We start from the raw sequence: 115343 nt of genomic DNA, 5'->3' as shown, positions 1-115343 counted from the left end.
GAGTGCTTCTGGGGTGTCGGCTTCCGCGATTTTTCGGCTCCTTCACCCGACTGGTGCAGGCAAACAGGGCGCAGTACTACAAATCACCACAGGCTGGGTGCGGTGTCCCGCGAACCGTACCCGGAGGTATCCGTGCCGCGTCAGTTCTCGCGCGCCCGACTGCGCAGTACCGCGGCCGTGTTCACCACCATGTCGGCCCTCGCCGCCACCTCCCTCGGCACCGGCCACTCGGCCGCAGGGTCCGACTCGGCCGAGCCCTGCGCACTGACCCGCACCGACGCCCACCACTCGGAGGGCCTGGACACCTGGAACGCCGCCTATCCGCGCCCGGCCCGGTCCCTGGACGCGGTCATGGTCTTCCTGTCCTTCCCGGACGCCCGCCCGCTGACCACACCGCAGGAACTGACCGCCGACCACTTCCCGGACACCACCCGGTTCTTCGAGCGGGCGTCCTACGGCCGCTTCACCCTGCGCCCCCATCCGCTCGGCCACTGGATCCAGATGCCGCGCCCCTCCACGGCGTACGCCATACAGCGCGACTGGAGCGCCGAGCACCGGGCCGCGTATCTGCGGGACGCGCTCTCCGCGGCCGACCCGGAGGTCGACTTCTCGCGCTACGACGTCGTGTACTTCGTCGCCGACCCGGACGCGCCGGGCGTGGACTCCGACGCGACCAAGGTCGTCAACCTCACCAGCCCGCTGCGGGCCGACGGCACCGACCTGCGCCGGGTCGTCACGGTGTTCGAGCAGCATCCGCCGGACCGGCTCGTCCTCGCCCATGAGACCGGGCATGTCTTCGATCTGCCCGACCTCTACCACCGGCCCGCCGACGGCAAGGGCGACTGGGACACGCATGTCGGTGACTGGGACCTGATGGGCAGCCAGTTCGGACTCGCCCCCGATCTGTTCGGCTGGCACAAGTGGAAGCTGGGCTGGCTGAATCCGCGGCAGGTGCGTTGTGTGCAGGACGCCGGGCCGGCCCGGCTGACCCTGGAGCCGCTGGCGGCGGCGCCCGGGGTGCCGGTCTCGGGCGCCGCCGGGGCGCCGGTCCTCGGTCTCGGGCGGGGCACCAAGCTCGCGGTGGTGCGGACGGGCCCTGACAGCGTGCTCGCCTTCGAGGCGCGGGGGCCGGTGGGCAACGACGCGGCCGCGTGCCGGCAGGGGGTGCTGGTGTACCGGGTGCGGGGCGAGGCGCAGTCCGGGGGCGGGCCCATCGAGGTGATCGACGCCCACCCGCGGACCGAGGCGTGCTGGGAGAACTCGGTGTACCCGCCCCTCGCGGACGCGCCGATCGCCCTCGGGGAGAGCTTCACGGTGCCCGGGGAGGGGGTGCGGGTGGAGGTGGAGGGGCGTACGGCTTCGGGGGCGTGGACGGTGAAGATCATGGTGGGCCGCTGAGGGCGTCCCGGACACGCGAAAGGCCCCCTCGCTCTCGCGAGGGGGCCTTTCACCGTCTGTGCGCCGCCAGGGACTCGAACCCCGGACCCGCTGATTAAGAGTCAGCTGCTCTAACCAACTGAGCTAGCGGCGCCTGCTGACGTCGTAGACCTTAGCACCCTGGTCGGCGGGAGGAAAAATCGAAATCCGCACCGCCGAACGGGCCGCCCGCACGGCCGCCCACAGCAGGACTTCGGGGCCCGGGAGCCAGGGCTGCCGGGTGTCGGGGGCGACGAGCCAGCGGGAGCCGGAGCGGGCGGGGGAGGGGGGCTTTGCCGATGCGGGGATGGTCACGGCGTCGCCCGTGCCGTGGCACAGCAGCGGCGGTACGGCGTCCGCACGGCCGGTCTCCCCGCCGTCGCGGTCGTGCGTGCCCCACTCCTCCCACTCCAGCAGCGCCGGCAGCCGCTGGGCCGTGCCCGGCGCGGCGAACAGCAGCATGCGGCCGCGGAACTCCGCGACCGGGCCCGAGCCGGGGCCGCCGTCCCACAGCCGGTCGAGCATTCGCCGCCCGAATACCGAGGGTGCGCTGACCACGTCGAAGGCCGTCCCGCAGGGCAGCACGATCGGCGCGTCCGGCCGCTCCTCCCAGAGGGAGAGCGTGCTGCGCGGATACGTTCCTGCCGAAGCGAGCCAGGCGGCTCCGTCCGGGGTGACATGGGAGGCGTTCCATCCGCTGCTCATGACATCTACATGTACCGGCCGTGAGCATGTGGTTCCCGAGAGTTGTGGGAAACCGGGACAGGAGGGGGCGGGAGGGAGTATCTTGCCTGCCTGGCATATGCCACGTAGATCACACCGGGTCGACGGGCCCCCGGCCCTCGACACCGCCCCGCAGCAGGTCCCGGCCGAACTCGACCATCTTCTTGGCGTAGTCCTCGGTCCACTCGGCCCGCTCGGCGATGTCCGCGGTCGTCAGCCGGTCGAACCGCCGTGGATCGGCCAGCTGCGCCGCCGCGATCGCCTGGAACTCCAGGGCCCGGTCCGCCGCTGCCCGGAACGCCAGCGTCAGCTCCGTCGACCGGGCCAGCAGGGCCCGTGGGTCGTCGATCGACTCGAGGTCGAAGAAGTGCTCAGGGTCGGAGGCCGCCTCCGCGGGCTCGAAGAGCAGGGGCGCGGGGCGTAGCCGCGGTTCGTTCCGACGCGGCGTGGGCTCCGCCATGTCTTCTCCTCCTCGTACGTCGCGCACGGCCCTCCCGGTGGAGTGGGCCACCGTCCATTGTCTCGCGGGCGCGCAAGTGGGCATCGCGGGAGTGGGTACGGCTGCCACACCACTCGGCGTTCGCCGGGGATGCCGGAACCCATCATGTTCGGCCACGTTACGAACGTCACACCACGTGTGGGTCTGCCCGTGCGGGCTACGGGCGCCACGTCACGCGGTGCTCTGCCAGAAGGGCCAGCACCGCGTGATTCGCCTCCCACCCATCAGGGAACTTCACCACCGTCCCCAGCTGTACCGGCTCCGTGGACGGATAGTCGTCCAGCAGGTCGCTCACTCCCGCCCGGCACACCACGACGCAGGCGTGCCGATGGCGGGAGGCCAGGACGCAGAGGCGGCCTGTCTCCAGGTGGAAGGCGGTGGCGTCGGGGCGGCCGGAGAGGGGGTGCAGGACCACCGTGACGTCGTACTCACGGCCCTGCAGCCGGTTCGCCGTGTCCACGACCACGTCGGTGACGCCGAGGTCCGCCAGAGCGGAACGCACCGCCGCCGCCTGGTCCCGGTGTGCCGTGCCGACGGCGATCCGGTCGGCGGTGAGGGGCGACGGGTCCGGTGAGCGCTCCGACGTCGCCGCGCCGTCCCGGTCCAGCAGGCGCCGTACGACCGTCGCCACCGCCCGTACCGCCTCCGGGTCGGTGCGCGGGGTGTGCCGCGCGGGCAGTTCCAGCAGGCCCCAGCCCGATACGGCCGCCTCGTCGATCACCCGGTCCGGACCCGAGCCGTCGGAGGGGACGGCGAAGGACAGGGCGCGATCGCCCGGGCCGGTGCCGCTGCGGAACGGCGTGAACGGGTAGAAGGCGTCCGAGACCAGGGGAGCCGCGGAGGCCGGGAGCCGCCAGGAGACCGGCAGCCGGTGCTGGGGCAGATCCGGGTTGTGCGCCAGCAGGGTCGTGACCGCCGAGGCCGACGGATCGTAGGCGAGGCCCGCCCACTGCTCGCTGCCCACGATCGCGAACGGGTCCAGCTGCCCCGGGTCGCCCACGAACAGCGCCCGCTCGAACAGCCCGGCCACCGCGAGCAGCGCGTCCGAGCGCATCTGGTACGCCTCGTCGACGATCGCGTGCCGCCACGGTTCGTCGACCTTCACATGCGCCCACTTCGCCGCCGTCGAGAGCACCACGGCCAGCCCTGCCAGGTCGCCCGCCTTCGCCGACTTGCGGACGTTCGGCAGATCGTCGAGCGCCTTGTCGTACGGGTCGGCGTCGCTGCTGTGCAGCCGGCCCACCGGCAGCTCGGGGTTCTTCTCGGCGAGCCTCAGCACGAGGTCGTCGACCTGGGCGTTGGTCTGCGCGACGACCATCAACGAGTGACCGGCCTCGGCGAGTTCCAGGGCCGCGCGGACGACCAGCGTGGACTTGCCGGCACCGGGCGGGGAATCGACGACCACTCCGCGCGCGGTGCCGTACAGCGTGTCGTGGAGGATCGCGTCGGTGGCCTGTGTCGCGGCGGCGGAGGGGTCGAAGACCGTCGTCACAGCACATCCTCCGCGGTCACCGGGTCGGCCGACTCCAGCGCCGGCTCACCGGGAGGCCCGCCGTGCGTCCACGGCGTCTCCTCCGGGTCGGGCAGCTTCGCGCCGCCCCGCTGCTCGTGCTCGAAGAGCGTGAAGCAGACCCGGTCGCCCTTCTCCGGTACCGATCCCGGCTCGGGCTCCTTGCCGCGGCCCATCTTGTCGAGGACCCGCAGCACGACGTACGCGCCGTCCTCCCCGTCCGCCTCCTCGTCCCCGACGAACTCCGCCGACTGCGGCTTCCCGCCCAGCGACCGGTACACCTTCGTCCGCTCCCCGAGCTGCGGCCGGTCGTCCGTGCGGACCGTGACCAGGGGGCGCGGGTTGGGCCGCTTGCTCTCGCTGTACGCCATCACGACGTCGGTGACCTCGCCCGCGAACGCCTCCCCGGACAGCCGCCGTCCGGCCATCACCAGCGGATCGTCCAGGGCCTCCTGGGCCTCCAGCCGGGCCTGTTCGCGCTCGCGTGTGGCGAGCTTGTTCGCCGCGGTGACCGCGTCGTCGCGGCGCGGCTGCGGGGGCTCGCCTGCCAGGACCCGGTCGCGGTGGCCGGTGAAGGACCAGCGGTCGCGCGTCCACCGCTCCTCGGCATGCGTCCCCGCGGGCAGCTCCCGCAGCAGGTCCAGGCCGCGCCAGATCGCGTCCCAGGTGGGCCGGGTGCGGCTGAGCACCAGATCGCGGATCTCCCGCTCCGCCACGGTCAGCGAGCTGAGCCGGTCGTCGGCCTCCATGCCGTCCTCGGCGACGGCATGGGCCGTGCGGGCCCGGTCGTAGCGCTCGATGGCCGGGGCGAGCAGCTTGTTGTCGAACGCCGGGTCGGTGGCCGGACCGGCCGGGGGACACGTCAGCTGGCCGCGGTCGTCCCGCTCCAGCTCGGCCCGCAGCGCGGCCTCGGCGCCGGACAGGCCCTGCGGCGGGTCGATCCAGGCGAGCAGCGCCCCCAGGTGCTGGTCCTCCAGGGTGGACTGCCCGGTCGCCCAGTGCCGGCCCAGGACGTCGGTCATCGCCAGCAGCAGCGAGGAGCCGGGCACCCGGGCCCGCTCCCCGAAGTGCGTCAGCCACCGTCCGAGCAACGGCACCCGGGGCGGCGCCGGATAGGGCGCTTCCGGGTCCTGTTCCGCCGTACGCCGGAAACGCGTGGAGCGCCCGAGCAGCCGCACCAGGTCGATGCCCGCGCGGCTCGGCACGATCAGCTGCGGGGCGTCCGCGCACAGGTCGACCTCGACCTTGACGCGCTTGCCGGTCTCCGGGTCGGTCTCGGTGCGCTCGGCGGCCTCCACGACCTCGGCGTAGGCGTCGACGTACGGCAGCACCACGTCGGCCAGTTCGGCCAGGAACGCGAATCTGAGGTCGCGGTCGCGGGGCTGCGGGACGACCAGGAGGCGCGGCGCGTCCCGGTCGGTGCCGACCAGGGCGCCGAGCGGGGCACCGGCCTCACCGGCGGTGATGAGCGGCACGAACACCAGCGGGCGGTCGCCGAGATGCCGGTGCCGGACGGTGGCGGCGGGCTGGGCGCGCCCGGTGCTGACGGCCTCCAGCCGGGCCAGGGTGGAGATCAGCGACACGCCGCCTCCAGGGCCTCCGCGCGCAGGGCCGCCGCCCGCCGCAGCGCCGCCACCGCCGGGTCGCCGGGGTCCCCGGCCTCCCCGCGGGCCGCCGCGAGGACGTCCTCCACCGTCTCGAGGCCGCCCAGTTCCGCTCGCGCCGGGCGGCCGAGCGTCGTCACCGCGCCCGCCTCCCGGGACCGGCCCCGGCAGTGGAAGGCCAGCTCGCACGCGGACAGGCACTCGGGCGCGTACGTCGCCGGGACCGACTCCACGGCGGCCGTCAGCTCGTCGGCGGGCAGCTCGGGGGAGAAGCATGTGCCCTCGGGGAGCTCGTCGGCGATGTCCTCGATACGGGTCAGCCGGGCCAGCTGGCGGGCCGTCACCGCACGCTGCTTGCGGATGTCGACGGCGGACGCGGCCGGCAGGTTGGAGAAGTCCCGGGGACAGACGAGCAGGATCCGGTGCCGCACGCGCGGGGCCGGAGCCGTGCCCTGGGCGCTCCGCCTCCGGGGCGCCTCAGCCGGTGTCGAGGGGACGATCGTGCTCGACCCTTCGGGCCTCCGCCCGCTCGCTTCCTCGTCACCGGCGCGCCCCTCCGGCTCCGTGCCGAGATGCTTCGCGACCTCCTCCAGCGCCAGCACATACACCGCCGCCTGCCGGGCCGCCGCCCCGACCTTCGCCGGGTCCGCCGAACCGTCCAGCAGTGGGAAGGACTTGATCTCGACCACGGTCCAGCTGCCGTCCGGGTGCACCACGACCGCGTCCGGCTCCAGGAACGCCGGGGAGCCCGCGACGTCCAGCGCGAGCATCGGGTGGTCGAGCAGCGTCCACACGCCCGGGTGCGCGGTGGCCTCCCGCAGCTCCAGCGCCGTACGGGCCGTGCGCCCCTGGGGGCCGGTCGCGGTCAGGTCGGGCACCCGCGCCTCGGTGGGCGGCTCGGCGGCCCGGTCCAGCTTCTCGTGCACCAGCCGCAGCAGCTCCGCGCCGCCGTCGGCCTTGACCCGCGCCTCGAACGCGTTGCCCCGGGTGAGCGCGAACTGGGACTGCCCGAAGGCCGACGGCGCACCCAGCGCGCTCGCCAGGGCCGCCTTGTTCACCCCGGCACCGTCGAGGATCGCGCGCCGCGCACAACCGGGGTTGGCGGCCAGTGCCGCCAGAGCGCGCGCGTCCAGTGCCTTCGCGGGTACGTCGGGCCCGCGCAGCTCAGCGAGCCGCTGCCGGAGCGCCGTCCCCCGCGTCCTGGGGAGAGGCACTCGGCTCGGCTCCCGCTCCGAACCGCGCATCGCGCTGCCGTGGAATTCGCTCACCCGCGGAAGTCTGGCATCCGGCACTGACATCCGAGGAACCCGCGGCGGAAGAGGCCGCGGAATTCGCGGCGGAAACGGCGGAGGCGGATGCGGAAGCGGTGCCCGCCGCGACCGGGGCGACCGGCGCGAACCGCGGCAGGAACCGAGCCCTGACCCGGTCCGCCGTGCGCATCACCAGCGGCGCCAGCAGCAGTCCGACGCCCATGACGGCCGCGCCCGCGAGCGCGTCGAGGAAGTAGTGGTTGGCGGTGCCCATGACCACGATCGTGGTGATCAGCGGGTAGGCGACGGCGGCCGTCTTCGCCAGGCGCGTACCGCCGTAGCGCCACAGCATCACTCCGCACCACAGGGCCCAGCCCACGTGCAGACTCGGCATGGCCGCGTACTGGTTGGTCATGCCCCCCAGGCCCCGCGGGGCGCTCGCCTCGCCGCCCCACCAGCCGTAGGAGCTGTACTGGGCCATCGTGTCCACGAAGCCGTGGCTCGCGTCGAGCAGCCGGGGCGGGCAGGTGGGCAGTAGGGTGAAGCCGATGAGACCGACGAACGTCGACGTCCACAGCCAGGTGCGCGCGGCGCGGTAGCGCACGGTCCGGGAGCGGAAGAGCCATATGAGGATCGCCGGCGTGACCAGGTAGTGCAGCGACGCGTACCAGAAGTCCGCCGGTATGCCTATCCACGCCTCGTGCGTGAAGAGGCGGTTGAGCGGGTGCTCGGCGTTGAGATACAGCGCCTTCTCGATGCGCAGGATCGCCAGACCGTTGTCGACCGCCCCGGAGACGTCGCCCCGCACGAGGAGCCGGCCCGCCGAGTAGCACGCGTACACCAGCAGGATGAGCGGCAGCTCCGTCCACCAGCGCAGCCGGGGCGCAGGGGCCGCCTCGGTGCCCGGTGTCTCGGTGTGCGGCATCCGATCGCCCTCCCCCTTCGTCGTCACGGCTCCCCGCCGGCCGGTCGTGCCACCCTACGGTGCGTGTGCGCGCCCTGGGGGCGCCCTCCGGACCTCAAAGACGCAGAGATCGCCCCCCGGGTTGCCCGCGACCAGGGTGCGCGATGATGGAGGAGTTCCGCTCGCGTTTTCTCCCGGGAAGGTCCCCCATGGCTCCGCGCGTCCTGCTGGCCCGGCACGGACAGACCGAGTGGTCCCTGTCCGGCAAGCACACCGGCAGGACCGATGTACCCCTCCTGGAGGAGGGCAGGCGTGGTGCCAAGCTGCTCGGCGAGCGCCTGCACCGGGCGCCGTACGACGGACTGCCCGGCGTCGAGGTGCGCACCAGCCCGCTGTCACGCGCGCGTGAAACATGTGAACTGGCCGGTTTCGGCGACCGCGCGCGTGTCTGGGACGCGCTGCTGGAGGTCGACTACGGAACCTACGAGGGCATGACCCCGGCGGACATCCAGGCCGTCCGGCCCGGCTGGCTGATCTGGCGCGACGGCGTCCCCGAGGGCGAGACCCTCGCCGAGGTGACGGCCCGGGCGGACGAGGTGGTCTCCTGGGCACGCTCCGAGGACCGTGACGTCCTGGTCTTCGCCCACGGGCACATCCTTCGCACCCTCGGGGCCCGGTGGCTGGGCCTGCCGATCGACTTCGCGGCCCGGATACGGCTGAATCCGACGTCCCTGTCGGTGCTGGGCTGGGCGTACGGCGAGCCGGCGCTCGAGAGCTGGAACGACATCGGGCACCTCGGGTAACTAGTAGTGCTTCGTTAGGTTCTGGGCTGTCTGTGGCTTCTTCGGGGGTTGGGCAGGGGGCGTCCGCAGGTGGTGCAGGTACCGGTCCAGCACCTCAGCAGGTCCTGAAGAACGTCGAGGACCTGATAGAGGGTCAGGCCGGTGTGCGGACTTTTGGGTCGAGCCGCCTGAGGGTGAGGAACGCCTGGGCGGCGGTGACCAGGGTGACGTGGTGGTGCCAGCCGCGCCAGGTGCGGCCCTCGAAGTGGTCCAGTCCCAGGCCATGCTTGAGCTCGCGGTAATCGTGCTCGATCCGCCAGCGCATCTTGGCCCACCGCACCAGGTCAGCGGCCGGTGTGGTGGCGGGCAGATTCGATATCCAGTAGTCCGTCGGAGTGTCCTGGCCGTCTGGCCACTCGACGAGGAGTGTCTGGACGGGCAGGACACCGTCCCACTGGTTGCGGCCGCCGCCCGCCGCCTGGGCTGCGGCCAGGGACTGCTTGCCCGCGGGCCGCACTGCCAGCACCGCGAACCGCGAAGTCATCGCGCTTTTGCTGCCCTGCCTCCAGGTCACCTCGGTGAACCGCTCCGCACCCGCCTCCGCTGCGAGGACGGAAACGGCTCGCGGCGAGGTGCGGTAGCGGGCAAGGGTGGGCGGTCCGAGCCCGCCATAAGCAGGCTGGTGCGGCTCGGTATTCTCCGGGTGAGCGACTTCCTTCCCGTTCAGGGCCAGAACATAGGACAGCCCTCGCTCCTCAAGGCCGAGCCGGAAGGGGGTGCTGACGCCGTATCCGGCGTCGGCGACCACGACCGGCGCCTTCAACTGCCAGTTGGCGAGTGTGTCCAGTAGACCGAGCGCGAGGCGCCACTTCTCCTGGTGCACCACGTCGTCGGGGACTCCTGCTCTGCGGCATCGGTCCGGCTCGTCCGTCCATTCACGCGGCAGATACAACTGCCACTGCAACGGGCACGAGGCGGTGTCGGTGGCGGCATGGACACTGACCGCGACCTGGCAGTTCGCCCGTTTGCCGAGTGCTCCGCAGTACTGGCGGGCCACCCCCACCGACGCCTTGCCGCACTTGGGCAACGACACATCGTCGATCACCCACACCTCGGGCCTGACAACTTTGGACAGCCGCTCGGCGATCCGCCGCCGCACCGGTAACGGGTCCCACGGCGACTGATTCACGAACTGCTGCAGGGCCTGCATGTTCCCGTCCGGCAGACGCTCGGCCATCGGCTGGATCGACTTGCGCCGGCCATCGAGCATCAGGCCCCGCAGATAGCACTCACCCCACCGCCGCTGATCCCGCCGCGGAAACGACCCGAACACATCGGCAACGAACTCCGACAACTCACCCCGGAGCCGTTCCACCTCCCCCAACTTCACCCTGGGAGGCTGCCCACAACCAGCCGAGATCACTCAACGTAACGAAGCACTACTAGGGCCTGTCGTTTGGATCACGCCGCAGACGCGGGGTCCGGCACGCGCATCTGCCGCGTTGTCGTCGGTTGCCGATGCTCCGCATCGCCGCCCTCCTCCGCCTTGCAACTGCACGCACCAGACCCCGCTCACCGGCGATTTCCAGGAACCGTCAGTTTCCTGCGACCTGATCCAAACGACAGGCCCTAGGTGACCCTCGGGGCCGACGCGTGCCTCTCCAGGAACGCCGACACCCCGGAAGCCCGGCGATGCGGGAGCAACACCCGTGCCGTGGCCGCCAGCATCGTCTGGATGCGGGACGACTGGACCTCCTCCAGCAGATCCAGCACTTTCATCCCCGCCACCGCCGCCTCGTCGGGGCGGCCGCCCCGCGCGAGGTCGTCCGCCAGTTCCGCCGTGTACAGCGCGATGTTCCGCGTGAAGTGCGGATCCTGGAGGTCCGCCGCCCGCCGTGCGTGCCGTGCCGCCCGGCGCCAGTCGCCGAGCGTGGACCAGCACTGCGCCTCCAGACCTTCCAGTTCGGCCTCTCCGTAGAAGCTCATCCACTCGGGGTCGGCCTCCGAGGTGCCGCGGTCGAAGAGGGTCTGTGCCCGGGCCAGTGCCTGTTCGCAGCCGACGCGGTCGGCGAGTCCCGCCCAGCCGCCCGCCTCGCGCAGCGCGAGCAGCGACATCAGCCGGGGCGAGGCCACGGGCCGGGCGACGCGCTGCGCGGCCTGGGCCGCCCGGACCGCCTCGCGCGGCCGGCCCGCGTCGCGCGCGAGGAACGCCGTATTGCAGAAGGCGTGCGCCTCCAGGCCCGGATCGCCGGTCATCCGGGCAGTCGCCAGCGCCTCCGCGTAGTGGGAGCGGGCGTCGTCGAAGCGTCCCGAGTCGTGGGCCAGCCAGCCCACGGAGATGGCCAGTTCACCGGCGCCGGAGTAGAGCCGGTCCGCCGTGGTCCGCCGGGTCGCGCCGGCGTCCAGCAGGGCGTAGGCGGCCCGCAGCGGGGCGGCCGCGCGGCGGTAGAGGCCGTCGGCTCCGTGCCGGTCGTCGAGCAGCCGGATGCGGCGGACCGCTTCTTCCAGGGCACCCGCGTCACTCGACCCGGCGCGTCGCACGGGGCGCTGCGCCGCCGCGGCGTCGAGGGAGAGGCCGACGGGTCCCAGCGAGGCGGCGGCCACGGTGGCGCCCCCGCTGGTCATGAATGCGCGACGTAGCACGTCGCTCTCCTCGTAGGTGTCGTGCGGGTGGTACGGGTCGTACGGGTTCTGCGTTTCATACGGCTCGCACGCCCCGCTGGTCTCACTCGTGGCGTTCGCCGGGTTCGTGGTGCACGTCAGGGGCGCGTCCTCGGTGTCGCGCGCCCGGCGTCCGCGTACCGAGGAGCGGGGCGCGAACCCCAGGTCGGTGAGCGTGCGGCCTGGGAACATATGTAGGAACACCCGTTCGTACGCGTAGTTGGGGCAGCGGATCTCGCCCGCCTCGACGCGGCCGATGTACCGCGCGTCACAGCTGACCTGCTCGCCGATCTCGAGGGCGGCCCGGCGGATCACCGCGGCGAACTCGGCCGGCGAGCGCTGTCCGCGCAGGTGCCGGAAGGCCAGGTTCGGCCGTGGCGGCCGATCGGGTGGGGACGAGGTCACTGTTGACGACGCCATGGCCGGGTCCTCTCGTGCGAACCGTCGAACCATGCCGGAAATGGGGAGACTTGTACACATTGCCCGTACATCCTTGCCCTGTGTCCGGCGAGCAAGAACGTACCTGCTGTGTCGGAGCCGTCACGCTGGGTTTGGCTACAAACCGGATATCTCATACGTGATCTGCCATGAACTGCCATCCTTTGCGGCTGACTTCCGCCGTAGCCGTTGACGGGCGGCCGCGTTGAACCCCGCGGACCGGGAGGAGACCGGGATGGAGATCAGCTGCGATGTCGTGACGGTGCCGGCCCGGCAGGGGCTGGAGGCGGTCGACATCCTGCGGCGTGGCACCGCGGAAGCCGTCGGGCCCGTCCTGCACGACGACGGGGGCGGCACGCTTGGCTTCCTGGTGCCGCCGGGGACGGCCGCGGCGTGGGACGTGCCGGGGAGCACCTGCACCGGGACCGGCGGGCGCGGCACGACCCTGGCCCCCGAGCCGCCGGTGGTGGGCTCGGACTGGCTGCTGCCGCCCGGCGAGACGGACCTCGCGACGGACCCCGCGGTGCTGCGCGAGGCCCTGGGAGAGGCGGCCCGGATGATCAAGGCGGCGGACAGCTGCCGCTGAGGCGCCGGAGTGGCCGCCCTGGGCGTATGCCCCGCTTACCGGCCCGACCCCGATAATGACCCCATGGGTAAGTCGAGGAGCGGCCGGCGCAGACAGGCCGACGCGGAAGCCGTCGTCGAGAGCGTCGACGGCGGGCTCGCCGAGCTGATCCCCGACCGTGACCGGGTCCGCGCCTGGACCCTGGTGATCGACGGAGCCCCGCAGTCGCACGTCGACCTGGACGATCCCGCGTATCTGTCCTTCGAGTACCAGCGCCGGCTCGGGCACGTCGTCGACCTCGCCGCTCCGCCCGGCCGGCCCGTGCACGCCGTGCACCTCGGCGGCGGCGCCTTCACCCTCGCCCGCTACGTGGCCGCCACCCGGCCGCGCTCCACTCAGCAGGTCGTCGAACGGGACGCCGCCCTCGTGCGACTGGTCCGCCGAGAGCTGCCGTTGGATCCGAACGCGCGGATCCGGGTGCGGTCCGTCGATGCCCGCGAGGGCCTCGCCAAGGTGCCGGACGGCTGGGCGGATCTGGTCGTCACCGATGTGTTCAGCGGGGCCCGGACACCGGCCCATCTGACCTCGACCGAGTTCCTCGACGGAGTCCGCAGGGCCCTCAAGCCCGGCGGTGTCTACGCCGCCAACCTCGCGGACGGGCCGCCGCTGGCCCACCTGCGAGGCCAGATCGCCACCGCCGCCGCCCGTTTCGAGGAGCTGGCGCTGGTCGCCGACCCTACGGTGCTGCGCGGCAAGCGCTTCGGGAACGCCGTCCTGGTCGCCTCCGGCCATCCGCTGCCCGTCGCCGAACTGACCCGCCGCGCCGCCTCCGACCCGCATCCGGGCCGGGTCGAGCACGGCAGGACGCTCACCGACTTCACCGGCGGCGCCGTGCCCGTGAGGGACCTCGAGGCGATGGCGTCCCCGGCGCCGCCCGCGTCGGTGTTCCGATGACCCCGCACGGGACGTGACCCCGTACGGCACTCCGCATGTCGCTCAGTAGGTCCCGACCTCCACGCGCGGCGGCCCGTCGTGCCAGGTGCAGAACACCGACACCCGGTCCGCGCCCGAGGAGAACTCCACGCGGATCCATGACTCCGTCTTCCACACCTGCATCGACCAGCCCGCCCCGGGGGTCGCCGAGACCAGTGCGGCGGAGGCCCGCCCGAGGTCGAAGACGGCCCGGCCGCCCTCGGTGTCGTAGCTCTTGACCTCTCCGGGAACAGAGGCGGCGGCGGGGGCCGTGGGGGAGGGGCTGGACGGCTTCGTGGGGGTCGGGCTCTGCTGCCTGGAGGCGGGCGGTGTGCTCGGGGTGCGCCGCGGCGGACTCGGACGCCGAGTCGGCGTGGCCGACTGCTCCGGCTCCTGCCTGGTCACGTCGGCGGCCTTGATGGGCAGGGCGCGCGGCGGGTCGTAGGCGGTGCCCGCCATCACCGTGTGGACACCCCACCACGACAGCGTGACCGCCGCGCCCGTGGCGAGCAGCCAGGCCAGTACGTGTACGAGTCCTCTGCGCATCGCGGGCCATACTGCCCCACGCGTCCCATGAGTTGTCCACAAACGAGAGTTGTCCACAGGCCCGCACCGGGCTGTTCGAGATGGCGTACGGTGCGGCGCATGGCACGTGTACTCGTGGTCGAGGACGACCAGTTCGTACGCTCGGCGCTCATCCGGCACCTGACCGACGCCTCGCACATCGTGCGCAGCGTGGGTACGGCACTGGAGGCGCTGCGCGAGGTCGCCCATGTCCGCTTCGACGTGGTGATCCTGGACCTCGGGCTGCCCGACCTCGACGGGTCCGAGGCCCTGAAGATGCTGCGCGGCATCACGGACGTGCCGGTGATCGTCGCCACGGCCCGGGACGACGAGACGGAGATCGTCCGGCTGCTGAACGCGGGAGCGGACGACTACCTGACCAAGCCCTTCTCGGTCGAGCACCTGTCGGCCCGCATGGCGGCCGTGTTGCGCCGGGCCCGCTCCGGAGCGGGCGGGGAAGAGCCGTCCCCGGTGATCCTGGTCGGCGGTCTGACCGTCGACCCGCTGCGGCGCCAGGCCGAGCTGGACGGCGCACGGCTCGACCTCACCCGCCGCGAGTTCGACCTGCTCGCCTTCCTGGCCCGCCGGCCCGGCGTCGTCGTCCCCCGCAAGGAGCTGCTCGCCGAGGTGTGGCAGCAGTCGTACGGCGACGACCAGACCATCGACGTCCATCTGTCCTGGCTGCGCAGGAAGCTGGGGGAGACGGCCGCGAATCCGCGCTATCTGCACACCCTGAGGGGCGTCGGTGTGAAGCTCGAACCACCGGGTGCGGAGGTGTCGCGATGAGGTGGGCCCTGGTCAAGGTGTCGCTGGCGGTGACCACCATGGTCGTGCTCGCCTTCGCGGTGCCGCTCGGACTCGTCATCCGCGAGATGGCCCGGGACCGCGCCTTCTCGGGCGCCGAGCGGGAGGCCGCGGCCGTCGCCCCCGCCCTGTCCATCACCACCGACCGCGACCAGCTCGAGCGGGTCGTCGCCTCCGCCGGCTCCGACGCCGGGATGGCCGTGCACATACCGGCGGGCGACGGCCAGGACGCCATCGATCTCGGGCGGCAGCGCGCCGCCGGCCAGGACATCGAGGCCGTGCGGAAGCTGGGCCGCGCCTCCACCACCGGTGTCACCGGCGGCTCGACGCTGCTCCAGCCGGTCGCGCTGAGCACCGGCGAGATCGCGGTCGTCGAGGTGTACGTACCGGAGTCGGAGGTCACCAACGGCCTGGGCACGGCCTGGGCGGTGCTCGCCGCTGTCGGTGTCGCGCTGATCCTCGGCTCGGTCGCGGTCGCCGACCGGCTGGGCGTGCGAATGGTGCGGCCCGCGAGACGCCTGGTCGAGGGGGCGCATGAACTGGGGGAGGGCAAGCTCGGCTCCCGGGTGCCCGAGGAGGGCCCGACCGAACTGCGCCTCGCGGCGGTCGCGTTCAACTCCATGGCCGACCAGGTCGTCCAACTGCTGGCGAACGAGCGGGAGCTGGCGGCCGACCTGTCCCACCGGCTGCGCACGCCCCTGACCGTGCTGAGGCTGAACACCGCCTCGCTCGGCGAGGGGCCGGCCGCCGACCAGACCCGGACCGCGGTCGAGCAACTGGAGCGCGAGGTCGACACCATCATCCGTACGGCCCGGGATGCCAAGCCGCAGACGGCCGCGGCCGGTCCGGGCGCCGGGTGCGACGCGGCCGAGGTGGTCCGGGAGCGGATGGCGTTCTGGTCGGCTCTGGCCGAGGACGAGGGCCGCAAGTGGCGGGTGGCCGGGGCGGAGCGGCCGGTGCGCATACCCGTGGCCCGCGCCGACCTGGCCGCCGCGCTCGACGCGCTGCTCGGCAACGTCTTCCGGCACACCCCGGAGGGCGCGGCCTTCGCGGTCGACCTGCACAACGGCGAGGACGCGGTGATCGTCCTCGTGTCCGACGCGGGCCCCGGCATACCCGACCCGGAGGCCGCCATGGCGCGGGGCCGCGGCTCCGGGAGCGACGGCTCGACCGGGCTCGGCCTGGACATCGTGCGCCGGCTCGCCGAGTCGACCGGCGGGGACGTACGGATCGGCTCCTCCGTGCTCGGCGGGACCGAGGTGCGGATCTGGATCCAGCCGGCCGGGAGGGCACCGGTCGGCAGGGGACCGCGCGGAGCGGTGCGGCGCCGACGGCCCGGCAGGCTGGCCGCCGCCTACCACCGCTCCCGGTCCTCTCACTGACCCTGCCGGAACGCCCGGTGCACGGGTCGGTCACGTTTCGACAAACGAAGCCTACGGCTCTTGACGCATGACCGGACATACGGCTGTTATTGCGCCACCGTGTTCGGTCAAGTTGATTTCTGGTCGATTACGACCGGGTTTCACGCCACACCCTCGTGGCCGAACCCTGCACTCAGGAGCCGTTCATGCACGACCTCTCTTCCTCCGGACTCGCTCTCCCCGCTCCCAGTCGCCGTACCCTGCTGCGCGGCGTCGGTGGCGCCGCCCTGCTCGGCGCCGGCATACCCCTGCTGAGCGCCTGCGGCGGCAGTGGCGCGGCTGCCGATCCGAAGACGGTCAGTCTCGGGTCGAACTCCTCGGACGCGGTGCCGAAGAAGGCGTTCGCGGAGATCTACGCCGCCTTCACCAAGAAGTCCGGCATCAAGGTCGATGTGAACACCAAGGACCACAACACGTTCCAGGAGCAGATCAACTCCTATCTGCAGGGCACGCCGGACGACGTGTTCACCTGGTTCGCGGGCTACCGGATGCAGTTCTTCGCGTCGAAGAAGCTCGCCACCCCGATCGACGACGTGTGGCAGAAGATCGGCGGGGACTTCCCCGAGGCGATGAAGAAGCTCAGCAAGGGCGAGGACGGCAAGTACTACTTCGTGCCGCTGTACACCTACCCGTGGGCGGTCTTCTATCGCAAGAGCGTCTTCGCCCAGCACGGCTACGAGGTCCCCACCACCTGGGACGATTTCGTCGCCCTGTGCAAGCGGATGAAGAAGGACGGGCTGGTCCCGATCGCCTTCGGCGACAAGGACGCCTGGCCGGCGATGGGCACCTTCGACCAGCTCAACTTCCGCACCAACGGCTACGACTTCCATGTCGAGCTGATGGCGGGCAAGGCCTCCTGGACCGACGCCAAGGTGCGCAAGGTCTTCGACCACTGGACGGAGATCCTGCCCTTCCACCAGGACGGCGCGGTGGGCCGCACCTGGCAGGACGCGGCGCAGACGCTGGTGGCGAAGAAGGCGGGCATGTATCTGCTGGGCACCTTCGTCGGCCAGCAGTTCACCGACAAGGCCGACCTGGACGACCTGGACTTCTTCGCCTTCCCGGAGATCGACCCGGCCTACGGCCAGGACACGGTCGAGGCGCCCACCGACGGCTTCATGCTCTCCAAGGCGCCGAAGAACAGGGCGGGCGCGGTCAAGCTGCTGGAGTACCTCGGCACCCCTGAGGCCGAGCAGATCTACCTCAAGGCCGACTCCAGCGTGGTGGCCGCTTCCACCAAGGCCGACACCTCCTCCTACACCGCGCTGCAGAAGAAGTCCTTCGAGATGATCTCCAACGCGAAGAGCCTGACGCAGTTCATGGACCGCGACTCCCGGCCGGACTTCACGTCCACGGTGATGCAGCCCGCGCTGCAGAACTTCGTCCGCAACCCCAAGAACGTCGACAGCATCCTCGCGTCGATCGAGCGCCAGAAGAAGACGATCTTCGCCTCCGCATGAGCACCGACACCACCACCGAGAGCCCGGAGGCGGCCGCCGAGCCGTCTCCGGGTACCGTCCCCCGCAAGAGCCCGACGGGCCACCGTCGCCTCCTCACCCGCCGCGACCGGATCACGCTCGGTCTGATGGCGGGCCTTCCGACGATCCTGCACGTCGCCCTGGTGTGGCTGACGGCGCTGGCCTCCATCGCCCTGGCCTTCACCAGCTGGAACGGCATCGGCTTCGACTCCATCCAGTGGGTCGGGCTGCAGAACTTCAGGGAACTGTTCACCAGCAACCCGCAGTTCTGGCCGGCCGTCGAGCACAATGTCGTCTGGTTCGTGGTCCTCATCCTGCTGCCCACGCCCTTCGGGCTGTTTCTCGCCGTGCAGCTGGACAAGAGGATCCGCTTCAGCCGCGTCTACCAGACCGCGTTCTTCCTGCCGGTCGTGATGTCGCTGGCGGTCATCGGGTTCGTCTGGCAGCTGGTCTACAACCCCGACACGGGCCTGATCAACAGTGTCATCGGCGCCAACAAGCCCGGCCACTACATCGACTGGATCGGCGACCCGGACCTCAACCTGTGGGCCGTACTGGTCGCCGCTTCCTGGCGGCACGCCGGCTACATGATGATCCTGTACCTGGCCGGCCTGAAGGGCGTCGACCCAGCCCTGCGCGAGGCCTCCGCCCTGGACGGCGCGGGCGAGTGGCAGACGTTCAAGAACGTCGTCTTCCCCACCCTTCGGCCCACCAACACCGTCGTCCTGGTCGTCACCATCATCGAGGCGCTGCGCGCCTTCGACCTGGTCTTCGTCTTCAACAAGGGCGCCCAGGGCACCGAACTGCTGTCGATCCTGGTGACCAACAACATCATCGGCGAGTCCAGTCGCGTCGGGTACGGCTCCGCCATCGCCGTCGTCCTGCTGGTGATCTCGCTCGCGGTGATCATCCCGTATCTGATCGCCACCTTCCGGAAGGAGCGGCGCGCATGAGCACCGTGAGCGCACCGGTCAAGCAGCGCACCCCGATCCGCCCGGCCCGGGTCCTGCTGCACACCTTCCTCGTCGTCACGGCGCTCGCCTGGCTGGCGCCCCTGCTGTGGGCGCTGCTCGCGGCGATGCGGCCGTACGCGGAGACCAGCGAGAAGGGCTATGTCTCCTGGCCCGACAAGCTGACCCTCGACAACTTCACCAACGCGTATCAGCAGTCCGACATGACGCACTACTTCGTGAACACCCTGATCATCGCAGTCCCGGCGGTGCTGCTGACGCTGCTGCTGTCGTCGATGGTCGCCTTCTACGTCAGCCGCTTCGACTTCCGGGTCAATCTGTCGCTGCTGCTGCTCTTCACGGCGGGCAATCTGCTGCCCCAGCAGGTCATCATCACCCCGCTGTACCGCCTGTACCTGCTGATCGACCTGCCCGGCATCACGATGAGCGGCAAGCTCTACGACTCCGCGCTCGGCCTGGTGCTGATCCATGTGGCGTTCCAGTCCGGCTTCTGCGCGTTCGTGCTCAGCAACTACATGCGCTCACTGCCGCACGAACTGACCGAGGCCGCCCTGGTCGACGGCGCCTCCGTCTGGCGGCTGTACTGGCAGATCGTGCTGCCCCTGTGCAAGCCCGCGATGGCCGCCCTCGCGACGCTGCTCTCCATCTGGATCTACAACGACTTCTTCTGGGCCATCGTGCTCATCTCCACCGGCGAGAACATGCCGATCACCTCGGCGCTGAACAACCTCTCCGGCCAGTACTTCACCGACCCCAACCTGGTCGCCGCCGGCGCCCTGCTCACCGCGATCCCGACCCTGATCGTGTACTTCGTGCTCCAGCGCCAGTTCGTCAGCGGCCTGACCCTGGGGGCCAACAAGGGCTGACCCGCCCACGCGACCGGGTGGGGGAGGTCAGCGCCTGGAAAACACCGGCGTCCAGCGGCCGCTGTAGTGGAGGTCGGCCTTCCGGAATCCGGAGAGCGGAGTGACACTCTCTCCGTCCAGGCTCACCAGGACCAGCCGGTTGCGGAACTCGCCCTTGCCGGGGTCGCACCGCTCGGGGTCGCATCGCCATGCGATGAGCGAGTCGTCGTCGGCCCAGGCGAGCAGTTGCTGGCCGGGCACGAGCGCGACACGTCTGCCGTTGTTCGCGTCCAGCACCTCGGAGACGATCCGGCCGTCATCGCCCGCGAACTTCCCCGTGACGAGCTTCTTGCCGGGGGAGAGGAGAGCCCCGGGAGCGCCCAGTCTCGCCTCCTGCTCCGGAGCTGGCACCTCCTTGCCGTGCATGTCGTAGAACACCTTGCCCGTCCTGTTCGCCCAGGGCTCCCACAGCAAGGTGCTGTCACGGCTCCACATGAAATCCTGGCGTCCGCCCCGGGGGTGGGACCCGCTGTCGTCCTTCCTGGGCGGCCGCTCGGTGAAGTCCGCCCGGCCGGCGGTGACGTCGACGACATAGAAGCCGGTCCGGCTCGGCTCGGACCCAAGAGCATCGGGATCGCGGCCGTAGGCGGTCGCCACCAGGCGCTTGCCGTCGGGGGAGAACCGCACCCCGCCCACACTCCGGTCCACCCCGCCCACACCCCGGTCCACCTCGATCCAGCGCTCCACCTTGTGCGTGGCCAGATTCAGCAGTCCGATGCGGTCGACCGGCAGACCGCGCTCCAGCACCGCGGCGGTCTTCATCCCGGGAGCCACGTCGAGCCAGGCCCAGTCGGTCTTCCGGTAGCGGCCGGTGGTGGTGTCGAGCAGACTCCACTCGTACGCGACGGCGCCGTCCCCTCCGGCTGCCGCACGGATCTCGCGGTGAAGTACGCCGAGAGGGCGACCCTCCCCGCCGCGATGCGGTCCCGCGGTGGCGACTGATCCGGATGCGCCCTGACGTCCGGGGCCGGAAGCCCGCCGGCGGACCGCTCCGGCGAACCGTCATCGCCGACCGTGGCCAGCGACACCGCCACGCCGCATGCGACGACCGCCGCGACAGCACCGGCCACCACGGTGCCTCGGACCGTCGTCTTCATCTACTCGTTGAACCACTCGGACTTCACGTCGTACCCGTCGCCGTTCCACGAGAGCTGCATCTGGTACGAGCCGAACTGGCCGACGTCGTAGCCCTTCTTGCCACAGCCGGAGTCGCCGCCGTCGGTGATATAGAGCTTCTCGTTGTGGTTGTTGTCGATCAGGCGACCCGAAACTCCATGGCCGTCGGCCTTCGTGTCGCAGACCTTGAACACGTCTCCGTCGTCGATGAAGGTCATCGTGCCCCGGCCACCCGGAAGCGAGATTTTCTTGTCGCTGTCGAGCGTGGAGAAATCGGAGGCCTGAGCCGTCGACGTGGTGCCGACGAAGACCGTGGCCACAGCCGCACCAGCCATGGCTATACGGGTGAACGATCTGAACACTGAACTTCCCTTTCGCCGCAGGACTGCTGAGCGGCCCCACGGCCCCCGCCCTGATCGACATCGACCTTAGACACAAGATGATCAAACGGGAATCGAATTCAGGTCATGTGCGACTTACCGGAATTCGGAATTCCAAGAAACAGCGGGGCGCGGCACCCCCCGTCGGGTGCCGCGCCCCTTCCCCGCTCCCCCAGGGGGTGGCCTACGCGGCCGGCTCCAGTGGCGGCAGCGCCCCGGTGCGCGCCGCCTTCCCGTACCACAGGGCGCTGGACTTCGGTGTCCGCTGGAGCGTCGCGTAGTCCACGTACACCGCGCCGAAGCGCTTGCCGTAGCCGTACGCCCACTCGAAGTTGTCCAGCAGGGACCACAGGAAGTAGCCGCGGACGTCCGCGCCGTCGGTGATCGCGCGGCGGACCGCGGACAGATGGCCGTGGAGGTAGGAGACCCGCTCGGGGTCGTGCACCCGGCCGTCCGAGTCGATCTTGTCGTCGTAGGCCGCGCCGTTCTCGGTGATGTACAGCGGCAGGCCCGGCGCCTCCCGGGTGTAGCGCATGATCAGCTCGTGCAGACCGGTCGGGTCGATCGTCCAGCCCATCTCCGTGCGGTCACCCGGCGTCTGGTGGAAGGCGACATCGCCCGCGGCCGGCCACGGCGAGTGGTCGCTCGCCCCGTGGCCGTCGGCACGCGGCGCCTTCGCCGACGCGTCCGCCGCCGAGACCAGCGCGGGCGTGTAGTAGTTGAGGCCCAGCGCGTCCAGCGGCTGGTTGATCAGCGTCAGATCGCCGTCCAGGACGTAGTCCCAGTCGGTGAGTTCGGCCGTCGCCGCGTACAGCGACTCGGGGTAGGCGCCGTGCAGGATCGGGCCGTGGAAGACCCCGTTGGCCAGGTCGTCGATCCTCCGGGCCGCCGCCAGGTCCGCCGGGCTCTGCGAGAGCGGCCGCACCGTAGCGGAGTTGAGAGCGATCGCGACCTGGTTGCGGGCCGGCATCACCGACCGCAGCGCCGACGCGCCCAGCCCGTGCGCCAGGTTCAGATGATGCGCGGCACGCAACGAGGCCGCCGAATCCGTACGGCCCGGCGCGTGCACCCCGGACGCGTAGCCCAGGAACGCGCTGCACCACGGCTCGTTGAGCGTCATCCACTGCTCGACGCGGTCGCCCAGCGCCTCACCGACGATCTGCGCGTACTCCGCGAAGCGGTACGCCGTGTCGCGCTCCGGCCAGCCCCCCGCGTCCTCCAGATCCTGCGGCAGATCCCAGTGATAGAGCGTGACGGCCGGCTTGATGCCCTTGGACAGCAGCTCGTCGACCAGGCGGCGGTAGAAGTCCAGGCCCTTCTGGACGGCCGGGCCCCGGCCGGTCGGCTGCACCCGCGACCACGAGACGGAGAAGCGGTAGGCGCCCAGGCCCAGGTCCGCCATCATCGCCACGTCCTCGCGGTAGCGGTGGTAGTGGTCGACAGCGATGTCACCGTGGTCGCCGCCGACGGTCTTGCCCGGCGTATGGCTGAAGGTGTCCCAGATCGACGGCGTCCGGCCGTCCTCCCGCACCGCGCCCTCGATCTGGTACGCGGAGGTGGCCGCGCCCCAGACGAAGGCGGGAGGGAAGGTCACCGGAGTGGCCGGGTTCTCGGAGTCAGGCATGGAAGCGCTCCCATTGGGTCGTGGAGACCGACGAGTGGAGGGGGAAGGGGGGAGAGGGAGGGAGGAACAGGGGCCGGAGCGGCACTGGTCCGGCCCCCTGGTGAACGGGCGAGGGCGTCAGCCCTTCACGGCGCCCTGCATGATCCCGCCCACGATCTGCTTGCCGAAGATCGCGAAGACGATCAGCAACGGCAGCGTGCCGAGCAGCGCGCCCGCCATGATCAGGGACTGGTCGAGGGTGTATCCACGGCCGAGCCCCGCGACCGCGACCTGCACGGTCGGGTTGCCCATCTGGGTCAGCACCAGGAACGGCCACATGAAGTCGTTCCAGGTCTGCACGAACGTCAGCATCCCGAGCACGGCCATCGCCGGCCGCGCCGCCGGGAACACCACGTGCCACACCACGCGCCAGCTGCTCGCGCCGTCGACCCGGGCGGCCTCTATGATCTCGTCCGGCAGCGCCTGGATCAGGTACTGCCGCATGAAGAACACACCGAACGCGCTCACCAGCGACGGAAAGATCACCGCCTGCAACTGGTCCGTCCAGTCGAGCTTGGCGACCATCATGTACAGCGGGATCACGCTCAGCTGCGGCGGCACCATCATCGTGCCGATCACGATCAGCATCAGCGCGCCACGGCCCCTGAACCGCAGCTTGGCGAAGGCGAAACCGGCGATCGTCGACAGGAGGACGACGACCAGCGCCGAAACACCCGCCACGATCGTGGTGTTGAAGAACGCCTCTCCCAGATTGGCTTCCGTCCAGGCGATCTCCAGCTTGTCGAACAGGCCCGAGCCGAACCAGAACGGCGGCGGCGTCTCGGCGAGCCGCTGGTTGTCACGCGAGGCGGCGATCGCCGTCCACACCAGCGGGAACAGCGAGACGATGGTGAACACGATGAGGATCGCGTAGGCGATCGGACCGCCGTGCAGCTGCCCGCCGGCTCGCGCGGACTTCGGCAGACGCGGGCGTTTGGACTCTTTCACGGGCGCGCCGGGCGTCGGCACGTCGGGGGGCGTCACAGTCGTCGTCACGGCCACCACTCCTTAACTACTGGCGCGCAGCCGGCGCGAGATGACGTAGTTGACGATGCCGACGACGATCAGGATCAGGAACATCGTCCAGGCGATCGCCGAGGCACGGCCCAGGTGGTGGGCGACCCAGCCCTGCTCGTACAGATACAGACCGAGCGTCTGGAACTGGTGCTCCGCGCCGCCCGAAGTACCCGCGTTGGCGTCGAACAGCAGCGGCTCGCCGAAGACCTGGCTCGCCCCGATCGTCGAGACGACACAGGTGAACAGGATCGTCGGGCGCAGCGACGGCAGCGTCACGTGGATGAACTGCTGCCAGCGGTTGGCCCCGTCCAGCGCCGCCGACTCGTACAGGTCCTGCGGGATCGCCTGCATCGCGGCGAGGTAGATCAGCGCGTTGTAGCCCGTCCAGCGCCAGATGATGATCGTCGAGACGGCGATCTGCGAGGGCCACTTGTCGTTCTGCCAGTCGACCGGGTTGATGCCGACCATGTCGAGCACCCAGTTGATCATGCCGTAGTCACGGCCGAAGAGCAGCACGAACACCAGCGACGCGGCGGCGATCGACGTCGCGTACGGCGCGAGCATCGCGACCCGGAAGAACGTCGAGGCCCGAAGCTTGTAGTTGAGGATATGGGCGATGCCCATCGCCATCAGCAGCTGCGGAACGGTGGAGATGATGCCGATGGTCAGGGTGTTCTTCGCCGCGTTCCAGAAGAAGTCGTCGTCGAAGATCCGGGTGTAGTTCCGCAGCCCGACCCAGTTCATGTCGGTCGGCGCGGTCAGCTCCACCTGGTGCAGCGACGCCCAGCCCGTGTAGATCAACGGGAACAGGCCGAACGCGATGAACAGCAGGAAGAACGGGGACACGAAGGCGTACGGGCTCCAGCGGATGTCCCGCTGCCAGCGCCGGGACAGCCGGTCCCGGCGCCGCCGCTCCTTCTCCAGGGACACGGGGTCCGCGGGCGGGCGGCCCGGGGCCGCGCCCCCCTCAGCGGGGGCGCGGCGGTGTCGTGGCGGGTGGCCATACGGGTCACTGGTCCAGCTTGTTGTCGATGGTCTTGACCGCGGACTCCCAGGCCTCCTTGGCCGACTTGCCCTTCGTGGCGAGGATGACGCCGTTGTCCGACAGGCCCTGCATGATGATCTGGTCCTTCGGGCCGATCACCTGGACCGGGGCCTGCTTGGCGGCCTCCGCGAAGATCGGGCCGATCTGCTGGTCACCCGTCATCTCGTTCTTGGCGCCCGTCACTTCGGGCATGGTGTAGGTGGAGGGGGCGCTCGGGAAGCTGGCCTGCACCTTGAACAGCTTCGCCTGCTGCTCCGGCGCGGTCAGCCACGTCACGAACTTCTGGGCCTCCTTCACGTGCTTGCCGCTCTTGGGCACGGTGAGGAAGGTGCCGCCCCAGTTACCGCCCTTGGGCGCGGCGGCCACGGCCCACTTGCCGGCAGCTTCCGGCTTGGAGTTGGCCTTGATCGTGCCGAGCATCCACGGCGGGCAGGCGACGGAGGCGAACTTGTTGTTGGCGACCGTGGAGTTCCAGGACGGCTGGAACTGCGTCTGCGACTGCACCAGACCCTTCTTGGCGGCCTCGGAGGTCAGGTCGAATGCGGCCTTGACGGCAGGGTTGGTCTTGTAGATGACCTTGCCGGAGGAGTCGTAGAACTTCTCCTTCTCACTGCCGAGGATCGCGTTGATCAGACCGCCGGGGGAGTCCATGAAGAAGGTGCCCTCGGGGGCCTTCGCCTTGTACCGCTCGCCGACGTCGACGAGCTTGGCCCAGTCACCGGCCCACAGCTTGCCGACCTCGGCCGGGTCGGTGGGCAGACCGGCCTGCTTGAAGAGGTCCGGGCGGTAACAGATCGCCATCGGGCCGACGTCGGTGCCGAGGCCGATCGTCTTGCCGTCCTTGGTGGTGGCCTGCTGCCACTTCCAGGGCAGCCACTTGCTCTTGTCCACGCCCGGAGCCTTGGACATGTCCTCGAGCTTGTCGGCCTGGGTGGCGGTGACCTCGGAGATGTTGGCGACCTCGACTGCCTGGACGTCCAGCAGACCGCTGTTGGTGGTGAGGTGGTTCAGCAGCGCCGGGTAGTAGTTCTCGTTCCGCTGGACGACGTTCTCGGCGATCTTGATCTTCGGGTTGAGCTTCTCGTAGTCGTCGTAGAGGCCGGCCTCCTTGAAGCCCATGGTGCCGAAGAGCCCCACCGAGATCGTGGTCTTACCGCTGCTGTCGCCCGACGAGGAGCCGGAACTGTCGTCGCCGCCGTCGTCGGCACAGCCGGCCAGCAGCCCGGCGCCCAGCGACGCGACGGCCGCGACGACCATCGCCTTGCGGGCGGTTCGGATGCGTGCTCGCATGTCGTCCTCCTGTTGCCCTGACGTGCCGACCCCCGGCCAACTGCATTGTTGGACCCGTTTTTCACTCGCTTCGGCTCGGGCGGGGAACGTGCGGGTTGTGTATGTGTCAGGTACTGTGGGAGCGCTCCCACCAGTGATGTGTTGAAGGTTCGTCGGTCGGGGCGGGGGTGTCAAGGGACCGGACAGGGAGAGATGCGTTCAGTTATCGGGCCGTTAACTGGACCCGGGCAGGGTGCCGTTGCGGCCCCGGCCGGCGGTATCGAGCCAGTCCCACCGGCTCGCCCGGCCCAAGCGGAGGGCCGGGGGTGACAAGCCCTCGGTGGCGGTCACTACAGCTGACGAGCCTGTTAAATTCCAGGCCAGCCGCAGAGTGCGGGTGTGGACGGGAAGGCGGAGCCCATGGCAAGCCACGGAGCGCGGGGCCGAAGCGGTGGCCGGCCCACCCTCGAAGAGGTGGCGGCGCGCGCCGGTGTCGGCCGCGGCACCGTCTCCCGGGTGATCAACGGCTCGCCCCGGGTCAGCGACGCGACCCGCGCGGCCGTCGAGGCGGCGGTCGCGGAGCTCGGATACGTCCCGAACACCGCCGCGCGCGCCCTGGCGGCGAACCGCACGGACGCGATCGCGCTGGTCGTCCCCGAGCCGGAGACCCGGTTCTTCGCGGAGCCGTACTTCTCGGACATGCTGAAGGGCGTCGGGACGGCGCTCTCCGACACGGAGATGCAGCTGCTGCTGATCTTCGCGGGCAGCGACCGTGAACGCGCCCGCCTCGCACAGTACCTGGCGGCCCACCGTGTGGACGGCGTCCTGCTGGTCTCCGTGCACGCGGACGACCCGCTGCCCGACCTGCTGGCCCAGCTGGAGATACCGGCGGTGATCAGCGGCCCCCGCTCGTCGGCGGAGAGTCTCCCGTCGGTCGACTCCGACAACTACGGCGGCGGCCGCCAGGCCGTCGAGCACCTGCTGTCGGGCGGCCGCCGCCGGATAGCCCACATCACCGGCCGGCTCGACGTCTACGGTGCCCAGCGCCGTATCGACGGCTACCGCGACGCTCTGAGCGACGCGGGCCACGAGGCGGACGAGGCACTGATCGAGGCGGGCGACTTCTCGGAGGAGGGCGGCCGCCGCGCCATGGCGGCCCTGCTGGAGCGCCGCCCCACCCTGGACGCGGTCTTCGCCGCCTCCGACGTCACCGCGGCCGGTGCCCGCCAGGTCCTGCGCGAGGCGGGCCGCCGCATCCCCGACGACGTGGCGCTCGTCGGCTACGACGACTCCGCCATAGCGCGCCACATGGAGCCGCCCCTCACCAGCGTCCGTCAGCCCATCGAGGAGATGGGCCACCGCATGATCGACCTCCTCCTCACGGAGATCGCCGACCGCCGCCCCTCGGCGTCCCGGGGCCTGGAACGACGCCAGATGGTCCTGGCCACGGAGCTGGTGTCCCGGTCGTCGTCGTGACGTCCGCGGGAGTCACGTCCTGGCCGGGGCCGGCCGCCGGAGCAGATAGGCGGCCGCCGTCGAGACCAGGACTGCCATGCACGCGATGAACACCAGGCCCGCGCCCTCCAGCCCGATCGGGCCCGTCAACAGGCCGACGCCGATCACCGGGACCGAGATGCCCGCGTAGGCCACCACGAACAGGGCCGAGATCACCGCGGCGCGCTGATGCTCGGGCGAGGCCTCGGCCACCTCGGACAGCGCCCCGCGGAACGCAAGCCCCTGCCCGGTCCCGCCGATGAGCGCGCTCAGCACCACCAGCGCCATCAGGTCCCACCGCAGCGCACCCGCGAGCAGCGCGAGACCGGCGAGGAGCCCGGCGCAGCCCAGCGGCAGGGAGCGCCGTACACCGACCCGGCCGACCGCGAGTTGGCCTGCGGTCGAGGCGAAGAAGGCCAGCGCGACGATCAGCCCGCTCACGGCGTGGTCGGTCACCCCGAGGGACTCGGCGAGGAACTCCGGGCTGACCGACGTGAACACCCCGAACAGCGCGAACCCCGCGAACGAGGCGGCCGCCGCGGGTCCGAACACCGCCCGCACCCGCGGGGGCAGAGCGGGCGGCCTCGGCCGTACGGTGCCCAGCGGCCGCGGCTCCCGCACCGTCTCCGGGAGCCGCAGCAGGACGGCGGCACAGACGGCCACCAGGACCAGGTGCGTGACGAACGGCAGATACAGCGGCCACGGGGCGTACTGTGCGAGCACCCCGGACAGCAGTGGACCGCAGCCCAGTCCGCCCATGTTGGCGGCGGTCGCCACGAACGTGGCCCGGGAGGCACCGCCCTCGGGCGCCAGCTCCATCACGTACGCGGTGGCAGCCCCGGTGAACAGCCCGGCGGACAGTCCCGACAGCAGCCGCCCCGCGTACAGCCAGCCGAGCCCGGTGGCGCACAGGAAACAGACGGCGCTCGCCGCGGCGAGGCCCAGGCCGCACAGCAGCACCGGGCGTCTGCCCACGGCGTCCGAGGCGTTGCCGACCAGCAGCAGCACGCCGATGACCGCGAAGGCGTACAGGGCGTACACCACGGTCACGGTCAGCTCGGAGAACCCGAACTCGTCCTGGTAAAGGGGGTAGAGGGGAGTCGGCAGCGTGGTGCCGGCCATGCACACGGCGAACACCGCCCCGCTGAGCACACACGCGCGCCACCCTCGGTGTCCACCGTCCATGGCGCCGACGGTAGCCCCGCCCGCCACGCCACCCCGGACAGGCGCGGCAGGCGCGTAAAAAGCTTCAGCCGGTGGCTTCTTTTACGAAGCCACCGGCTGAATACTCAGGGTGAGTGACGGGACTTGAACCCGCGACTTCCTGGACCACAACCAGGTGCTCTACCAGCTGAGCTACACCCACCATGACCGGCTTGGAGGTCCCTGACTTCCTGACCGGCCGAGAAAAAGTGTACAGGGTCCGAAGGGGTGCTCGCGCCCACCTTTCCCGGCGCTCCCCGCCGGGCCCCTGTCCTGCCTACTGAGCAGGCAGGACGTGCTTCGCGGCGATCGTCTTCGCGGTGTCCGAGTCGGGCCCGGGCTGCGGGACGAAGACGGCCTCGCGGTAGTAGCGCAGCTCCGCGATGGACTCGCGGATGTCGGCGAGCGCGCGGTGGTTGCCGTTCTTCTTCGGGCTGTTGAAGTACGCCCGCGGGTACCAGCGGCGGGCCAGCTCCTTGACCGACGAGACATCGACGATCCGGTAGTGGAGGTAGTCCTCCAGCGTCGGCATGTCGCGCAGCAGGAAGCCGCGGTCCGTGCCGACGGAGTTGCCGCACAGCGGGGCCTTGCCCGGCTCCTTGACGAACTCCCTCACATACGACAGGACCTGCTCCTCGGCGTCCTTCAGCGTCGTGCCGTCCGGCAGCTCGGAGAGCAGCCCGGACGCGGTGTGCATCTGGCGCACCACGTTTGGCATCGTCTCCAGCGCCCGGTCCGGCGGCCGGATGACGATGTCCACGCCTTCTCCGAGCACGTTCAGCTCGGAGTCGGTCACGAGGGCGGCCACCTCGATGAGCGCGTCGTCCGACAGCGAGAGGCCGGTCATCTCGCAGTCGATCCACACCATGCGATCGTTCATGTGTCTAACCTTACGGCCCACTGCCCCGGGCTCGGCCCGGCCGTGCAGTGACCTTGTCGTCGAAGGTCCGCCCTGCTCCGGAAACGGCGCCGGGCCCGCGGGGAGGGCTTCCTCCCCGCGGGCCCGGCGCCGGCTCACGTCGCGCTGCGCTGTCCCGGCAGACTCGCCCGGGCCGATATGTAGGCCTCCCGGCCGTTGTCGGACGCGGCCGACAGGGCCGGGGACGACCCGACCGCGCTCGCCGCCGCCGTACGGCGGGACTGGAGCGGGACCGGATGCTCCGGGTGCAGCGGGGCGGGCGCCTGCCCGGGATGCCCCGGATGGCCCGGCATGCCGCTACCGGGACCGCCCGGTCCGCCGTCGACATCCTGGGGCCGCTCGGCCTGCGGACGACGGGCGCGGTAGGCCGCCCGGTACGCGGCCGGGGACGAGCCCAGCTGGCGGCGGAAGTGCCCGCGCAGGGCGACCGGCGACCGGAAGCCGCAGCGTCCCGCCACCTCGTCCACCGAGTAGTCCGACGTCTCCAGCAGGCGCTGCGCCTGGAGCACCCGCTGCGTGATCAGCCACTGCAGCGGGGCACTCCCGGTCAGCGAGCGGAAGCGGCGGTCGAACGTACGCCTGCTCATGTACGCGCGTGCCGCCAGCGTCTCCACGTCGAACTGTTCGTGGAGGTGCTCCAGCGCCCAGGCGACGACCTCCGCGAGGGGGTCGGCGCCGATCTCCTCTGGTAAAGACCTGTCGAGGTAGCGCTCCTGGCCGCCCGCCCGGCGCGGCGGGACCACCAGGCGACGGGCCAGCGCGCCGGCCGCCTCGTTGCCGTGGTCCGTCCGCACGATGTGGAGACAGAGATCGATTCCGGCCGCGGTGCCCGCCGACGTCAGCACGTCCCCGTCGTCCACGAACAGCTCGCGAGGATCGACGTGCACGGACGGGTAGCGCTTCGCCAGCGTCGGCGCGTACATCCAGTGTGTCGTCGCGGGCCGGCCGTCCAGCAGGCCCGCCGCCGCGAGGACGAAGGCGCCGGTGCACAGTCCGACGATGCGGGCGCCCTCCTCGTGTGCACGGCGCAGCGCGTCGAGTGCCTCGTCCGGTGGCGGAGAAGTGATCGAACGCCAGGCCGGTACGACGACCGTGCCCGCACGTGAGATCGCTTCCAGGCCATGCGGTGTGCTGAGTTCGAGGCCCCCTGTGGTCCGCAGCGGGCCGTCCTCACCTCCGCACACCAGCAGTCGGTAACGCGGCACGCCGGCGTCCTGGCGGTCGATCCCGAACACCGACAGTGGTATGGAACTCTCGAAGATGGGGCCGCCGCTGAACAGCAGCACCGCGACGATCTCCTTGCGGCGTCGCCCGGAAAGCTTCCGGACGCCGGCTTCCGGCGCGGCAGTGGAGTCGTGGCTCATACTGCTAAGCCCCCCTCGGTGGTCGCGGCTCCTCGGTTGTGTCGCTCCTGCACGTTTCCCCTCGGTCCTGCACGAGTCCCCCGCCGTAGACAGTCAAGATCGAATCTACTGTGTGCCGTCGTGCCGAGGTGGCCGGTTCGGCACTCGGCGCATTGTCGACTTGGCAACTTGGCGTGAAGCATTCGATCACGAAGCGTTGCACTCGTGGGGCGTGCAGGGAAGTGCGCCTTGTCGCAGTGGCCAATCCGCGTAGGGTGCGCAGGTCCCCCGAGGCCCTTTCCATGCAGGTCGAACGGGGGTTGGGGGTCCCTCGGCAGGGTGATGCGCAGGTGCGAGAAGTTGGCTGAAAACCGCCGTGCACGTGCACTGAAACCGGTCAGTCGACCGGTGTATCTCCTCCAGTGTGCCGTCCACCCCGGTGCGACCCCGTTCCGGTCCGGTGGTGCCGGCCCCGGTGGGGTGCCCGGTCCTCGGCCGCCAGCCGGGCCGCGCCGCGCTCCGACTGGCGCAGCAGCACCCGGCAGGCGCCCGTGACGGCGGCGAGCCCGAGGGCCGTGCCGGCGGCACCGGCCAGGGAGCTGCCGTAGCCGAGGAGTACGACCGGGACGAGCAGGCAGCTGAAGGCCGCCCAGCGAATCACATCCGTCGCGGTGTCCCGCGACGGCGGGGCCGCGCGGTCCGCCTCGGAGGCGATGCTGGGTCCGGACATGGATGCTCCCTGTGGGGTGACTCACGGGGTTCAACGCGCGGCCGGGGCGTCGGTCACTGTGTGAGCCGATCACCCCCACGGGTAAGTGAATCCTGTGCAAACCGCCTGTACAGCGCAGCAACCATTGCGTTACGGGCGTCGCCTCGTGCATGCTCCCTGGAACCCGCACGCACGGTGAGCGGGATCTGGGCTAAGGAGGCGTGCCGCCGTACCCTTGGGGGTATGGGGCTGGAAAGACCATTCCCGGACACAGCTCAGCCGCACCCTGTTGTCCCCCTATAAGGATCACGACGCCGAGACAGCCATGGCCGGTCACGAATTCTTCGAACCAGCGGACCGCAAGCGGCCCGTCGCCGATCCCACGGCGGCCGAGCCCCTGGCGGCGGAAGAGTCACGCCATTCCTGCGATCCCGCCTTCAAGCACGGCGTCGTCGTCGGATTCGACGGCTCCACGTCCAGTGAGCGCGCCCTGGCCTATGCGATCGGGATGGCCCATCGCTCCGGGTCGGGCCTGGTCATCGTCCATGTCGCCAACCGGCTGCCGACCACGGTGTGGGCCGGGTGCGAGCCGCCCGTCTTCGTGGACGTGCCGGACCACCGGACCGAGGTGCTCGGGCTGGAGCTGGCGTGTGCGGAGTATCTCTCCGAGGTGCCCTGGATCCTCGTCGAGCGGGGCGGGGACATCTGCCACGAACTCGAAGAGGTCGGGCGGGAGTACGAGGCCGACGCGATCGTCGTCGGGTCGAGTCACGGCATCGTGGGGCGCATCTTCGGTTCGGTCGCGGGGCGGCTCGCCAAGCGGGCGCAGCGGCCGGTCATCGTCATTCCCTGACGCTCCCCGAGCGGCGACTCCCTTTGTGCAGCGCGTAAAACTACTTGCGCGTAGAGGTGTTTGTGCCTTTGTGAAGGGCATATACGGGTCACCGCACAACTGCACATGCACGAAGGGAGCCCGCCGTGGACAAAGACGTCTCCGCGGGAAGCGGAATCACGACCGTGGCCGGTCGACTCGCTCTCGGAATCACCCTGTTGGCCTTCGGGCTGGGGCATACCGCTGTGATCGACGGTGTGTCAGCCGCTGATGCCGCGTCAATCGCCCAGTACGTGGGTGGAGTCGCACTGTTCGTCGCGGGGCTGATGGCCCTGCGTGAGGGTGACTCCGTCGGGGGTACGGCGTTCTCCGTGCTCGGGGCGCTGTGGTTCACCTGGGCCGTGGCGGGGGAGGCGTCCGCCAACGCGGCAGGGTTGTTCCTGCTGTTGTTCGCGCTCGTGGCGCTGTCCTTGACCCTCGCGGGTGGTGACCAGCTCGGTCAGGGGATGTACGGGCTGTTCTTCGTCGCCCTGTTGCTCATGGCGATCGCGAGCTTCGCCGGTAACGACGGGCTCGTGAAGGTGGGCGGCTGGTTCGCTGTCGCCTCGGGGGCGGTGGCTTGGTACGCGGCGACGGCCGCGTTGGCGCACTGGCCCACGGCTCTTCCGCGACGCGCTGCCGGGCGAGGTGTGACGGCCACCGGTTAGCCGCGCCGGCTGGGGAGTTGGGCGGCTTCCCGGCGATGAAAACGGACCCCCCGTGCGCCGGTGGCAGCACGTGGGGGTCCGTCCCTCTTTGTTTGGCCTGTGCGGGTGCGTGGGGGCTTGTCGCGCCCACGCGGCGGAGCCGCACATCGATACAGCCCCGCGCCCCTGAAAGAGGGTCAGCTACTCCACCGTCACCGACTTGGCCAGGTTCCTCGGCTTGTCGATGTCCCTGCCCAGGGCCAGAGCCGTGTGGTACGCCAGGAGTTGGAGGGGGATGCCCATCAGGATCGGGTCGAGTTCGTCCTCGTTCTTCGGGACGACGATCGTTTCGTCGGCCTTCTCCTGGTGCTGGTGGGCGACCGCGAGGATCCTGCCGCTGCGGGCCTTGATCTCCTCCAGGGCCGCGCGGTTCTTCTCCAGCAGGTCGTCGTCGGGGACGATCGCGACCGTGGGGAGGGCGGGCTCGATCAGGGCCAGCGGGCCGTGCTTGAGCTCGGAGGCGGGGTAGGCCTCGGCGTGGATGTAGGAGACCTCCTTGAGCTTCAGGGAGGCCTCGCGGGCCACCGGGTAGCCCCGGACGCGGCCGATGAAGAGCATCGAGCGGGCCTCGGCGAACTGCAGGGCCAGCTTCTTGACGTCCTCCTCGTGCTCCATGATCTCGGCGATCTGGGCGGGGAGCTTGCGCAGGCCCGCGATGATCCGCTTGCCGTCGCGGACCGAGAGGTCACGGGTGCGGCCCAGGTGGAGGGCGAGCAGGGCGAAGGCGACCGTGGTGTTGGTGAAGCACTTGGTGGAGACCACGCAGACCTCCGGCCCGGCGTGCACGTAGATGCCGCCGTCGGCCTCGCGGGCGATCGCCGAGCCGACCACGTTCACCACGCCCAGGACCCGTGCGCCCTTGCGCTTGAGCTCCTGCACGGCGGCGAGGACGTCGTAGGTCTCGCCGGACTGGGAGACCGCGACGTAGAGGGTGTCGGGGTCGACGACCGCGTTGCGGTAGCGGAACTCGGAGGCGGGCTCGGCGTCGGCGGGGATGCGGGCCAGTTCCTCGATCATCTGGGCGCCGATCTGGCCCGCGTGGAACGAGGTGCCGCAGCCGAGGATCTTCACGCGGCGGATCCGCCGGGCCTCGCGGGCGTCCAGGTTGAGGCCGCCCAGGTGCACGGTGGAGAAGCGGTCGTCGATGCGGCCGCGCAGCACGCGGTCCACGGCGTCGGCCTGCTCGTGGATCTCCTTGTGCATGTAGGTGTCGTGGCCGCCCATGTCGTAGGAGGCGGCCTCCCACTCGACGGTGGTGGGCTCGGCGGTGGTGCGGGTGCCCTCGGTGGTGTAGGTGCGGAAGTCGTCGGCCTTGAGGGTGGCCATCTCGCCGTCGTCCAGGGTGACGATCTGGCGGGTGTGGGCGACCAGCGCGGCGATGTCCGAGGCGACGAACATCTCCTTCTCGCCGATGCCGAGGACGACGGGGGAGCCGTTGCGGGCGACGACGATCCGGTCGGGGAAGTCGGCGTGCATGACGGCGATGCCGTATGTGCCCTCGATGAGCCGGAGGGTCTCGCGGACCTTGTCCTCCAGCTTGGTGGCCTGGGAGCGGGCGATGAGGTGGGTGAGGACCTCGGTGTCGGTCTCGGAGAGGAACTCGACGCCGTCCGCCTCCAGCTTGCGGCGCAGGTCGGAGGCGTTGTCGATGATGCCGTTGTGGACGACGGCGACCTTGCCCTCGGCGTCCAGGTGCGGGTGGGCGTTGACGTCGGAGGGGGCGCCGTGGGTGGCCCAGCGGGTGTGGGCGATGCCGGTCGTGCCCTTGAAGCGGGCCGGAACCTTGGCCTCCAGGTCGCGCACGCGGCCCTTGGCCTTGACCATCTTCAGGCCGGACGTCTTCGGGGACGTGACGACGATGCCCGCGGAGTCGTAGCCGCGGTACTCCAGGCGCTGCAGGCCCTCCAGGAGCAGGGGAGCGACGTCACGCTTGCCGATGTAACCGACGATTCCGCACATATATACGTATTCCTAGCCGTAGACGATGCGTCGCAGCTGCCGGAGCGAGAGTTCCGGCGGTGCCACCGCGCGATATTTCAGATCCGCCTCGATCCGTTCGAAGATCGCCGTGTTCACCAGGCCCTGGGCCTGGAGCTCACGGTGGCGGCGACGGACGTACTCCTCGGTCGTCTCGTCGAAGTACGCGAGCACGTCCTGGATCACGCGCAGCGCCTCGCCCCGGCTCAGGGGGCTGGACCGCGTCAGATGATCAACGAGTTCGTCGTGCACTCGCTAGATCCTGAGGCACCGGCAGGGCTTTCGCAAGAAATCTGCCCGGTTTCGGGCAGATGAGTGTTGGAACACTTATGGGACGTCCATGGGGATGTGATGGGTGATTGTTCCCCGGGCGGATGTGTAGGGCGAGCAGTTTGTGGCGCCATGGACATTCCTCGTATGGGCGTACCCGAGCGGCTCGCCGAGCGCATGAGCATGGCCGAGCAGCACGAGTACCTGCGCGCCAGATTCTCCCGGCGCACGATGATCAGAGGCGGTGCCGTCACCCTCGGTGCCGTCGCGGGTGGCGCCTTCGTTCCCGGTGCCACCGCCCAGGCGGCCGTACCGACCGCCCGCACCGCCCCCGCGGCCGAGACCGTCGACGGCGCCTTCGTCGCCCCCTTCGGCCGCCACCTCGCCTACGGCGCCGACCCGCGCACGGAGATGACCGTCTCCTGGCAGGTCCCGGTCGCCGTAAAGAAGCCGTTCATCCGGATCGGCGCGCACCCCACGGACCTCTCCCGCAAGATCGACGCCGAGGTCCGCACCCTCTTCACGCCCGCCGGGGTCGGCGCCAGCGGCAACCACACCCAGTACTACGTGCACGCCGAGCTGACGCATCTGCGCCCGGGCCGGACCTACTACTACGGCGTCGGCCACCAGGGCTTCGACCCGGCCGCACCGCACCTGCTGGGCACCCTCGGCACCTTCACCACCGCCCCCGCGCACAAGGCGCCGTTCACCTTCACGGCCTTCGGCGACGAGGGCGTCAGCTACCACGGCCTCGCCAACAACAGCCTGCTGCTCGGCCAGAACCCGGCCTTCCATCTGCACGCCGGCGACATCGCCTACGCGGACCCGTCCGGCTCGGGCCAGACCTCCGACACCGGCTTCGACTCGCGGATCTGGGACCAGTTCCTCGCTCAGACCGAGTCCGTCGCCAAGTCCGTCCCGTGGATGCCCGCCTACGGCAACCACGACATGGAGGCCTGGTACTCGCCCAATGGCTACGGCGGCGAGGAGGCCCGCTGGAACCTCCCGGGCAACGGCCCCGACAAGAAGAACCTGCCGGGCGTCTACACCTTCGTCTACGGCAACACGGCGGTCATCTCGCTCGACGCCAACGACATCTCCTTCGAGATCCCGGCCAACCTCGGCATCTCCGGCGGCACCCAGACCAAGTGGCTGGAAGCCCAGCTGAAGAAGTACCGGGCGTCGAAGGACGTCGACTTCATCGTGATCTTCTTCCACCACTGCGCCTACTGCACCTCCACCTCGCACGCCTCGGAGGGGGGCGTGCGCCAGGAGTGGGTGCCGCTGTTCGAGAAGTACACGGTGGACCTGGTCATCAACGGCCACAACCACCAGTACGAGCGCACGGACGTCATCAAGGGGAACAAGGTCGCCAAGAAGCTGCCGATCGGCGGCACGGCCTACCCCGAGACCGACGGCGTCGTGTACGTGACGGCCGGTGCGGCGGGCCGCAGCCTCTACTCCTTCACCGCCCCGCTGTCGTACGAGGGCAACGAGCAGGACGTGGACTCCGTGGCCTCGTTCGTCAACCTCAAGGGCGGCAAGCAGAACGAGACCGTCGCCTGGTCCCGGGTGCGCTACCTCGACTACTCCTTCCTGCGCGTGGACGTCAGCCCCGCGCCGAAGGGGCGGACGGCCACGCTGAAGGTGCGCGGTATCGCCGAGAGCGGGGAGCAGGTGGACCACTTCACGGTGGCCCGCCGGGCGAAGTAGCGCGCCGGGGTGTTACATGCGCTTGAGGACCGCCTGCTTGGCGAGCGCGAACTCGTCGTCCGTCAGGACGCCCGTGCGGTGCAGTTCGCCGAGCTCACGCAGGCGGCGCAGGAGGGCGTCGTGGTCGTCCTCCGCGGGCGCGACCGGGAGAGAAGGCGTTTCCGGTCGCGCGGCCGGTACGTCGGCGGTGGCTCCGGCCGGGTGTGGAAGCCTGGCCTGGACCGCCGCCGCGACCAGGGCCATCAGCGGGTCCTTCTTGAAGCCCCACAGCTCCACGGAGTTGGGGTCGTACTTGGGCGGGGCCTTGGTGGGGGCGTTGCGCACGGTGAAGCGGACGTAGCCGTTCTCCAGGCCTGCCGCCGGCTGCCACTCCACGCCCGTGATGTCGCCGAGCGCGAGCGTGCGGGCGCCGGCGGCGGCCTTGGCGTCCTCCGTCTTCCAGTTCCACTCCAGGCGTATGCGCTCGCCGTCGAAACTCGCGGTGCCGTCCCCGGCGGAGACCGAGAGCGGTACGGCGGGCCCGGGCAGCAGGTACGCGGTCACCGGGTCGGCCGGCACCTCGTCCAGGAGCAGCGCGTTCCGCACCTCGTCCGTGAAGTACTCGGCGACCCCGTAGCGGTCGGACTCGACGAGCAGTTGGTACGGGTCATGGGGCTCGGTGAGCCGCCCGCCGGTCGCGTGCAGCAGGGGATCGGCGCCGTCGCGCAGGCGCAGCCGCAGCCGCCCGCCCTTCTTGCCCTGCTCGAACGAGATCCCCGCCAACGCCCCGAGCGGGACGACCAGTTCACCCAGCTCCCTGCGCAGCAGACTGACGTTCTTGTCCCGCCCGGGGGTCAGCCGCAGGGCGTCGCCGTCGAAGGCCCATGTGCCGTCCTTCTGGATGATTTCCGCCGTGCGGTGGATTGTTCCACCAGTCTCACGAGAGAGTGGTCCAGACCTCTTAGGGCTCAATGGCTCGTGGAAGGGACACGCTTGTGAGACACGGCCGTGTGAGACAGCACCACAGAACGCTCCGCCTTCTCGGCTCCCTGCTGCTGGTCACGATGGGCGTCTCCGTGACCGGAGCCGCCCCCGCGCCGGCGGCCTCGCCCACCCCGCTCGACCGTGTGGTCCCCGCGCCCGCCTCGGTCGTGCCGGGCGGGTCCGCCTACCGGATCACCCGTGGCACGCACATACGCGTCGACGACTCTCGCGAGACCCGGCGCATCGGCGAGTACCTCGCGAAGCTCCTCCGGCCCTCCACCGGTTACCGCCTGCCCGTGACCGACCGTGGCGCCGGGGGCATCCAGCTGCGGCTCGACAAAGGCCCGTTCGGCGCCGAGGGTTACCGCCTCGACAGCGGGCCCAAGGGCGTCACCATCACCGCGGCGAGGCCCGCCGGGCTCTTCCACGGCGTGCAGACCCTGCGCCAGCTGCTCCCGGCAGCCGTCGAGAAGGACTCCGTACAGCCCGGCCCCTGGCTGGTCGCGGGCGGCACCGTGACGGACACCCCGCGCTACGGCTGGCGCGGCGCCATGCTCGACGTCTCCCGGCACTTCTTCACCGTCGACCAGGTCAAGCGATACATCGACCAGTTGGCCCTCTACAAGATCAACAAGCTGCACCTGCACCTCAGCGACGACCAGGGCTGGCGCATCGCCATCGACTCCTGGCCGCGGCTGGCCGCCTACGGCGGTTCGACGCAGGTCGGCGGTGGCCCCGGCGGTTTCTACACCAAGGCCGACTACAAGGAGATCGTGCGGTACGCGTCCTCCCGCTATCTGGAGGTCGTCCCGGAGATGGACATGCCCGGCCACACCAACGCGGCGCTCGCCTCGTACGCCGAGCTGAACTGCGACGGTGTCGCTCCGCCGCTCTACACCGGGACCGAGGTCGGGTTCAGCTCGCTGTGCGTCGGCAAGGAGATCACGTACGACTTCGTGGACGACGTCGTACGGGAGATTGCCGCGCTGACTCCGGGCAGGTACCTCCACATCGGGGGCGACGAGGCGCACTCCACGAGCCATGAGGACTACGTGGCGTTCATGGACCGGGTGCAGCCGGTTGTCGCGAAGTACGGGAAGACGGTCGTCGGGTGGCACCAGTTGACCGGGGCGACTCCGGCGAAGGGCGCTCTCGCGCAGTACTGGGGGCTCGACAGTACGAGTGCGGAGGAGAAGGCGCGGGTGGTGAAGGCCGCGCAGAGTGGGACGGGGCTGATTCTGTCTCCGGCGGACCGGGTGTATCTCGACATGAAGTACACGAAGGACACACCGCTGGGGTTGTCGTGGGCGGGGTATGTCGAGGTGAAGCGGTCTTATGACTGGGATCCCGGGGCTTATCTGCCGGGGGTGCCGGACGGGGCCGTGCGGGGTGTCGAGGCGCCCATGTGGTCGGAGACGCTTGAGAATTCCGAGCACATCGAGTTCATGGCGTTCCCTCGGTTGCCGGGGGTTGCGGAGTTGGGGTGGTCCTCGGCGGGTTCTCACGACTGGGAGCGGTACAAGGTGCGGCTTGCTGCGCAGGCTGAGCGGTGGGATGCCCTGGGGATTGAGTGGTACAGGTCGCCGCAGGTTCCGTGGGGTGCGCAGTGATTCGTCTGCGGGCCGGTGGGGGCTGGTCGCGCCCGCGCGGCGGAGCCGCAAATTGATACAGCCCCGCGCCCCTGAAGACAAAGCCAAATGACGGGCACCCCGGAGGACCGTGCTCCGGGGTGCCCGTCTGCTGTGGGGTCAGAACTCGGCGATCGGGTTCTTCAGGGTGCCGATCAGCTGGAGGGCGCCGGAGGGGTCCGAGAGGTCCACCATCTGTTCGTTGTTGCGGAGCTGGAGGCGGTTGAGGCAGGAGAGGGAGAACTCGGGCGCGAACATGTCGTACTGCTTGAACTTGTCGGCGAGTTCGGGCATCGACTCCTGGTAGGCCCGGGTGACCTCGGCGACCGTGCGCCAGAAGTCGTCCTCCTCCAGGATTCCCTCGGTGGCGAGGTGCGCCGCGAGGAAGCGGAAGAAGCAGTCGAAGACGTCCGTGAAGATCGACAGGAGTTTCTTGTCCTCCGGGACCTCGACGCGCAGCCGCTCGACCGTCGGCGGCAGTACCGCGTCCGGGTCCATGACGGCGATCTCCTCGGCGATGTCCTTGTAGATCGCGCGCCGCACGACCCCGTCCTCCAGCACGAGGATGACGTTCTCGCCGTGCGGCATGAAGACCAGGTCGTAGGCGTAGAAGCTGTGGAGGAGGGGCGTGAAGTAGGCCTTGAGGTAGTGGCGCAGCCACTGGGTGGGGGCGAGGCCCGACTGTTCGATCAGCGCGCCCGCGATCGAGGCACCCTCGTGGTCGATGTGGACCAGGGACGCCATGGTGGCCAGGGACTCGCCCTGCTGGAGCGAGGGCACCGGGCTCTCCCGCCACAGCGCGGCGAGCATCTTGCGGTACGGCGAGTAGCGGTCGGTCGCCTGCTCGTACTCCAGGTGCCGGTAGCCGACCGCCGCGCGCTCCTTGATGATCGACAGGCCCGTGGACTTCAGCACCGGGTCGCCCTCGATGAGCTGGGCCAGCCAGTCGTTGATCGCGGGCGTGGCCTCCATGTAGGCGGCCGACAGACCGCGCATGAAGCCCATGTTGATGACGGACAGAGCCGTTTTGACGTAGTGCTTCTCGGGGGTCGTCCTGTTGAAGAAGGTCCGGATGGACTGCTGGGCCAGGTATTCGTCGCCGCCCTCGCCCAGGCAGACCAGGTGCCCGCGGGCGACCTCGGCGGCGAAGGTGACGGTGAGCTTGTTCCACCACTGCCAGGGGTGGACCGGGATGAACAGGAAGTCCTCGGGGTCCTTGCCCTGGTCGCGCAGGGTGCCGTGGAAGCGCTCGACGGTCTCCTCGCCCAGTTCCTCGCGCAGGAACGACTCGTACTCGATGCCGACACCGGCGGTGAACGCCGCCCGCGAGCGGTGGGCCGCGAGCCAGACGAGCCGGACCGGGCTCGCCGTCTCCGGCGCGTACGACAGGTACTCGTGGATGCCGAAGCCGAGCCGTCCGTTGTTGGCCACGAAGCAGGGGTGGCCCTCGGTCATGCCGGTCTCGATGGCCTGGAAGTCGCCGCGGGCCAGCTCGGCCGCCGTGATTTTCGGCTTGGTGAGCTTGTAGCAGGTGCCGGAGAGGGTGGAGGAGATCTCCTCCAGGTAGACCGGCAGGATCTGCTCGCTGAGGCCCAGGGTGTCCTTCAGCTCGATGAAGAAGTCCAGGGCAGCGAGCGGAAGCTCGGCGCCGTCCCGGTGCCGGGTGATCGAGCCGGCGTCCACCTGCCAGTGGTCCAGGGCCCGGCGGGTGGCGGTGAAGCGGTAGCTGGTCAGGCCGTCGTCGCTGCGGACGACCCAGCCCTCCCCGTCCGCCTCGGGGGTGAGCAGCCGCTCGTGCGTGAACTCGGCGAGCGCTTTGCGGATCAGCAGGCGGCCCGCCTGGTCCCAGCGCTCGGGGGACAGGTGCGCCACGGCGTCGGACAGGGTCATATCGCCACTCCTCGTGCGGCCAGGTACTGCTCACGCGTGCAGAAGCTCAGCAGCGCGCGCTTCTCCGGCTTGTCGATCTCGCGCTCGGGCACGAAGCCGACGGCCTCGTTGAGCGCGTGTACTGCCTTGTTGCTCACGTCGGGCTCCACCACGACCCGGCGGGTGCGCGGGTCGGCGAACAGCTCGTCCATCACGGCGGTGATGACGGCCTTGGTGAAGCCGTGGATCGGCCGGTCGGTCGGCGCGACCAGGAAGTGCATGCCGACGTCGCCGGGCTCCGGGTCGTACAGGCCTTCCAGTTCGACGTACCGGGGGTCGTACGACTCCATCAGGAACGCCGGGCGGCCCTCGTGCAGGCCGAGGTACGCGTGGTGGTACTCGTGCGCCGCGATGCGCATGTACTCGCGCTCGACGTCCTGGAGTTTCGCGTCCTGCATCATCCAGTAGGACGCCTTGGGGTGCGTGACCCAGGAGTGCAGCACCTCGGCGTCCTTCAGGGGGTCGAGCGGGCGGACGGTCAGCGTGCCGATGCCGGTCGTGGCGCTCATACCGCGAACTCCTGGAAGGCGATGGTCTTCTCGACCGGGTAGTACTCGCTGCCCAGCAGCTCCCGGATGATGTACGCGTTCCGGTACGGGCCCATGCCCAGGTCGGGGCTGGTGATGCTGTGGGTGTGGACGCCGGCGTTCTGCAGGAAGACGCCCCGGCCGGTGACGTCGACGGCGTAGTTGCGGGCGACGTCGAAGTTGCCCTGGGAGTCGTAGACCAGCCGGTCCTTGACGGGGTCGAGGAACTCCGGCTCGGCGTACCTGTAGCCGGTGGCCAGCACCAGGCCCTCGGAGTCCAGCTCGAAGTCCTTGCCCTGCTCCTCCTGGCGGAAGCCCAGGGTGTACGTGCCGTTCTCGTACGTCGCGCTGTTCAGTGAGGCGTTGGTGATCAGCCGCGTGGGCACCGGGCCGCCGAGGTTCTTCTGGTAGAGCAGGTCGAAGATCTCGTTGATCAGGTCGCCGTCGATGCCCTTGAACAGGCCCTTCTGCTCGGCCGTGAGGCGGTAGCGGGTCGCCTCGGGCAGCTCGCGGAAGTAGTCGACGTACTCCGGGGACGTCATCTCCAGCGTGAGCTTGGTGTACTCCAGCGGGAAGAAGCGCGGGGAGCGGGTGACCCAGTTCAGCCGGTAGCCGTGGACGTCGATCTCGCTGAGCAGGTCGTAGTAGATCTCGGCGGCCGACTGGCCCGAGCCGACCAGCGTGATCGAGTCCTTCCTCTGCAGCTCCGCCTTGTGGCTCAGGTAGCGGGAGTTGTGCAGGAAGTCGCCGCCCAGGTCCCGGCAGGCCTCGGGGATGTAGGGCGGGGTGCCCGTGCCGAGGACGAGCCGGCGGGCGCGGTAGACGTCTCCGGCCTCGGTGTGCACGACATAGAGGTCGTCCTCGTAGCGGACTTCCGTCACCGTTGTGCCGAAGCGGATGCTGCTCAGTTTGTTCGCGGCCCAGCGGCAGTAGTCGTCGTACTCGACGCGCAGCGGGTAGAAGTTCTCGCGGATGTAGAACGAGTACAGCCGGCCCTTCTCCTTCAGGTAGTTCAGGAAGGAGTACGGGGACGTCGGATCGGCGAGGGTGACCAGGTCCGACATGAACGGGGTCTGGAGGTGGGCGCCGTCGAGGAACATCCCCGCGTGCCACTCGAAGTCGGGCTTCGACTCCAGGAAGACGCCGTCGAGTGCGTCGATGGGCTCGGTGAGACAGGCCAGTCCGAGGTTGAAGGGGCCGAGCCCGATACCCACGAAGTCATGGGTCGTGGTGGGGTTTTCAGGACGCGCGGTCAAGGGACTCTCCCAGGTACTGCTCGGCATGGCCGGCGATCAGATCGAGGACGGCGGCGATGTCGGACGCCTGCGTCTCGGGGTTGAGCAGGGTGAACTTCAGGTAGTGACGGCCGCCGACCTTGGTGCCCGCGACGATGGCGTCACCGGAGGCGAACAGGGCCTTGCGGGCGTAGAGGTTGGCGCGGTCGATCTCGGCGGGGTCGGTCACGGCGGCCGGGATGTAGCGGAAGACCAGGGTGGACAGGCTCGGCTCCACGACGACGTCGAAGCGCGGGTCGGCGGCGAGCAGCTTCCAGCCCTCCCGGGCCAGCTCGCACACTTCGTCGAAGAGCTGGCCGATGCCGTCGGCGCCCATGGTCCGCAGGGTCATCCACAGCTTGAGGGCGTCGAAGCGGCGGGTGGTCTGCAGGGACTTGTCCACCTGGTTGGGGATACGTTCCTGCACCATGCGGCGGGGGTTCAGGTACTCCGCGTGGTAGGTGGCGTGCTGGAGGGTGGCCGCGTCCCGGACGAGCACGGCGGAGGAACTCACCGGCTGGAAGAAGGACTTGTGGTAGTCGACGGTGACCGAGTCGGCGCGCTCGATGCCGTCGATGCGGTCCCGGTGCTTCACGGAGGCGAGCAGGCCGCAGCCGTAGGCGGCGTCGACGTGCATCCAGGTGCCGAACTGCTGGCACAGCTCGGCGATCTCGGGCAGCGGGTCGATGGAGCCGAAGTCGGTGGTGCCGGCGGTGGCGACCACGGCCATGGGGACGAGGCCGTCCTTCGCGCAGCGCTCCAGCTCGCGGGCGAGGGCGACGGTCTGCATGCGCTTGTCGTGGTCGACGGGTATGGAGACCACGGCGTCCTGGCCGAGCCCGAGCAGCTTCGCGGACTTCTTCACGCTGAAGTGGCTGACCTCGGAGGCGAAGATGCGCAGTTTGGCGAGGGAGGCCGGACCCTCCCACCCATCCCGCCCCGGCTTGGCCTCTTCCCTCGCGAGCAGCAGGGCCTGGAGGTTGGACTGGGAGCCGCCGGAGGTGAACACGCCGTCGGCCGCGGGGCCGAGGCCGATGCGCTCGTTCGTCCAGTCGATCAGTTTCCGCTCGATGAGCGTGCCGCCTGCCGACTGGTCCCAGGTGTCCAGGGAGGAGTTGACGGCGGAGAGGACCGCCTCGCCGAGCACGGCCGGGATGACGACCGGGCAGTTGAGGTGGGCGAGGTAGCGGGGGTGGTGGAAGTAGATCGCGTCCCGGAGGTAGACGTCCTCCAGTTCGTCCAGCACCGCGGTCGTGTCGTGCAGAGGCTGGTCGAGGTCGATCTCGTCGATGCGGGGGGAGAGGGCGTCGACGCTGACGCCGGTGAAGGGCCGGTCGGTGGCGGCGAGTTTGGCGGCCACCCGCTCGACTCCGTCGGTCACGGAGCGGCGGTACTGCTCCGCGGTGGTGTCGTTGAGCAGGTGCGAGCGCATGTGGGGGTCCTCCGGTGGGGACAGTCCGGTCGGGACAGGGGTGGGCTGAGCCGCGGAATGAACTTAGGTAAGCCTAACCTAAGTTATATGGGGGGAGGGCTGGCTCTGCCGTGACTGTGGTCACGCGTGGGTCATGGACGGCTGTCGGTCAGCTTTCCGCGCGTAGCTGCTCCTCACTCACGCCGCGGCGCCAGTAGCCGACGAAGGTCACCCGGCGGCGGTCGATCCCGCGCTCCCGTACGAAGTGCCGGCGCAGCTGCTTCACACAGCCGGACTCGCCGGCGATCCAGACGTACGGCCTCTCGGCGGGCGGGAGCCGGGCGTCGCGGAGGGTGTCGAGGACCATGGGGGAGCCCTCGACGGTCTCGGGGGTCCGGGAGGCCTCGGGGGTCTCGTTCTTGACGAGCCAGTTGATCTCGGCGTCCGCCTCGGTCACCAGGTCCTGGATGTCCCCGGCATGCGGGACCTCCAGCCAGACCCGGGCGCGGGTGCCGGCCGGCAGCGCCTCGACGATGGCCGAGGCGGCCGGTACGGCGGTCTCGTCGCCCCAGACGACCACGAGGTCGGTGTCCTGGGGCGGCCGGAAGCGGATCGCCCGGTTGTCGGCGACGGCCGGGCCGAGCAGCAGGACCCGGTCCCCGGCGGCGGCCCGGTCGGCCCAGCGGGAGGCGGGACCGGCCTGGACCGAGGCGCCCGGCTCGATGCCGTGCAGGGCGAAGTCGATGTCGATCTCGTCCGGGTCGCGGCGCAGTGCGCGCAGGGTGTACGAGCGCATCACGGCGCGTACGTCGTCCGGGAGTTCGCGCCAGCCCTGCCACCAGCCGTCCCCCAGCTCGAGCGGCACGACCGGCTCGGGCTGCCCGGGGTGCGGCAGGAACAGCGACAGCGACTGGTCACGCCCGTCGGAACGGAAGGCGTGCAGATCGGGCCCACCGAAGGTGACCCGGACCAGAGACGGACCGAGCCGCCTCGTCCGCACGACCTGGAGTGAGAAGAAACGGAAGGGGGCGGCCACGGCGGTGGTCATGGGGGCTCCTGAGTTGTCGTCAGGGGGTGGGGCAGCGCCCCCGAAAGGGGCGCGGGGAACCGCGCGATCAGCCACAACCGGCCCGCGCGACGCCAACGAGGCCCGATGCCCCACCCGCGGACTGCGCTAGCTGACCTTCTTCGCGTTCTCGATGGCCTTCGCCAGGTTCTCCACCAGCGGCACGCACTTGTCGTACGACAGAATCGGCTCGGCCGACCGCGAGATGACCTGCCCGGCCTTGACCGCCGGCAGCTTCTTCCACGTCGCCTCGGAGATGTCCGCCGGCTGGATCGCCGAGGAGCGGTCGTCCATCATGATGACGTCCGCCGCGTACTTGTCGACGTTCTCCCAGCTCAGGTTCTCGAACCAGCCGCCACTCTGCGCCTTGGCCTTCTCCGGCGGCTCGACGAAGTTCACGCCGAGGGACTTGAAGTACTCCAGGTCGACGGAGAGGTCGGTGCCGGAGACGTAGAAGAGCTCCTGGCTCGCGGAACCGACCAGCACCTTGATGTCGGGGTGCGCCTTGGCGGCCTTGCGCAGCCGCTCGGAGGCCTCCTCGAACCGCTTCTTGGCGTCGGTGGCCTTGGCGGACTTCACGTCGCCGCCGAGGGATTCGGCCAGCTCCCACATGCGCTGCAGCGGCTCGGTGAGCTTGCGGTCGTAGACGGATATGCCGACGCTCGGGGCCAGCTTGGCGATCTTGTCCTTCGAGGCCTCCGGGACGTACCAGAGGGTGCCGGCGTCGTCGAACATCGTGCTGATCAGCACGTCGGGGGCGAGGGCGGCGTACTTCTCGATGTTGAACTGGTCCCAGGTGTTGCCGAGGATGGTCACCTTGCTGATGTCCATGTCGCCGGCCTGGACGTCGGGCTTGCCGTCCTGAGTCTTGGTCGGGCCGAAGACGCCCTTGACGGAGACCCCGTAGTCGTGGAGGGCGGCGGCGACGCCGGTGAAGGCGACGATGTCCGCGGGCGTCTGCTTCAGCCGCACGCTCTTGCCGCGGTCGTCCTTGAAGGACCAGGGGCCGGACTTGCCGCCCGCCGCCGCGTCGGAGTCGCCGTCCTTGGAGTCTCCACTGCCGCAGGCGGTCACGAGGGCGCCGAGTCCGAGGGCACCCCCGGCGGCGAGGATGCCGCGTCGGGAGAAGCGGGCGGTTCTGGCGTTCGACATGGCTGAGTCTGCTTTCGTGCGTACGGAGCCACTGCGGGCACGGCTGACAGCCGCTTGGCTGGAATTAAGCTTAGGCTAGCCTAACCTCACGAGGTGTCCAGGGGGCCCTGGGGGTGGGTGCCCGGGGGCCAGGGCATGGAAGCGCGCTCGGGCGGTGATCCGGGTCACGAGAGCCGGCCGCGCGCATGCCGGAGGAGGCCGCGGCGGGGGTGAGGTACTCGGGGAGTGCCGGCAGATCCGGCGGCAAGGGCTCTTCTCCGCCGCCAGCCGCGATGGCGTCAGGCGGGGACGACCGTCACCGGCAGGGAGCGCAGGCCGTTGACGACCCAGGTCGAGCTCCAGCCGGGCGGGCTCGCCAGGGCCAGTGAGGTGTCGGCCGTGACCAGGTCCTCCAGCAAGGCCCGCAGCATCACGCGGACCAGGGCCGCGCCGAGGCAGAAGTGCATACCGGCGCCGAGGGTCAGGTGCGGGTTCGGGTGACGGTCGAGCACCAGGTCGTCGGGGTCCGCGAAGACGGTCCGGTCGCGGTTGGCCGAGGACGTCCACACGGCCAGCGCGTCGCCCGCGCGGATCCGCGCGCCGGCGAGTTCGGTGTCGGTCACGGCGGTACGCATCACATGCGTGACCGGCGCGGTCCAGCGCAGCAACTCCTCGATGGTCGAGTCGATGCCGACCTGTCCGTCGCGCAGCGCCGCCCACACCGCCGGGCGTTCCAGCAGCGCCAACAGTCCGCCGCTGGCGGAGTGCCGGGCCGTCTGACTCGCGGCCACCACGATGTTGTCGCACGTCAGGACGATCTCTTCGTCCGACAGGGGCAGCCCGCCCGCGCGGGCGTCGAGCAGCGCGCCGAGCAGGTCCTTTCCGGGCCCGTCGCGCCGGGTGCCGAGCGCGTTCAGGTAGTACATCATCACGTCGTGGTGCCCGGTGGCCGCTTCGTCCTCCGCGCTGTCCAGGGCGCGGTTGGTCGCGTCCGACATCATCGGAATGTCCTCAGGGGGGATTCCCAGCATCTCGGCCTGCACCACGAGCGGGAACCGCTCGGCCACGTCGGTCACGAAGTCGCCGCCCCCGCGCCGGCGCAGGTCCGACAGCAGTGAACCCGCCACCTGGCGCGCCAGTTCGGACAGCTGTTTCACGGCCCGCGGCGTGAACAATTTGGCCACGGCCCGGCGCAGTTCCGTGTGGCGCGGCGGATCGGTGAGGACCGGCATCCTGCCGGCACCGGGGTACGGCGCGGAATTGTCGTCCTCGCGCAATGTCGTGCCACGGGTCGAGGTGAAGGTCCGCCACTCGGTCAGCACCCGGTTGCTCGCCTCGTGTCCGACCACGGCCCAGAACTCCGCGCCACCGGCGGACACTTGACGATGCACGGGGCCTATCTCCCGCATGGCGCGCAGAGTCTCGTGAGGGGGGCCGTCCGCGTACAGCGCCGAATCCAGCAAATCGACCATCGACGACACAGACAAGAAAGCCCCCGCTTCTTTGATTGTCGGACCGGCCCCAATCGCAGCAGGTAACGCCGCCAAAGTCCAGCCCTCACAGGTGCGTTGACTCGTCGTGAAGTCAGCGACGATCATGTGCGATGTGACGGAGACTCTGCTGCGGGAACACGCGCGATTCTGGCAGGAAGTCCTGGCCGCCGGCCCGACACGCGCCTTCCCCGTACGACCCGCCGACGACCAGCCCCACGAGCTGCGACAGATGCTGCCCGAAGGGCTCCCGGCCGCCGCGACCGGCCGTCCCCACGGCCTGCACCTGCTGGTCTGCGGCGCCTTGGTCGCGCTGCTGCACCGCTACACACACGCCGAGTCCGTCGTCATCGGCCAGGGCGCCCCGATCGGCGGCGGCGTCGACGGCACCGGACCCGACCATCTGATTCCCCTCCGGTGTGCCGTCTTCGGCACCGACACCTTCACCGAGGTCGTGAACCGGATACGGACGGCGGTCTTCGACTCCTACGCGCACCAGAACTTCGACATCGGTGTGCTGGGGCAGACCGTCCCGTACCAAGTGGCGATCCGTGTCGAGGGATTGCACACCGAGCCTGCTCCGCACCCCGTGCCGCTGCTCCTCGACATCGCCGCGACGGGCGAACTGACCCTCCGCGCGACAGGGATCGGCGAGGACATCGCCGCCCGGCTGCTGCGCCACCTCACCACCCTGCTGGAGCAGGTGCTGGCCGATCCCGGCCTCGTGCTCACCGAAGTGGACCTGCTCACCGAGGCGGACATGCGGCTGCTGGAGCGGTCCAACGACACCGCACGGCCGGCCGGCCCCCACCGGACCGTACCGGCGATGTTCGCCCACGCGGTCGCCGCACACCCGGACGCACCGGCGCTGCTGTCACCTGACGGTGCCCTCACCTACCGCGAACTGGACGAGCGCACCGACTCGCTGGCGGCGGCGATCCTGGAACAGGGCGCCGAGCGGGTGGCCGTCGTCGCCGAGCGTTCCCCCGGGCTGGTCATCGCCGTTCTCGCCGTACTGAAGGCCGGCGCGGCCTACGTCCCGGTCGACCCGTCGCTCCCCGCCGAACGGATCGACTTCGTGCTGCGGGACAGCGGCGCGTCCATGGTGCTGCGCGGGGACACGGAGGTGCCCGACCGGCCACTGCCCGCGGTCACCGTCCGCCCGGAGGACCAGGCCTACGTCATCTACACCTCGGGATCGACGGGCGAGCCCAAGGGCGTCGTCGTCGAGCACCGGTCCCTGCTGAACCTGCTCGCCGGCACCCAGCGCGCCTACCCGCTCGGCCCCGGCGACGTGATCCTGCACAAGACGTCGATCTCCTTCGACGTGTCGGTGTGGGAGCTGTTCGGATGGCTGCCCGGTGGCGGAGCTCTGGCGCTGCTCCCACCGGGCGCCGAAGGCGACCCGGACGCCATCATCGACGCCGTCGAACGGTACGAGGTCACTGTCCTCGACCTCGTACCGCAGCTGCTGGGCGCCCTCGGGGACGTGGTCGTGGCGCGGAACGCCGCCGGCCGGATGCGCACGCTGCGGCTGGTGTCGACGGGCAGCGACGAACTGGCCGCCGACCACGTACACCGGTTCCGCAAGGCGTTCCCGCGCACCCGGCTCGTCAACTTCTACGGCCCCACCGAGGCGACCGTGCAGGTCACGCACTTCCCCGTCGGTGACGACGCCGACGAGCGGGTGCCGATCGGCGGGCCGCTCGACAACACCCGGCTGTATGTCATGGACCGTCTGCTCAGGCCACAGGCAGTCGGTGCGCCCGGCGAACTGTGTGTCGCCGGGGACTCCCTGGCCCGCGGCTACCTGAACCGCCCCGGCCGCACCCGGGAAAGCTTCGTGCCCGCGCCCTCCGTCGGCGAAGCGAGGGTCTACCGCACCGGCGACCTGTGCCGCCGCCTCGACGACGGGACGCTGGAGTTCCTCGGCCGGATCGACCAGCAGATCAAGGTGAGGGGCCACCGGGTGGAGCCGGGTGAGATCGAGCACCGGTTGCGGTCCTGCCCGGGAGTGGAGGACGCGGTCGTCGTCGCCACCGGCCGGTCCGCGGACGACCGGCGGCTGGTGGCCTACGTGACCGGTACGACGGCGGCGGACCCGGACGACGTGCTGCGACGGCTGCGCGAGGTGCTGCCCGCCTACATGGTTCCCGCCGCCGTGCACCGGCTGGCGACCTTCCCCGTGACAGTCAGCGGGAAGGTCGACCGGGCGCGCCTGGCGGCCGGCCCGCAGCGCGAGAGCGGCGGCGTCCGCCCGTAGGACGCGGTCAGGGCTGCGGGCTGAGGCCCGTCTCCTTCTCCAGCGCCGCGACGAAGTCGCCGAAGCGGGGGTTGTCGAACAGCACCTTCACCGGCGTCGGCTGGTCGTTGTGGTCGTTGAGCATCGCGATGATGCGCAGCGCCGCGAACGAGTGGCCACCCTCGTCGAAGAAGTCGCTGTCGTCGTCCACCTCCGCGCCGAGCACCTCTCGCCAGATCTCCTCGACCGTGGCACGCAGTCCTTCGCCGGTCATCAGTATTGCCTCCTTGGTGTCGCGGACAGGGCAGAGAGGAACGACAGCACGACGGGTCCGGTCGACTCGTGGGCCGTGAGCCCGGCCCGGTCGATGTCGACCCGTACCGTCGTCAACTCCCCCTCGGGGAGCCAGTCGCGGTGGTCGAGGTGGTCGCGGGAGAGGACCTGCAGCATCGGCCCGACCGGTTTCCGCGGCAGCGGGCCCCGGGCCGCCAGCAGATAGGCCAGGTACGTCACATGCTGCCGGACGAAGTGCGAGACCGGTTCGGCGATCGCGTCGTCGCCCAGCCCCTGCGCCCGCAGAGCCGCCTCCGTCCGTCGCGTCAGGTCCTCGTGCGTGGCCTTCAGGAACAGCTCCGGTTCCTCGGGCAGTTCCTCGGCGGGCACCGCCCGCTCGACGCTCCCCGGCACCTGCCCGAGTGCCCTGGCGTAGGCCTGGGCGACATCGGCCGCCGTGGTCGGCATCGGATCGAAGAAGACCAGGGCCGGTGGGTGCTCCAGCCGGTGTGCGAGGTGGACCGCCAGCGCCGACGCGGCGCAGTAGGCCAGGATCGGGCCGGGGGGTTCGCCGAGCCGTGCCGCGTAAGCGGGGCCGGTGACCTCGACCGGAAGCGGGTCGGTCAGCAGGGGGACCATCCCGTCGAGACCCAGCGCGGTGACCGGGGCCTCCGGCCTGCGCCCCGGGTAGTCCAGGACCGCCAGCATGTTGCGCACCTTCCTCACACGTCCGCCGGTTCAGCCAGTTCCGTCAGGGCATCGGCCACGTCGTCGGCCAGAGCCGAGCCGGTCCGGCAGGTCATGACGTCCTCGCGCCACGTGGTGACCAGGTCCCAGCCGCTGTCGGCCGCGGGGAACGCCTCGACCATCCAGCCGCGCGACGTCCGCGGCGGCCGGACCCGCACCGGGCGCAGCGCGACCGGCCCCAACGAGACGGCGGGTGGCGGATGCTGCAACACCACCCACGCCTCGAACCACGGGGGCGCACCGTGCCCGGCGCGCAGTTCGCGGACCACCTCGTCGAACGGCGTCCGCGCGTGCTCCAGCCCGTCGACGACCTGCCGGGCAGCCGTGGCCAGCACGGTCCCGGCCGCGCGTCGCAGACCGCGCAGGGGGACCGGGAAGGGGTTGACGAGATACCCGACGAGCTGGTCCATGGCCGGGTCGAACCGACCCGAGGTCAGAGTGCCGACGCACACATCGTCGGCGCCGAACCGGCGGGCGAGTGCCATCGCGGTGCCCGCCGACAGCGCGGCCAGCACGGGACCGCCGTACCGGGCCGCCGCGGCTTCCAACCGCCGCACCGTGGCGGCGTCCAGACGGCGGACCGTCTCCTGGGCGGCCGCCTCGGAGTCGCCGCCCTTCTCCGCGGGAGGCAGGCAGGACGGCGGGCAGTCGGCGAGCGTCTCGCGCCAGTACGGGATGTCGTCGGCGGCCCAGGACGCGAGGCCGCGCGCCTCCTGCCCGCCGAGCAGGGGATAGCCGGGTGCGGGCGGGAAGCGTGGGACATCGCCCTCGGCCCGCGCCATGTAGGCGTGCCGGAGGTCGGCGAGCAGGGGCGGTTCCGACGAGCCGTCGAAGGCGATGTGATGGAACTGCAGGCACAGCAGCGCGTGGTCCGGCGCGAGCCGGCACAGACGGGCGCGGACCGGTGGCTCCCGGTCGAGCCGGAACGGTGTGTCCCACAGGTCCGCGGTGACGCGCTCGGCGATCTCCCGGACCGGCAGCCGGTCCTCGGGCGGGGGCACTTCGGTCCACGGCACGGCCGTGTCGTCGAGCACCCGCTGGACCGGCCGGCCACGCTCCCACACATATACGGTGCGCAGCGCCTCGTGGCGGGCCACCACGTCGCCGAGCGCCGCGCGCAGCACAGCGGGACGCAAGGGGCCGGTCAGCTCGTACGCCTCCACGACCAGGTTGTCCGCGCTGCCCGGCGCGTAGGCCTCCGCGAACAGGAACCGCCGCTGGGCATGGGCCAGGGGGCGGTCCCGGTCGTCCTGGTCCACCGGCGCGACGGGTACGGGTGCCGCGATCGCGTCGCCGGACAGGGCGCTCAGCCGCCGCTCCCGGTAGACGTCCGCGACGGTGACCTTCCTGCGGCAGCGCACGCTGAGCACGGTCGCGAGCCGTATGGCGTCCAGCGAGGTCATGCCCGCGTCGAGGAGGTCGTCGTCAGCCGTGAGGGCGGTGTCCCCGAGGAGGCCGCGTACCTCGGCGAGGAGGGAGTCCGGCTCGTGGGCCCGCACCTGCTCGACCAGGGACGAACAGTCCAGCCGCAGGGTCGCCTCGGCGGGCAGGGCGGGCAGGTGCAGCTGGACCGACACCCCCGGCAGCGCGGGGCGGGGCTGCCCGTCGTCCGTCGTGTACGCGCAGGCCAGCTCGTCGTCGACCGGGAAGACGACACACTCGGCGATCCCGTGCTCCGCCGTCAGCACGGCCTCGATCCGCTGCGGGTCGACCCACCGGCCGGCGACCCGCAGCAGGTCGTCCCGGCGGCCCAGCACCCGGATCACGCCGTGCTCGTCGGCCCAGCCGATGTCACCGGTCGCCGCACCGGCGACGGTCACCTCGCCGTCCTCGCCCAGTGCGAACCGGTCGTCCGGCGCCAGTGGGAGCGACGCGCCGTCGAGGTCCTGCTCCCGCACCGTGCGGCTCACCAGGGCGGTCCTGGCGGACCCGTAGACATGCCGCAGGCGCAGCCGCGGGCTGTGGCGCAGCACCGCCGACAGCGCCCACGCGTCGGGTGACGCGCCTGCGACCACCAGCCCGCGCAGACCGGCGAAGGACTCCGGGTTCTCGGCGCGCGCGTGGAACTCGGCCGTGGACAGGCGGAGGTGATCGGCGTCCTCGGGCGGGCCGGACACCACGCATCCGCCGTTGAGGAGCGCCGACCACACTTCGTACGTGAAGTCCTCACTGCCCGGCCCAGCCGTCCGCAGGAACCGCGGGGCGCAGGATCCGGTGTCTGTCAGAGCCGCCACGAGCCGGCGGTGGGAGACGGCCACGGGACGGGGGCGGGCGCCGGGAGGGAAGACAAGGCACGCCGTGTCCGGGCTCCGGTCCGAGGGGGAGCGCAGCACGTTCACCCGGGCGTCGTCCTGGAGGACGGCGCGGACGGCGGCACGGTCGAACACGTCCTCGGTGCACCACGAGGGCCAGGCCGGGTCGAGCACCATCGCGGTGGCGTCCGCACGCAGGCAGCCGAGCAGAGCCACGACCAGCTCCATGGAGCGGTCCGGCACGATCGCGACCACGTCCCCGCCGCCGATCCCCTCGCGCCGCAGCGCGGTGGCGACCGCGTCGGCCCGTGCCACCAGTTCGGCGTAGCCGATGCCCCGGCCGTCGCGAAGGACGGCCGGGGCATCGGGGGTGCGACGCGCCCATTCGGCGACGACGAGGTCGAGACGATCCCTCATCGCTCGTTCACGCACTGGGCCACCCGGCGCGCGAAGTCACCCAGGACCGGGTGGTCGATCAACAGCTGGACGGTGATCTCGAGATCCCACTCCCGGCGCACATGAGCGGTGGCGACCGCGGCCTGGAAGGAGTCGCCGCCGTCCGCGAAGAAGCCGTGATCGGCGGTGGTGACGGGAACGCCGAGCGCGGCCGACCAGATCTCGGCGATCCGCTCCTCGTACGGCTCGGTCAGCTCATCGGTCCTCGGCTCATCGGTCCTCGGCTCATCCGTTCTCGGCTCGGCCGTCATCGGTCACCGCCGGGAGAGAGGGACTTGGCGACGGAATCGCGGTCGATCTTGCCGCTGGGCGTCCGGGGAAGGCCGGGCAGTACCGCCACCGAGACCGGGACCGATGCCTCGGGCAGCAGCTCGGCGAGCCTGGCGCGCAGGTCGCCGGGCTCGGGTCCGTCCGGGTCCAGGGTCACCGCGGCGCGCAGCTGGCGCGAGCCGGGGACCAGCTCCAGGGCGACGCAGACGGCGGTGGCGACGCCGTCCTGCTGCATGAGGACCGCCTCGATCTCCAGCAGGTTCACCCGGATCCCACGGATCTTGACGTCGTGGTCCAGCCGGCTGAGGAAGTACACGAGGCCGTCCTCGATCCGCACCAGGTCGCCGGTGCGGAAGGCCTTGGTATGGCCGTGCGGGGTGCGCTCGACGGTGACGAAGCGCTCGGCGTTCAGTTCCGGCCGGTCGAGGTAGCCCAGCGACACCGGCAGCCCCGCGACGAGCAGTTCGCCCGTGGCGGGATCGGCCGGGTCGGCCGGGTCCACCAGCATCTCGCAGCCCGGCAGCGGCCTGCCGATGGGCGGGAGCAGCGGCCACTCGCCCGGCTCCGCGGGCAGCACGTACGAGCTGACCATCGCGGACTCGCTCTGCCCGTAGTGGTTGCCGAGCCTGGCGCCGGGCAGTGCCTTGAACAGCTCCTGGATCGGCGGCGTGCACAGCATCTGTTCCCCGGCCGTGTTCACCTCGAGCAGTGACAGGCCCGGCTCGCCGTCCTGCACCGACGCCGCCACCGCGAGCATGTGCAGGGCCACGTAGGGCAGGAACAGACGCTCGATGCGCTGGTCGACCAGCCAGTCCAGGAAGCGGAAGGCGTCGCGTCGCAGTGTCTCGGGGACGATGACGAGCGTGCCGCCGCCGCACAGCGTGCCCAGGATCTCCTGGAAGCACACGTCGAAGTTGAGCGGCGCGAACTGCGCGGTGCGCAGGTCGGGACGGACGGAGTCGGTGCGCTGCCAGGTCACCATGTTGTCCAGGCAGCTGTGCTGGATCGTCACACCCTTGGGCTGCCCCGTCGAACCGGAGGTGTAGATGGTGTACACCGGCAGGTCCGGGTGGCAGGCGACCGGGTGGAAGCCGGTGACGTCGCCCGCGGACGGGCCGCCGATCTCATGGGTCGGGATGCCCTCGGCGAACGACGGCCGGGGGCCGTCGTGCAGCAGCATGCTCGCGCCGCTGTCCCGCAGCATGAACGTGAGCCGGCTCTGCGGGTACGACGAGTCCAGCGGTACGTACGTGGCGCCGACCGCGAGGGTGGCCAGCAGGGCCGCCACGGTCCGCGCGCCGCGCTCGCCGGTGACCGCGACCCGACTGCCGGGTCCGACGCCGTGGCCTGTGAGCGTCGCGGCGAGGCCGGCGGTCCACGCCCACAGCTCCGCGTAGCTCAGCCGGGTCTCCCCGTCGACCAGGGCCGGCGCGTCGGGCCGCTCGGCCGCCGTACGGGCCAGGCCGTGCAGCAGGCATTCCGGTTCCGCGGGGCCGCCCCACAGTGACCGCCGATCCGCCTTCTTCGCCCGCCCGACCTGCTGCATGTGGACCCCCAGTCGGCGCCGTGTGGTGTCGGGATCAGCGAGCATGTCGTCCACCACACGGTCGCGGATCCCGGGTTCCTTCTCCTGGCTGAGCTTGAACATGGCCTGCCCGGTGACCACGTCGAAGCGGAAGGCGCCGACGCCGCCCACGATGCTGCGGAAGTATTCCAGCGACCCCTCGGCGTCCCAGCCCTTGCCGAACCGCTGCTCGAACATCTCGGCCGTGCGCCGGACGACCTCCAGTGTTTCCTCGCGGTCGGTCAGCGGAACCAGGTCACCGGTCAGCTCGACGGTGACGAAGTTCCAGGTGGGCGCGGCGACTTCGGTGTCGTACAGGGCCGGCGTGACATAGCTGGAGGGCCCCGTGAACATGAGGGTCGCGGGGGCTCCGCCCGCCAGCGCGCGCCAGTGCGGGTTGGCCCGGTTGAGATGGCCGAACAGCGAGAACCCGGTCAATGTGCCCGGCTGCTCGGCCTCCGGATCGTGGATGATCGGCAGGTGGGTGGTGTACGGGGTGGTCGGCCCGCTGCTGACCAGCATGGCCATCGGGTGCTGCCGGATGACCTCGTGCACCTGGCCCGCGTCGGTGGTCCGGTAGATCGGTGGTACGAACACGGTCTCTCCCCGTCTCAGGCCGGCTGGCCGAGTATCGATCGCGCTATCTCACCCGCACGGACGGCGGTGTTGGACAGCAGGCCCGCCCCCAGGCCGTGGCTGCCCTCGGTGGCGGCGCCGTGCAGATAGATGCCGCAGCGCAGCATGTCCGAGGTGCGGACGCGGTAGTCGCGGTCCACGTACAGGCCGCCCGCCTCGTCCTTCTTGCACTCCTCGACCAGGCCGCCGAGCAGCGGCAGGGGATCGGCGGGCCGGTGGCCGGTGGCGTAGACGACGGCGTCCACCGTCAACCGCGTCACCTCGCCGGTCATCAGCGACTCCACCTCCACCTCGACGCCGTCGACGGTCTCGGTGCAGGAACGCACCCGCGAGGCGCGATGGAGGTGCAGTCGCGGTCGGCCCCGGACCTCCTCGAGGTAGGCCCGCCGGAACAGCTCCTGGCTCAAGTCCAGGTCCACCACCGAGTAGTTGGTGTTGGAGTGGTACGCGAGCAGCGTCTCCTTGGTCTGCTCCGGCGCCCGGTAGAAGTCGTCGACCGCGGCCGGGTCGAACACGGTGTTGGTGAAGGGGCTGTCGTCGGAGACGCTGTATCCGTAGCGCGTGAAGACGGTGTGCACCGCCGCGTCGCCGTAGGTGCGGTGGAGATGGTCGGCGCATTCGGCGGCGCTCTGCCCGGCCCCCACGACCAGGAACCGCCCGTGGCGCGACGTGCCGAAGTCCCGGGTGAGCAGCTCCGAGCTGTGCCGGATCCGTGCCGACGGCGTCACCCCGGGCGGGAGGTGAGGTGCCGTCCCGGTGCCGAGCACGACATTGCGCGCCCTCTGGACACTCCGTGCGCCGTCCGCGTCCTCCGTGACGACCTCCAGGAGGTCGACATGGCCGTCCGCGCCCTGGACCGGGCGGACGCCCACGACCGTCGAGCCGTAGGAGACACACGGGTCGAGCTGCGCGGCGGCCCAGCGGAGGTAGTCGTGGAACTCGATCCGGTAGGGGTACAGCGTCTTGCTGTTGATGAACGCCGGCATCCGCCCGTGGGCGTGCAGGTAAGTGAGGAACGTGTAGCGGCTGTTGGGGTTGCGCATCGTCGCGAGGTCCTTGAGGAAGGACACCTGCATGGTCGCGCCGTCGATCAGCATCCCGTTGTGCCAGCCGAAACTCGCCTGCCGTTCGTGGAAGGCCATGGTGACCGGTGCGTCCGACTCCTCGACGGCGATGGCCAGAGCGAGGTTGGCCGGACCGAACCCGATCCCCACGATGTCCAGCGTGTTCACGTCCGGCAGCTCGACGGCTGTCACCTATGGTGCTCCTCTCGGATCGGGGTCTCGTCGGACGCCCGCATCGTTACGGAGTGCGCTCATTGCAGTCCCGTCGGTCCGGGGCCGCCGATGCTATACACAGCTCAGCTTGTTCGTGAAGGCATACCTCTTGAACTGCCTTGTGATCAAGGGGATTTGATTCTGGTGCGGTGTGACCAGGTGCGTTAGGCTCGCGTCGTCTGCGGAAGTCCTCCTCGGATTCCTCGACTTCATCGCCATTGTGGAGGTTGCCGAGTGCGCTGGGGTGACGTCTGTGTCAGGTCCAGTGCCGTGGCTCTGGGGGAGCGGGAGCCGGTCGACGCCGCTGTGGCGGCGGGCCGCTACGACCCCGCCGTCCGGGACGCTCACGGCTACGAGTCGATCTCGGTGGCCGGTTCCAGATACGCCGCGGACATGGCCGTCGAGGCCGCACGGCTCGCGATCGCCCGGTCCGGGGCCGACCCGGCGGACATCGGTGTGTTCGTCCACGCCTACGTGGACGAACAGGGGCCGGACGGCGTCGCCGAGCCGGCTTCCTACATCCAGGGCATGGCCCACGACGGCCGGGCCCGGGCGCTCGGGCTGCGGCAGGGCTGCAACGGCGCGATCGCGTCGCTGGAGGTCGGCGCGATGTACGTGTCCGCCGGCGGGGTGGCCGTGCTGACCTCCGCTGACAAGTACGCGGCAGACGGCGACCGCTACCGCGACGACCAGGGCTGTGTGCCCGCCGACGGCGCGACCGCCCTGGTGCTGGGCCATGGGGACGGCGTCGCCCGGCTCCTGTCCACCGAGATCGTCGGCGACGGCCGCTTCAGCACGCTGCGCCCGCTGGATCCCGGTGAGTTCGAGGACCGCCAGGAGTTCCGCAGGGCACAGCGCCGGCGGGTCGTGTCGATGATGCGGACCATGACCGAGGCCAAACGCGACTGCGTGCGGGCCGCGCTCGCCGACGCCGGAGTCGGGGCCGGTGACGTCAGGCACTGGCTCCTGCCGTACAACGGGCGGTTCATGGTCGACCGCGAGTTCTGCGCCGAGTTCGGCATCGAGGACGACGCCATGACGTGGGACCTGGGGCGCACGGTCGGCCACCTGAGCGGCGGTGACCCGGTCGTCGGGCTCAACCACCTGCTGGAGACGCGAGCCGCGGAGGCCGGGGACCACGTCGTCATGCTCGGTGACTCCACCGGGTTCGCCTTCGGCTGTGCCGTGCTGGAGGTCGTCGCCGAGCCCGCCTGGCAGGTCGACGGCTGAGACGCTGAGACAGGGGGCCCGGGTCGCCCTCGGCGGTGTCCGCGAGGCGGAGATCCGGGGCCACCGCCGTAGGCACGTACGGCGGTGGCGGCCACGCTCGTGCCCGGAGCCGAGCGCCCCGCCACAGGCCCCGGGCCGCCCGCCGTCACCCGGTCCCGGTCGGCACGTGTGCCCCGAGCCGTCTCGTCACCACCTCGGCCACGGCGTCCCACCGGTCGGTGAGGTAGAAGTGCCCGCCGGGAAAGACGTGCAGGTCGAACCCGCCGGAGGTGTGGCCGGCCCATCCGGCGGCGTCGTCGCTCGTGACCAGATGGTCGCCGTCGCCGGTCAGGGACACGAGCGGGCATCCCAGCCGGGTGCCGTCGAACCGGTAGGTCGCCATCGTCCGGTAGTCCGCGCGCAACGCGGGCAGGAACAGCACCCGCATGTCCTCGCTGTCCAGCAGCCGCCTGTCGGTGCCCTCCAGCGCGGCGACCTCCGAGATCAGCTCCTCGTCGGTCACCGTGCGCGAGGAATGCCGGACCGGCCGGTCCGGCGGCCGGCCGCCCGACGCGAACAGCGCCAGCGGTCCGACCCCCTCGGCCTCCAGGCGCTTGGCCATCTCGAACGCCAGCAGGGATCCCATGCTGTGCCCGAACAACGCCACCGGCCGGTCGAGTGCGGGGCGCACCGCGGCGAGCGTGCGCTCGGTCAGCTCCGCGAAGTCACCGAAGCACGGCTCGTCGAGACGGTCCTGTCTGCCGGGATACTGCACCGCCAGCACCTCGACCGAGGGGAACAGCGCCATCGCCATCGGCCGGTAGTAGCTCGCGGCGCCACCGGCGTGCGGGAGGCACACCAACTGGACCGCCGCATCGGGCGCGGCCCGGTACCGGCGGATCCACCTGCCTGGTTCGTCGGCCATGGTTCCTCGCCCGTCCTCTCAGACCTGGACGGTTTGTTTGGGGGCCGGGCCGGTGATCCGGCCGTCGGACGTGCGCCGGACCGCGCGGATGCCGGGCACCAGCGGAGTGAGACCGCACGGGATGACGATCATCGCGGCGGCGATCAGCAGGGTCTCGGCGTTTCCGGTCTGGGCGGCCAGCGGGCCCACCAGGGCCAGGCCGATCGGCGCCGCCACCGTGGAGATCATCCAGTCGTAGGAGTCGACCCGCGACAGAACCTCCGGGGGATCATCTGCTGCATCGACGCCTGCCAGACCGCGTCGAGGAACAGCGTCGCCGTGCCGCTGAGGAACGCCGCGCCCACCACGATCCAGAGAGACGTGGGCACCGCGAGGGCCAGGAGCGGCAGCGCGGTCAGGATCAGCGCGAGGTTGCCGACGACCAACGGCCTGCGCGGCTCCAGCTTCAGCGCGATGAGCCCGCCCGTGAGGGCACCGGCCGCCCAGCCCGCGACGATGATGCCCCAGGCGGACGGCCCGCCGAGGGACTTGTCCGCGATCGCCGGGCCGAGCACGTAGTACGCCGCCACGGCGAGGTTCTGCAGCATGTGCGCCATGATGTTGAGCCAGAGCCACGGCCGTACGATGAACTCGCGCCAGCCGGTGCGCAGTTCGCCCAGGAACGTCTCGGGCGCGGGGACGACGCGCGGAGCCAGCCGCAGCATCCCCAGCGACACGGCGCTCACGACGAAGGTGACGGCGTCGATGGCCAGCACGAGCCCCGGACCCCACAGCGCGATCACGACACCGGCCAGCGCCGGGCTCAGCACAGTGAAGGCGCTGGTGCAGAAGGACAGCAGCGCGTTGCTGCGCTGGAGCTGTTCCGGCGGCACGATCTCCGCCATCAGACCGCTGGACGCCGGGCCGAAGAACGCCTGGGCGCCACCGAAGATCGCGGACCCGACGATCAGGTGCCACACCTGCGCCTGATCGGTCAGCAGCAGGACGGCCAGCACCAGTTGCGCGGCCGCACGGATCAGGTCGGACGTCATCATCAGGAACTGACGGCGCATCCGGTCCGCCCAGACCCCGCCGGCCAGCGTGAACAGGACCTGCGTCAGGACCTGCGCGGTCATCACGAAGCCGATGTCGGTGACCGAGCCGTCCACCGCCAGCACGGCGAAGATGAGCGCCACCTTGGTCATCCCGCCGCCGGCGGCCGACACGGCCTGCCCGGTCCACAGGACGCGGAACTCACGTATCGAGAACGGTGCCAGCGCCTCCGCGAGGGCGCGCCGCTTGTCGCTCTCCTTGGCCTTCGCCATCAGCGATCTCCCCGCGGTGTCGCGGCCTGCGCCGGCACTCGGACGTTCTGCGAGGTCACAAAAAGCTCCCTGTCTCGGGTGGTTGGCGAACTTGGCGGACTTGGCTTGATCGGCGGCGGTGCGGCCTGGATCGTGTTCACCCGGCTCGTTCCAGCACCACGCGGACGGAGTCCTCGAGGATCGCGAGCCCCTCGGCCAGTTCCTCGTCGGAGACCGTGAGCGGCGGCAGCAGCTTGACGACCTCGTCCCGCGGACCGGAGGTCTCCACCAGCAGGCCCTGTGCTGACGCCTCGTCGGCCACCTGGTCGGCCAGGCCCGCGCCGACCTCGAGCCCGTGGACGAGGCCGCGGCCGCGGGCGGACAGACCGGCGCCGGGGTGCGCCCCGACGATGCCGCGCAGCGCGCTCCCGACCCACTCGCCCCTGGCGCGGGTCGACTTCTCCAGGGCGTCGTCCCGCCAGTACGTGCGCAGCGCCTCCGTCGCGGTGACGAACGCCGGGTTCACACCGCGGAACGTGCCACTGTGGGCGCCCGGCGGCCACACGTCGAGGTCCGGCCGGATCAGGAGGAGCGAGAGCGGCAGTCCGTATCCGCCGATCGACTTCGACAGGCAGACCAGGTCCGGCACGACACCGGCGTCCTCGAAGCTGAAGAACGCGCCGGTCCGGCCGCAGCCCACCTGCACGTCGTCGACGATCAGCAGGATCTCGTGCTCGCGGCACAGCTCCGCCAGCGTCCGCAGCCACTCGGCGCGGGCCACGTTCACCCCGCCCTCGGCCTGCACGGTCTCCACGATCACCGCGGCGGGCCGGTCCAGCCCGCTGGCCGGGCCGGCCAGGAGCCGTGCCAGGTACTCGGGGCGGGGGTGCTCCTCGGGACGGTCGAACGGCACCGGGGTCGCTCCGGTGAGCGGCACGCCCGCGGAACGACGATGCAGGGGATTGCCCGTGACCGCGAGCGCGCCGAGGGTCGCGCCGTGGAAGGAGTCAGTGAAGTGCACGACCTCGGTGCGGCCGGTGACGGTGCGGGCCAGTTTCAGCGCGGCCTCGACGGCGTTGGCGCCGCCGGGCCCCGGGAACATCACCCTGTGGTCCAGTCCGCGTGGCCGCAGCACCAGCTCGCCGAGCGTTTCGAGCAGATCGCGCCGCGCGCTGGTGAACATGTCGAGCGCGTGGGTGACGCCGTCGTTGCCGACGTAGTCCAGCAGCGCCCGCTTGAGCACCGGATTGTTGTGCCCGTAGTTCAGCGATCCGGCTCCGGCGAAGAAGTCGAGCCAGCCCCGGCCGTCCTCGGCGTACAGGCGGCTTCCGGTGGCGCGGGTGAAGACGACCGGCCAGCGCCTGCTGTAGGACCGAACGCCGGACTCGCGCTGCTCGAAGACGTTCAAAGAGGTCCTTTCCCTGTAACGGGAGTATGAGGAGCGCGGCCCGGCCCGCGCTAGGAGATGTACGAGTAGTACGAGCGCAGGCCCGGCATGACCAGGCGACGCGGCAGTCCGGCGACCACACCGAGCGCGAACAGCAGGTTGTACCGCAGGTTCGTCAGCGGCATGCCGTCGCGCACCGCGGCGATGCCGCGCAGTGCGCTGGCGCGGTCGTGCCAGTCGATGTTGAACGAGATCGACCTGCTGGGCGAGGTGACCTTGTGCAGGGTTCCAGGGGGCATGTAGAAGATGTCGCCCGCCTCGACGTCGCAGGTCAGCACCGTCGCGTCACGGAAGCGCGGATACCTGTCGAGGTCGGGCGCCTCCGGGTCGACCGCGGCCCACCGCCAGTTGTGGGTGTAGCACTTGTCGCGTTCGGCGTCCGCCACCATCACGAACCGCTTCGACCCCTGTATCTGGAAGAACAGGTTGTGCGTGAGCAGGGTGTCGAAGTGCAGGGGGGTCTGCGCGCGTGAGGGCCCGACGAAGAACTGCGTGAACGCCCACCACTGGTCGCGGAAGAACGGCGGGAAGTACGCGACGGGAAACGGCTCCAGGTCCCGGCGCAGCGCCGGGATCACCGACAGCAGCGGCACGTCGTGCAGGTAGCCGGGCGGCTCGCCCGGGTCGCCGTCACCGGCCAGCCTGGCTTCCCACGCGGCGAGGTCACGGGCGTAGTCGGCCAGGCGGACGACAGCGGTGCGCCCCGCGGAGACGGTGCCGACCTTGAGCCGTACCCGCTGGTCGGGTGCCAGCTCGGCGAGATGGTCGGCCGACCAGGTGGACACCGCGGGCAGGTCGGCGGCCGCGCCGCGCATCACCACCGGCCTGCGCCCCACGTACTCGGCGCGGAACTCCTCAGGACTCAGCTCGGTCCGTACGTCCACGGAGGACGGTCGGGCGGTTGTCGTCACTGACATCTCCTATCGTCTTCCGCGTCGGCCGGGGCCGGGCACACGCGGGCAGGGACGACCCGGATCGTCCGCGTGCGTGCCAAGGGTGGTGATCGGTCGGCGCCCGTCAGGCGTGGTGTCAAAGGAGGCGGGCCCGGGCCGGCCGGCGGCGCAGCCGAGCGCGGTGCCGGTCGCACGGTCCGAGGTGTTCACGTCGGGCGAAGGCGTCCAGCTCGGGCACAGCACCGCACGGATGTCAACGCCCAGCAAGCGATCCCCTCGCCTCTACTCGAACATCGCCGAACCCTACCTGTTGATCAGTGAGTTGGGGAGTAGGGCCATGAGAGTCCATGGCTGTCGTCCTACATCAGTTTCTGATGCAGCATCATGTGAGCTTTGAACAAGCCTTGTTGCTCCCTATGTCCACGCCCCTGCTGAACTGCCCGTTTGCGGTGCCGCTCAAGTCCCTTGCAAGCGCCGTCTGTTCGTCGGGCGAGCGGCTAATTACCCTTGACAGTCTCCAGCGGTGCGATCTAGCTTGAGCCCCGTTGAGCTGCGGGGAAGACGGTTTACCCGAGCCGCCCGGGGAGCGGCGGCAGAAATTCCAGCAGTGAATCTTGTCAAGGCGCGCATCCTGTGTTGCTCCGGTCGTGAACGACTGCGTGGGGGATCTCAGAGCTGATGTTTGACGACGAGAACGCCGAATACCTGGTCGTGATCAACGAAGAGGAGCAGTACTCGATCTGGCCGTCGGTGCGCGAGCTGCCGGCCGGCTGGACGGCGGTGGGCGAGCCCCGCTCGCGCGACGACTGCCTCGATCACATCGAACGGGTCTGGACCGACATGCGCCCCAAGAGCGTGCGCCAGGCCCTCGCCAATGCCGGATCTCTCATCGCACAGGGAAGTCACATGGTTCTCTCACAGCTTGTGGACGCCGATGAACTGAAGGCCATGTCGCCGGAGGAGCTGCGCGAGATGCTGGCCAGCCTCGACGACGACGTGCTCTACGGCGAGGACGGCGACGTCATCGAGCCCAATCCGAACTCCGAGACGGATTGATACGCCCCGCCTGATCCGGGCACCGGACAACGTCCTGGTCGGCCGAATCCCTCTCGTATTTCGTGAACACGCACAGTGCGTCGGTTCAGCGTGCCGCGAGCCAATTCATTTCTGAACGATTCGCCCTTGTCGTCTCCCTGGAGCGGCACGATCAGGAAGTGGCATGACGCCTGGTGCCCTGAGTTCTGTTTCCGCTGTGGTCGACTACGTCTTCGACCGCTATCCGCAGGTTGCCAGGCGGGCGGGCCGTCACGACTTCGACAGCCGGCTGCCCGAGGTCGTTCCTGATTCCCTGTCCGATGTGGACGGTCTGCTGGCGACGGTCTCCGGGCAACTCGACGCCCTTCCGGACGAGTCGGATCCGGAGATCCGGGCGGACCTCGGTACGGCGCTGCGGGTGCTCACCGACGAGCGGTTCCGGATCGGCGCGTTGGGCCGCGTCCACCGCGGCCCCGACGAATGGCTGGCCGAAACCGACGTACACATCTACCTGCGCGGCGCCTACGCACCGCTCGACGAACGCGTCGCCGCCCTGTCGCACCACCTCGCGCAACTGCCCGACTTTCTCGCGGCGACGGCGAAGACGCTCGGCGGCACCCTGCCGGCGGGCGAGCGCATCAGCGGCGTCGAGAACGCCAGGGCGCGCGCGGCTTCGGTTCAGGGTCTGGTGACGCAACTCCTCGAACGGCACCCTGAGTCGGCTGACGACTCGCTCAGGGAGCTGGCCGGCCGGGCGAACGCCGCGTTCGCCGGCTTCGCGGACGCTGTCGCGGCCACCCGGCCGGTCCGGGCGGTTCTCGGCCCCGACCTGCTCGCCGCCCACCTCGAAGCCGCCGAGGGTGTCGACACCCCGGTGGACGAGCTGCTGGCGGAGGCGCGGGCCGAGGTCGGACGCCTGTCCGCCCGCCTCGACGCGCTGTCCGCACGACTGGGCGTGCGCACCCGGCAGGAGGCTTACGACCTGCTGAGTGCCCGGGTCCCCGAGGGTTCGGTGGTCGGCACCCTGTCGCGCGTCATCGACCGGCTCCAGGGGTTCTGGGCCGAGCGGGACGTCGTCACCATGACCGGCAGGCAGCGTCTCGACATCCGGCCCGTCCGCGACCAGTCGACCTCCGCGGCGGTTGTCTTCGACGTCGGCGGTCCACTCGAGAGCGTGCCCCAGCCGCACGTGCTGCACGTCCCGGAGCCGCGCGATCCCTCCGTGCTCCGCGACTACCTCAACGAGCCGATGCTCGAGATGATCGCCGTGCACGAGGTCTTCCCCGGCCACTACCTGCACCACGAGGCCACATCCGGGCAAGCGGGCGAGATCCGCCGGTGTGTGCCCTGGTTCCCCGGGGCCACCGAGGGGTGGGCGCACTACACCGAGGAACTGGCCATCGAGCACGGCCTCGCCGAGGACCGTCCGCTCGTGGAGGTGGCCGCCCTGCGGTTCGCCCTGGAGGCCGCCACCCGACTGCTCGTCTTCCTCTCCGTCCACTCCGGACGGAGCAAGTTCGGCGCCGCCGCCGCCGAGGCCGCCTCGCTGTGCGCGTGGTCGCCGGAGCGGGCCGGCCGCGAGGTGCTGGCCGTGGCCGCCCAGCCGGCCGGCGCCATGTACACGCTCGGGAAGCTGCACATCCGGCGGTGGCGCGAGCTGAGCGGCGCCGGAGACTCGCCCGCCGGACTGAAGGCCTTCCACGACCGGCTGCTGAGTTGTGGCAGCGCGCCGCTCTCCACCGTGCGGCGCTACTGCCTCGACGGCAGAGAAGTTCCCACCGCATCCAGAACCGACTAAGGAGAATCCGTGACCGAGGTGACGGCCGAAGCCATGTCCGCCGAGGCATACCCCGCGGACTACTGGGTCACCATCCCCGGTGGACCGTTCATCATGGGTACCGACGAGCTCCGGGACGACGGCAAGCCGCGGTCGGCCGCGCCCGAGCACCGGGTCGACCTGGCCGAGTTCCGTATCGCCAAGAGCCCGGTCACCGTCCGGGAGTTCCGGGAGTTCGTCGAGGCGACGGGCTATGTGACCACCGCGGAGCAGTCGGGCAAGAGCTGGGTGTGGATCGGTGACCCCGCCGTCATCGTCCCGGACCAGGACTACCTCTGGAAGGAGATCGACGGCGCGAGCTGGCGCACGCCGCGCGGTGCGGACTCCACGCTGGAGGGCAAGGACGACCACCCGGTCACCCACGTCAGCTACTTCGACTGCGTCGCCTACTGCGACTGGTCCGGCACCCGGCTGCCCAACGAGGCCGAGTGGGAGAAGGCCGCGCGCGGCACCGACGGCCGCCTCTACCCGTGGGGCAACGAGGAGCCGACCGGCGAGCACTGCAACCACAGCATGGGCGTCGGCGACACCAGCCCCGTCGGTGCCTTCCCCAAGGCGGCCGGCCCGTACGGCGTCGAGGACATCGTGGGCAATGTGTGGGAGGTCATGTCCAACGGCTTCCACCGCTACCCCTTCGACGAGAGCAAGCCGCGGCGGGTCATCAAGACGCGGGCGGGCACGATCGAGCTCGGCGCGATCCGCGGCGGCTCCTTCTACAACAACTGTGACCCCCGAGGCTGTCTGGCCTGGGTACGGATCTACAACCTGCCCGACTACAGCTGCTATGACATGGGCTTCCGTGTCTGCGCCCGCTGAGCGAGGCGGAAGAGAGCACACGGAAGGCCAGGAGCAGGCCGTCCGGGTCGACAAGCCGTTGCTCGACCGTGTGGACGCACTGCTGCGCGATCTGCCCAAGACCCGGGTGGTGCGCCTGCCTCACCCGGGCATCCGGCTCTACGCCAAGATGGAGTCGGAGAACCGCACCGGAAGCGCCAAGGACCGTGCCGCGATCTGGATCCTCCGTGAGGCGGTGCGGCGCGGCGAGATCACCAGGAACACCACGGTGGTCGAATCGTCCTCCGGGAACTTCGCGCTGTCCCTCGCGACGTTCCTGAACGTGCTGAACATGCCGTTCGTGCCCGTCCTCGACCCCAACGTCAACGCGGCCACCGAACGGACCCTGCGACGGCTGTGCGCGCGGGTGGAGAAGGTCACGGAGCCGGACGGCACCGGCGGCTATCTCCTCAGCAGGCTCGCGCGGGTCGCCGAGCTGCGGGCGGAGCTGCCCGACGTGTACTGGCCGGACCAGTACACCAACCAGGACGGAGCGCGCGGCCACTACGAGCTGACCGCGGCGGAACTGCTCGCCGACGTCGGGCGGGTCGACTACTTGTTCGTGGGCGTAGGCACCGGCGCGACGATCAACGGGCTGTCGCACCGGCTCGGAGTGGAGCAGCCGGACGCCACCGTGGTGGCCGTCGACGTCGAGGGCTCGGCGATCTTCGGCGCCCCGCCGGCCCGCCGGCTCGTCCCGGGGCTCGGCTCCAGCATCCGGCCGTCGCTGGTCGACGCGTCGCGGATCGGCGAGGTCGTCGTGCTGTCCGAGCGGGACGAGGTGGCAGGCTGCCGCGCCCTGCTGCGTGACCACGGAATCTACGCGGGCGGATCCACCGGCTGCGTCTATGCCGCGATCGCCCGCCACTTCGAGGGACACAGCGGTCCGGAGCCGGTGGTGGCGTTCCTCTGCGCCGACAAGGGCGAGCCCTACGCGGACACGGTCTACGCGGACGACTGGGTTGCCGAGCACCTGACACCGGTCGCAACCAAGGGAGCAAGTGCGTGACGACGAGCGTGTGGACGGCTCCGCCCGCCGACGAGGCGGCGCTGGCCGACTGGCTGCGTGCCAGGGACCCGATCGAGCGGGCCACGGGCAGCGGGGGCTGGCACGTCTTCGGCTACCCGGAGGTCAAGGAGGTGCTGGCCCAGCACAGCGCGTTCTCCAGCGCCGTGGTGCGTCCGGTGCCCGACGACTCGCCGATGCGCCTGTACCGGACGGGCAACCTGACGTGGATGGACCCGCCCCGGCACCGGCAGCTGCGAGGGCTGGTGAGCCAGGTCTTCACGCCGCGCTACGTCGCCGGGCTCGAGGGGATGGTCCACGAGACCGTCGAGACGTTCCTCGGCCGGATCCGGGGCCGCGCCGAGGTGTCCTTCGTGCAGGAGTTCGCCTCACCGGTCGTGGCGACCGTCATCGCGCGGATGCTCGGCATCCCCGGCAACGGGCTCCGGCTGTTCCAGGAGTGGTCGAGGGCGCTGCTCGCGCTCGCCGACCCGGGCGCAGAGCGAAACGGCCTGCAGAACGTGCTCACCAAGACCCAGATCGCCGAGGCGTTCCTGCACCGGTTCATCGCCAAGCGGCGAGACGCGCCGGCCGACGACCTGACCAGCGGGCTCATCGCGGCCGAAGTGGACGGTGAGCGCCTCGGTGACGAGGAGATCGCCGGCCTGGTCGCCCTGCTCATGTCCACCGGACAGGCCGCGACCCTCACGCTCGTGAACTCGATGATCGTGCTCGCGCGGCACCCGGAGTCACTGGCCCTCCTGCGGGCTCGGCCCGAACTGCTCGACTCCGCCGTCGACGAGGTCTCGCGGTACCGGTCGGAGACCACCAGGGTGGACCGCAGAACCACCCGGGACGTCGTGGTCGCCGGGCAGGAGATACCCGCCGGCCAGACGGTGTCCGTGTGGATCGCGGCCGCCAACCGGGACCCGCGGGTCTTCGACCGTCCGGACGTCTTCGACATCGAGCGCTCGCCCAACCCGCACATCGCCTTCGGCCACGGCATCCACTACTGCCTCGGTGCGCCGCTCGCGCGGGTGGAGATCCGTGCCGCGATGCGCGGGCTGCTCGACACCACCGTGGACTTCGCGGTCGATCCGGCGGGCACGCGCCTGCTCGACCCGCGGCTCATGTTCGGCGCGAGTGAGGCGGCCGTTCGCTTCGACTGGAAGGAAGAGGGATGACGGGGTTCGCTCCCGGAGGACTGGTCGCACGGCTCGCGGAGCACGCCCGGCGCTCACCCGGGAAGGTGGCGTTGTCGGTCGCGCCCTTCGGCGGCGGTCCCCGAGTCGAGCTGTCCTACGCGGAGCTTCGCGCCCGGTCTCTCGCCGTCGCCCGTGCGCTCACGGTGAAGGTGCGGCCCGGCGCGCGCGTGCTGCTGCTGTTCCCGACGGCACCGGAATTCGCCCCCGCGTTCCTCGGCTGCCTGGCCGCGGGCGTGATCGCCGTGCCCGTGCCGCTGCCGATGGACGAGGGTGCGCGACGGCGTCTGCTGAACGTGGCGCGGGACTGTGACGTCTCGCTCGTCGTGTCGCCGTCGTTCGTGCGGGACCTGGTCACCGGGAGCGAGGACCCGGAACTGCGCGACTTCGCCGCGGCACACGACTGGCTGCTCGCCGACCGGATCGAGGCCACCGCCGACGACGACGGCGCCGAACTGCCGGTCGCGGCGGCCGAGGACATCGCCTTCCTCCAGTACACGTCGGGCTCCACCAGCACGCCGCGTGGCGTCGTCGTGTCCCACGGCGCGCTCATGCACAACGAGACGGCCATCCAGCGGTCGTTCGGCGTCACACGGGACTCCACGATCGTCAGCTGGCTGCCGCTGCACCACGACATGGGCCTCATCGGCGCGATGCTGCAACCGCTCCACGCCGGCGCCAAGGGCATCATCCTCGACCCGCTGTCGTTCCTGAGAAGCCCCGCGAGCTGGCTGAAGGTGATCAGCGACGAGCGTGCGGACATCAGCGGCGGGCCCAACTTCGCCTACGACCTGTGCGTCCGCAAGGTCACCGACGAGGAGAAGGCCGGACTCGACCTGTCCGCCTGGCGCGTGGCGTTCAACGGCGCGGCCCAGGTCTACCCGCGCACCCTGCGGGCTTTCACGGAAGCCTTCCGCGACACCGGATTCCGGCACGAGGCGCATCTGCCCTGCTACGGCCTCGCCGAGGCGACGCTGCTCGTGACGACCGGCGCACCCGCGGTCTCCCGGACGTTCGACGACGGCCGGGAGCTGACCGCCTACCGGATGCCCGACCACGCCGACGTGCGGGTGCTCGACCCCGACAGCGGCACCGGACTCGACGCCGGCCAGGTCGGCGAGATCGCCATCGCGAGTGGCAGCAATGGTGAGGGCTACTGGGGCGGGACGGCCTTCGGCACCTTCCTGCGCACCGGCGACCTCGGCTTCCGTGACGGAGACGAACTGTTCGTCGTGGGCCGCAGCAAGGACCTGATCGTCCAGCGCGGCCGCAACATCTACCCGGAGGACCTGGAGGCCGACGCCGGCATCTGTCACCAGGACGCGCGGCCCGGCCGGTGCGCTGTGTTCGGCGTCGACGAGGACGGCGACGAGGCGGTCGTGGTGTGCCAGGAGGTACAGGCGACGACCCCGCCCGCACGGTACGGCGAGATCGCCCGGCGAGTGCGGTCCACCCTGTCCCGCGTCCACGGCGTCACGGCACGCACCGTCCTGATCGTGCCGCCCGGCACGATCACCAAGACCTCCAGCGGCAAGGTCCAGCGGTACGCCGCACGGCAGCGCCACCTCGACGGCGAACTGCCCGTGCTGCTCGACGACACCCTCACCGGCCGCAGCTCCTCGCTCACCGAGCGCCTGGCCACCGACGCGCTGACGCCCGCGCTGTGCGCCCACATCGGGGACCTGCTCGGCCTGCCCGAGCCACCGCCGGCCGATTCGTCGCTCGCCGACCTGGGAGCCGACTCACTGACCGCCGTGCGCGTCCGCCAGGCCCTGGAGGACGCGCTCGGTGTCGAGCTGGCGCCGACGGCGGCGCTGCGGGCGGACTCGATCGCCGGTCTCGCCGCACTCGCCGAAGCGGCGACCGCGACGCCCCCGGCCGCCCCCGTCGACGGCGGGGACGACGGCTACGAACTGAACGCCTCCCAGCGCGCCCTGTGGTTCCTGCACCGTGCCTCGCCCGGCGGCGACTACAACGTGACCCGCGCGTTCCGGGTCACCGGGACCGTCGATCCCGACGCGTTCGGCACCGCGCTGACGGCCGTGGCCGCCCGCCATCCGAGTCTGCGTCTGGCGATCAGCACCCGTGACGGTGCCCCGCACGCCGAGGTGCGCGACCCGTCCGCCGTCGGCGTGGCGGTCGTGGACGCGAGGACCTGGCAGCCAGGGCGGGAAGCCGAGTGGTACCGCGACTTCGCGACCCGTCCGTTCGACCTGGCCACCGGAAGCCCGCTGCGGGCCGCGCTGCTGCGCCGGGACGCGGACTGGCTCTTCGTACTGTCGCTGCACCACCTCGTGTGCGACGTCTCGTCCTTCGCGATCGTCATGGCCGACCTGGCCGCCGAACTGTCCGGCGAGCCGCCCCTGTCCCGTGCGGTCCCCGCCCGGGGCCCGGCACGCGACCACAGCGACTTCTGGCGCGCCGAACTCGACGGCGAACTGCCCACGCTCACCCTGCCCGACCTCGGCTCGCCCGATCCCGGCGCACCCCGCGCGTCGCTCGCGTTCTCCGTGCCGGCCGCACCGCTGACCGCGTTCGCCCGCGAGCACGGGCTGACCCTGCACAACCTGCTGCTCGCCGCCTACCAGGTGCTGCTGCACCGCCTGTCCGGCCAGGCCGACCTGCTCGTGGGCGTCCCCACCGCGGGACGCACCGACAAGGCAGGTGCCGACTGGGTGGGCTACCTGGTCAACGTGGTGCCGGTCCGCTCGACCTACCGCGCCGAGGTGCCGTTCACCGAGTTCGCCGCAGTCACCCACCGCCGGTTCCTCGACGTGCTGGACCACGCGGAGCAGCCGCTGTCCGACATCGTGCGGCTGGTCAACCCCGACCGCGACACCGCGAAGGCCACGATCTTCCAGGCCATGTTCACCTGTTACACCGCGTCCCTGCCCGGCGCCGCGGCCGTCGTGACGGGTGACGAGAATGCCGCACTGCCCGCGGGCGCCGCCACCCTGCACGGCTACGCCGTCCCCGACCACACCACACAGTCCGACCTCGGTCTGAACGTGGCGGTACGGGACGACGTGCTGGACTTCCAGCTCCAGTACGACTCCGCCACGGTCTCCCGGGAGCAGGCCGAGCTGGTGGTGCGCACGCTGCCGACACTGCTCGCCGCCACCGGCGCGGGACAGACCGACCCGCTGCCGCTGCTGACCCCCGACGAGGCCGCGGTCCTCGTCGGTCGCGCCGTCGGCCCCGAGGTGCCGCGGCCGGAGAACTACCTCGACTCGTTCGAGCGATGGGCCGACCGCACCCCCGACAGCGTCGCGGTCGACGACGGCCGGGTGCGGTTGACCTACGCCGAGCTGGACGCCCGCGCCAACCATGCGGCCGCGCTGCTGCGGGCGGCCGGGGTGGGCACCGACCGTGCCGTGGTGATGAGCGCGGACCGGTCGGCCGACTACCTGGTCGCGCTGCTCGGCCTGCACAAGGCCGACGGCGCCTACGTACCCGTCAGCCCGCGCGAGGCGCCCCGGCGCGCCGAGGCGATGGTCGAGGCGGTCGGACCCGCCGCGATCATCGCCACCCCCTCCGGCCGCCATCTGTTCGGCGACCGCGAGGTGTTCGACCTCGCCGAGCTGGCCTCGGGCAGCAGCACCACCCGGCCGCCGCGGCTCTGCCACGACCACGCCACGTCGACGATCATCCACACCTCCGGCTCCACCGGCGTGCCGAAGGCGGCAGTCTCCACGAACTACGGCGTCACCAACCACATGTGGCAGATGGCCGAGCACTTCGGCCTCACCGAGCACGACTGCGTGGCCCAGACCGCGCCCGTGTCGTTCGACATCTCCGTGTGGCAGCTGCTGACCCCGCTGATGATCGGCGGCCGGGTGCGGATCGTGCCCGAGCCGGACTCCCAGTCGCCCGCGCGCCTGCTGGACGCCGTCTCGGACGGCGGCGTGACCATGCTCGAGCTGGTGCCGTCCAACATCGTGGCGCTGCTCGACGCCGGTCTCGCAGCGACACCGGGCGCGTTGCGCGTGATGCTGTCCACGGGGGAGATGCTGACGCACGACGTGCTGCGGCGCTGGGTGCGGGAGCTGCCCGGCATTCCCGTGCACAACGCCTACGGCCCGGCCGAGTGCACCGACGACGTCACCGCGGGGCTGTGCGCGGCAGGCCCGGACGCGCCGATGACCACATCGGTCGGCCGGCCGCTCGCCAACACCACCGTGTACGTCCTGGACGAGCACCTGCAGCCCGTACCGACCGGTGTCGTCGGCCTGCTGTACGTCGGCGGGGGAGCGGTCGGCCGAGGCTACCGCGGCAACCCGAAGCGCACCGCCGAGATGTTCGTGCCCGACCCGTACGCTGCCGTGCCCGGCGGGCGGTTGTACCGCACCGGTGACCTCGGCCGCGTGAACGCGGACGGCGACCTGGAGTTCCTCGGCCGCGCCGACACCCAGATCAAGATCCGCGGCCAGCGGATCGAGGTCGGCGAGGTCGAGGCCGCCCTGCGGCAGTGCCCCGGCGTCGTCGAGGCCGCGGTGAAGGTCCACACCGGACCGGCGGGTGCCTCGCTCGTCGGCTACGTGGCCCGTCCCGGCGGGCCGGACGGCCCGGCGACGGTGCTGGACCTCGACGAGGACGAGCGGTTCCGCGCGGTGCTCGCCGAACTGCTGCCCCGGCACATGATCCCGACGATCATCGCCGCGATCGGCAGCCTGCCCCGGTCCAAGAACGGGAAGGTCGACTACCGGTCGCTGCGGTTCGCGGCCCCGGCGAGCACGCGCGCGGCGACCGAACTGGACGACCCCCTCGCCGTGACCGTCCGGTCGCTCTGGGCGGATCTGCTGGAACGGGACACGGTCGGCTGGGACGACAGCTTCTTCCAGCTGGGCGGCCACTCACTGCTCGCCCTCGCCATGATCGACCGGATCAACGCACTGCTCGGCGTGCGGCTCGCCGTCGACGTCGTGTTCGCCCATCCGCGCCTGCGCGACTTCGTCGCCGCCGTGCGCGTGGCCGACCCGGCGACCGCGCACAGCGCACCGGAGCGCACCCCTGCCGATGCGACCCGGCCGGTGCCCGCGAGCGCCGCCCAGCAACGGTTCTGGTTCCTGCGGGAGATCGACCCGGGCCGGCCGACGTACAACATGCCCGGTGTGCTGCGGATGCGCGGCGAGCTGGACGAGGAGGCGCTGGAGTCGGCGCTGCGCGCGACACTGACCGCACATCCCGTGCTGCTGGCCAGGTTCGCCACCGACGGCGGCGAACTGACCTGGACCGCGCGACCGGCCGGGGAGTTCGAGCTGGCCCGCCTGGACCTGCGCGGTCCGGTGGCCGAACTGGGCGACGAGGTGTTCGACCGGCTTGTCGCCGACGAGGCCGCGGTGGTCGCCGACCTGCGGCGGGAACTGCCGTTCCGCGCCCTGCTCGCCCGGCTCGGGGAACGCGACTGGGGCCTGTTCGTCAACATCGACCACATCGTCTGCGACGGCTGGTCCCTCACGGTGTTCCTGAACGACCTCGCCGACCGCTACAACCGGCTGACGCCGCGAGCGGCCGGATACGGCTTCGCGGACTACTGCCACGACGAACGGTCGTGGTGGGACAACCGCGACCGCGGCGAACTGGCCGCCCTGTGGCAGGACGTCGTCGGCCGCCCGGCGGCGAGGTCCCCGCTCCCGGACCGGGCCGCGCCCCCCGCTCCGGACGAGGAGGAGGCCGGCAAGCACACCGACCGGCTCGACGCCGAACTGTCCGGGGCCGTGCGCGACCTGGCCGGCCGTACCGGCGTCACCCCGTACATGGTGTTCGCGACCGCGCTGGCCGCGCTCACCCACGGCGGATCGGACGAGCGGGAGCTGGTCATGCTCGGCACGCTCATCGCCCAGCGCGACCGGCCGGAGTGGCGTCAGGTCGTGGGCCCGCTGCTGAATGTCTCGGTCCTGGCCGTGGACCTGTCCCCGGCCGACCCGGTGACCGACGCCCTGGCCGCCGTCCGCACGGGCGCGTTGCGCGCCTACCGGAGCGCGGACGTGCCGTTCCAGGAGCTGGTGCCGCTGCTGACTCCGACACCGGACGGCGACGGGTCGCCGTTCGACGTGATGCTCGTGATGCAGCCGCCCGGCAAGGCGGTCGAGCTGGCCGGCCTGGAGGTGGAGACGACCGACCTGGACTCCGTGGCCGCCCCGTACCCGCTGCTCATCGACATCGAGGAGCGGGCCGGCGGCTACCAGGTGTCCTACCGCTACCGGACGAGCAGATTCGACGCGGCCGGCATCACACGGCTCGCCCGCCGGGTGCACGACGCGGTCCGCGCGCTGGTCTCGGCCGACGCCGCACCGCTCGCCGAGCTGGTGCCCGGGAGCAACGCGGTGGAAAGGAGCGGATCATGACCGATCCCGTTGTGCGTCCCGTGCTGTCGCGGTTCGCCCGGTGTCACGAGGAGAACCCCGGCGCACCCGCCGTGGTGGCCGACGGCGTCACCATCGGCTACGCCGAGCTGGACGCCGTGGCCCGCGGGCACGCGGCGGCGTTGCGGGCCGCCGGTGCCGGACGCGAGACCGTCGTGGCGCTGGTCGCCGACCGAGGTCCCGGCTATGTCGCGATGATGGTCGGGGTGCTGCTCGCCGGTGCCGCGTTCGTCCCCGTGGAGCCGAGCGTGCCGGTGCGGCGCGCGCACGGGATGTGCGCCGCGGCCGGCGTACGGGCCCTGCTCGTGGCACCGGGGCACGAGGAGTTCGCCGCCGAGATCTCGGCCGGGCTCGATCCGGCGCCGCAGGTGCTCGTCGCCGCGGAACGGCCCGCCGAGCGGATGCCGGTGCCGGACCGGCCGAGGGACGGGCTCGCCTATGTGATCTTCACGTCCGGGTCGACCGGCACCCCCAAGGGAGCGATGGTCGCCGACGGCGGTATGGACAACCACATCGCGGCCAAGATCGCGGACCTCGCTCTGGGCCCGGCCGACGCCGTCGGCCTCACCGCGCCGTTGTCGTTCGACATCTCGGTGTGGCAGACGCTCACCGCGCTCACCGTCGGCGCCCGGGTGGCGGTCGCCTCGCCGCGCAACATCGCCGAACCCGCGGAGCTGGTGGCGTGGGTCCGCAAGCACGGGGTGACCGTCCTCGAGATCGTCCCGTCGTTCCTCGCCGTGCTCACCGCACAGCTCGACGACGACCTCAGGGCAGGACTCTCGTCGCTGCGTTACCTCATCGCCACCGGGAGGCGCTGCCCGGCGCGGTCGCGCGCCGGTGGTACGAGCACTGCCCGGACATCCCGATCGTCAACGCCTACGGCCCGACCGAGTGCTCCGACGACGTCACCCACCACGTGGTGACCGCGGCCGAGAGCGCCGCGCGGGCGTGGCCGTCGATCGGCCGGGAGATCCTCAACACCCGGCTGTACGTGGTGGACACGGACGGCCGCGAGGTGCCGACCGGCACCGAGGGAGAGCTGCTGGTCGGCGGCGACGGTGTCGGCCGCGGCTACATCGCAGACCCGGTGCGCACGGCGCTCGCGTTCGTACCGGACCATCTGTCCGGCACGCCGGGCACGCGGCTGTACCGCACCGCGGACCGCGCGAGCCGCGCCGCCGACGGCACGATCGACTTCCACGGCCGCCGCGACCGGCAGGTGAAGATCCGCGGCCACCGTGTCGAACTGGGCGACGTGGAAGCCGAGTTGCTGCGTGTCCCCGAGGTGCGGTCGGCGGCCTGCGTGTACACCGCGGGCCGGCTGCGGGCGTTCGTGACGCTGAACGCCGAGACCGATGTGCTCTCCGCGCTGCGGTCCGCCGCCCCGCAGTACCTCGTGCCGCACGAGGTCACCGTGCTCGACCGGCTGCCGGTCAACACCTCCGGAAAGATCGACTACCGGTCGCTGGAGGGCCCGCGCGCCGAGGACACCGGGCCGGCCCCGGCCACGGCCACCACCCTGGACGCGGTGTGCGCCCTGGTGGCCGAGACGCTGGGCACGGCCTCGACCGCCCCGGACGACGACTTCTTCATCTCGGGCGGCGACTCCCTGCTGGCGATGACCCTGGTGTCCGCCGCGCGCACCCGGTTCGGCGCGGAGGGCACCTCGCTGCGGGCGTTCCTGTCCCGGCCCACCCCGCGCGGCCTCCTCGCCGCGATCGAGGCCGCGGAACCCGCCGCCCCACAGGAGGAGGCGCGGCCGTCCGGCGCACTGTCCTCCGGCCAGGAACGGCTGTGGTTCTTCGAGCAGTTGCACCGCAACAAGGCGCCCAACCTGCTGATCCTCTCGCTCGACCTGCGCGGGCGGCTCGATCTGGACGCGCTGCGCCACGCCCTGGCCGCGGTCGCCGCCCGGCACGAGCCGCTGCGCACCGTCTTCACCCAGGAGCGCGGTGTCCCCAAGGCCGTCGTATGGCCCAAGGCCGAGATGGTCCTGGAGACGGGCACGCCCGGCGACTTCGAGATCTCCGCTCGCACCCCCGAACCGCCCCTGACGACGGTCCGGTTGGAGCGTGTCGCCGACGACCACCATGTCCTCACGTTCGCCCTGCACCACCTCGTCGCCGACGGCTGGTCCCTGGAAGTGCTCAAGCGCGACATCGCCGAGTACTACGAGCGGTGGCTCGCCGGCGGCACCGACGTGTCGCTGCCGCGCACCTCGTTCTCGCGGTACGTCGACGCGGAACGGGCCTGGCTGGCGGGACCGGAGGCCGAGGAGTGCACGCGGTACTGGACCGGGCAGCTGGACGGCGCGCCACCGGCGATCGACCTGCCGCTGGACCGCCCGCGGCCCGCCAAGCCGGCTTTCGTCACCGACCACGTGGTGATCCAGCTCACGGAGGCGGAGACCAGTGCGCTCGCCGCGACGGCCCGAGCCCACGGTGCGACCCCGTTCATGGCGGTGCTCGCCGCCTCGTACGTGGTGCTGCGGGACGCGGCCTCAGCCACCGACCTGGTGCTCGGCATCGACTCGGTCAACCGCTCCTGGCCGGGCAGCGAGGAACTGATCGGCACGTTCGTCAACCAGCTGCCGGTCCGGCTCGCGCCGGGCGCCGCACCGACGTTCGGCGAGTTGCTCGACCTGACCAGGCGGCAGGTGCTCGGCGCGCAGGAGCACGACCGGCTGCCGTTCCACAAGCTCGTCGCGGCCGTGAACCCGCCGCGCAAGGCCGGCCGGTTCCCGCTGTTCCAGGTCAAGATCACCCACCAGGGCGCATGGCGTACCGGTGTGTCGCTCCCGGACCTGGAGGTCGAGCCGCGCGAGCTGGCGGACCCCGTGATGGATCTGGATCTGATGATCGACGTCTCCGGTGAGACCGGCCGGCTGCGCCTGGAGGTCCTGTTCTGGCCGGAGGTGCTCGACACCGCCACGGTCACCGGCTGGGCCCGGGCGCTGGCCGACGTACTGCGGACCGGCGCGGCGAACCCCGACGCGGTACCGGCTGCTGACGAGAGGTGAAGAGGTTGTCGACTGAGGATCAGGTCGCCGCGGTCTGGCGTGAACTGCTGGAGCTGGACACGGTTCCCGTGGACGAGGACTTCTTCGCACTGGGCGGCCACTCGATGCTCGCCGTTCAGGTGCTCCACCGGCTCACCGAACTGACCGGCCTGGAGCTGGAATTGGAGGACTTCTTCGAGCTGGGAACGGTCGCCGAGGTCGCCGCCGAGCTGGACCGCCTCCGGGCCGCCCGGCCCGCCGCCGAGCCGGTCTTCGAGGGAGAGCTGTGACCGCGCGGGACGTACTGCGACGCCTGGACGACCTCGGTGTGACGCTCACGCTCGCCGACGGCCGCATCCGCTACCGCGGCCAGGGCGAGGCGCTGCCGCCCGAACTGCTGGCGACGATGAAGCGCCATCGCGACGAACTGGCCGACCTGGTCGGCCGGCGCGAAGGGCTGGCCTGGCCCCCGGTGCCCGCGGGGGACACCGGGCCGCTGACCGCCGCCCAGCGGTCGCTGTGGGCCACCACGTACTTCGCCGAGGACGGCACCTACAACCTGTGTGCGGCGCTGCGACTGCGCGGCCCGCTCGACAGGGACGTGTTCGTCGCGGCGCTGCGGGACATCCACGAGCGGCACCCCTCGCTGCGCACCGCCTTCCCGGTGACGGGCGGCGAGCCGCGCCAGCGCGTCCTGCCCTCGGTGGAACCCCCGCTCACGGTGGTCGAGGCGGCCGGCCTCGACGCGTGCGTGGCCGAGTGCGCGCGGCTCGCCGACCGGCCCCTGGCCCTGGACACCGAACCCCCGGTGGCGATGCGCTTGTTCCGGCTGGCGGAGGAGGACCACGTCTTCTTCGTCGTGCTCCACCACGTCATCGCCGACGGCCCGTCGTTCGGCCCGCTCCTCGACGACCTGGCGAGTTGCTACGCGAGCCGGGCCGCGGGAGAGGCACCACCGCCCGCAGCCGGTTCGATCACCATGATCGACTACGCTCGCTGGGAGGCCGACCGCCTCGCCTACGCCGATCTGGCCGCCACCCGCCGCTACTGGCGCGAACGGCTCGACGACGCGTCGCTGGGCGCGCTTCCGCTGCCTCCGCCGCGCGACGACGCGAACGCCGAGCGCGGCCACGCTCACCGCGTCGTCGTGCCGGCCGACGTCACCGTCGCCCTGCGGCGGCTCGCCGAGAAGACCCGGGCGAGCCTCTTCACCGTCGTCTCCACCGGGATCGCGGTCGCGTTGTCCCGGTACACCGGCCGCGACGACCTCGTGGTCGGCATGCCGACCTCCCGTCGCGACCGCGCCGGCCTCGACCGGGTCGTGGGCCTGCTGCTCGACATGGTGCCCGTACGCCTGGACGCCGGCGGCGCCCCGTTCGGCGACCTCGTCCGGCGGACCAGGACGGCCGTACTCGGCGCCGTCCGCAACGCCCCCGTGCCGGACGACGTCGCGGGCTCCCGCGCCTCGTTCAACATCATCGTCACGGACCTCGGCGCCACGCCGCCCGAACCAAAGTTCCCGGGCCTGGTGATCGAGCACGTCGAGGTGGAGCAGGTCGGTGCCAAGTACGACCTGAACTTCCTGGTCCGCGACGACGGCGACGCCCTCACCGTGGACCTCGAGTACGACCGGCGTGCCCTGGCCGACGCGGACGCCGCCGCCATCGGCGCCACCACGGTCGCCGTGCTCACCGCCGCCGCCGCCGACCCCGGCGCCCCGGTCACCCGGCTCGCCGTCGGCCCGTTCGGCGTTGCCGCGCCCGGTGCCGTCGCCCGGCCCGACCGGGTGCCGCGCGCCGACGAGTCCCTCACCGGACGGCTCGTGGAGATCGCCCGGACCCGCGCGGACGCGGTGGCCGTCACCGCACCTGACGGCGATCTGTCCTACGCGGACCTGCGGACGCGGGTCGAGGCGACCGCGGGCGGATTGCGCGCCGACGGTGTCGGGGCCGGGGACGTCGTCGCCGTCTCGCTGCCGCGCGGTCTCGACCTCGTCGTCGCCATCCTCGGCGTGATGGCCTCGGGCGGGGCCGTCCTCGTCCTCCATGAGTCCTGGCCGACGGCACGCGTGACCGACGTACTGAAGGACTCCGGCGCCCGGCTCACCATCACCGAGGACGACATCGTGCCGGGGAGGCGTGCCACCCTCGCCGAACTCGCCGCACGCCGGGCCCCGCTCGCCCCCGTGCCCGCGCACGCCCCCGCCTACGTGATCTACACCTCCGGATCCACCGGCCGGCCCAAGGGCGTGCGGGTCACGCACCACAATGTGCTCAGCCTGCTCGACGCGACCGCGGACGGGTACGGCTTCGGCCCGGACGACGTGTGGACCCTCTTCCACGCCTGCTCGTTCGACGTGTCCATGTACGAGATGTTCGGCTGCCTGCTGCACGGCGGGCGGCTCGTCGTGGTCCCGCGGCTGACGACGTGGGAGCCGCAGGAGTTCGCCGAGTTGTGCGCCCGCGAGCGGGTGACCGTGCTCAGCCAGACGCCGTCCGCGCTCACCGTCATGCTCCCCGAGCTCGCCGCCCGCCCCGACTCCACCGAGCACCTCCGCTACGTGCTGTTCGCGGGAGAGGCACTGGACCGGCGGCTGGTCGAGCGCTGGTACGCCGAGATCGGGGACCGCACCCGGCTCGTGAACATGTACGGGATCACCGAGACCACGGTGCACGCCTCATGGCGGTGGCTGCGCCCCGACGACGTCCGCACGGCCGAGTCGGACATCGGGACACCGCTGCCCGGCACCGCGCTGCACGTGCTGCACGACGACGGAACCCCGGTCGCCGACCGGTGCGTCGGTGAGATCTACGTCGGCGGTCCGCAGGTGAGCGACGGCTATGCCGGCCGGCCCCGGGAGACCGCGCTGCGATTCCTGCCGGACCCCTTCAGCCGCGTACCGGGCGCCCGTATGTACCGCTCCGGCGATCTCGCGCGGCGCAACGGCGACACCCTGGCCTACCTCGGCCGTCGCGACCGGCAGGTCCAGGTCAACGGCTTCCGGGTGGAACTGGCCGAGATCGAGGGCGCCCTCTCGGCCCAGCCCGGCGTCGCCGCGGCCGGCGCGGCCGTCACCACGGACGACAGCGGCGCACACCTCGTCGCCGTGGTCGTCCCGGCCGCCGATGCCGTGCCCGAACCGGCGGGACTGCTCGCCGCGGTGCGTTCCACGCTGCCCCGCTACATGGTGCCGCGCACCGTCGCGCTGGTGGACGCACTGCCGCTGACCACGAACGGAAAGCTCGACCGCGCGGCCGTCGTCGCCGCCACCATCCCGACGACCGCGCGGCCGGCCGACGGCGGCGCCGCCGCCCCCACCGGCCCACGCGAGGCCGCGCTTCTCGACGTGTTCCGCGACGTGCTCGCCGATCCCTCCGTCACCACCGGCACCGACTTCTTCGACGGCGGCGGTGACTCCATGCGCGCCATCCGGCTGGTCAGCCTCGCGAAGGACCGGGGGCTGGGCCTGACCGTGCAGGACGTCTACGCCGCGCCCACGGTCACCGCGCTCGCGGCGCGGGCCGGTGACGCGGGGGACTTCGCCGCCGGACGCGAGCCGTTCGCGTTGCTCCCGGCGGGCGGCACGTTCCCGCCGGACGTCGTCGACGCGTTCCCGATGACCGCTCTGCAGTCCGGGATGATCTACCACCAGGAGATGGCGCCCGGCGCCCGCATCTACCACATCATGCTCAGCTACCGGGTACGCGGCGAGATGCACCCGGCAGCGTTCCGCGCGGCCGTGCAGGCCGTCACCGACGCGCATCCCGTGCTGCGCACCAGCTTCGACCTCGCCAACCCGCTGGGCCCGGTGCAGCGGGTGCACACCGGCATCACCGCGCCGATCGAGTTCGAGGACCTCACCCGGCTCGGCGACGACGAGCAGCGGGAACGGATCCGGCAGGTCGTGGCGCGCGAGACCGCCACCGACTTCGACCTGTCCGCGCCGCCGCTGTTCCGGCTCGTCGTGCTCACCACGTCCGCGGCGGACTACCAGCTGATCTTCACCCACCACCACGCGATCCTCGACGGCTGGTCGGTGAACATCTTCTTCGAGGATCTGCTCACCCAGTACCGCGCGCTGCTCACCGCGGGCACGGCGGCACCGCTGCCGCGTCCGCGCACCGCCTTCGGTGACTACGTGGCACTGGAACGGTCCGCCGCCGCCGACGAGGGACACCGGGAGTTCTGGGTGGCACGGGGGGCCACACCGGCGCGGCTGGTCGCCCCGGAACGCTCGGGCACGCCCGTGATGCGCCAGCACCATGTGCCCTTCACAGGACAGCTCGACGCGCTGCGGGCCACCGCCGCCGGGCTGGGCGTGCCGGTGAAGGCCCTGCTGTGCGCGTCGCATCTGCGGGTCGTGTCGTGGCTGACCGGCTCGGACGACGTGGCCACCAGCATGGTGGTCGCGTGCCGGCCGGAGACCCAGGACTCCGACCGCGTTCTCGGCCTGTTCCTCAACCAGCTGCCGCTGCGGGTCGCGCTCGCCGGACGGACGTGGGCGGAACTGGCGGTGTGCGCGCACGAGGAGGAACAGGCGATGATGCGGCACCGTTGGTACCCGAACGCCGCGATCCAGGCCGCCCACGGCGCGGAGCCGATGTTCGACTCCGGCTTCAACTTCACCGACTACCACAACACCCGCCGGCTGGTCGGCGACGGCGTCCTGGAACTGCTCGACTCGGACGAACTCGAGTCCACCCACTACGCCTACAGCTCGGCCTTCACCGTCGACGTCCGCACCAACGAGCTACGGCTGCTGATGGAGTACGACGCCTCGGCGCTGCCGGAGAGCACGCTGGTGCTGGCGGCGGAGGCGCACCGCAGGGTGCTCGCCGCGGTCACCGCCGACCCCGGGCGTCCCCTCCGCGACACCCCGCTGCCCGGCATCGCCGACCTGGCCCGGCTGATGGAGTCCGGCCGGCCCCCGGCTCCGGTCGCTCAGGTTCCGGTGGCTCAGGTTTCGGTGGCTCAGGTTCCGGTCGCCCCGGCGCAGGCCGCCCCCGCCGCGGCCCCCACTCCGTCGGGCTCGCCGCTGGAGGCGAGCGTCCGCGAGGTGTGGACCGAGGTCCTGGGCCTCACGGACCTCGACAGGACGACGTCGTTCTTCGACGCGGGCGGTGACTCGCTCACCGCCATGCAGGTGGTCAGCCGGCTCCGTGCCCGCCACGGCTCCCTGGCGATGCGGACCTTCATGGCGGCGCCCACGATCGCCGGTCTGGCCGGCGCCCTCGGCGGCGCCGCGCCGGCTCCCTCGACCGTGCTGCCGGCCCCGGCCCCGGCCCCGTCCATGACGGCGACCCGTCATCCGCTCTCCCTCGCCCAGCGCCAGATGTGGGAGATCGCCGCCCGGCTCCCCGGCGTCGGCCTGTTCGGCATGGCGGGCGCGCTGCGCGCCGACGGCCCGCTCGACCTGGAACTCCTCCAGCGGACCTTCGCCGAGCTGGCGACCCGGCACGAGGCGCTGCGCACCCGGATCGAGGACACGGACGACGGTCCCGTCCAGGTCGTCGAGCCCCATGTCACGATCACTGTCGCCGTCGAGGACCTCACCACCGACGAGCACCCGGAGCGCCGCTGCGAGAAGCTCATGGCCGCTGCCGCACGGGAGCCGCTGCCCCTCGACCGGGCGCCCCTGCTGCGCGTCGTCGCGCACCGGCTCGCCGCCGACCAGCACGTGATCTTCGTGAACATCCATCACATCGTGTGCGACGGATGGTCGCTCACGCTGCTGCTGTCCGAGGCCGAACGGATCTACCGGGAGCTGGCGACCGACGGCGCGCCCGCGCTCCGGCCGATCCCGCGCGGCAGCGGCCGGCTCGCCGAGGAGCGGGCCGACTGGCTCACCACCGCGGAGGCGGCGCGGCAGCGGGCGTTCTGGCTCGACCGGCTCGGCCCGCCGTGGCCGGCGCTCGCCGACGGCCCCGACAGCCGCTTCGCCGCGCTCGGCACCGCGTCGTTCGTGCGACGTCTGCGGTCGGCGTCGACCAGGGCGACGCTCCCGGCCGACGACCTGCGAACCGTCCGCGCCGCCGCGCGCGGGCACGGCATGACCGATTTCATGCTGGTGCTGGCCGCGTACGCGGCGACGCTGCGAGCGTGGAGCGGCCAGAGCGACATCCGCGTCGCCACCATGCTCGCCAACCGCGTCGAGCCAGGCCTGGACGAGGTCGTCGGGCTCGTCGCCAACACGGTCGTGCTGCGCATGCGGCTCGACGACGCCGATCCGGTCGCGGTCAGCCGGCAGGCCCGCGAGGTCTGCGTCGCCGCCCTCGACAACCAGGAGCTGCCCTTCGAGGAGGTGCTCGCCGAGATCCGTGAGCGGCAGCCGGACGCCGGCCCGGTGTTCGAGGCGATGCTCGTGGCGCAGGAGGAGACCGCCTCCGTCACCCCCGGCGAGGGCCTCGTCTTCGCGCCGTACCGGTCCGAACGCGATGTGCTCGGCGCCCGGGTCGTGGCCACGGCGTCCGACTTCGTCCTGGGCATCGCGCCCGTCGCCGGTGAGCTGCTGTTCGAGCTGCGCTACAAGCCGGCGACCACGTCCGAGGAGCTGGCCACCGAGCTGCTCGGCGCGGTCGTGACCGCCGTGCGTGCCACCGCGACAGCCCTCCTGGAGACCACGTGACGGCGTGCCCCGCCCACCGTCCGCGCCTGCGCCGGCTGTGGCGGCTGCCCACGGCGCGGGTGGTAGGAGCCGCGAGCGTGGTCACGGTGGCGCTCGCGGCCGGTCTGCTCGCCTGGCCGTGGGCGCCGGTGGCCGTGGCCGTCGCGGGTGCGGCCGGCATCGCCGGCTACGCGTACCGCCACCGCGGCCGGATCGGACTCGAGCACCGGATGCTGCGGGCCCTCAGGGATTCGGCGCCGGGCTGCCCCGATGACGCCGACGTGCCGGGGCTGACCGCACCGGTGCGGGCCGAGAGCGGTGACGACGGCGTCACCCGTATCACCGCGCAGACCTACCTCGACGCGGTCCGCGCCCTCGGCCACGCGATGGGCCGTGACCGCGGCTTTCAGCTGGACCTCATGCGGCGCACCGGAAGCGGCCGGCTCGCCGAGGTGTGGGGCCGCGCCGCCCTGACGTCGGACACCGAGTACCGCCGGCTCGGGCTCGCCGCGGCCGCCCGTACCGCGACCGAGCGGCTCGCCGAGCCGGAGCGCGAGCTGCTGACCGCGTTCGCCGACGGCGTCAACGCCGCCTTCGCGCAGGCGACTCCCTTCGAGTGCCGGTTCCTGTCCTACCGGCCGCGGCCCTGGCGGGCGGAGGACAGCGTGCTCACCTCGCTCCTGCTCTTCCACTCGCTGTCCTGGAACGAGCAGGCCAAGCGGGCGGAAGCGGTCGTGCGCCGCGCACTGCCGGCACCCGTCGCCGACTTCCTCCTGCCCGGCAGTGGTACTCCGGCCCTGCCCCCCGATCTGGCCCGCCACCGTGGCGAGGCGGGTGCGGACGGCCTGGTCGCGCTCGACCGCGCCGTCCCCGGATCCAACTGCTGGATCGCCCCGGGGGACGAGCCGCTGCTCGCCTGCGACCTGCATCTGGCACTCGGTCTGCCCAACGTTCTCTACGAGGTCGACGTGGCCTGGCCCGGCACCCGGCTGCGCGGCCTCGCCGTCCCCGGTCTGCCGGTCGTGCTCACCGGCACCAACGGGCGGATCGCCTGGGGTGTCACGAACCTCACCGCCGACGTGCTCGACCTGGTGCCCGCCGGCACCGACGGCCTGCGGACCAGGACGGAGCACATCCGGGTGCGAGGCCGGCAACCGGTCACCGTGGACATCACCACCGACGGCACGCTGCCCGTGTCGCGGACCCCGCTGTGCGGCGAACAGGTCGCGGTCCGCTGGACGGGCCACGACCCCCGAGCCGCCGACCTCCGGTTCCACCGCCTCGCCCACGCCACCGATCTCGAAGAGGCCGTCTCGGTACTCGACGACGCACACGGCGTCGCCCTCAACGTCCTCGTCACGGACGGGGAGCGGAGGGCGCACCTGGCCACAGGGCTGCTGCCCCGCCGTCCGGCCGGCGGCTCTCGCACAGAACCCGCCGACGGCCACCTCAGCGGCCCGGAACGGCCGCGGATCGTGGACCCCGCCGACGGCGTTCTCGTCTCCGCCAACGACGCCGCCCTGCCCGAGGAGGAGTTCCGGATCGGCCTCGACCTCGACCCCGGCCATCGGGCCCGCCGCATCCGTACGGTCCTCGGCTCGGCCGAACGGCACGACGCGGCCGGCATGCACGCGCTGCAGCACGACATCACCGCCGACCTGTACCGGCCCTACCGGGACCTCGCGGTCGCCGCGCTGCGGCCCACGGACCCCGTCCGGACCCTGCTGGAGGAGTGGGACGGCACGGCCGCGACCGACTCGCGCGCCTTCGGCGTCCTGGTGCGGCTGCGCGAGGAACTCGCCCAGCGGGTCCTCACCCCGTACCTCGTCGCCTGCCGCGAGCACGAACCCACGTTCCGCTTCCCGTTCCGTGACCTCGACCGACCGCTGCTCGCGATCCTGGACGCCCGCGACCGCGCGTTGCTGCCCGCGGGGACCACCGACGTGGACGCCTTCGTCGCCGCGTGCGTGCGGGCGGTGGTGCGTGAACGCCCGGCGAAGTGGGGGCGCTTGAACCGGGTCGGCCTCGGACACCCGGTCACCGCGCTCGTGCCGTGGGCGAACGCCGTGCTCGGCATCGGCCCACGTCCGCAAGCCGGGATGCTGCACAGCGTCCGTACGGCCGTCCCGGGGTTCGGCGCGGCCGGGCGGGTCGTGGTCACCGCCGGCGGCCTCGTCACCGCCGAGCTTCCGGCCGGCCAGTCCGGGCACCCGCTCAGCCCCCACTACGCGGACCGGCATGTCCGCTGGGCGAGTCTGCCCTCGCCCCCGCCCCGCGCACGCCCGGCCGGCTGCGGATACGAACTCCGCCCTGGCCGGACCGCCGACGTGCTCGACGGCAGTGCGGCGGAGAGCCGATGAGGGCGGTCGCTGACGCTCGCGGCCGGTTCCTAGGAGCCGGCTTCCGCCACCTCGCCGAAGTCCCGGCGGAACTCGGCGAGCAGCGCCTGGGGCGCGGAAAGGAATTCGAAGTGCCCGCCGCTCAGTTCGACGAAACGGTGATCGGCGGAGGTGTCCTGCCAACCGCCCATGAGCTTCGAGGGGATCTCGGGGTCCTCGCTCCAGCCGATCGAGGTGATTCCCGCGGGAATGGTGATGGGGCCGGGAGCGTAGCGCTTGTTGGCCTCGATGTCGTCGACGAGCACTTCGAGCCCCGTCTCGACGAGCGGTCCGCTCGGCTCACCGCCGAGGTTGGTGATGATGTGCTCGAGCTCGGTGCGCAGTCCGTCCCTGTCCAGCTCCAGCAGCCGTCCGTACGGTCCGTCGTGCGGCGCCACCTGCGCCGAGACGAAGACCCTGGTCGGCAACGGAAGTCCGGCCGCGGCGAGTTGCCGGGTCACCTCCACGCCGGGGAGCGCGCCACCGCAGTGCCCGAAGAACGCGAACGGCCTGTCCAGGTAGGGCCGCAGGTACTCGATGAGCCCCTGCGCCATGTTCTCGTACGTCCCGTAGTGCGGGTCGGCGATCCGGTTCTGCCGCGCGGGCGGCTGGATCAGGCAGACGTCTATCGCGCCGATGCGGCGCGGCCACCCCTGATACATCGAGGCCCCGCAGCCTGAATAGGGGAACAGGAAAAGGCGGGCCGGAGCGTCCGGATCAGGTCGGCGCAGCAGCCAACGCGGAGGCTTCTTCGGGCGAGACCGCGGATCGCTCATGCGGACGACCGTAAGCGAGTCGACTGACCACTTCAAGGTTTTAAATTTCCTTGCCCCGTACGGAGAAAGGATGTATTCATGCAGAACTCCTCCACGCTGCTGCGGTATCTCGACGGTGCGACCGTCGCGTCGTTGTGCGCGCGGATCGACCCGCTCGAAGTCGTCACCGAGGCGTTCCTCGGCGTTCGGGCCGGCCGCTCGGGAGTGGCCGCGGAGGCGGCCCTGCGCTGGACCGCCCCGGACGGAACCGAGGCCCGCAGCCTCATCCTGCCCGCCCGCCACGAGGGCGCGTACGGATGCAAGATCATCAATGCCTGTCTCGGCAACGTGAACCGCGACCTGCCCCGGGCCGCCGGCCTGATCCTGTTGTACGACCGGGAGACCGCCGCGCCGGTGTGCGTCATGGAGGGCGCGCACATCAGCGCCCTGCGCACCGCCGCGGTCTCCGTGGCGGCGTTGCGCGCCGTGCGCCCCCTGTCCACGGTGGACCGGGTGGCCGTGCTGGGGTGCGGCCGTCAGGCGCGCACACATCTGGATCTGCTGGCCGAGCACGGCGCGGTGAAGTCGGTGATCGCACATGACCTCTCGCCCTCCCGGGCCACGGCCTTCGCCGAGGAACTGCGCGCGGCGCTCCCGGAGATCGAGGTCGAGACCGTCGACGGACCGGAAGCGGCGGTCCGTTCGGCCCCGGTCGTACTGGCCACCACGACGACCACGACCTCCTACGTTCCGCTGGCCTGGCTGCCGGAGGGCTCCGTCTTCCTCAACGTGTCCCTGGACGACGCCGCCGAGGACGTCCTGCTGGGCGCCGAGCACCTGTTCGTCGACGACTGGCACCTGGTCAGCGAGGACGACACCCGGCTCCTGGGCCGCCTGGCCAGGTCCGGCCGCGCCACCGCCCCGGGAACCACCGTCCCGGGCGCCCGACAGGTGGACGCGGACCTCGCCACGCTCCTGTCCGGTGCCTACAACCGCCCGATCACCGCCACCGACCGGACGGTCATCAACCCCTTCGGCATGGGCGTCCACGACGTGGCCCTCGCGACCCGCGTCCACGCCGCCGCCAGCGCCGCGGACACCGGAGTGCTCCTGCCCCGCTGACCCTGGCCGCCGTCTCCCGGAAGGGGCGCCACACCCGCCCGGAGCATCGGCTAACGACGCGCACACACAGCGCAGTTGGTGCGGACGCTTACCGCAGGTTGGCTCCATTTGACGATTGACGCGGTCGCCCCCTTCGCGCCATGATCCGTCGGTCGGCAGTTGAGTGCACGTCGTTCCAGCTGCTGCTGCCAGGGGGCTTGCCGCAAGGTTCGGGATGTTACGTCGTACCCCGAGCGAATCCAGTGACTGACTGATTCATGGTGAGGTGCGGACAATTGCGCGACGATATTCCGGCCAAATCCCGTGCTGTACGGGACGTCGCCGACGCCTACGTCGACGGTCTGGCCCGCCTGGACCCCGACACGGCGACCTACTTGGGCGTGCCGGTGGGGCGGGACGAGATGCCGGACCTGTCGCCGGAGGGCCGCGCCGCGCAGGACGACCTGTCCCGCACCACGCTCCTCGACCTCGACCGGGCCGAGCGGGCGACGGCGGGTCCTCCGAGCGACGTGGAACGCCGGTGCGGCCGGTTGCTGCGGGAGCGTCTCCAGGCCGACCTGTCCGCCAGTACCGACGCCGAGCACCTGCGTGAGCTCGTCAACGTCTACGGCCTGCAGCAACGCGTGCAGGACATCTTCGAGATGATGCCGACGGACACCGCGGACGACTGGGCCTCGGTCGCTAAACGGATGAGCCGGGTGTCCGGAACCCTCCACGGTTTCCGGGAATCCCTGACGAAGGCGCTGGAGGCGGACCATTTCGTCGCGGCGCCGACCCAGGTCCGCGCCGTCGCCGGCCAACTCGACGCATGGGTCCGCGACAGCGACGGCCGGGGCTGGTACGCGGGCTTCTGCGCGGACGCCGACGTGCCGTCGCCACTGCGCTCCGAGCTGGACACGTCGGCGGGCAAGGCCGTCGCGGCCGTGGCCGAGCTGCGCGACTGGCTGCGCGGCGACTACCTCCCCAAGGTCGAGGGCCGGCCCGAAGGCGTGGGCCCCGAGCGGTACCGCACCTGGGCACGGTTCTGGAACGGCGCCGACCTCGATCTGCGGGAGACCTACGAGTGGGGCTGGGCCGAGTACCGCAGGATCCGGGACGAGATGCGCGCCGAAGCGGGGCGCGTGCTTCCAGGAGCCACGGCCCGTGAGGCGATGCGCCACCTCGACCAGCACGGCGAAGCGGTGGAGGGCGTGGAGGAGATCCGGCTGCGGTTGCAGGGCTGGATGAACCAAGCGCTCGACGACCTCGACGGGACGTACTTCGAGCTGGCTCCGCCGGTGCGCGTGGTGGAGGCCGCCATCGCGCCGGCGGGCAGTGGAGCGGCGGCGTACTACACCCCGCCGAGCGTGGACTTCTCGCGCCCCGGCCGCACGTCCCTGCCGGTGCAGGGACGCACGAGGTTCCCGCTGTGGAGCCTGCGCAGTGTCTGGTACCACGAGGGCGTGCCCGGCCACCACCTGCAGCTCGCCCAGTGGAGGTACCTGGCCGACCAGCTGTCGAGGTACCAGACCACCATCGGCGGCATCGACGCCTGCACCGAGGGCTGGGCGATGTACGCGGAGCGCCTGATGGACGAGCTGGGCCAGCTGCCCACCCCCGGCGACCGCCTCGGCTTCCTCGACTGGCAGATGCTGCGCGCCATCCGCGTCCTCATCGACCTCGGCATGCACCTGGAACTCGACCTCCCCGAGGACGCCCCCGTCGGCGCGGGCGGGAAGTGGACTCCCGGGCTGGCGAAGGAGTTCCTCGCCGCGCACAGCGGACAGACGGCCGAGTTCGTGGACAGTGAGATCGGGCGCTACCTCGGTCTGCCCGGCCAGGCGATCGCCTACAAGCTCGGTGAACGGGCCTGGCTGGACGGCCGGGCCGCGGCCAGGGCGGCGCACGAGGCCCGCGGCGAGAAGCTGGACCTGAAGTCCTGGCACACGGCCGCGTTGTCGCTCGGCCCTCTCGGCCTCGATGACCTTCAGGACGAACTGGCGAGCCTGTGACGGTGTTCAACGGCGCGTCGGCCGGTGCCGCGCGGAAGGAGTTCCATGGCTGACATGACGTCGTTCCGTGAGGCCGTCACGGCGTGGGCGACCCTCGCCCCCGGCCGCGACCTGGCGCGCGAGCTGGCCGAGGAGCTGGCCGAGGAGCTGCCCGTCCGGACGGCCGTCCTGCTCGAAGGGCCGAGCGACGTCAACGCGGTCAACGCGCTGGCCGCGAGTCACGGCCGGGACCTGGCGACCGAGGGCGTCTGTGTCCTGGCGATGGGCGGTGCGATGAGTGTCGGCCGCTACGCCCGGTTCCTCGGACCGTCCGGTCTGGGACTGCGCCTGACCGGGCTGTGCGACGAGAAGGAGCGCGAGTACTACGCCCGTGGCTGGGCGGGGGCCGACGGAGACCCGCAGGACTTCTTCGTCTGCGAGGCGGATCTGGAGGACGAACTGGTCCGCGCACTCGGCGTGGATCTCGTGAAGGAACTGATCCGGGAGGAGGGAGAGCTGCGCCCTCTGGAGACCTTCCTGCGCCAGCCCGCACAGCGCGACCGCACCGCACAGCAGCAGCTGCGGCGCTTTTTCGGCACGAAGAAGGGACGCAAGATCCACTACGGCCGTGTCCTCGTCGAAGCTCTCACCCCTGACCGCGTGCCTGCTCCACTCTCCGGCCTGTTCGCCATCCTCTGAGCGCCGGGCGGCGCCCGTCCCGGCCCGTAGAGAGCCCCCGGGCGCTGCTCGGGGCAACGGCGACGGTGCCCACCCCATCCACGTACCGACCGGTCCAAGCTCTCCCGCAGGTCGTGCGCAACGGCTCGTGGTGTGCCAGGAGCGGCCCGGGGTGCCGGCGGAACTGTCGCAGGCCCCGCACACGGCCGCCGGCCGGCGGCCACGGTCTCGTCCCAAGGCCCCAACAGTGACAGGGCGCGCGCAGCGGCCCGCAGACACTCCAGAGGACAGACAATGACCAACCTGTTCGAAGACCAGGACGGCACGTACCGCGTCGTCGTCAACTCCGAGAACCAGCACGCGCTGTGGCCCGACTTCGCCGAGGTGCCGCCCGGATGGGACACGGCGTTCGGCCCCGCGGGACGTACCGACTGTCTCGACCACGTCGAGGCGAACTGGCGGGACATGCGCCCCGCGTCGCTGGCCGCCCGGACCGGCCGGGCCGACCGGGGGGAGGTGACGGCGGACGACGCGGCCACCCCGCCGGGCGACACGATCACCGAGCGGTTCGCCGAACAGGTCCGCCGCCGCCCGCAAGCGACGGCCCTGCGGTTCCGTGGCGAGGACATGACCTACGCCGAACTCGACGAACGCACCGACCGGCTGGCGCGGCGACTGGGCGCCCTCGGCGTGGGCGAGGAGAGTGTCGTCGGCGTCTGCTTCGAGCGGTCCTTCGAGATGGTGGTCGCGCTGGTCGCCATCCTGAAGGCCGGCGGTGCCTATCTGCCGGTGCACCCGACCGAGCCTCAGGAACGCTTCCGCTACATGCTGGACCAGACCCGCGCACAGGTGCTGCTCACCCACGGGCCCCTGATCGACCGGATACCCGGTGTCGATGTCACCGTGGTGAACGTCGACGTGGCCGAGGACGCGGCTCCGGCCGACGCCGAGCCGCCCGCGCCGCACGTCGTGGCCGACAGCCTGGCGTACGTGTGCTACACCTCCGGCTCGACCGGGCAGCCCAAGGGTGTCAGCGTGACGCACCGGGGCGTGTGCCGGCTCGTCCGGGACGGCGACTACGCCGACTTCGGTCCCGACGAGACGTTCCTGCAGCTGTGCAACCTCACCTTCGACCCGGCGACCTTCGAGATCTGGGGAGCGCTGCTCCACGGCGGCCGCCTGGTCATCCACGACCCCGGAACGCTGTCCCTGCCCGAACTCGCGGAACGCGTCAAGCGGGAGCGCGTGACCACGCTCTGGCTCACCACCGGCCTCTTCCACCGGATGGTCGACGGCCACCTCGACGACCTGGGCGGACTGCGGCAGCTGCTCGCCGGAGGGGACGTCCTGTCGCCCGCGCACATCAACAGGGTCCGGCAGAGACACCCGCACGTGCGACTCGTCAACGGGTACGGGCCCACGGAGAACACCTGCTTCACGACCTGCCACAACGTGACGGAACCGGTCGGAGAGACCGTCCCGATCGGCCGGGCGATCACCGGCACCCGCGTTTACGTGCTCGACGAGAAGCTGCGGCCCGTCCCCGACGGCGAGTGGGGCCAGCTGTACACGGCCGGTGAAGGGCTTGCCCGCGGCTACCTGGGAGACGCCCGTAAGACGGCACAGCAGTTCCTCCCCGACCCGAGCTGGTCCGGGGAGCGGATGTACAGCGTCGGTGACGTGGTGCGTGTGGGCCCCGACGGCGCCCTGGACTTCCGCGGGCGCTCCGACGACCAGGTCAAGGTCGGCGGCTATCGGGTGGAACTCGGCGAGATCGTGGCCGCGCTGGCCGGCCGGCCAGGAGTCAAGGAAGCGGTGGTGATCGTCCGTGAGGACGGTCCCCGCGGTGAGAAGGCCCTGGTCGCGTATGTCGTACCGGAGGGCGACGACGAGACCCTGGTGCCCGACCTGCGCGTCGCCCTGCGCGAGCGGCTGCCTCGGCACATGAATCCCGCCGCGATCGTGGTGATGGGCCGCTTCCCCCTCACCCGCAACGGCAAGATCGACCGGTCCGCCCTGCCCGCGCCGGATCTGCTCCCCCGGGAGGTGGACGCCGACTACGAAGCGCCCCGCACCTCCGTGGAGGGCCTGCTGGCCGACCTGGTCGCCGACGCGCTCGGCGTCGAGCAGGTCGGTGTGCACGACGACTTCTTCGAACTGGGTGGCAACTCGCTGGTCGCCACCGACCTGCTCAGCCAGATCCGCAACGCGCTGGCGGTCGATGTCCCGGCGACCCGGCTGTTCTACGAGAACCCCACGGTGGCCGGGCTCGCGGAGCTGGTCGAGACGACTCCGGCGACAGCGTCCGCCGGTGTCGCGACGGGGAACGAGCGGGCGTGAGCGCCGTATCCGCCTCCCGCATTCCATGGCACCGCGAGCCCGATTCAGGAAGGGATGACCGATGAGACTGACGCGGCCGGCCGAACACGAGGCCGTCGACCTGACGAAGGTTGACCTCGTCGCCCCCGCCGTGCACGGCGAGGGCGATCCGCACGCCATCTGGCACGCCATGCGCGAACGGGAGCCGGTGCACTGGCAGCAGGTCGACGAACGCCTCGGCTACTGGTCGGCGACCACGTACGACGATGTGGCGAAGGTGCTGAAGGACCATCGCGTCTTCACCTCCGAGCACGGCACCCTGCTGAACCTGCTCGGCAAGAAGGACCCCGCGAGCCGCAAACAGCTCCCGGCGACCGACCCCCTCGGCACACGAAGATGCGTTCCCCGGTGCAGCGCGCGCTCAACAGCAAGGTCCTCGAAAGGCACCGCCCGGCGATCCGCGCCGAGGCCAAGCGCCTGCTCGACGGCGTACCGGAAGGTGAACCCTTCGACTTCGCCGAGGTCGTCGGGGCACTGCCGATGGCTGTCACCGGAACGCTGATGGGCCTCGACCGCGAGGACTGGCCGCAGCTGACCTATCTGACGAGCCAGGCCATCGCCCCCGACGACCCGGAGTTCATCATGCCGGAGGGCGGGGCGGCGACACTCCAGCGTGCCCATCGCGAACTCTTCGCCGCCTTCGAGCAGTCGATGAGCCGACGGAAGGGTGAGGGGAACGGCGACCTGATCGACGTCCTGCGCACCATGGAGATGGACGACGGCCGCAAGTTGCGCCCGGGAGAGATCGTCTCCAACTGCTACAGCCTGCTCCTCGGGGCGAACGTCACCACACCGCATGTGCCCAACGCGGCCATGCTGGAACTGGCGAAGGACGGCAAGTACGCCGACTGGGCGGCTCACCCCGAGCTGTTCGACAGCGGCATCAACGAGGCGCTGCGGTGGTCCTCTCCGGCCAGCCACTTCCTGCGCTACGCCAAGACCGACGTCGAACTGAGCGGTGTGACCGTCCGCCAGGGCGAGCCGGTGGCCGCCTGGATCGGCTCGGCGAACCGGGACAGCGCGGTGTTCGCCGATCCCTACGAGTTCGACATCCGGCGCGACCCGCGCAACCACCTGGCCTTCGGGGTCGGACCGCACTACTGCGTCGGCCACGCGGTCGCCAGGATCGCCCTCCACGAGCTGTTCGAGAATCTTCTCGAGCAGTTCTCCGGGTTCGAACCGGCCGGCGAGCCGGAGCACCTGCACTCGAACTTCATCGCCGGCATGAAGCATCTGCCGCTCGTCGCCACCAGACGGAGCGAGGTGCGAGCGGGCGTATGACCGTCGAGATGTCTCCCCTGCTCACGACGTCGTCCTTCGAACGGATGGCGCATCCGAATCCGGCGAGCCCGCAGCGCGTCGCGGAGGTGCTGGACGACCCGGGCTTCGGAAAGTACGTCACCGACCACATGGTGACCGTCGAGCACACCCGCGACCGCGGCTGGCACAACGCGGTCGTACGGCCGTACGAGCCGCTGCTGCTCGCCCCCACCGCGTCGGTGCTGCACTACGGGCAGTCCGTCTTCGAGGGCCTGAAGGCGTACCGGCAGCCCGACGGTTCCGTGGCGTCCTTCCGCCCGGAGGTCAACGCGCGTCGGTTCCGTGCGTCGGCACGGCGTCTGGCGATGCCGGAACTGCCCGAGGAACTGTTCCTGGAATCCCTGCGGGAACTGGTCGCCCGGGACGAGCGATGGGTGCCGGAGGGCGGAGGCCGGTCGCTGTACCTGCGGCCGCTGATGATCGCCACCTCCACCGAGCTGACGGTCGCCGCGGCCACGGAGTACCTGTACGTGCTGGTCGCGATGCCCGCCGGCTCCTACTTCACCGGTGGCGCCAAACCGGTGAGTGTCTGGCTGTCCGAGGACTACGTCAGGGCGGCACCACGCGGTACGGGTGCGGTGAAGTGCGCGGCCAACTACGCCGGGACGCTGGCCCCACAGCGGCAGGCGGTCGAGCACGGGTGCGACCAGGTCGTCTGGCTCGACGCCGTGGAACGCCGCTGGGTCGAGGAGATGGGGGCGATGAACCTCTTCTTCGTCTTCGGCTCGGGCCCCGGGGCCCGGCTCGTGACACCCCAATTGAGCGGTTCGCTGCTGCCCGGCGTCACCCGTGACTCGATCCTGACGCTGGCCCGCGACCTCGGGTACGGCGTGGAGGAGCGGCGCGTCTCCATCGACGAGTGGCAGCAGTCGGCGGCGTCCGGCGAACTCACCGAGGTGTTCGCCTGCGGCACCGCGGCACTGATCACTCCTGTCGGAACGGTCAAGCACGCCTCCGGGGAGTTCCTGATCAACGGAAACGTCTGCGGACCGGTCACCCAGCACATCCGGGAGCGACTCGTCGCACTCCACGAGGGGGTGGCCGAGGACCGGCACGGCTGGATGCACCGGCTCGTGCAGGTCACGCCCGCCGGATAGCCGGGCACACCTCCCCGGTACGGGCCGCAGCTGCCGGCCTGTGCCGGGGGCGGCACAGGCCCGGCTCGGCTTCACCGTCCTCGCTGCCACCGCGAGCAACGGCGGCGACGGTGGCGACTACAAGGCCACCGGCCTTTCCTCTTCGTCCGAGTGGGGCGTCGACACCCGGTCCGGCGCCTTCACCTGGACGTATCCACTGACCACGCCTCCCGTACCCGGCGGCCTGCGGCCCAGCGTCGGCTTGGGCTACAACTCCCAGTCGATCGACGGCCAGACCGCAACGACCAACAACCAGGGCTCGTGGGTCGGGCAGGGCTTTTCCTACGAGCCCGGACACATCGAACGCCGGTACAAGCCCTGTGCAGACGATGGCCACGACGACACCTACGGCGACCAGTGCTGGGCATACGACAACGCCACGCTCGTCCTGGCCGGTGGCTCGTCCGGCGAGATCATCATGGACGACGAGAAGAGCAGGTGGCGGCTCAGCAACGACGACAACTCCAAGATCGAGAAGCTGACCGACACCACCAACGGTGACGACAACGGCGAGTACTGGAAGCTGACGACCACCGACGGAACGCAGTACTTCTTCGGCCGGAACAGGCTGCCCGGATACAGCAGTGGCAACGAGGAGACCGACTCCACCTGGACGGTCCCCGTCTACGGCGACGACCTCAAGGAGCCCTGCTACAAGGCCACCTTCGCCGATGCTCACTGCAACCAGGCCTGGCGCTGGAATCTCGACCACGTCATCGACCCGCACGGCAACGCCATGTCGTTCTTCTACGGCAAGGAGATGAACTACTACACCCAGGGTCTGAAGACAGGCGAGAACGGCAAGCCCTATGTCCGTGGTGGATATCTCAAGCGCATCGACTACGGCCAACGCAAGGACAGGGCGTACTCGACCAAGCCTGCGGCACAGGTCGTCTTCACCACCGGGGAACGTTGTCTCGGCGCGCTGGCCGAGTGCGAGCCCGGAGATCTCACGGACGCCACGGCCGCCAGATGGCCGGATGTGCCCTGGGATCAGAACTGCAAGGCGAGCACCAAGTGTGTGGGTCAGAACTCGCCTACCTTCTGGACCCGCAAGAAGCTGACGAAGATCACCACCCAGATCCGTACCGGTGACTCCCAGTACAGCCCGGTCGACGAGTGGAATCTCACTCACCTGCTGACTGACAACGGTGACGGCTCCAAGGCCCTGCGGCTCGACCGCATCGACCACACCGGAAAGCCCGGCACTGATGCGTCCGTTCCGTCCGTCAAGCTCTACGGCAAGCAGTTCCCCAACCGCGTCGACAAGCCCGGCGACAACATCCAGCCCTTCCATCGCTTCCGCCTGTCGGGCGTGGAGAACGAGACGGGCGGCGCGCTGAGCGTCGACTACGCGCCCACCCAGTGCACTCATTCCGACCTGCCGGCGGAGGATGCTTCCAAGAGGCGCTGCTTCCCGGTGAAGTGGAACCCGCCGGGCAAGGAGGACCCGGTCCTCGACTGGTTCCACAAGTACGTGGTCGAGTCCGTCACCGAGACCGACCTGACCGGTGGCAACCCCGACCAGGTCACCTCCTACGGCTACGTAGGGGACGCCGGCTGGCGTAAGAGCAGGGCCGACGGCATCAGCAAGGCGGAATACCGCACCTGGGGCGACTGGCGTGGCTACGGCAAGGTGCGCGTCGCCACCTCGAAGGGCGCCAACTCGGCCTCCAACACCAAGACCGAGCACGTCTTCTTCCGCGGCCTGGACGGTGATGTGAACGCCGACGGCACGGCCCGCTCGGCGTCGGTGACCGACTCCAACGGGACCTCGTACGAGGACACGGACTGGAAGGCCGGCCAGGAACTCGAAACCCTCACCTACAACGACTCCCAGGTCACCGAGAAATCGGTCATGGTGCCCTGGACCGTGGTGACGGCGACCGATGCGGAGACCTGGGGCACTCGCAGAGCGCGTTACACGGCGAACGGTTCGACCGACACCTATGTGGCGCTCGCCACCGGCGGTTGGCGGCGCACCCGGGCGACCACCTCGTACGACCCGGTGACGGGCCGGATCCGCCAGGTCGACGACTTTGGCGAGGTCGGTGTCGCCGACAACCAGTGCGTCCGCACCGAGTACGCGGACAGCGAGAGCCGGCACATGTACGCGTACGTCTCGCGCATGGAGAAGGTCGCCGTCGAGTGCGCCGTGGCGCCCGATCGCAGCACGCAAGTCATCTCCGACGATCTGTCGTTATACGACGGCTCAACCACGCTGGGCGCGGCACCGGTCAAGGGCGATGTGACCACGACCAAGCGGCTGGAGTCGCACAGCGGCCAGACGGCGACGTACCGGACGACCGCTGCGACGACTTACGACGACTTCGGCCGTCCACTCGTAGTGAAGGACGCCGAGACGGCCTCGTCCTCGACGGCATACACCACATCGACCGCGTACACGGAGACGTACGGCCTGGCCACCAAGTCGGTAGTGACCAACAGGGCGGGCTGGACGGCCGCCACGGAGTACGCACCTCAGTGGGGTGTGCCGACCGCCAAGGTCGACCAGAACGACCGGCGCACCGAGCTGGCGTACGACGGGCTGGGCCGCCTGACCTCGGTCCGGCTCCCTGACCGCATCGGGCTGAGTCCGTCGATCAAGTACGAGTACCTGGTTCGCGCAGGCGACGACCCGACCGCCGTGCACACCCAGAAGATCGAGGAGGACGGCAAGTCGTACGGCAGCGAATGGACGCTGTACGACGGCCTGCTGAGGCCCCGGCAGGAGCAGACAGAGGGGCCGGGTGGCGGCCGAATGGTCGCCGACACCCTCTACGACGGTTCCAACCGCGTGGTAGAGGTCAACAACACCTACTACGCCGCGGGCGCCCCGTCCTCGAAACTCTTCGAGCCGGTCAACGCCGACCTCACCGGGCAGACGGTGACGGAGTACGACGGGGCCAGCAGGGTAACCGCCTCCGTCTTCAATGTGCAGGGCGAGGAGAAGTACCGCACGTCGTACGCCCACGGTGGAGACCGCGTCACCACGACCCCGCCGGCAGGCGGCACGAAGACCACGGTCGTGAAGGACGCCCGCGAGCGCACCACGACCCAGATCCAGTACCCCGAGGGCGGCGACGCGGTCACCACGTCCTACGGCTACACCCCGGCTGGCCAACTCCAGAAGGTGACGGACGACGCCGGGAACGCCTGGACGTACACATACGACCAACTGGGCCGAAAGAAGAAAGCGGTCGATCCGGACATCGGAGTGTCGGAGTTCACCTACGACGCCCTGGACCGTCAGACGTCGGTGACAGTCAACGGTGACAAGACGTCCACCAAGTACGACGAGCTGGGCAGGGCCGTCTCCACCTGGCAGGGTGAGCCGGAGGCCGGTACCAGGTTGTCGATGACGAAGTACGACTCCGTCGCCAAGGGTGAGTTGTACGGCGTCTACTCCTACAAGGACAACGCGGTCCACTCGGCGGTCACGTATCCGACCCTCGACGCCGACAACGACTACCAGCCGGTCTCGACGAAGTACTTCTTGTCGAAGACGGCCGAGCCACAGCTGGGCGGGACGTACGAATTCACCGCTCAGTACAACGACGACGGGACACTGCAGGGGGAGGGCCTGCCGGCAGCGGGCGGTCTGCCCGCCGAGGCCCTCGGTCGCACGTACGACGGTCTGCAGCGGCCGACGGGACTCAACTCTTCGCTGGGCGGACTTAGTTACGTCACCAGTGTGTCGTACTCGCCGACCTCCGATCTGGAGCAGGTGGAACTGTTCACCGGCGAATCGGCCGCCAAGAAGACGCTGCTCAACAATACGTTCGAAGTCGGGACCCATCGCCTGATCAATACGAGCGTCAGGGTGGAGGGCGCGTCCAGCGCCGCCTATGACGCGGACCTCACGTACAACGACGCCGGGGACATCCTCTCGATCGCGGACACGCCCGGCAGCGGCCCGAGCGACGTGCAGTGTTTCAGGTATGACGGCCTGCGGCGTCTGACTGGCGCGTGGACCTCGTCGGTGACGTCGAACGGCGCCAAGGGCACGGGCAGCACGGACGCGGCCTGCACGGGCGGGGCATCGTCCTCGTCGGTCGGCGGGGTGTCTCCGTACTGGACGGAGTACGCCTATGACGCGATCGGCAACCGCAAGAGCGAGGTCCGGCACGGCCTGAACGACGCACCGACCTCCACGCGGACCTACGCCTACGGCGAGAACTCCGGCCCTAACGGCACGGACTCCGGTCCGCACACGGTGTCGTCGGTCGTGGAGAAGACTGCGGCCACGAGCACCACGCCCGCGGTCACGTCTCAGGACACCTACACGTACGACGTGTCCGGCAACACGAAGACGCGAGTCCTGAACGGCGACACCCAGTCCCTCGACTGGGACAAGCAGGGCGAGCTGACGAAGGTCACGAACGCCGACGGCACGGCGACGCGGTACACGTACGACGCGGCGGGCGAGCGGATCCTCAGGGACACCTCTGGGGAGAAGACCTTCTACCTGCCGGGCATGGAGTTGCAGCTGGACAAGTCCACGTCCAAGGTCACGGCGACCCGCTACTACTCGTTCGGTGGCATGCGGATCGCCATGCGGGATGCGGGCGGGGTCCACTACCTGGCGTCGGACCACCAGGGCACGGCGCAGCTGGCGGTCGATGCGAAGACCGGCGAGACGACGCGCCGCCGCACGGACCCCTTCGGCAACGCCCGTGATGAGTCCAAGGCGTCGGCGCCTTCATCGGGCTGGGTCAACGACAAGGGATTCGTGGGCGGGACGGACCAGGCCTCTACGGGCCTGACCACGCTCGGGGCACGCGAATACGATTCCGATACGGGCCGCTTCATATCGGCCGACCGGATCATCGACCACACCGACCCGCAGCAGATCAACGGCTACTCGTACAGCAACAACAACCCGGTCACCTTCTCCGACCCGAGCGGCCTGAAGCCCGACGACTGCATTCACGTCGGGATCACCTGCACCCCGGAACGCAACGGTGGGTGGGACGTCAAGGCGACCGACACCTACTACACCTACTACGGCGTCAAGAAGCCGAAGGAAGCGCCGGCCCAGCACCGGGCACGGCAGCAGCAGGCCAAGGCGGACGCTGCCAAGCAGCGGACGATCGCCGTCGCCAAGGAACTGGCGAAGATCGTCGCGGACGAGCTGGGGATCACGGACGCGCTCGACTGCTTCACCACGGGGGCATTGGGCTCTTGCGGAGCCACGGCACTCAACGTCGTGTCGACTCTGGTGGCCGGTGGACCGCTGGCGAGGCTGGCCGCGAAGTACTGGAACAAGATGGACAAGGCCTGGGCCTTGATCAAACGCATCGGAGGCCTGAGCCGCAGGCTTTGGGACAGCTTCCAGGACTGGCGGAAGAGCAGCAAGGCGGCCATCGCCTGCGAAGACGGCAACAGCTTCACTCCGGACACCAAGGTGTTGATGGCCGACGGCTCCACGAAGCAGATCAAGGACGTAGACATCGGCGACAAGGTCCTGGCGACCGACCCGAAGACGGGCGAGACCCAGGCCGAGACAGTAACGGCGGAGATCAAGGGCGCGGGACTCAAGCACCTCGTGAAGGTAACGGTCGACATCGATGGTGACGAGGGCTCTGAGACGGCTTCGGTCACCGCGACCGATGGTCATCCCTTCTGGGTGCCAGAGCTTGGGGAGTGGATCGATGCCACTGATCTGACGGCGGGTGGGTGGCTTTGGACGAGCGCGGGGACGCGGGTCCAGATCAGCGCTGTGGAGCGGCGGACGGTTGGTTCGGCCACGGTTCACAATCTCACCGTTGCTGATATGCACACGTACTATGTGCTGGCGGGGGCTACGCCGGTCCTGGTTCACAATTCAGGCGGCGCCTGCCCGCTCTACCGAAGCGACACCCGCGGCCCGGACGAGATATTTGAGTCGGGATTTGAGCCGAGAGGGGACAATATGGACCTCCTGGAGCATGCATCCGGATACTCAAGGGACTCTGGATATATTTCCACCACCACTTCAGAGTCTGTGGCGATCAAGCGTGGCGGAAACGTCTACGAGATTCGCGGTGTTGATGGAGTGGACGTAAACAAGGAATTTCCCGGAAATCCATTTGCGCATGAAAGGGAGACTGCAATTCCAGGGCGGGTCGACACGAGTTGTATCGTCGCTTGCAGGCTTAGAGACGGAACTAGGGTTCCGAACCCCAACTATGGCGGGGGATGATTGTGGAGGAGTTGGATCGGACTGCAACCAGGGCAAACGGGGAGGTGGTGAACGTGTTGCTCCGGGTTTCTACAGCGCCTTCGGCCCTTCGGATGAGATTGCCCGATGAAGAGTTTGAGCGCGTCTATGAAGAGGTTGATTTGCTGGAATGTCTCAAATCTGCCCGCCGCGATCTCGAAGACATGGGTCTCCTTCTGTGTTGCCAGGGTGCGAGATTGAATGTCTTCCCGTCGGGAATGACTAGGCAGATGACGGAGGGTCGATTGGCCTACTCGTTGAAAGCTGGAAAAATACCCTCTGATGACGACCTCGTGGATATCTTCGCTCCGGCAGACTGCTCCGAAGTCGCAACGCTAGAAGACCAGCGGGCCGCGATACGGGAATTGTTTCGCATGAAATGAAGTTGATTCACCTTGGGTGAATCTGATGGCCCCACCGGAATATTCCAGTGGGGTCATCGGTCCGTTTTGACGGCAACGCTGACGGCAACGTCAGCGGACGACTGCTGCGGCGGGCGGATCGACGGGTCGTCGTCGGTGGCGCCGAGGGCGTCGCCCAAGGCGTCGATGGCTTGGCGTTGCAGGCGGAGTCGGACGTGGGCGTAGACGCCGGCGGTGACGCCGATGTGGGCGTGGCCGAGGAGTTCCTTGATGACGACGAGATCGACGACCCGCTCCAGGAACAGGGTCGCGGTCGAGTGTCGAAGGTCGTGGAAGCGGATGCGACGGAGTCCGGCCCGGCCGAGGAAGCTGCAGAAGCGGCGGGTGAGACTAGCCGGGTGGAGAGGTCGGCCGGTCGGGGTGGTGAAGACGAGGCCGCTGTACTGCCAGGCCGATGCGGCGGAGTCCAACCTGGTTGAGGAAGCTACGAAAGCGGTGGTGAGGTTGGCCGGGTCGAGAGGCTGTCCTGTGGGCGTGGTGAAGACAAGGCCGCTGTCCTGCCAGGCTGACCCTGCGACCTCGCGGTCCTTGTCCTGCTGCTTGTGCTCCATGAGGGAGCGGATGCATTCGGTCGGGAGTGCGGTGCGGCGTTCGGATGCCCGGGTCTTGGTGGGGAAATGCGTGAGACCGCCGCTGCGGGTGCGCTGGAGTGAGTCGGATGCTGGACAGGTTGATCTCCTGGAATGCCTTACATCTGCACGCCGAGACCTTCAAGGCATGGGTCTGATTCTTTGTTGCCAGGGTGCGCGACTGAATGTCTTCCCGTCCGGGATTGCAAGGCAGATGACTTGCAATCAGGAAAGGCGCCCTCTGGCAGCGGCATCGTGGATACCTTCGCTCCGGCAGACTGCTCCGAAGTCGCAACGCTGGAAGAGTAACTGGCGGCGATGCGGGAACTATTTCGTTGATAAAATCCTGGGTCCTGCGTGGATTCTTCCTCGGTTCTCCTCTGATCCACGGCTGACATCCGCACCCCGCCGGGCCCTGCGCACCTGTGCACGGAGCCCGGTTCGGCTCTTGAGGGATACTCGTACAGATGCCGACCTTCGCTTCCCCAGACCTCCGGCCTGCCGCGGTTTCGCGGTGACAACGTGCCGCTGCCGAGGACCGCGCGTCGGTGGCTGCCCCTCGCCGGGGACATCGCTCTGGCCGTGGCGCTGCTCGTCCTCGACGGCATCGGCGCCGGCGCGGCCTTCCTGCTCGGCATCGACTACAGCGGCTGGAAGCCGTTCGATCCCGACGTCGACAACTCTGACATCGCCCTCACCCCCGACTGGCTGTACGTGGGCATCGCGGGCGGCGTCATGTTGCTGACCGCGGCGGTGCTGGTCCGGCTCCGCGCCATCGTCAGCGCCTGCGTGCAGGTGCTTGTCGGCATCGCCGTACTGGTCATCGCCGTCGGTGGCGCGCAGTTCGACGAACATCGCGGGTGCCGGGGCCGGCGCGAACTTGTCCGTCTATGAGGCGCCAGACCGGCCGTAGCGGCGGAACGCCGTAGTTTCCACCGTCCAGGGGCCGAGCGGTACCGAGTCTCCGAAGATGTACGGGTCCTTGCGGCCGTAGCGGTTTCGGTACGGGTCGGAGTGGACCTCGATCGTGCCGGTGCGGGGGTCGACGATCAGGTAGTGCGGGATGCCCATGGCGGGGTATTCGGTGAGTTTCTCGCCGTAGTCGTTGCTCGGGTTCGACGGTGAGACGATCTCGATGACTGCCAGGACCCGAGTCGCGTCGACCGCCAGGCCCTCCTCGTCCAGTGCGGACTCCGGGATGACGACGGCGTCCGGGCGGCGCATGCGGCCGATCGCCGGGTGCTCGATCTCGGGGCCGTTGGCGCAGATGTAGCCCGGGTGGGTGCCCGGGAGCTGCTCGTCCAGTTGCTTGCAGATGCGGCGGATCGTGCCCTCGTGGCGCTTCGAGGGGCACATCATGGCCAGTATCGGACCTGCCGGGCCGATCTCGACGCGCCAGGTCCCTTCCAGCCGCTCGGCATAGGCTCCGAGCTCCTCGGCGAGCGCGCGCATCCTGGCGTAGTCCATGACCCCAGGGTACGGAGGACTGCGCTGTGTGGCCGCCCGATCACGCCCACGCCGAGTCTGTGCCGGGGGCGGCACAGACCCGGCTCGGGTGGTCAGCCGGCCAGTCCCAGCTCCCGCGCGATCAGCATCCGCTGCACCTCGCTCGTGCCCTCGCCGATCTCGAGGATCTTGGAGTCGCGCCACATACGGGCGACCGGGTACTCGTTCATGAAGCCGTAGCCGCCGTGGATCTGGGTGGCCTCGCGGGCGTTGTCCACCGCCACCGTCGACGAGTGGAGCTTCGCGAGGGCCGCTTCCTTCTTGAAGGGGCACCGGACACCAGGCGGGCCGCCGCGTCGCGCCAGGCGAGGCGGGCCGTGTGGGCCTTCATCTCCATGTCGGCGATCTTGAACTGGATGGCCTGGTTGGCGGCGATGGGCTTGCCGAAGGCGTGGCGTTCCTTGGCGTAGGTGACCGACTCGTCCACGCAGCCCTGCGCCAGGCCCGTCGCCAGCGCCGCGATCGCGATGCGGCCCTCGTCGAGGATGCGGAGGAACTGGGCGTAGCCCCGGCCCTCCTCGCCCAGGAGGTTCGCGGCCGGGACACGGACGTCCGAGAAGGCCAGCTCGCGGGTGTCCGAGGCGTTCCAGCCGACCTTGGAGTACGGGGCCGCGACCGTGAAGCCGGGGGTGCCCGACGGGACGATGATCGAGGAGATGTGCGGTTTGCCGTCCGGGGCGCGGCCGGTGACCGCCGTGACCGTCACCAGGCCCGTGATGTCCGTGCCCGAGTTGGTGATGAAGCACTTCGTGCCGTTGATGACCCACTCGTTCGTCGCGGAGTCCAGGCGGGCCGTCGTACGGGTCGCGCCCGCGTCGCTGCCGCCGTCCGGTTCCGTCAGGCCGAACGCGCCCAGGAGTTCGCCCGAGCAGAGGCGGGGGAGCCACTCGCGCTTCTGGGCTTCCGTGCCGTAGCGGTAGACCGGCATCGCGCCGAGCGAGACTCCGGCTTCGAGGGTGATCGCGACCGAGGAGTCGACCCGCGCCAGCTCCTCCAGGGCCACGCCCAGCGCCAGGTAGTCGCCGCCCATGCCGCCGTACTCCTCGGGGAACGGCAGGCCGAACAGGCCCATGCGGCCCATCTCGCGCACGATCTCGTACGGGAACTCGTGCCGCTCGTAGAAGTCGCCGATCTTGGGCGCCACCACCTCGTGCGCGAACTCCTCGACCGTGCGGCGGAGTTCCTCCAGCTCGGGGGAGAGTCGGTAATCCATCGTGATCAGTGCTCCTCGGGGTCCACGATGTCCTCGTGGGACAGGGCTCGGACGGTGCGGGACGGGCTGGGTCGGCCCAGGTGGCCGGCCATCCACGCGCTTGTGGCGACGAGGCGGCCGAGGTCGATTCCGGTGTCGATGCCGAGGCCCCGCAGCATCCACACGAGGTCTTCGGTGGCGAGGTTGCCGGTCGCCGACTTCGCGTACGGGCAGCCGCCCAGGCCGCCCGCGGAGGCGTCGACCGTCGTCACGCCCTGCTGGAGCGCCGCGAGCGTGTTGGCGAGGGCCTGGCCGTAGGTGTCGTGGAAGTGGACGGCGAGGGTGGTGGGCGAAAGGCCCGCCTCGTCCAGCGCCGAGAGGAGTGCGACCACGTGGCCGGGGGTCGCCACGCCGATCGTGTCGCCCAGGCTCAGCTCGTCGCAGCCCATGTCCCTCAGGGCCTTGCAGACCTGCACCACCTGGGGGATCGGGACCGCGCCCTCCCAGGGGTCGCCGAAGCACATGGAGAGGTAGCCGCGGACCTGCGCGCCTTCCGCCTTCGCGCGGGTGACGACCGGGTCGAACATCGCCAGCGCCTCGTCCACCGTGCGGTTGAGGTTGGCCTTGGCGAAGGACTCCGTGGCGCTGGCGAAGACCGCGACCCGGCAGGCTCCGAGGGCCAGGGCGCGGTCCAGGCCGCGTTCGTTCGGGACCAGGACCGGGAGGGCGGCGTCGAGATCGCTCACCATCGGGAACAGCTGCTCCGCGTCCGCCAGTTGGGGGACCCACTTGGGGTGGACGAAGCTCGTCGCCTCGATCGTCGTCAGGCCCGCGGCGGCCAGGCGGTGGATGAACTCCGCCTTGATCTCCGTCGGGACCGTCGCCTTCTCGTTCTGCAGGCCGTCGCGGGCGCCCACCTCGTGGATGCGGACGCGGGCGGGGAGGTCCTCGGCCGGGACCGTCATCGGAAGACCGTGGGCCGCCATCACTCCGCCTCCTCGTGGGGTGCGATGACCGCCAGGACCTGGTCCATGGCGACCGTCGAGCCCGGCGCCACGTCCAGCTCCGTGACCTTGCCGGCGTGCGGGGCGGAGATGACGTGCTCCATCTTCATCGCCTCCACCACCAGCAGGCTCTGGCCCGCCGTCACCTCGTCGCCGACGGCGACCTTCACCACCGTCACCGTGCCGGGCATGGGCGCGGTGAGGGAGTCGGCGCCCGCGTGGGCGGCGCGGTTGAGGGACGCCGCCACCGGGTCGTGGTCGCGCACGTGCCAGGCGTCGCCGTCGCGGGCGAGCCAGTCGGCGGCGCGGTGGAAGGTGTGGCGGACGCCGTCCAGGGTGACCGAGACATGGTGGTCGGTGACCGCGGCGGTGCCGCGTGGGGTGTACTCCAGCTCCTCCTGCACCCTCAGGTGGAAGGCCGGTGGCTTCGGCTCGCCGCCCAGACGCCAGCCGGACGGGACCGAGAAGGGGTCCGTCCAGCCGCCCGCCCGGGGCTTGAGCGCTTCCAGACGTACGGCCGCCGCCGCCTCGTAGACCTCCTCCGGTACGTCCGAGGGGATCAGCCCCTCGACCTCGCGCTCGACCAGGCCTGTGTCCAGGTCGCCCGCGATCACCGCCGGGTGAGCGAGCAGTCGGCGCAGGAACCCGGCGTTCGTCTGCACGCCGAGCGTGACCGTCTCCGCCAGGGCCGAGCGGAGTTTGCGCAGGGCGGTCGCGCGGTCGGGGCCGTACGCGATGACCTTGGAGAGCATCGGGTCGTAGAGGCTTCCGACCTCCGTGCCCTCGGTGAGGCCCGAGTCGGTGCGGACGCCGTCGCCCTGTGGTTCGCGGAGTCGCAGGACCGTGCCGCCGGAGGGGAGGAAGCCGCGGGCCGGGTCCTCGGCGCAGATGCGGGCCTCCACCGCGTGGCCGGTCAGCCGTACGTCCTGCTGGGCGAAGCCGAGCGGCTCGCCCGCCGCCACCCGCAGTTGCCACTCGACCAGGTCCAGGCCGGTGATCAGCTCCGTGACCGGGTGTTCCACCTGGAGGCGGGTGTTCATCTCCATGAAGTAGTACGACGAAGGGTCGCCGCCGTTGACGATGAACTCCACCGTGCCCGCGCCCCGGTAGCCGCAGGAGCGGGCCGCCTGGACCGCCGCCTCGCCCATCGCGGAGCGGGTCTCCTCGTCGAGGAGGACGCTCGGCGCCTCCTCGATGATCTTCTGGTGACGGCGCTGGAGGGAGCACTCGCGCTCGCCGAGGTGGACCACGTTCCCCTGGCCGTCGGCCAGGACCTGGATCTCGATGTGCCGGGGGCGGTCGATCCAGCGCTCGACGAGGAGCGTGTCGTCGCCGAAGGAGGCGCGGGCCTCGCGGCGGGCCGAGGCGATCTCCTCCTCCAGCCGGGTCAGGTCCCGCACCAGGCGCATGCCCTTGCCGCCGCCGCCCGCGCTCGGCTTCAGCAGCACGGGCGCGCCCAGCTCGCGAGCCGCCTCGGCCAGGTCAGGGTCGCGTCCGCCGGGCACCACGGGGACTCCGGCCGCCTGGACGGTCTCCTTGGCGCGGATCTTGTCGCCCATGAGCGAGATCGCGTCCGCCGGGGGGCCGATGAAGACCAGGCCGGCCTCGGCGCAGGAGCGCGCGAAGGCGGCGTTCTCGGCGAGGAAGCCGTAGCCGGGGTGAACGGCCTGGGCGCCGGTGCGGGCGGCGGCTTCCAGGAGGCGCTCCGCCGACAGGTAGCTCTCCGACGCCGGGGCCGGTCCGATCCGGACCGCCGTGTCCGCCTCGCGGACGTGCCGGGCGTCGGCGTCCGCGTCGGAGAAGACGGCCACCGAGCGCACGCCCATCGACCGCAGCGTCCGGATGACGCGTACGGCGATCTCGCCCCGGTTGGCCACAAGCACTGTCTCGAACATCGTCGTCCGTCCCCTCACATCCGGAAGACGCCGAACTGGGGGTCACCCAGGGGCGCGTTGGCGCACGCGGTCAGGGCCAGGCCCAGGACCTGACGGGTGTCCAGCGGGTCGATCACACCGTCGTCCCAGAGGCGGGCCGTCGCGTAGTAGGCGCTGCCCTGCCGCTCGTACTGGGCGCGGATAGGGGCCTTGAAGGCGTCCTCGTCCGCCGCCGGCCAGGACTCGCCGCGCGCCTCCAACTGGTCGCGCTTGACGGTCGCGAGGACCGATGCGGCCTGCTCGCCGCCCATGACGGAGATCTTGGCGTTCGGCCACATCCACAGGAAGCGGGGGGAGTACGCCCTGCCGCACATCGAGTAGTTGCCCGCGCCGTAGGAGCCGCCCACCACGACCGTCAGCTTCGGTACGCGGGTGCACGCCACCGCCGTGACCATCTTGGCGCCGTGCTTGGCGATGCCGCCCGCCTCGTAGTCCTTGCCGACCATGAAGCCGGAGATGTTCTGGAGGAAGACCAGGGGGATGCCGCGCTGGTCGCACAGCTCGATGAAGTGGGCGCCCTTCTGGGCGGACTCGGAGAACAGGATGCCGTTGTTGGCGACGATGCCCACCGGGTGGCCGTGGATCCGGGCGAAGCCGGTGACCAGGGTCTGGCCGAACTCGGACTTGAACTCGGCGAACCGGGAGCCGTCGACGACCCGGGCGATGATCTCGCGTACGTCGTAGGGCGTGCGCGAGTCGACCGGGACCGCGCCGTAGAGACTCTGCGGGTCGACCTTGGGTTCCGTGGCCTGCGTGACCTCCCAGGGGAGCCTCCCGCGCGCGGGGAGGGTGGAGACGATGGTGCGGACGATGCGCAGGGCGTGCGCGTCGTTCTCCGCGAGGTGGTCGGTGACGCCCGAGACGCGGGAGTGGACCTCGCCGCCGCCCAGCTCCTCCGCCGTGACGACCTCGCCGGTGGCCGCCTTCACCAGGGGCGGGCCGCCCAGGAAGATCGTGCCCTGCTCGCGGACGATCACCGCCTCGTCGCTCATCGCCGGGACGTACGCCCCGCCGGCCGTGCAGGAGCCGAGGACGGCGGCGATCTGGGGGATGCCGGCGCCGGACATGCGGGCCTGGTTGTAGAAGATCCGGCCGAAGTGGTCCCGGTCCGGGAAGACCTCGTCCTGCATGGGGAGGAAGGCGCCGCCGGAGTCCACGAGGTAGACACAGGGGAGGCGGTTGTCGAGGGCGACCTCCTGGGCGCGGAGGTGCTTCTTGACCGTCATCGGGTAGTACGTGCCGCCCTTGACCGTGGCGTCGTTGGCGATGATCACGGTCTCGCGGCCGCTGACCCGGCCGATGCCGGCGATGACACCGGCGGCCGGGGCCTGGCCCTCGTACATCCCGTCGGCCGCGAGCGGGGCCAGCTCCAGGAACGGTGAGCCCGCATCGAGGAGGGTGTCGACGCGGTCGCGGGGGAGCAGCTTGCCGCGCGCGGTGTGGCGGGCGCGGGCCCTCTCGCCGCCGCCCTGGCCGGCTGTGGCCAGCTTGGCGCGCAGCTCGTCGACGAGGGTGCGGTGTGCCTCCTCGTTGGCCCGAAAGGGCTCCGACGCGGGGTCCGCCGCGGTCGTGAGCTCCGGTGCCTCGTGCATCCTGCGGGTCCCCTCACCTTGTTAATGAGCGTTAACGCATTTCCTTCAGGTTAACGACCGCTAACCTCCCTGTCTAGAATTGTTTTCATGGCAACCAGGACCGACGCACCCACCCGCCGTGAGCAGATCCTCAAGGAGGCCGCCCGGCTCTTCGCCGAGCGTGGTTTCCACGGGGTCGGAGTCGACGAGATAGGCGCCGCGGTGGGGATCAGCGGGCCCGGTCTGTACCGGCACTTCGCGGGCAAGGACGCGATGCTCGCGGAGCTGCTGGTCGGGATCAGCGGGCAGTTGCTCACCGGGGCGAAGCGGCGGTTGTCGGAGGCGGAGGCGGACGGGGGTGTGGGGGCGGGGGTGGTCCTCGACTCGCTGATCGAGGGGCATATCGACTTCGCGCTCGACGACCGTCCACTGATCACCCTGCACGACCGGGAGCTGGACCGCCTCCGGGACAGTGACCGCAAGATGGTGCGGCAGCTGCAGCGGCAGTATGTGGAGCTCTGGGTGGGTGTGGTGCGCGAGGTCTATCCGGGGCTGGCGGAGCCCGCCGCACGGTCGGCCGTGCACTCGGTGTTCGGCTTGCTGAACTCGACGCCGCATCTGGGGAGGGCCGGGGCGCTGGCCGGGCGGGGCGCGGTCGCGGAGCTGCTGCACCGGATGGCGCGGGGGGCGTTCGCGGCGGCGGGGGAGTGACGGCCTGCGCCCCCAGGTGCTCCCGCCCGTCGGCGTGACGAGCGTTACCCCACCCCCACCCTGGACGCTTGTTGATACTCGCCGGTATCTTGGGGTGAGCAAGCGCTTAGACATACCGAGGTCCGTGGAGGTGGCGGCGTGCGCCGTACGGTGTTCAACGAGGATCACGAGGCGTTCCGGGAGACCATCCGCGCCTTCATCGAGGCCGAGGTCGTGCCGGTGTACGACGAGTGGTTCGCCGCCGGCCAGGCGCCGCGCGACTTCTACTACAAGCTCGGTGAGCTGGGGGTCTTCGGCATCAACGTGCCGGAGGAGTTCGACGGCGCGGGCCTGGAGAGCCACAAGTTCGAGGCCGTGCTCTACGAGGAGACCGCTCGCGCGGGCGTCGCGTTCGGCGGCTCCGGCGTGCACGTGCTGCTCGCCCTGCCCTACCTCAAGATGCTCGCCACCGACGAGCAGAAGAAGCGGTTCCTGCCCAAGTTCGTCTCCGGCGAGGAGATGTGGGCCATCGCGATGACGGAGCCGGGCACCGGTTCCGACCTCGCGGGCATGAAGTCCACCGCCAAGCTCTCCGAGGACGGCACGCACTACGTCCTCAACGGCGCGAAGACCTTCATCACCGGCGGGGTGCACGCCGACCGCATGATCGTCTGCGCCCGCACCTCCGCGCCGACCGCCGAGGACCGCCGCCACGGCATCTCCCTCTTCGCCGTGGACACCAAGTCCGAGGGCTACTCCGTCGGCCGCAAGCTCGACAAGCTGGGCCTGAAGACCTCCGACACCGCCGAGCTGGCGTTCGTCGACGTCAAGGTCCCCGTCGAGGACCTCCTCGGCGAGGAGAACAAGGGCTTCTACTACCTCGGCCACAACCTGGCCTCCGAGCGCTGGGGCATCGCCTTCGGCGCCTACGCCCAGGCCAAGGCCGCCGTACGGTTCGCCAAGCAGTACGTCCAGGACCGCACCGTCTTCGGCAAGACGGTCGCGTCCTTCCAGAACACCAAGTTCGAGCTGGCCGCCTGCCAGGCCGAGGTGGACGCCGCCGAGGCCGTCGTCGACCGCGCGACCGAAGCCCTGGACGCCGGTGAGCTCACCCCCGCCGAGGCCGCCTCCGCCAAGCTGTTCACCACCGAGGTCGCCCACCGCGTCATCGACCGCTGCCTCCAGCTGCACGGCGGCTACGGCTTCATGAACGAGTACCCCATCGCCCGCCTGTACGCGGACAACCGCGTCAACCGCATCTACGGCGGCACCAGCGAGATCATGAAGTCGATCATCGCGAAGGACATGGGCCTGTAAACCGACCGTCGTCAAAGGCCGGTACAACAGTTCTCATGAGCCAGGCACTTCAGGATCTCCTCGATCTGCTCGACCTCGAGCAGATCGAGGAGAACATCTTCCGCGGCCGCTCCCGGTCCGCCGTCGTCCCCGGGTCTTCGGCGGGCAGGTCGCGGCGCAGGCGCTCGTCGCCGCCGGGCGTACGGTCCCCGAGGACCGGCCCGCGCACTCCCTGCACGCGTACTTCCTGCGCCCCGGGGATCCCGGCGCGCCCATCGTCTACACCGTCGACCGGATCCGCGACGGCCGCTCCTTCACCACCCGCCGCGTGGTCGCCGTCCAGCACGGCAAGCCGATCTTCCATCTCTCGGCGTCGTTCCAGGTGTACGAGGACGGGCTGGACCACCAGGAGCCGATGCCGGCCGCGCCCGATCCCGTCACGCTGCCCACCGGTGAGGAACGGCTGCGCGGATACGGCCACATCGACCCGGCCGTGGTGGAGAAGTTCGCCGAGGCGCGGGCGGCCGTCGACCTGCGGTACGTCGAGGAACCGCCGTACGGGAAGTTCGGCGAGCCGCGCGAGCCGCACTCGCAGGTGTGGTTCCGCACCAACGGCAAACTGGGCGGAGCGGTCGACGAGCCGCTGCTGCACGTCGTCCTCGCCACCTACGTCTCCGACATGACGCTGCTCGACTCCGTGCTGCTCGCGCACGGGCGCGGCGGCTGGGCCGTCGGTGACGTGGTCGGGGCCTCGCTGGACCACGCCATGTGGTTCCACCGGCCGTTCCGGGCCGACGAGTGGCTGCTGTACGACCAGGAGTCCCCGTCCGCGTACGGCGGCCGGGGACTGGGGCAGGCCCGCATCTACACGCGGGACGGGCGCCTCGCCATCTCCGTGATCCAGGAGGGCGTGGTCCGCGTCCCGCGCGACCAGGGCGCTTGAGCCCTGCTTCTAGCTGAGGCCCGCCTCCGCCAGCAGGTACGCCGTCATCGGGTCGTAGTGGCGCGGGCTGACCACGTGGTCGTCGAGGGGCACCGTCACCTGCACGGTGCCCTCGGCCTCGGCGATGAACAGGGCCGGGTCGTTGCAGTCGGCGTAGCCGACGGAGTCGACGCCGTGCTGGCCCGCGTATCCCGCCCAGCCGTGGTCGGCGACGACCAGGTCGGGCAGGGGGCGGCCCTCGCGTTCCATGGCGGTCAGGATCGCCTTCATCGGTTCGCCCGAGTGGGTGTGCCAGAGGGTGGCACCGTGCTCCAGCACCGCCACGTTCGCGAACTGCAT

The 115343-nt window shown here is 70.7% G+C and carries 83 protein-coding genes, 2 tRNA genes and 5 pseudogenes (1 of these 90 only partly in view); 40 read left to right on the top strand and 50 right to left on the bottom strand.

What is annotated here, in order from left to right:
* The first annotated feature begins 102 nt into the window (after window positions 1–102).
* Complete coding sequence (locus ACQEV8_RS16215; RefSeq protein WP_432960777.1) at window positions 103–1398, top strand: M6 family metalloprotease domain-containing protein; 1296 nt, start codon at window positions 103–105, stop codon at window positions 1396–1398.
* 59 nt (window positions 1399–1457) lie between these two features.
* On the opposite strand, the gene ACQEV8_RS16210 is transcribed toward ACQEV8_RS16215, so the two are convergent.
* From ACQEV8_RS16210 to ACQEV8_RS16180, 7 genes are all read right to left on the bottom strand, one after another.
* Window positions 1458–1531: transfer RNA gene (locus ACQEV8_RS16210), tRNA-Lys, on the bottom strand.
* Window positions 1522–2121, bottom strand: coding sequence for a bifunctional DNA primase/polymerase (locus ACQEV8_RS16205; RefSeq protein ID WP_432960775.1), 600 nt, complete (start codon window positions 2119–2121; stop codon window positions 1522–1524). Before ACQEV8_RS16205 ends, ACQEV8_RS16210 begins: the two co-directional genes overlap by 10 nt.
* Before the next feature lie 109 nt (window positions 2122–2230).
* The gene (locus ACQEV8_RS16200; protein ID WP_031107874.1) at window positions 2231–2599 is read right to left on the bottom strand and encodes a hypothetical protein; all 369 of its coding nucleotides are present in this window, start codon (window positions 2597–2599) and stop codon (window positions 2231–2233) included.
* Between the two features lie 196 nt (window positions 2600–2795).
* Window positions 2796–4130 (bottom strand): AAA domain-containing protein, encoded by a 1335-nt coding sequence (locus ACQEV8_RS16195; RefSeq protein WP_432960773.1) that lies wholly within the window; start codon window positions 4128–4130, stop codon window positions 2796–2798.
* Window positions 4127–5731 (bottom strand): hypothetical protein, encoded by a 1605-nt coding sequence (locus tag ACQEV8_RS16190; protein ID WP_432960771.1) that lies wholly within the window; start codon window positions 5729–5731, stop codon window positions 4127–4129. Before ACQEV8_RS16190 ends, ACQEV8_RS16195 begins: the two co-directional genes overlap by 4 nt.
* Window positions 5722–6966, bottom strand: a complete 1245-nt coding sequence (locus ACQEV8_RS16185) for a hypothetical protein (RefSeq protein ID WP_432960769.1) — start codon at window positions 6964–6966, stop codon at window positions 5722–5724. The genes ACQEV8_RS16190 and ACQEV8_RS16185 overlap by 10 nt, the downstream gene beginning before the upstream one ends.
* Window positions 6917–7927, bottom strand: a complete 1011-nt coding sequence (locus tag ACQEV8_RS16180; RefSeq protein ID WP_432972724.1) for a phosphatase PAP2 family protein — start codon at window positions 7925–7927, stop codon at window positions 6917–6919. Before ACQEV8_RS16180 ends, ACQEV8_RS16185 begins: the two co-directional genes overlap by 50 nt.
* Before the next feature lie 188 nt (window positions 7928–8115).
* On the opposite strand from ACQEV8_RS16180, the gene ACQEV8_RS16175 reads away from it, so the two are divergent.
* Window positions 8116–8709 (top strand): histidine phosphatase family protein, encoded by a 594-nt coding sequence (locus ACQEV8_RS16175; protein ID WP_432960767.1) that lies wholly within the window; start codon window positions 8116–8118, stop codon window positions 8707–8709.
* Between the two features lie 133 nt (window positions 8710–8842).
* On the opposite strand, the gene ACQEV8_RS16170 is transcribed toward ACQEV8_RS16175, so the two are convergent.
* Window positions 8843–10078 carry an IS701 family transposase gene (locus ACQEV8_RS16170; protein ID WP_432960765.1) on the bottom strand — a complete coding sequence of 412 codons (1236 nt, stop codon included), beginning with the start codon at window positions 10076–10078 and terminating at the stop codon, window positions 8843–8845.
* A 239-nt stretch (window positions 10079–10317) separates the two neighbouring features.
* A complete protein-coding gene (locus tag ACQEV8_RS16165) occupies window positions 10318–11769 on the bottom strand; it encodes a hypothetical protein (protein WP_432960763.1) in 1452 nt (483 codons plus the stop codon).
* A gap of 253 nt (window positions 11770–12022) precedes the next feature.
* Between ACQEV8_RS16165 and ACQEV8_RS16160 the strand changes: the two genes are divergently transcribed.
* Together ACQEV8_RS16160 and ACQEV8_RS16155 are read left to right on the top strand one after the other, a co-directional pair.
* On the top strand, window positions 12023–12373 hold the full coding sequence (locus ACQEV8_RS16160) for a hypothetical protein (RefSeq protein WP_432960761.1): 351 nt from the start codon (window positions 12023–12025) through the stop codon (window positions 12371–12373).
* Between the two features lie 63 nt (window positions 12374–12436).
* Window positions 12437–13306, top strand: a complete 870-nt coding sequence (locus ACQEV8_RS16155) for a spermidine synthase (RefSeq protein ID WP_432960759.1) — start codon at window positions 12437–12439, stop codon at window positions 13304–13306.
* Window positions 13307–13348: 42 nt separating this feature from the next.
* Here ACQEV8_RS16155 and ACQEV8_RS16150 read toward each other — a convergent pair whose 3' ends face one another.
* Window positions 13349–13870, bottom strand: a complete 522-nt coding sequence (locus ACQEV8_RS16150; protein WP_432960757.1) for a hypothetical protein — start codon at window positions 13868–13870, stop codon at window positions 13349–13351.
* A gap of 99 nt (window positions 13871–13969) precedes the next feature.
* Between ACQEV8_RS16150 and ACQEV8_RS16145 the strand changes: the two genes are divergently transcribed.
* From ACQEV8_RS16145 to ACQEV8_RS16125, 5 genes are all read left to right on the top strand, one after another.
* A complete protein-coding gene (locus ACQEV8_RS16145) occupies window positions 13970–14674 on the top strand; it encodes a response regulator transcription factor (protein WP_432960755.1) in 705 nt (234 codons plus the stop codon).
* Entirely contained in the window at window positions 14671–16074 is a 1404-nt protein-coding gene (locus tag ACQEV8_RS16140) for a sensor histidine kinase (protein ID WP_432960753.1), read from the top strand. Before ACQEV8_RS16145 ends, ACQEV8_RS16140 begins: the two co-directional genes overlap by 4 nt.
* A 185-nt stretch (window positions 16075–16259) precedes the next feature.
* Window positions 16260–17573 carry an ABC transporter substrate-binding protein gene (locus ACQEV8_RS16135; protein WP_432960751.1) on the top strand — a complete coding sequence of 438 codons (1314 nt, stop codon included), beginning with the start codon at window positions 16260–16262 and terminating at the stop codon, window positions 17571–17573.
* Window positions 17570–18544: a carbohydrate ABC transporter permease gene (locus tag ACQEV8_RS16130; RefSeq protein ID WP_432960749.1), complete on the top strand. Its 975-nt coding sequence runs from the start codon at window positions 17570–17572 to the stop codon at window positions 18542–18544. The genes ACQEV8_RS16135 and ACQEV8_RS16130 overlap by 4 nt, the downstream gene beginning before the upstream one ends.
* On the top strand, window positions 18541–19428 hold the full coding sequence (locus ACQEV8_RS16125) for a carbohydrate ABC transporter permease (protein ID WP_432960747.1): 888 nt from the start codon (window positions 18541–18543) through the stop codon (window positions 19426–19428). The genes ACQEV8_RS16130 and ACQEV8_RS16125 overlap by 4 nt, the downstream gene beginning before the upstream one ends.
* 27 nt (window positions 19429–19455) lie before the next feature.
* Here ACQEV8_RS16125 and ACQEV8_RS16120 read toward each other — a convergent pair whose 3' ends face one another.
* The 6 genes and pseudogenes from ACQEV8_RS16120 to ACQEV8_RS16095 form a co-directional block, all read right to left on the bottom strand.
* The gene (locus tag ACQEV8_RS16120) at window positions 19456–20229 is read right to left on the bottom strand and encodes a hypothetical protein (RefSeq protein WP_432960745.1); all 774 of its coding nucleotides are present in this window, start codon (window positions 20227–20229) and stop codon (window positions 19456–19458) included.
* Window positions 20230–20564: 335 nt separating this feature from the next.
* On the bottom strand, window positions 20565–20918 hold the full coding sequence (locus ACQEV8_RS16115; protein WP_432960743.1) for a hypothetical protein: 354 nt from the start codon (window positions 20916–20918) through the stop codon (window positions 20565–20567).
* A 229-nt stretch (window positions 20919–21147) separates the two neighbouring features.
* Window positions 21148–22587, bottom strand: coding sequence for a GH1 family beta-glucosidase (locus ACQEV8_RS16110; RefSeq protein WP_432960741.1), 1440 nt, complete (start codon window positions 22585–22587; stop codon window positions 21148–21150).
* A 117-nt stretch (window positions 22588–22704) separates the two neighbouring features.
* Entirely contained in the window at window positions 22705–23622 is a 918-nt protein-coding gene (locus tag ACQEV8_RS16105; RefSeq protein ID WP_432960739.1) for a carbohydrate ABC transporter permease, read from the bottom strand.
* A gap of 12 nt (window positions 23623–23634) precedes the next feature.
* Window positions 23635–24647: pseudogene (locus ACQEV8_RS16100) on the bottom strand (carbohydrate ABC transporter permease).
* A gap of 5 nt (window positions 24648–24652) precedes the next feature.
* On the bottom strand, window positions 24653–25978 hold the full coding sequence (locus ACQEV8_RS16095; protein ID WP_432960737.1) for an ABC transporter substrate-binding protein: 1326 nt from the start codon (window positions 25976–25978) through the stop codon (window positions 24653–24655).
* Window positions 25979–26377: 399 nt separating this feature from the next.
* Here ACQEV8_RS16095 and ACQEV8_RS16090 point away from each other — a divergent pair, with 399 nt between their 5' ends.
* A complete protein-coding gene (locus ACQEV8_RS16090) occupies window positions 26378–27433 on the top strand; it encodes a LacI family DNA-binding transcriptional regulator (RefSeq protein ID WP_432960735.1) in 1056 nt (351 codons plus the stop codon).
* 12 nt (window positions 27434–27445) lie between these two features.
* On the opposite strand, the gene ACQEV8_RS16085 is transcribed toward ACQEV8_RS16090, so the two are convergent.
* The 5 genes from ACQEV8_RS16085 to ACQEV8_RS16065 all read right to left on the bottom strand — a co-directional run bounded on the left by ACQEV8_RS16085 (window position 27446) and on the right by ACQEV8_RS16065 (window position 31646).
* A complete protein-coding gene (locus ACQEV8_RS16085) occupies window positions 27446–28636 on the bottom strand; it encodes an MFS transporter (protein WP_432960733.1) in 1191 nt (396 codons plus the stop codon).
* Between the two features lie 108 nt (window positions 28637–28744).
* A tRNA-His gene (locus ACQEV8_RS16080) sits at window positions 28745–28817 on the bottom strand.
* Between the two features lie 114 nt (window positions 28818–28931).
* Window positions 28932–29534, bottom strand: a complete 603-nt coding sequence (gene orn, locus ACQEV8_RS16075; RefSeq protein ID WP_432960731.1) for an oligoribonuclease — start codon at window positions 29532–29534, stop codon at window positions 28932–28934.
* 134 nt (window positions 29535–29668) lie between these two features.
* Window positions 29669–30937, bottom strand: a complete 1269-nt coding sequence (locus tag ACQEV8_RS16070) for a helix-turn-helix domain-containing protein (protein ID WP_432960729.1) — start codon at window positions 30935–30937, stop codon at window positions 29669–29671.
* A gap of 376 nt (window positions 30938–31313) precedes the next feature.
* Entirely contained in the window at window positions 31314–31646 is a 333-nt protein-coding gene (locus tag ACQEV8_RS16065) for a hypothetical protein (RefSeq protein WP_432960727.1), read from the bottom strand.
* A gap of 304 nt (window positions 31647–31950) precedes the next feature.
* Between ACQEV8_RS16065 and ACQEV8_RS16060 the strand changes: the two genes are divergently transcribed.
* Both ACQEV8_RS16060 and ACQEV8_RS16055 read left to right on the top strand, forming a co-directional pair.
* Window positions 31951–32478: a universal stress protein gene (locus ACQEV8_RS16060; RefSeq protein WP_432960725.1), complete on the top strand. Its 528-nt coding sequence runs from the start codon at window positions 31951–31953 to the stop codon at window positions 32476–32478.
* 125 nt (window positions 32479–32603) lie between these two features.
* Window positions 32604–33164, top strand: coding sequence for a GPR1/FUN34/YaaH family transporter (locus ACQEV8_RS16055; protein WP_432960723.1), 561 nt, complete (start codon window positions 32604–32606; stop codon window positions 33162–33164).
* Between the two features lie 180 nt (window positions 33165–33344).
* Here ACQEV8_RS16055 and glmS read toward each other — a convergent pair whose 3' ends face one another.
* Window positions 33345–35162, bottom strand: coding sequence for a glutamine--fructose-6-phosphate transaminase (isomerizing) (gene glmS, locus ACQEV8_RS16050; protein WP_432960721.1), 1818 nt, complete (start codon window positions 35160–35162; stop codon window positions 33345–33347).
* A gap of 12 nt (window positions 35163–35174) precedes the next feature.
* A complete protein-coding gene (locus ACQEV8_RS16045; protein ID WP_184592987.1) occupies window positions 35175–35432 on the bottom strand; it encodes a hypothetical protein in 258 nt (85 codons plus the stop codon).
* Between the two features lie 165 nt (window positions 35433–35597).
* On the opposite strand from ACQEV8_RS16045, the gene ACQEV8_RS16040 reads away from it, so the two are divergent.
* The gene (locus ACQEV8_RS16040) at window positions 35598–37163 is read left to right on the top strand and encodes a fibronectin type III domain-containing protein (protein WP_432960718.1); all 1566 of its coding nucleotides are present in this window, start codon (window positions 35598–35600) and stop codon (window positions 37161–37163) included.
* 12 nt (window positions 37164–37175) lie between these two features.
* On the opposite strand, the gene ACQEV8_RS16035 is transcribed toward ACQEV8_RS16040, so the two are convergent.
* Entirely contained in the window at window positions 37176–38114 is a 939-nt protein-coding gene (locus ACQEV8_RS16035) for a DUF4429 domain-containing protein (protein ID WP_432960716.1), read from the bottom strand.
* A gap of 38 nt (window positions 38115–38152) precedes the next feature.
* On the opposite strand from ACQEV8_RS16035, the gene ACQEV8_RS16030 reads away from it, so the two are divergent.
* Window positions 38153–39736: a beta-N-acetylhexosaminidase gene (locus ACQEV8_RS16030; RefSeq protein ID WP_432960714.1), complete on the top strand. Its 1584-nt coding sequence runs from the start codon at window positions 38153–38155 to the stop codon at window positions 39734–39736.
* Window positions 39737–39874: 138 nt separating this feature from the next.
* On the opposite strand, the gene ACQEV8_RS16025 is transcribed toward ACQEV8_RS16030, so the two are convergent.
* The 7 genes from ACQEV8_RS16025 to ACQEV8_RS15995 form a co-directional block, all read right to left on the bottom strand.
* Window positions 39875–41644 carry an IucA/IucC family protein gene (locus ACQEV8_RS16025; protein ID WP_432960712.1) on the bottom strand — a complete coding sequence of 590 codons (1770 nt, stop codon included), beginning with the start codon at window positions 41642–41644 and terminating at the stop codon, window positions 39875–39877.
* Window positions 41641–42192, bottom strand: coding sequence for a GNAT family N-acetyltransferase (locus ACQEV8_RS16020; protein WP_432960710.1), 552 nt, complete (start codon window positions 42190–42192; stop codon window positions 41641–41643). Before ACQEV8_RS16020 ends, ACQEV8_RS16025 begins: the two co-directional genes overlap by 4 nt.
* Entirely contained in the window at window positions 42189–43466 is a 1278-nt protein-coding gene (locus tag ACQEV8_RS16015) for a lysine N(6)-hydroxylase/L-ornithine N(5)-oxygenase family protein (RefSeq protein WP_432960708.1), read from the bottom strand. Before ACQEV8_RS16015 ends, ACQEV8_RS16020 begins: the two co-directional genes overlap by 4 nt.
* Complete coding sequence (gene desA / locus ACQEV8_RS16010; protein ID WP_432960706.1) at window positions 43450–44916, bottom strand: lysine decarboxylase DesA; 1467 nt, start codon at window positions 44914–44916, stop codon at window positions 43450–43452. Before desA ends, ACQEV8_RS16015 begins: the two co-directional genes overlap by 17 nt.
* 148 nt (window positions 44917–45064) lie before the next feature.
* Window positions 45065–45943, bottom strand: coding sequence for a siderophore-interacting protein (locus ACQEV8_RS16005; protein WP_432960704.1), 879 nt, complete (start codon window positions 45941–45943; stop codon window positions 45065–45067).
* 126 nt (window positions 45944–46069) lie between these two features.
* On the bottom strand, window positions 46070–47113 hold the full coding sequence (locus ACQEV8_RS16000) for an ABC transporter substrate-binding protein (protein ID WP_432960702.1): 1044 nt from the start codon (window positions 47111–47113) through the stop codon (window positions 46070–46072).
* 278 nt (window positions 47114–47391) lie between these two features.
* Window positions 47392–48483, bottom strand: coding sequence for a cytochrome P450 (locus ACQEV8_RS15995; RefSeq protein WP_432960699.1), 1092 nt, complete (start codon window positions 48481–48483; stop codon window positions 47392–47394).
* A gap of 214 nt (window positions 48484–48697) precedes the next feature.
* On the opposite strand from ACQEV8_RS15995, the gene ACQEV8_RS15990 reads away from it, so the two are divergent.
* Window positions 48698–50845 carry an amino acid adenylation domain-containing protein gene (locus tag ACQEV8_RS15990; RefSeq protein WP_432960697.1) on the top strand — a complete coding sequence of 716 codons (2148 nt, stop codon included), beginning with the start codon at window positions 48698–48700 and terminating at the stop codon, window positions 50843–50845.
* 7 nt (window positions 50846–50852) lie between these two features.
* Here the strand turns inward: ACQEV8_RS15990 and ACQEV8_RS15985 are convergent, their stop codons facing one another.
* Genes ACQEV8_RS15985 through ACQEV8_RS15960 form a run of 6 tightly spaced genes read right to left on the bottom strand, consistent with a single transcriptional unit; the run spans window position 50853 to window position 58278 of the window.
* Complete coding sequence (locus ACQEV8_RS15985; protein ID WP_432960695.1) at window positions 50853–51098, bottom strand: acyl carrier protein; 246 nt, start codon at window positions 51096–51098, stop codon at window positions 50853–50855.
* Window positions 51098–51805 carry a hypothetical protein gene (locus ACQEV8_RS15980; RefSeq protein WP_432960693.1) on the bottom strand — a complete coding sequence of 236 codons (708 nt, stop codon included), beginning with the start codon at window positions 51803–51805 and terminating at the stop codon, window positions 51098–51100. The genes ACQEV8_RS15985 and ACQEV8_RS15980 overlap by 1 nt, the downstream gene beginning before the upstream one ends.
* 14 nt (window positions 51806–51819) lie before the next feature.
* Window positions 51820–54513, bottom strand: coding sequence for a condensation domain-containing protein (locus tag ACQEV8_RS15975; RefSeq protein ID WP_432960691.1), 2694 nt, complete (start codon window positions 54511–54513; stop codon window positions 51820–51822).
* Window positions 54510–54803, bottom strand: a complete 294-nt coding sequence (locus ACQEV8_RS15970; protein WP_432960688.1) for a phosphopantetheine-binding protein — start codon at window positions 54801–54803, stop codon at window positions 54510–54512. Before ACQEV8_RS15970 ends, ACQEV8_RS15975 begins: the two co-directional genes overlap by 4 nt.
* Complete coding sequence (locus ACQEV8_RS15965) at window positions 54800–56983, bottom strand: AMP-binding protein (RefSeq protein WP_432960684.1); 2184 nt, start codon at window positions 56981–56983, stop codon at window positions 54800–54802. Before ACQEV8_RS15965 ends, ACQEV8_RS15970 begins: the two co-directional genes overlap by 4 nt.
* Before the next feature lie 14 nt (window positions 56984–56997).
* Entirely contained in the window at window positions 56998–58278 is a 1281-nt protein-coding gene (locus ACQEV8_RS15960; protein WP_432960682.1) for a lysine N(6)-hydroxylase/L-ornithine N(5)-oxygenase family protein, read from the bottom strand.
* A gap of 291 nt (window positions 58279–58569) precedes the next feature.
* Between ACQEV8_RS15960 and ACQEV8_RS15955 the strand changes: the two genes are divergently transcribed.
* Window positions 58570–59529 carry a ketoacyl-ACP synthase III family protein gene (locus tag ACQEV8_RS15955; RefSeq protein ID WP_432960680.1) on the top strand — a complete coding sequence of 320 codons (960 nt, stop codon included), beginning with the start codon at window positions 58570–58572 and terminating at the stop codon, window positions 59527–59529.
* A gap of 145 nt (window positions 59530–59674) precedes the next feature.
* Here ACQEV8_RS15955 and ACQEV8_RS15950 read toward each other — a convergent pair whose 3' ends face one another.
* The 5 genes from ACQEV8_RS15950 to ACQEV8_RS15930 all read right to left on the bottom strand — a co-directional run bounded on the left by ACQEV8_RS15950 (window position 59675) and on the right by ACQEV8_RS15930 (window position 64074).
* On the bottom strand, window positions 59675–60433 hold the full coding sequence (locus ACQEV8_RS15950; RefSeq protein WP_432960678.1) for a thioesterase II family protein: 759 nt from the start codon (window positions 60431–60433) through the stop codon (window positions 59675–59677).
* 18 nt (window positions 60434–60451) lie between these two features.
* Entirely contained in the window at window positions 60452–60661 is a 210-nt protein-coding gene (locus ACQEV8_RS15945) for a hypothetical protein (RefSeq protein ID WP_432960676.1), read from the bottom strand.
* Window positions 60658–61737 carry an MFS transporter gene (locus ACQEV8_RS15940; RefSeq protein ID WP_432960674.1) on the bottom strand — a complete coding sequence of 360 codons (1080 nt, stop codon included), beginning with the start codon at window positions 61735–61737 and terminating at the stop codon, window positions 60658–60660. The genes ACQEV8_RS15945 and ACQEV8_RS15940 overlap by 4 nt, the downstream gene beginning before the upstream one ends.
* A 136-nt stretch (window positions 61738–61873) precedes the next feature.
* Window positions 61874–63124 carry a diaminobutyrate--2-oxoglutarate transaminase gene (gene ectB / locus ACQEV8_RS15935; RefSeq protein ID WP_432960672.1) on the bottom strand — a complete coding sequence of 417 codons (1251 nt, stop codon included), beginning with the start codon at window positions 63122–63124 and terminating at the stop codon, window positions 61874–61876.
* A 50-nt stretch (window positions 63125–63174) separates the two neighbouring features.
* Complete coding sequence (locus ACQEV8_RS15930; protein WP_432960670.1) at window positions 63175–64074, bottom strand: cupin-like domain-containing protein; 900 nt, start codon at window positions 64072–64074, stop codon at window positions 63175–63177.
* A gap of 660 nt (window positions 64075–64734) precedes the next feature.
* Between ACQEV8_RS15930 and ACQEV8_RS15925 the strand changes: the two genes are divergently transcribed.
* From ACQEV8_RS15925 to ACQEV8_RS15875, 11 genes and pseudogenes are all read left to right on the top strand, one after another.
* Window positions 64735–65112 carry an MbtH family protein gene (locus ACQEV8_RS15925; RefSeq protein ID WP_432960668.1) on the top strand — a complete coding sequence of 126 codons (378 nt, stop codon included), beginning with the start codon at window positions 64735–64737 and terminating at the stop codon, window positions 65110–65112.
* A 163-nt stretch (window positions 65113–65275) separates the two neighbouring features.
* On the top strand, window positions 65276–66889 hold the full coding sequence (locus ACQEV8_RS15920) for a DUF885 family protein (protein ID WP_432960666.1): 1614 nt from the start codon (window positions 65276–65278) through the stop codon (window positions 66887–66889).
* A 9-nt stretch (window positions 66890–66898) separates the two neighbouring features.
* A complete protein-coding gene (locus ACQEV8_RS15915; protein ID WP_432960664.1) occupies window positions 66899–67744 on the top strand; it encodes a formylglycine-generating enzyme family protein in 846 nt (281 codons plus the stop codon).
* On the top strand, window positions 67728–68771 hold the full coding sequence (locus ACQEV8_RS15910; protein ID WP_432960662.1) for a pyridoxal-phosphate dependent enzyme: 1044 nt from the start codon (window positions 67728–67730) through the stop codon (window positions 68769–68771). Before ACQEV8_RS15915 ends, ACQEV8_RS15910 begins: the two co-directional genes overlap by 17 nt.
* The gene (locus ACQEV8_RS15905; RefSeq protein ID WP_432960660.1) at window positions 68768–69952 is read left to right on the top strand and encodes a cytochrome P450; all 1185 of its coding nucleotides are present in this window, start codon (window positions 68768–68770) and stop codon (window positions 69950–69952) included. The genes ACQEV8_RS15910 and ACQEV8_RS15905 overlap by 4 nt, the downstream gene beginning before the upstream one ends.
* On the top strand, window positions 69949–76317 hold the full coding sequence (locus ACQEV8_RS15900) for an amino acid adenylation domain-containing protein (RefSeq protein WP_432960658.1): 6369 nt from the start codon (window positions 69949–69951) through the stop codon (window positions 76315–76317). Before ACQEV8_RS15905 ends, ACQEV8_RS15900 begins: the two co-directional genes overlap by 4 nt.
* Window positions 76314–77350 (top strand): annotated as a pseudogene (locus ACQEV8_RS15895) (AMP-binding protein); the annotation flags it as partial. The gene ACQEV8_RS15900 and the pseudogene ACQEV8_RS15895, both read left to right, overlap by 4 nt.
* The gene (locus ACQEV8_RS15890) at window positions 77327–79354 is read left to right on the top strand and encodes a condensation domain-containing protein (RefSeq protein ID WP_432972721.1); all 2028 of its coding nucleotides are present in this window, start codon (window positions 77327–77329) and stop codon (window positions 79352–79354) included. The pseudogene ACQEV8_RS15895 and the gene ACQEV8_RS15890, both read left to right, overlap by 24 nt.
* 5 nt (window positions 79355–79359) lie before the next feature.
* A complete protein-coding gene (locus tag ACQEV8_RS15885; RefSeq protein WP_432960656.1) occupies window positions 79360–79623 on the top strand; it encodes a phosphopantetheine-binding protein in 264 nt (87 codons plus the stop codon).
* Window positions 79620–85958, top strand: a complete 6339-nt coding sequence (locus ACQEV8_RS15880; RefSeq protein WP_432960654.1) for an amino acid adenylation domain-containing protein — start codon at window positions 79620–79622, stop codon at window positions 85956–85958. The genes ACQEV8_RS15885 and ACQEV8_RS15880 overlap by 4 nt, the downstream gene beginning before the upstream one ends.
* Window positions 85955–88297, top strand: a complete 2343-nt coding sequence (locus ACQEV8_RS15875; protein ID WP_432960652.1) for a penicillin acylase family protein — start codon at window positions 85955–85957, stop codon at window positions 88295–88297. The genes ACQEV8_RS15880 and ACQEV8_RS15875 overlap by 4 nt, the downstream gene beginning before the upstream one ends.
* 29 nt (window positions 88298–88326) lie before the next feature.
* On the opposite strand, the gene ACQEV8_RS15870 is transcribed toward ACQEV8_RS15875, so the two are convergent.
* Window positions 88327–89091: a thioesterase II family protein gene (locus ACQEV8_RS15870; RefSeq protein WP_432960650.1), complete on the bottom strand. Its 765-nt coding sequence runs from the start codon at window positions 89089–89091 to the stop codon at window positions 88327–88329.
* Window positions 89092–89169: 78 nt separating this feature from the next.
* On the opposite strand from ACQEV8_RS15870, the gene ACQEV8_RS15865 reads away from it, so the two are divergent.
* The 9 genes from ACQEV8_RS15865 (at window position 89170) to ACQEV8_RS15825 (ending at window position 104260) form a co-directional block, all read left to right on the top strand.
* A complete protein-coding gene (locus tag ACQEV8_RS15865) occupies window positions 89170–90192 on the top strand; it encodes an NAD(P)-binding domain-containing protein (protein ID WP_432960648.1) in 1023 nt (340 codons plus the stop codon).
* A gap of 257 nt (window positions 90193–90449) precedes the next feature.
* On the top strand, window positions 90450–92183 hold the full coding sequence (locus tag ACQEV8_RS15860) for a DUF885 domain-containing protein (RefSeq protein ID WP_432960646.1): 1734 nt from the start codon (window positions 90450–90452) through the stop codon (window positions 92181–92183).
* Window positions 92184–92228: 45 nt separating this feature from the next.
* Window positions 92229–92861, top strand: a complete 633-nt coding sequence (locus ACQEV8_RS15855) for a TOPRIM nucleotidyl transferase/hydrolase domain-containing protein (RefSeq protein ID WP_432960644.1) — start codon at window positions 92229–92231, stop codon at window positions 92859–92861.
* A 273-nt stretch (window positions 92862–93134) separates the two neighbouring features.
* Window positions 93135–95180, top strand: a complete 2046-nt coding sequence (locus tag ACQEV8_RS15850) for an amino acid adenylation domain-containing protein (protein ID WP_432960642.1) — start codon at window positions 93135–93137, stop codon at window positions 95178–95180.
* A 61-nt stretch (window positions 95181–95241) separates the two neighbouring features.
* Entirely contained in the window at window positions 95242–95721 is a 480-nt protein-coding gene (locus ACQEV8_RS15845; RefSeq protein ID WP_432960640.1) for a hypothetical protein, read from the top strand.
* On the top strand, window positions 95700–96500 hold the full coding sequence (locus ACQEV8_RS15840) for a cytochrome P450 (RefSeq protein WP_432960638.1): 801 nt from the start codon (window positions 95700–95702) through the stop codon (window positions 96498–96500). Before ACQEV8_RS15845 ends, ACQEV8_RS15840 begins: the two co-directional genes overlap by 22 nt.
* Entirely contained in the window at window positions 96497–97636 is a 1140-nt protein-coding gene (locus ACQEV8_RS15835) for a branched-chain amino acid aminotransferase (protein WP_432960636.1), read from the top strand. Before ACQEV8_RS15840 ends, ACQEV8_RS15835 begins: the two co-directional genes overlap by 4 nt.
* A 40-nt stretch (window positions 97637–97676) precedes the next feature.
* Complete coding sequence (locus ACQEV8_RS15830; protein ID WP_432960634.1) at window positions 97677–103859, top strand: polymorphic toxin-type HINT domain-containing protein; 6183 nt, start codon at window positions 97677–97679, stop codon at window positions 103857–103859.
* Entirely contained in the window at window positions 103856–104260 is a 405-nt protein-coding gene (locus ACQEV8_RS15825; protein ID WP_432960632.1) for a hypothetical protein, read from the top strand. The genes ACQEV8_RS15830 and ACQEV8_RS15825 overlap by 4 nt, the downstream gene beginning before the upstream one ends.
* Window positions 104261–104350: 90 nt before the next feature.
* Here the strand turns inward: ACQEV8_RS15825 and ACQEV8_RS15820 are convergent.
* Window positions 104351–104952, bottom strand: a pseudogene (locus ACQEV8_RS15820) (tyrosine-type recombinase/integrase); the annotation flags it as partial.
* A gap of 438 nt (window positions 104953–105390) precedes the next feature.
* On the opposite strand from ACQEV8_RS15820, the gene ACQEV8_RS15815 reads away from it, so the two are divergent.
* Window positions 105391–105762, top strand: coding sequence for a DUF6234 family protein (locus tag ACQEV8_RS15815; protein WP_432960630.1), 372 nt, complete (start codon window positions 105391–105393; stop codon window positions 105760–105762).
* On the opposite strand, the gene ACQEV8_RS15810 is transcribed toward ACQEV8_RS15815, so the two are convergent.
* The 5 genes and pseudogenes from ACQEV8_RS15810 to ACQEV8_RS15790 form a co-directional block, all read right to left on the bottom strand.
* Window positions 105757–106335 (bottom strand): Uma2 family endonuclease, encoded by a 579-nt coding sequence (locus ACQEV8_RS15810; protein ID WP_432960628.1) that lies wholly within the window; start codon window positions 106333–106335, stop codon window positions 105757–105759. The genes ACQEV8_RS15815 and ACQEV8_RS15810 overlap by 6 nt on opposite strands.
* Window positions 106336–106427: 92 nt before the next feature.
* A pseudogene (locus ACQEV8_RS15805) lies at window positions 106428–107587 on the bottom strand (acyl-CoA dehydrogenase family protein).
* Between the two features lie 5 nt (window positions 107588–107592).
* Window positions 107593–108552: a hydroxymethylglutaryl-CoA lyase gene (locus ACQEV8_RS15800; protein WP_432960626.1), complete on the bottom strand. Its 960-nt coding sequence runs from the start codon at window positions 108550–108552 to the stop codon at window positions 107593–107595.
* Window positions 108552–110465: a biotin carboxylase N-terminal domain-containing protein gene (locus ACQEV8_RS15795; RefSeq protein ID WP_432960624.1), complete on the bottom strand. Its 1914-nt coding sequence runs from the start codon at window positions 110463–110465 to the stop codon at window positions 108552–108554. The genes ACQEV8_RS15800 and ACQEV8_RS15795 overlap by 1 nt, the downstream gene beginning before the upstream one ends.
* A 14-nt stretch (window positions 110466–110479) precedes the next feature.
* The gene (locus ACQEV8_RS15790; protein ID WP_432960622.1) at window positions 110480–112096 is read right to left on the bottom strand and encodes a carboxyl transferase domain-containing protein; all 1617 of its coding nucleotides are present in this window, start codon (window positions 112094–112096) and stop codon (window positions 110480–110482) included.
* A gap of 87 nt (window positions 112097–112183) precedes the next feature.
* On the opposite strand from ACQEV8_RS15790, the gene ACQEV8_RS15785 reads away from it, so the two are divergent.
* The 3 genes and pseudogenes from ACQEV8_RS15785 (at window position 112184) to ACQEV8_RS15775 (ending at window position 115004) form a co-directional block, all read left to right on the top strand.
* Complete coding sequence (locus ACQEV8_RS15785) at window positions 112184–112786, top strand: SACE_7040 family transcriptional regulator (protein WP_376388238.1); 603 nt, start codon at window positions 112184–112186, stop codon at window positions 112784–112786.
* A gap of 138 nt (window positions 112787–112924) precedes the next feature.
* Window positions 112925–114082: an acyl-CoA dehydrogenase family protein gene (locus tag ACQEV8_RS15780; RefSeq protein WP_432960620.1), complete on the top strand. Its 1158-nt coding sequence runs from the start codon at window positions 112925–112927 to the stop codon at window positions 114080–114082.
* Between the two features lie 35 nt (window positions 114083–114117).
* Window positions 114118–115004, top strand: a pseudogene (locus tag ACQEV8_RS15775) (acyl-CoA thioesterase).
* Window positions 115005–115013: 9 nt separating this feature from the next.
* Here the strand turns inward: ACQEV8_RS15775 and ACQEV8_RS15770 are convergent.
* Window positions 115014–115343 carry the 3' portion of a phosphatase gene (locus tag ACQEV8_RS15770; protein WP_432960618.1) on the bottom strand. The gene runs 459 nt beyond the window's last position, so only the last 330 of its 789 coding nucleotides appear in the window; its start codon lies off the right edge, out of view; it ends in the stop codon at window positions 115014–115016.

This window comes from Streptomyces sp. CA-179760 (assembly GCF_050937045.1).
Classification (GTDB): domain Bacteria; phylum Actinomycetota; class Actinomycetes; order Streptomycetales; family Streptomycetaceae; genus Streptomyces.
This window is presented reverse-complemented; position numbering and strand designations above follow the sequence as displayed.

Coding starts and splice junctions, on each gene's coding strand:
- ACQEV8_RS16205 (WP_432960775.1), bottom strand. CDS start 2,121: ATGAGCAGCGGATGGAACGCCTCCCATGTCACCCCGGACGGAGCCGCC.
- ACQEV8_RS16200 (WP_031107874.1), bottom strand. CDS start 2,599: ATGGCGGAGCCCACGCCGCGTCGGAACGAACCGCGGCTACGCCCCGCG.
- ACQEV8_RS16180 (WP_432972724.1), bottom strand. CDS start 7,927: ATGCCGCACACCGAGACACCGGGCACCGAGGCGGCCCCTGCGCCCCGG.
- ACQEV8_RS16175 (WP_432960767.1), top strand. CDS start 8,116: ATGGCTCCGCGCGTCCTGCTGGCCCGGCACGGACAGACCGAGTGGTCC.
- ACQEV8_RS16165 (WP_432960763.1), bottom strand. CDS start 11,769: ATGGCGTCGTCAACAGTGACCTCGTCCCCACCCGATCGGCCGCCACGG.
- ACQEV8_RS16160 (WP_432960761.1), top strand. CDS start 12,023: ATGGAGATCAGCTGCGATGTCGTGACGGTGCCGGCCCGGCAGGGGCTG.
- ACQEV8_RS16155 (WP_432960759.1), top strand. CDS start 12,437: ATGGGTAAGTCGAGGAGCGGCCGGCGCAGACAGGCCGACGCGGAAGCC.
- ACQEV8_RS16150 (WP_432960757.1), bottom strand. CDS start 13,870: ATGCGCAGAGGACTCGTACACGTACTGGCCTGGCTGCTCGCCACGGGC.
- ACQEV8_RS16145 (WP_432960755.1), top strand. CDS start 13,970: ATGGCACGTGTACTCGTGGTCGAGGACGACCAGTTCGTACGCTCGGCG.
- ACQEV8_RS16140 (WP_432960753.1), top strand. CDS start 14,671: ATGAGGTGGGCCCTGGTCAAGGTGTCGCTGGCGGTGACCACCATGGTC.
- ACQEV8_RS16135 (WP_432960751.1), top strand. CDS start 16,260: ATGCACGACCTCTCTTCCTCCGGACTCGCTCTCCCCGCTCCCAGTCGC.
- ACQEV8_RS16130 (WP_432960749.1), top strand. CDS start 17,570: ATGAGCACCGACACCACCACCGAGAGCCCGGAGGCGGCCGCCGAGCCG.
- ACQEV8_RS16125 (WP_432960747.1), top strand. CDS start 18,541: ATGAGCACCGTGAGCGCACCGGTCAAGCAGCGCACCCCGATCCGCCCG.
- ACQEV8_RS16120 (WP_432960745.1), bottom strand. CDS start 20,229: ATGAAGACCGCCGCGGTGCTGGAGCGCGGTCTGCCGGTCGACCGCATC.
- ACQEV8_RS16115 (WP_432960743.1), bottom strand. CDS start 20,918: ATGGCTGGTGCGGCTGTGGCCACGGTCTTCGTCGGCACCACGTCGACG.
- ACQEV8_RS16110 (WP_432960741.1), bottom strand. CDS start 22,587: ATGCCTGACTCCGAGAACCCGGCCACTCCGGTGACCTTCCCTCCCGCC.
- ACQEV8_RS16095 (WP_432960737.1), bottom strand. CDS start 25,978: ATGCGAGCACGCATCCGAACCGCCCGCAAGGCGATGGTCGTCGCGGCC.
- ACQEV8_RS16090 (WP_432960735.1), top strand. CDS start 26,378: ATGGCAAGCCACGGAGCGCGGGGCCGAAGCGGTGGCCGGCCCACCCTC.
- ACQEV8_RS16085 (WP_432960733.1), bottom strand. CDS start 28,636: ATGGACGGTGGACACCGAGGGTGGCGCGCGTGTGTGCTCAGCGGGGCG.
- orn (WP_432960731.1), bottom strand. CDS start 29,534: ATGAACGATCGCATGGTGTGGATCGACTGCGAGATGACCGGCCTCTCG.
- ACQEV8_RS16070 (WP_432960729.1), bottom strand. CDS start 30,937: ATGAGCCACGACTCCACTGCCGCGCCGGAAGCCGGCGTCCGGAAGCTT.
- ACQEV8_RS16065 (WP_432960727.1), bottom strand. CDS start 31,646: ATGTCCGGACCCAGCATCGCCTCCGAGGCGGACCGCGCGGCCCCGCCG.
- ACQEV8_RS16060 (WP_432960725.1), top strand. CDS start 31,951: ATGGCCGGTCACGAATTCTTCGAACCAGCGGACCGCAAGCGGCCCGTC.
- glmS (WP_432960721.1), bottom strand. CDS start 35,162: ATGTGCGGAATCGTCGGTTACATCGGCAAGCGTGACGTCGCTCCCCTG.
- ACQEV8_RS16040 (WP_432960718.1), top strand. CDS start 35,598: ATGGGCGTACCCGAGCGGCTCGCCGAGCGCATGAGCATGGCCGAGCAG.
- ACQEV8_RS16025 (WP_432960712.1), bottom strand. CDS start 41,644: ATGACCCTGTCCGACGCCGTGGCGCACCTGTCCCCCGAGCGCTGGGAC.
- ACQEV8_RS16020 (WP_432960710.1), bottom strand. CDS start 42,192: ATGAGCGCCACGACCGGCATCGGCACGCTGACCGTCCGCCCGCTCGAC.
- desA (WP_432960706.1), bottom strand. CDS start 44,916: ATGCGCTCGCACCTGCTCAACGACACCACCGCGGAGCAGTACCGCCGC.
- ACQEV8_RS16005 (WP_432960704.1), bottom strand. CDS start 45,943: ATGACCACCGCCGTGGCCGCCCCCTTCCGTTTCTTCTCACTCCAGGTC.
- ACQEV8_RS16000 (WP_432960702.1), bottom strand. CDS start 47,113: ATGTCGAACGCCAGAACCGCCCGCTTCTCCCGACGCGGCATCCTCGCC.
- ACQEV8_RS15985 (WP_432960695.1), bottom strand. CDS start 51,098: ATGACCGGCGAAGGACTGCGTGCCACGGTCGAGGAGATCTGGCGAGAG.
- ACQEV8_RS15980 (WP_432960693.1), bottom strand. CDS start 51,805: ATGCTGGCGGTCCTGGACTACCCGGGGCGCAGGCCGGAGGCCCCGGTC.
- ACQEV8_RS15975 (WP_432960691.1), bottom strand. CDS start 54,513: ATGAGGGATCGTCTCGACCTCGTCGTCGCCGAATGGGCGCGTCGCACC.
- ACQEV8_RS15970 (WP_432960688.1), bottom strand. CDS start 54,803: ATGACGGCCGAGCCGAGAACGGATGAGCCGAGGACCGATGAGCCGAGG.
- ACQEV8_RS15950 (WP_432960678.1), bottom strand. CDS start 60,433: ATGGCCGACGAACCAGGCAGGTGGATCCGCCGGTACCGGGCCGCGCCC.
- ACQEV8_RS15945 (WP_432960676.1), bottom strand. CDS start 60,661: ATGATCTCCACGGTGGCGGCGCCGATCGGCCTGGCCCTGGTGGGCCCG.
- ACQEV8_RS15940 (WP_432960674.1), bottom strand. CDS start 61,737: ATGGCGAAGGCCAAGGAGAGCGACAAGCGGCGCGCCCTCGCGGAGGCG.
- ACQEV8_RS15925 (WP_432960668.1), top strand. CDS start 64,735: ATGTTTGACGACGAGAACGCCGAATACCTGGTCGTGATCAACGAAGAG.
- ACQEV8_RS15920 (WP_432960666.1), top strand. CDS start 65,276: ATGACGCCTGGTGCCCTGAGTTCTGTTTCCGCTGTGGTCGACTACGTC.
- ACQEV8_RS15900 (WP_432960658.1), top strand. CDS start 69,949: ATGACGGGGTTCGCTCCCGGAGGACTGGTCGCACGGCTCGCGGAGCAC.
- ACQEV8_RS15870 (WP_432960650.1), bottom strand. CDS start 89,091: ATGAGCGATCCGCGGTCTCGCCCGAAGAAGCCTCCGCGTTGGCTGCTG.
- ACQEV8_RS15865 (WP_432960648.1), top strand. CDS start 89,170: ATGCAGAACTCCTCCACGCTGCTGCGGTATCTCGACGGTGCGACCGTC.
- ACQEV8_RS15860 (WP_432960646.1), top strand. CDS start 90,450: ATGGTGAGGTGCGGACAATTGCGCGACGATATTCCGGCCAAATCCCGT.
- ACQEV8_RS15855 (WP_432960644.1), top strand. CDS start 92,229: ATGGCTGACATGACGTCGTTCCGTGAGGCCGTCACGGCGTGGGCGACC.
- ACQEV8_RS15850 (WP_432960642.1), top strand. CDS start 93,135: ATGACCAACCTGTTCGAAGACCAGGACGGCACGTACCGCGTCGTCGTC.
- ACQEV8_RS15845 (WP_432960640.1), top strand. CDS start 95,242: ATGAGACTGACGCGGCCGGCCGAACACGAGGCCGTCGACCTGACGAAG.
- ACQEV8_RS15840 (WP_432960638.1), top strand. CDS start 95,700: ATGGCTGTCACCGGAACGCTGATGGGCCTCGACCGCGAGGACTGGCCG.
- ACQEV8_RS15835 (WP_432960636.1), top strand. CDS start 96,497: ATGACCGTCGAGATGTCTCCCCTGCTCACGACGTCGTCCTTCGAACGG.
- ACQEV8_RS15825 (WP_432960632.1), top strand. CDS start 103,856: ATGATTGTGGAGGAGTTGGATCGGACTGCAACCAGGGCAAACGGGGAG.
- ACQEV8_RS15810 (WP_432960628.1), bottom strand. CDS start 106,335: ATGGACTACGCCAGGATGCGCGCGCTCGCCGAGGAGCTCGGAGCCTAT.
- ACQEV8_RS15800 (WP_432960626.1), bottom strand. CDS start 108,552: ATGGCGGCCCACGGTCTTCCGATGACGGTCCCGGCCGAGGACCTCCCC.
- ACQEV8_RS15795 (WP_432960624.1), bottom strand. CDS start 110,465: ATGTTCGAGACAGTGCTTGTGGCCAACCGGGGCGAGATCGCCGTACGC.
- ACQEV8_RS15790 (WP_432960622.1), bottom strand. CDS start 112,096: ATGCACGAGGCACCGGAGCTCACGACCGCGGCGGACCCCGCGTCGGAG.
- ACQEV8_RS15785 (WP_376388238.1), top strand. CDS start 112,184: ATGGCAACCAGGACCGACGCACCCACCCGCCGTGAGCAGATCCTCAAG.